The 115343-nt window shown below is 31.5% G+C and carries 101 protein-coding genes and 4 pseudogenes (2 of these 105 only partly in view); 21 read left to right on the plus strand and 84 right to left on the minus strand.

The window, feature by feature from the left end; genetic code table 11:
- A protein-coding gene (gene pepF / locus P7F85_RS07065; protein WP_447158533.1) for an oligoendopeptidase F crosses the window boundary here: on the minus strand, positions 1 to 674 show its start. Its footprint begins 1138 nt before the window's first position; 674 of the gene's 1812 nt are visible here — the first part of the coding sequence; it begins with the start codon at positions 672 to 674; its stop codon lies off the left edge, out of view.
- 198 nt (positions 675 to 872) lie between these two features.
- On the opposite strand from pepF, the gene P7F85_RS07070 reads away from it, so the two are divergent.
- The 5 genes from P7F85_RS07070 to P7F85_RS07090 all read left to right on the plus strand — a co-directional run bounded on the left by P7F85_RS07070 (position 873) and on the right by P7F85_RS07090 (position 4612).
- Positions 873 to 1223: a membrane protein gene (locus tag P7F85_RS07070; protein ID WP_046464378.1), complete on the plus strand. Its 351-nt coding sequence runs from the start codon at positions 873 to 875 to the stop codon at positions 1221 to 1223.
- A gap of 116 nt (positions 1224 to 1339) precedes the next feature.
- Positions 1340 to 2338, plus strand: a complete 999-nt coding sequence (nikB, locus tag P7F85_RS07075; RefSeq protein WP_002465819.1) for a nickel ABC transporter permease — start codon at positions 1340 to 1342, stop codon at positions 2336 to 2338.
- Entirely contained in the window at positions 2328 to 3143 is an 816-nt protein-coding gene (gene nikC, locus P7F85_RS07080) for a nickel transporter permease (protein WP_019235899.1), read from the plus strand. Before nikB ends, nikC begins: the two co-directional genes overlap by 11 nt.
- 1 nt (position 3144) lies before the next feature.
- Entirely contained in the window at positions 3145 to 3918 is a 774-nt protein-coding gene (locus P7F85_RS07085) for an ATP-binding cassette domain-containing protein (RefSeq protein ID WP_002465821.1), read from the plus strand.
- Positions 3911 to 4612 carry an ABC transporter ATP-binding protein gene (locus tag P7F85_RS07090; protein ID WP_002465820.1) on the plus strand — a complete coding sequence of 234 codons (702 nt, stop codon included), beginning with the start codon at positions 3911 to 3913 and terminating at the stop codon, positions 4610 to 4612. The genes P7F85_RS07085 and P7F85_RS07090 overlap by 8 nt, the downstream gene beginning before the upstream one ends.
- A gap of 90 nt (positions 4613 to 4702) precedes the next feature.
- Here the strand turns inward: P7F85_RS07090 and P7F85_RS07095 are convergent, their stop codons facing one another.
- The 12 genes from P7F85_RS07095 to P7F85_RS07150 form a co-directional block, all read right to left on the minus strand.
- Positions 4703 to 5719 (minus strand): ABC transporter substrate-binding protein, encoded by a 1017-nt coding sequence (locus P7F85_RS07095; RefSeq protein WP_046464377.1) that lies wholly within the window; start codon positions 5717 to 5719, stop codon positions 4703 to 4705.
- Between the two features lie 58 nt (positions 5720 to 5777).
- On the minus strand, positions 5778 to 6551 hold the full coding sequence (locus tag P7F85_RS07100; RefSeq protein ID WP_002465813.1) for an HAD-IIB family hydrolase: 774 nt from the start codon (positions 6549 to 6551) through the stop codon (positions 5778 to 5780).
- 821 nt (positions 6552 to 7372) lie between these two features.
- The gene (locus P7F85_RS07105) at positions 7373 to 8632 is read right to left on the minus strand and encodes an aminoacyltransferase (RefSeq protein WP_002467186.1); all 1260 of its coding nucleotides are present in this window, start codon (positions 8630 to 8632) and stop codon (positions 7373 to 7375) included.
- A gap of 42 nt (positions 8633 to 8674) precedes the next feature.
- Positions 8675 to 9931 carry an aminoacyltransferase gene (locus tag P7F85_RS07110; RefSeq protein WP_002467180.1) on the minus strand — a complete coding sequence of 419 codons (1257 nt, stop codon included), beginning with the start codon at positions 9929 to 9931 and terminating at the stop codon, positions 8675 to 8677.
- A gap of 463 nt (positions 9932 to 10394) precedes the next feature.
- Positions 10395 to 11120: a tryptophan synthase subunit alpha gene (gene trpA, locus P7F85_RS07115; RefSeq protein WP_002467177.1), complete on the minus strand. Its 726-nt coding sequence runs from the start codon at positions 11118 to 11120 to the stop codon at positions 10395 to 10397.
- A complete protein-coding gene (gene trpB / locus P7F85_RS07120) occupies positions 11113 to 12327 on the minus strand; it encodes a tryptophan synthase subunit beta (RefSeq protein WP_002467188.1) in 1215 nt (404 codons plus the stop codon). The genes trpA and trpB overlap by 8 nt, the downstream gene beginning before the upstream one ends.
- A gap of 3 nt (positions 12328 to 12330) precedes the next feature.
- On the minus strand, positions 12331 to 12951 hold the full coding sequence (locus P7F85_RS07125) for a phosphoribosylanthranilate isomerase (protein ID WP_002467174.1): 621 nt from the start codon (positions 12949 to 12951) through the stop codon (positions 12331 to 12333).
- The gene (gene trpC / locus P7F85_RS07130; protein ID WP_002467178.1) at positions 12942 to 13742 is read right to left on the minus strand and encodes an indole-3-glycerol phosphate synthase TrpC; all 801 of its coding nucleotides are present in this window, start codon (positions 13740 to 13742) and stop codon (positions 12942 to 12944) included. The genes P7F85_RS07125 and trpC overlap by 10 nt, the downstream gene beginning before the upstream one ends.
- Complete coding sequence (gene trpD / locus P7F85_RS07135; RefSeq protein WP_019235897.1) at positions 13743 to 14741, minus strand: anthranilate phosphoribosyltransferase; 999 nt, start codon at positions 14739 to 14741, stop codon at positions 13743 to 13745.
- Positions 14742 to 15317, minus strand: a complete 576-nt coding sequence (locus P7F85_RS07140) for an anthranilate synthase component II (RefSeq protein WP_046464376.1) — start codon at positions 15315 to 15317, stop codon at positions 14742 to 14744. It lies immediately after the preceding gene.
- Entirely contained in the window at positions 15314 to 16720 is a 1407-nt protein-coding gene (locus P7F85_RS07145; RefSeq protein WP_046464375.1) for an anthranilate synthase component I, read from the minus strand. Before P7F85_RS07145 ends, P7F85_RS07140 begins: the two co-directional genes overlap by 4 nt.
- Before the next feature lie 592 nt (positions 16721 to 17312).
- Positions 17313 to 18347, minus strand: coding sequence for a M42 family metallopeptidase (locus tag P7F85_RS07150; protein ID WP_015365023.1), 1035 nt, complete (start codon positions 18345 to 18347; stop codon positions 17313 to 17315).
- Between the two features lie 144 nt (positions 18348 to 18491).
- Between P7F85_RS07150 and P7F85_RS07155 the strand changes: the two genes are divergently transcribed.
- Positions 18492 to 19583, plus strand: coding sequence for a prephenate dehydrogenase (locus tag P7F85_RS07155; RefSeq protein WP_002467176.1), 1092 nt, complete (start codon positions 18492 to 18494; stop codon positions 19581 to 19583).
- Between the two features lie 99 nt (positions 19584 to 19682).
- Here P7F85_RS07155 and P7F85_RS07160 read toward each other — a convergent pair whose 3' ends face one another.
- Positions 19683 to 20945: a Y-family DNA polymerase gene (locus P7F85_RS07160; RefSeq protein ID WP_002467183.1), complete on the minus strand. Its 1263-nt coding sequence runs from the start codon at positions 20943 to 20945 to the stop codon at positions 19683 to 19685.
- Positions 20946 to 21098: 153 nt separating this feature from the next.
- On the opposite strand from P7F85_RS07160, the gene P7F85_RS07165 reads away from it, so the two are divergent.
- A complete protein-coding gene (locus P7F85_RS07165; protein ID WP_002451325.1) occupies positions 21099 to 21284 on the plus strand; it encodes a 2-hydroxymuconate tautomerase in 186 nt (61 codons plus the stop codon).
- A gap of 50 nt (positions 21285 to 21334) precedes the next feature.
- On the opposite strand, the gene P7F85_RS07170 is transcribed toward P7F85_RS07165, so the two are convergent.
- The gene (locus P7F85_RS07170) at positions 21335 to 22339 is read right to left on the minus strand and encodes an LCP family protein (protein WP_002467187.1); all 1005 of its coding nucleotides are present in this window, start codon (positions 22337 to 22339) and stop codon (positions 21335 to 21337) included.
- A gap of 136 nt (positions 22340 to 22475) precedes the next feature.
- On the opposite strand from P7F85_RS07170, the gene msrA reads away from it, so the two are divergent.
- Entirely contained in the window at positions 22476 to 22982 is a 507-nt protein-coding gene (msrA, locus tag P7F85_RS07175; RefSeq protein WP_002467182.1) for a peptide-methionine (S)-S-oxide reductase MsrA, read from the plus strand.
- 85 nt (positions 22983 to 23067) lie between these two features.
- Here msrA and mprF read toward each other — a convergent pair whose 3' ends face one another.
- From mprF to parE, 6 genes are all read right to left on the minus strand, one after another.
- Positions 23068 to 25590, minus strand: a complete 2523-nt coding sequence (gene mprF, locus P7F85_RS07180) for a bifunctional lysylphosphatidylglycerol flippase/synthetase MprF (RefSeq protein WP_002467181.1) — start codon at positions 25588 to 25590, stop codon at positions 23068 to 23070.
- A 263-nt stretch (positions 25591 to 25853) separates the two neighbouring features.
- Complete coding sequence (locus P7F85_RS07185; RefSeq protein ID WP_161767513.1) at positions 25854 to 27011, minus strand: AI-2E family transporter; 1158 nt, start codon at positions 27009 to 27011, stop codon at positions 25854 to 25856.
- A gap of 273 nt (positions 27012 to 27284) precedes the next feature.
- Positions 27285 to 28133: a glucose PTS transporter transcription antiterminator GlcT gene (gene glcT, locus P7F85_RS07190; RefSeq protein ID WP_002467019.1), complete on the minus strand. Its 849-nt coding sequence runs from the start codon at positions 28131 to 28133 to the stop codon at positions 27285 to 27287.
- A gap of 233 nt (positions 28134 to 28366) precedes the next feature.
- Positions 28367 to 29836, minus strand: a complete 1470-nt coding sequence (locus P7F85_RS07195; protein ID WP_015365026.1) for an alanine/glycine:cation symporter family protein — start codon at positions 29834 to 29836, stop codon at positions 28367 to 28369.
- A 202-nt stretch (positions 29837 to 30038) separates the two neighbouring features.
- On the minus strand, positions 30039 to 32444 hold the full coding sequence (parC, locus tag P7F85_RS07200) for a DNA topoisomerase IV subunit A (RefSeq protein WP_015365027.1): 2406 nt from the start codon (positions 32442 to 32444) through the stop codon (positions 30039 to 30041).
- Positions 32441 to 34435, minus strand: a complete 1995-nt coding sequence (gene parE / locus P7F85_RS07205; RefSeq protein WP_037555069.1) for a DNA topoisomerase IV subunit B — start codon at positions 34433 to 34435, stop codon at positions 32441 to 32443. The genes parC and parE overlap by 4 nt, the downstream gene beginning before the upstream one ends.
- Positions 34436 to 34645: 210 nt before the next feature.
- Between parE and plsY the strand changes: the two genes are divergently transcribed.
- Together plsY and P7F85_RS07215 are read left to right on the plus strand one after the other, a co-directional pair.
- Positions 34646 to 35254 (plus strand): glycerol-3-phosphate 1-O-acyltransferase PlsY, encoded by a 609-nt coding sequence (plsY, locus tag P7F85_RS07210; RefSeq protein WP_002466090.1) that lies wholly within the window; start codon positions 34646 to 34648, stop codon positions 35252 to 35254.
- Between the two features lie 235 nt (positions 35255 to 35489).
- The gene (locus P7F85_RS07215) at positions 35490 to 35786 is read left to right on the plus strand and encodes a HesB/YadR/YfhF family protein (protein ID WP_002466095.1); all 297 of its coding nucleotides are present in this window, start codon (positions 35490 to 35492) and stop codon (positions 35784 to 35786) included.
- 73 nt (positions 35787 to 35859) lie between these two features.
- Here the strand turns inward: P7F85_RS07215 and menI are convergent, their stop codons facing one another.
- From menI to P7F85_RS07230, 3 genes are all read right to left on the minus strand, one after another.
- Entirely contained in the window at positions 35860 to 36327 is a 468-nt protein-coding gene (menI, locus tag P7F85_RS07220) for a 1,4-dihydroxy-2-naphthoyl-CoA hydrolase MenI (protein ID WP_002466091.1), read from the minus strand.
- Positions 36328 to 36432: 105 nt separating this feature from the next.
- Entirely contained in the window at positions 36433 to 39138 is a 2706-nt protein-coding gene (gene acnA / locus P7F85_RS07225; protein WP_002451312.1) for an aconitate hydratase AcnA, read from the minus strand.
- Between the two features lie 297 nt (positions 39139 to 39435).
- Positions 39436 to 41079: a glycine betaine uptake BCCT transporter gene (locus P7F85_RS07230; RefSeq protein ID WP_023375256.1), complete on the minus strand. Its 1644-nt coding sequence runs from the start codon at positions 41077 to 41079 to the stop codon at positions 39436 to 39438.
- Between the two features lie 213 nt (positions 41080 to 41292).
- Here P7F85_RS07230 and mscL point away from each other — a divergent pair, with 213 nt between their 5' ends.
- The gene (gene mscL / locus P7F85_RS07235) at positions 41293 to 41649 is read left to right on the plus strand and encodes a large conductance mechanosensitive channel protein MscL (RefSeq protein ID WP_002466891.1); all 357 of its coding nucleotides are present in this window, start codon (positions 41293 to 41295) and stop codon (positions 41647 to 41649) included.
- Between the two features lie 74 nt (positions 41650 to 41723).
- Here mscL and sbcC read toward each other — a convergent pair whose 3' ends face one another.
- From sbcC to sosA, 7 genes are all read right to left on the minus strand, one after another.
- Positions 41724 to 44753, minus strand: coding sequence for an exonuclease subunit SbcC (gene sbcC / locus P7F85_RS07240; RefSeq protein WP_058714298.1), 3030 nt, complete (start codon positions 44751 to 44753; stop codon positions 41724 to 41726).
- 5 nt (positions 44754 to 44758) lie between these two features.
- Complete coding sequence (gene sbcD / locus P7F85_RS07245) at positions 44759 to 45883, minus strand: exonuclease subunit SbcD (protein ID WP_002465846.1); 1125 nt, start codon at positions 45881 to 45883, stop codon at positions 44759 to 44761.
- A gap of 107 nt (positions 45884 to 45990) precedes the next feature.
- Complete coding sequence (locus P7F85_RS07250) at positions 45991 to 46458, minus strand: CcdC family protein (protein ID WP_002465848.1); 468 nt, start codon at positions 46456 to 46458, stop codon at positions 45991 to 45993.
- Positions 46459 to 47166: 708 nt separating this feature from the next.
- Positions 47167 to 47409, minus strand: coding sequence for a YneF family protein (locus tag P7F85_RS07255; protein WP_015365032.1), 243 nt, complete (start codon positions 47407 to 47409; stop codon positions 47167 to 47169).
- A gap of 216 nt (positions 47410 to 47625) precedes the next feature.
- Entirely contained in the window at positions 47626 to 49614 is a 1989-nt protein-coding gene (tkt, locus tag P7F85_RS07260; protein ID WP_046464373.1) for a transketolase, read from the minus strand.
- Between the two features lie 133 nt (positions 49615 to 49747).
- Complete coding sequence (locus tag P7F85_RS07265) at positions 49748 to 49984, minus strand: DUF896 domain-containing protein (protein ID WP_002466350.1); 237 nt, start codon at positions 49982 to 49984, stop codon at positions 49748 to 49750.
- A gap of 185 nt (positions 49985 to 50169) precedes the next feature.
- Positions 50170 to 50403, minus strand: a complete 234-nt coding sequence (gene sosA, locus P7F85_RS07270) for a DNA damage-induced cell division inhibitor SosA (RefSeq protein WP_002466360.1) — start codon at positions 50401 to 50403, stop codon at positions 50170 to 50172.
- Positions 50404 to 50545: 142 nt separating this feature from the next.
- Between sosA and lexA the strand changes: the two genes are divergently transcribed.
- The gene (gene lexA, locus P7F85_RS07275) at positions 50546 to 51169 is read left to right on the plus strand and encodes a transcriptional repressor LexA (protein WP_002466354.1); all 624 of its coding nucleotides are present in this window, start codon (positions 50546 to 50548) and stop codon (positions 51167 to 51169) included.
- Positions 51170 to 51361: 192 nt separating this feature from the next.
- Here lexA and P7F85_RS07280 read toward each other — a convergent pair whose 3' ends face one another.
- The 5 genes from P7F85_RS07280 to P7F85_RS07300 form a co-directional block, all read right to left on the minus strand.
- Positions 51362 to 52387, minus strand: a complete 1026-nt coding sequence (locus tag P7F85_RS07280; protein ID WP_019235890.1) for a CAP domain-containing protein — start codon at positions 52385 to 52387, stop codon at positions 51362 to 51364.
- Positions 52388 to 52400: 13 nt separating this feature from the next.
- Complete coding sequence (gene guaC, locus P7F85_RS07285; RefSeq protein WP_015365036.1) at positions 52401 to 53378, minus strand: GMP reductase; 978 nt, start codon at positions 53376 to 53378, stop codon at positions 52401 to 52403.
- 156 nt (positions 53379 to 53534) lie between these two features.
- Positions 53535 to 53804 (minus strand): 30S ribosomal protein S14, encoded by a 270-nt coding sequence (gene rpsN / locus P7F85_RS07290; protein WP_002466365.1) that lies wholly within the window; start codon positions 53802 to 53804, stop codon positions 53535 to 53537.
- A gap of 195 nt (positions 53805 to 53999) precedes the next feature.
- On the minus strand, positions 54000 to 54149 hold the full coding sequence (gene rpmG / locus P7F85_RS07295) for a 50S ribosomal protein L33 (RefSeq protein WP_001831295.1): 150 nt from the start codon (positions 54147 to 54149) through the stop codon (positions 54000 to 54002).
- Between the two features lie 78 nt (positions 54150 to 54227).
- A complete protein-coding gene (locus P7F85_RS07300) occupies positions 54228 to 55745 on the minus strand; it encodes a catalase (protein ID WP_002466353.1) in 1518 nt (505 codons plus the stop codon).
- 206 nt (positions 55746 to 55951) lie between these two features.
- Here P7F85_RS07300 and P7F85_RS07305 point away from each other — a divergent pair, with 206 nt between their 5' ends.
- Both P7F85_RS07305 and P7F85_RS07310 read left to right on the plus strand, forming a co-directional pair.
- Entirely contained in the window at positions 55952 to 57403 is a 1452-nt protein-coding gene (locus P7F85_RS07305) for an amino acid permease (protein ID WP_002466366.1), read from the plus strand.
- Between the two features lie 190 nt (positions 57404 to 57593).
- Positions 57594 to 57908, plus strand: coding sequence for a hypothetical protein (locus P7F85_RS07310; protein ID WP_002466361.1), 315 nt, complete (start codon positions 57594 to 57596; stop codon positions 57906 to 57908).
- A gap of 98 nt (positions 57909 to 58006) precedes the next feature.
- Here P7F85_RS07310 and P7F85_RS07315 read toward each other — a convergent pair whose 3' ends face one another.
- Genes P7F85_RS07315 through P7F85_RS07330 form a run of 4 tightly spaced genes read right to left on the minus strand, consistent with a single transcriptional unit; the run spans position 58007 to position 62127 of the window.
- Positions 58007 to 58810, minus strand: coding sequence for a Cof-type HAD-IIB family hydrolase (locus P7F85_RS07315; RefSeq protein WP_002466348.1), 804 nt, complete (start codon positions 58808 to 58810; stop codon positions 58007 to 58009).
- A gap of 53 nt (positions 58811 to 58863) precedes the next feature.
- Positions 58864 to 59778 (minus strand): homoserine kinase, encoded by a 915-nt coding sequence (gene thrB, locus P7F85_RS07320; protein WP_002466367.1) that lies wholly within the window; start codon positions 59776 to 59778, stop codon positions 58864 to 58866.
- A gap of 1 nt (position 59779) precedes the next feature.
- Positions 59780 to 60841 (minus strand): threonine synthase, encoded by a 1062-nt coding sequence (thrC, locus tag P7F85_RS07325; RefSeq protein ID WP_002466362.1) that lies wholly within the window; start codon positions 60839 to 60841, stop codon positions 59780 to 59782.
- A gap of 5 nt (positions 60842 to 60846) precedes the next feature.
- A complete protein-coding gene (locus tag P7F85_RS07330; RefSeq protein WP_002466349.1) occupies positions 60847 to 62127 on the minus strand; it encodes a homoserine dehydrogenase in 1281 nt (426 codons plus the stop codon).
- A gap of 187 nt (positions 62128 to 62314) precedes the next feature.
- Between P7F85_RS07330 and P7F85_RS07335 the strand changes: the two genes are divergently transcribed.
- Entirely contained in the window at positions 62315 to 63682 is a 1368-nt protein-coding gene (locus P7F85_RS07335; RefSeq protein ID WP_002466363.1) for an aspartate kinase, read from the plus strand.
- Positions 63683 to 63738: 56 nt separating this feature from the next.
- Here P7F85_RS07335 and P7F85_RS07340 read toward each other — a convergent pair whose 3' ends face one another.
- Complete coding sequence (locus P7F85_RS07340) at positions 63739 to 64338, minus strand: hypothetical protein (RefSeq protein ID WP_002466355.1); 600 nt, start codon at positions 64336 to 64338, stop codon at positions 63739 to 63741.
- A 379-nt stretch (positions 64339 to 64717) separates the two neighbouring features.
- Between P7F85_RS07340 and P7F85_RS07345 the strand changes: the two genes are divergently transcribed.
- Positions 64718 to 65578 (plus strand): hypothetical protein, encoded by an 861-nt coding sequence (locus tag P7F85_RS07345; protein WP_015365040.1) that lies wholly within the window; start codon positions 64718 to 64720, stop codon positions 65576 to 65578.
- Between the two features lie 71 nt (positions 65579 to 65649).
- Here P7F85_RS07345 and nucI read toward each other — a convergent pair whose 3' ends face one another.
- Positions 65650 to 66180 (minus strand): thermonuclease NucI, encoded by a 531-nt coding sequence (gene nucI / locus P7F85_RS07350; RefSeq protein WP_002466364.1) that lies wholly within the window; start codon positions 66178 to 66180, stop codon positions 65650 to 65652.
- 133 nt (positions 66181 to 66313) lie between these two features.
- Between nucI and P7F85_RS07355 the strand changes: the two genes are divergently transcribed.
- On the plus strand, positions 66314 to 66496 hold the full coding sequence (locus tag P7F85_RS07355; protein WP_002466352.1) for a hypothetical protein: 183 nt from the start codon (positions 66314 to 66316) through the stop codon (positions 66494 to 66496).
- A gap of 192 nt (positions 66497 to 66688) precedes the next feature.
- Positions 66689 to 66853, plus strand: coding sequence for a hypothetical protein (locus tag P7F85_RS07360; protein ID WP_002451285.1), 165 nt, complete (start codon positions 66689 to 66691; stop codon positions 66851 to 66853).
- On the opposite strand, the gene P7F85_RS07365 is transcribed toward P7F85_RS07360, so the two are convergent.
- The 6 genes from P7F85_RS07365 to P7F85_RS07390 all read right to left on the minus strand — a co-directional run bounded on the left by P7F85_RS07365 (position 66854) and on the right by P7F85_RS07390 (position 72033).
- On the minus strand, positions 66854 to 67447 hold the full coding sequence (locus tag P7F85_RS07365; RefSeq protein WP_222128793.1) for a response regulator transcription factor: 594 nt from the start codon (positions 67445 to 67447) through the stop codon (positions 66854 to 66856).
- Positions 67448 to 67452: 5 nt separating this feature from the next.
- Entirely contained in the window at positions 67453 to 68298 is an 846-nt protein-coding gene (locus P7F85_RS07370) for a sensor histidine kinase (RefSeq protein WP_002466739.1), read from the minus strand.
- Between the two features lie 255 nt (positions 68299 to 68553).
- Positions 68554 to 69285, minus strand: coding sequence for an ABC transporter permease (locus P7F85_RS07375; RefSeq protein WP_046464372.1), 732 nt, complete (start codon positions 69283 to 69285; stop codon positions 68554 to 68556).
- A gap of 11 nt (positions 69286 to 69296) precedes the next feature.
- Positions 69297 to 70157, minus strand: coding sequence for an ABC transporter ATP-binding protein (locus P7F85_RS07380; RefSeq protein WP_042752803.1), 861 nt, complete (start codon positions 70155 to 70157; stop codon positions 69297 to 69299).
- A 160-nt stretch (positions 70158 to 70317) separates the two neighbouring features.
- A complete protein-coding gene (gene cls / locus P7F85_RS07385; RefSeq protein WP_015365045.1) occupies positions 70318 to 71799 on the minus strand; it encodes a cardiolipin synthase in 1482 nt (493 codons plus the stop codon).
- 30 nt (positions 71800 to 71829) lie between these two features.
- Positions 71830 to 72033 carry a hypothetical protein gene (locus tag P7F85_RS07390; RefSeq protein WP_015365046.1) on the minus strand — a complete coding sequence of 68 codons (204 nt, stop codon included), beginning with the start codon at positions 72031 to 72033 and terminating at the stop codon, positions 71830 to 71832.
- Positions 72034 to 72261: 228 nt separating this feature from the next.
- On the opposite strand from P7F85_RS07390, the gene P7F85_RS07395 reads away from it, so the two are divergent.
- Complete coding sequence (locus tag P7F85_RS07395; RefSeq protein ID WP_002467192.1) at positions 72262 to 73287, plus strand: threonine aldolase family protein; 1026 nt, start codon at positions 72262 to 72264, stop codon at positions 73285 to 73287.
- Positions 73288 to 73356: 69 nt separating this feature from the next.
- On the opposite strand, the gene P7F85_RS07400 is transcribed toward P7F85_RS07395, so the two are convergent.
- The 6 genes and pseudogenes from P7F85_RS07400 to hflX form a co-directional block, all read right to left on the minus strand.
- Positions 73357 to 73716, minus strand: coding sequence for a capsid assembly scaffolding protein Gp46 family protein (locus tag P7F85_RS07400; RefSeq protein ID WP_002467194.1), 360 nt, complete (start codon positions 73714 to 73716; stop codon positions 73357 to 73359).
- A gap of 276 nt (positions 73717 to 73992) precedes the next feature.
- Positions 73993 to 74976 (minus strand): annotated as a pseudogene (locus P7F85_RS07405) (minor capsid protein); the annotation flags it as partial.
- Between the two features lie 657 nt (positions 74977 to 75633).
- Positions 75634 to 76974: a type I glutamate--ammonia ligase gene (glnA, locus tag P7F85_RS07410; RefSeq protein ID WP_002467191.1), complete on the minus strand. Its 1341-nt coding sequence runs from the start codon at positions 76972 to 76974 to the stop codon at positions 75634 to 75636.
- A 19-nt stretch (positions 76975 to 76993) separates the two neighbouring features.
- Entirely contained in the window at positions 76994 to 77359 is a 366-nt protein-coding gene (locus P7F85_RS07415; protein ID WP_015365050.1) for a MerR family transcriptional regulator, read from the minus strand.
- Positions 77360 to 77736: 377 nt separating this feature from the next.
- A complete protein-coding gene (locus P7F85_RS07420; RefSeq protein ID WP_002466636.1) occupies positions 77737 to 78975 on the minus strand; it encodes a methionine gamma-lyase family protein in 1239 nt (412 codons plus the stop codon).
- A gap of 16 nt (positions 78976 to 78991) precedes the next feature.
- Positions 78992 to 80233: a GTPase HflX gene (hflX, locus tag P7F85_RS07425; RefSeq protein WP_002466639.1), complete on the minus strand. Its 1242-nt coding sequence runs from the start codon at positions 80231 to 80233 to the stop codon at positions 78992 to 78994.
- 109 nt (positions 80234 to 80342) lie between these two features.
- Here hflX and P7F85_RS07430 point away from each other — a divergent pair, with 109 nt between their 5' ends.
- Entirely contained in the window at positions 80343 to 80819 is a 477-nt protein-coding gene (locus P7F85_RS07430) for a glutathione peroxidase (RefSeq protein WP_002451266.1), read from the plus strand.
- Between the two features lie 222 nt (positions 80820 to 81041).
- Here the strand turns inward: P7F85_RS07430 and hfq are convergent, their stop codons facing one another.
- From hfq to P7F85_RS07515, 17 genes and pseudogenes are all read right to left on the minus strand, one after another.
- The gene (gene hfq / locus P7F85_RS07435; protein ID WP_447158534.1) at positions 81042 to 81278 is read right to left on the minus strand and encodes an RNA chaperone Hfq; all 237 of its coding nucleotides are present in this window, start codon (positions 81276 to 81278) and stop codon (positions 81042 to 81044) included.
- Positions 81232 to 82230: a tRNA (adenosine(37)-N6)-dimethylallyltransferase MiaA gene (miaA, locus tag P7F85_RS07440; protein WP_447158535.1), complete on the minus strand. Its 999-nt coding sequence runs from the start codon at positions 82228 to 82230 to the stop codon at positions 81232 to 81234. Before miaA ends, hfq begins: the two co-directional genes overlap by 47 nt.
- Before the next feature lies 1 nt (position 82231).
- A complete protein-coding gene (locus P7F85_RS07445) occupies positions 82232 to 83167 on the minus strand; it encodes an alpha/beta hydrolase (protein WP_002466638.1) in 936 nt (311 codons plus the stop codon).
- A gap of 242 nt (positions 83168 to 83409) precedes the next feature.
- Positions 83410 to 85083, minus strand: coding sequence for a glycerol-3-phosphate dehydrogenase/oxidase (locus P7F85_RS07450; RefSeq protein WP_015365055.1), 1674 nt, complete (start codon positions 85081 to 85083; stop codon positions 83410 to 83412).
- Positions 85084 to 85255: 172 nt separating this feature from the next.
- Entirely contained in the window at positions 85256 to 86755 is a 1500-nt protein-coding gene (glpK, locus tag P7F85_RS07455) for a glycerol kinase GlpK (protein WP_002465648.1), read from the minus strand.
- 143 nt (positions 86756 to 86898) lie between these two features.
- On the minus strand, positions 86899 to 87717 hold the full coding sequence (locus P7F85_RS07460) for an MIP/aquaporin family protein (RefSeq protein ID WP_002465653.1): 819 nt from the start codon (positions 87715 to 87717) through the stop codon (positions 86899 to 86901).
- A gap of 269 nt (positions 87718 to 87986) precedes the next feature.
- A complete protein-coding gene (locus tag P7F85_RS07465) occupies positions 87987 to 88520 on the minus strand; it encodes a glycerol-3-phosphate responsive antiterminator (RefSeq protein ID WP_002465650.1) in 534 nt (177 codons plus the stop codon).
- Positions 88521 to 88534: 14 nt separating this feature from the next.
- On the minus strand, positions 88535 to 90484 hold the full coding sequence (mutL, locus tag P7F85_RS07470; RefSeq protein ID WP_002465649.1) for a DNA mismatch repair endonuclease MutL: 1950 nt from the start codon (positions 90482 to 90484) through the stop codon (positions 88535 to 88537).
- Positions 90485 to 90495: 11 nt separating this feature from the next.
- The gene (gene mutS / locus P7F85_RS07475; RefSeq protein ID WP_046464371.1) at positions 90496 to 93111 is read right to left on the minus strand and encodes a DNA mismatch repair protein MutS; all 2616 of its coding nucleotides are present in this window, start codon (positions 93109 to 93111) and stop codon (positions 90496 to 90498) included.
- A gap of 203 nt (positions 93112 to 93314) precedes the next feature.
- Positions 93315 to 93807, minus strand: a pseudogene (thiW, locus tag P7F85_RS07480) (energy coupling factor transporter S component ThiW).
- Positions 93808 to 93828: 21 nt separating this feature from the next.
- On the minus strand, positions 93829 to 94194 hold the full coding sequence (locus P7F85_RS07485; protein ID WP_015365058.1) for a RicAFT regulatory complex protein RicA family protein: 366 nt from the start codon (positions 94192 to 94194) through the stop codon (positions 93829 to 93831).
- Between the two features lie 2 nt (positions 94195 to 94196).
- Positions 94197 to 95741, minus strand: coding sequence for a tRNA (N6-isopentenyl adenosine(37)-C2)-methylthiotransferase MiaB (miaB, locus tag P7F85_RS07490; RefSeq protein WP_002465480.1), 1545 nt, complete (start codon positions 95739 to 95741; stop codon positions 94197 to 94199).
- 363 nt (positions 95742 to 96104) lie between these two features.
- Positions 96105 to 96401 carry a thiamine-binding protein gene (locus P7F85_RS07495; protein ID WP_002465478.1) on the minus strand — a complete coding sequence of 99 codons (297 nt, stop codon included), beginning with the start codon at positions 96399 to 96401 and terminating at the stop codon, positions 96105 to 96107.
- Positions 96402 to 96457: 56 nt separating this feature from the next.
- Positions 96458 to 97081 (minus strand): poly-gamma-glutamate hydrolase family protein, encoded by a 624-nt coding sequence (locus P7F85_RS07500; RefSeq protein WP_015365059.1) that lies wholly within the window; start codon positions 97079 to 97081, stop codon positions 96458 to 96460.
- Positions 97082 to 97319: 238 nt separating this feature from the next.
- On the minus strand, positions 97320 to 98186 hold the full coding sequence (locus tag P7F85_RS07505) for a 2-oxoacid:ferredoxin oxidoreductase subunit beta (RefSeq protein ID WP_002451251.1): 867 nt from the start codon (positions 98184 to 98186) through the stop codon (positions 97320 to 97322).
- Entirely contained in the window at positions 98187 to 99947 is a 1761-nt protein-coding gene (locus tag P7F85_RS07510; RefSeq protein ID WP_015365060.1) for a 2-oxoacid:acceptor oxidoreductase subunit alpha, read from the minus strand.
- Positions 99948 to 100090: 143 nt separating this feature from the next.
- Complete coding sequence (locus P7F85_RS07515; RefSeq protein ID WP_002467041.1) at positions 100091 to 100882, minus strand: TIGR00282 family metallophosphoesterase; 792 nt, start codon at positions 100880 to 100882, stop codon at positions 100091 to 100093.
- Positions 100883 to 101044: 162 nt separating this feature from the next.
- On the opposite strand from P7F85_RS07515, the gene P7F85_RS07520 reads away from it, so the two are divergent.
- A complete protein-coding gene (locus P7F85_RS07520; protein ID WP_002467042.1) occupies positions 101045 to 101260 on the plus strand; it encodes a hypothetical protein in 216 nt (71 codons plus the stop codon).
- A 121-nt stretch (positions 101261 to 101381) separates the two neighbouring features.
- Here P7F85_RS07520 and rny read toward each other — a convergent pair whose 3' ends face one another.
- From rny to rnjB, 13 genes and pseudogenes are all read right to left on the minus strand, one after another.
- On the minus strand, positions 101382 to 102941 hold the full coding sequence (rny, locus tag P7F85_RS07525) for a ribonuclease Y (protein WP_015365062.1): 1560 nt from the start codon (positions 102939 to 102941) through the stop codon (positions 101382 to 101384).
- Between the two features lie 446 nt (positions 102942 to 103387).
- Positions 103388 to 104434: a recombinase RecA gene (gene recA / locus P7F85_RS07530; RefSeq protein WP_002451246.1), complete on the minus strand. Its 1047-nt coding sequence runs from the start codon at positions 104432 to 104434 to the stop codon at positions 103388 to 103390.
- Positions 104435 to 104600: 166 nt separating this feature from the next.
- Positions 104601 to 105752, minus strand: a complete 1152-nt coding sequence (locus tag P7F85_RS07535; RefSeq protein WP_002465812.1) for a CinA family nicotinamide mononucleotide deamidase-related protein — start codon at positions 105750 to 105752, stop codon at positions 104601 to 104603.
- A 172-nt stretch (positions 105753 to 105924) separates the two neighbouring features.
- A complete protein-coding gene (gene pgsA / locus P7F85_RS07540) occupies positions 105925 to 106500 on the minus strand; it encodes a CDP-diacylglycerol--glycerol-3-phosphate 3-phosphatidyltransferase (RefSeq protein WP_002465809.1) in 576 nt (191 codons plus the stop codon).
- A 30-nt stretch (positions 106501 to 106530) separates the two neighbouring features.
- On the minus strand, positions 106531 to 106923 hold the full coding sequence (locus P7F85_RS07545; protein ID WP_002465806.1) for a helix-turn-helix domain-containing protein: 393 nt from the start codon (positions 106921 to 106923) through the stop codon (positions 106531 to 106533).
- Between the two features lie 20 nt (positions 106924 to 106943).
- Positions 106944 to 107780: a YmfK family protein gene (locus P7F85_RS07550; RefSeq protein ID WP_015365064.1), complete on the minus strand. Its 837-nt coding sequence runs from the start codon at positions 107778 to 107780 to the stop codon at positions 106944 to 106946.
- Between the two features lie 134 nt (positions 107781 to 107914).
- Entirely contained in the window at positions 107915 to 108619 is a 705-nt protein-coding gene (gene ymfI, locus P7F85_RS07555) for an elongation factor P 5-aminopentanone reductase (protein ID WP_002465810.1), read from the minus strand.
- On the minus strand, positions 108616 to 109905 hold the full coding sequence (gene yfmH / locus P7F85_RS07560; RefSeq protein ID WP_015365066.1) for an EF-P 5-aminopentanol modification-associated protein YfmH: 1290 nt from the start codon (positions 109903 to 109905) through the stop codon (positions 108616 to 108618). Before yfmH ends, ymfI begins: the two co-directional genes overlap by 4 nt.
- Positions 109905 to 111191, minus strand: coding sequence for an EF-P 5-aminopentanol modification-associated protein YfmF (gene yfmF / locus P7F85_RS07565; protein ID WP_037539758.1), 1287 nt, complete (start codon positions 111189 to 111191; stop codon positions 109905 to 109907). Before yfmF ends, yfmH begins: the two co-directional genes overlap by 1 nt.
- A 12-nt stretch (positions 111192 to 111203) precedes the next feature.
- Positions 111204 to 111917, minus strand: coding sequence for a GntR family transcriptional regulator (locus P7F85_RS07570; protein WP_015365067.1), 714 nt, complete (start codon positions 111915 to 111917; stop codon positions 111204 to 111206).
- Positions 111918 to 111919: 2 nt separating this feature from the next.
- Positions 111920 to 113371, minus strand: a pseudogene (locus tag P7F85_RS07575) (DNA translocase FtsK); the annotation flags it as partial.
- A 111-nt stretch (positions 113372 to 113482) separates the two neighbouring features.
- Positions 113483 to 114316, minus strand: a pseudogene (locus P7F85_RS07580) (cell division protein FtsK); the annotation flags it as partial.
- A 239-nt stretch (positions 114317 to 114555) separates the two neighbouring features.
- Positions 114556 to 115343, minus strand: the end of a protein-coding gene (rnjB, locus tag P7F85_RS07585; RefSeq protein WP_015365069.1) for a ribonuclease J2. Its footprint extends 886 nt past the window's final position; only the last 788 of its 1674 coding nucleotides appear in the window; its start codon lies off the right edge, out of view — the gene reads right to left on this strand; its stop codon occupies positions 114556 to 114558.

Raw genomic sequence — 115343 nt, forward strand, 5'->3', positions numbered from 1 at the left:
TGATAACGTCTAATTGCATCACTAAACGCTTTAAAACTTTTCTGTCTAAATTCAGGGTCAGCATGATCCTCATATTCATTTTCAAATGTCGCATAATCCATTGGATACTCTGTATTGTTATGTTTAAATGATTCAAATGCAATATCTAACATTTTAGTTGTACCATATAAATCATAAGGTTGATTTAAAGTAGGGGACAGACTAGCTAATGTTTGTTCAACTTTAGGATCTAATTGATACGGTTTGCGTACAATTAATTGTTGAATGTAATGTGGATATTGTGTTTGAGATTTCAGTTGTTGTAACGTGTCATTATTCAAATTTAATATTTCTGATTCTACAAATGATAATCGACTTGCGATTTTGCCATAAGATGTATTTAATTTAGCATTTAATGTCTGTGCAGCTTCATCTGTTGTGTCCACGCTTAAACTTAATTCTGCATAATTGCCTAATCGATCAATCTGTATTAGAAGTGCTTCATAATCTTTAAGTGCACGTTCAATCGTATCAATTTCAGTTAATTGACCATTGTAACGCTCATGAAAAGATAATGAAGATGTTATCATCTCATCTAATGTTTGGTAAAAATCTTTATCATTTTGGAATAAATCCTTTAAATCCCATGTTTCAGTGCTAGATATATCTTGTCTATTTGGTAAACCTTGTGTCAATATGATTCACTCCCTGTTTGTAATCAATAATTTTATTATACATGAGTTAAATTCGAAACGCAGTTGATACATATCAATCATAAATCTGTACTTAATCAGTAATTAATCGTTCAGAAATACTACTATAGTAGGTTTAGTTAAAGTAAATTAAATAGTATAATAATGTTAGTATTATTTAAAATTAAGGAGAATCCATTTATGACTATTTTTGATATGCCGAATTTTCTATGGATTTCTATATTAGCAGTTATCATTTTAACTGTTTTCTGTACTTTAGTCTTACATAGATGGTTTATTGCAGCAGTTATTTCTTTTGTAGTATTAGGTGTATTAGCATTCTTTATTCCTAATTTCCAAGATATTACATTTCAACCTTTATTAGGGTATGCTGCTTTTATGGCGATTATGAGCTTAATTATCAGTTTCTTATTATGGTACTTCACACGTAATTGGAGACGTGAAAGAAAGAAAAGACAACTCGAAAAAGATATGCGTCGATATGAACAATTTGAACATGAAAAAGATATGAATCATTTTCGTCGTCCTTAACATATAACGGTCAAATGCCCAATTCTGAAACTATTAAACAGAGTTGGGTTTTACAATTTAGGTCATGCATTTAATTTTAACTATCATATTATAGGACAACTAATGGAGAGATACATATGAATTTAATTAAAATAATCATTTCAAAGTGTCTACAAACGATTGTAGTATTATTTATCTTATCTACAATTACGTTTATTCTAATGAAATTATCTCCTGGTAATCCAGTAGACAAAATATTACATTTAGACACTGCGCAAGTATCAAACGCTCAAATAAAAGCGACCGAAAATAAATTAGGACTAAATGAATCGCTATTGGCGCAATGGTGGCATTGGATAATCCAAATATTACATTTAGATTTAGGTGTTAGTTATCAAACTAACGAGCCAGTTAGCCAAGAGATTACAACATATGCACCTCCTACACTAATCATTACTGTAGGAACATTAATCATGTCAGTCATCATTTCAGTGCCATTAGGTATACTTGCAGCAATTAATTATCATCGTCCAATTGATCGCATAATTAGAATTTTTACCTCTTTATCTGTTAGTTTACCTGCATTTTTCATAGGTATACTACTATTATATATATTTGATTTAAAATTAAACTTACTTCCTCCAGCTAGTGATGGTCAATGGGTTTCATACATTCTACCTATACTAACTATGAGTATTGGTATGTGTGCTTATCTCATTAGATTAATTAGATCTAATCTACTAGATTTATATCAAAGTCCAATTGTCCAAGCTTCAAGGTTAAGAGGGATGTCAGAGGAGTATATTTTGTTACACGATCTACTCAAGCCAGCATTATTGCCAACTATACCACTCATTGGTCTTTCTGTTGGTAGTTTAGTAGGTGGCACAGTGGTTATTGAAAATTTATTTGAAATACCTGGTTTAGGCGCGTTTTTAGTCGATAGTATTCGTGCTAGAGATTATCCTGTGATACAAGGCATCGTATTATTTATTGGTACATTAGTGATTATTATTAATACATGTGCGGATTTATTAAGTATTTGCTTAGATCCTAAACAAGGATTAACGCAGCAAGCATGGCCTAAATCGTCTCAATCATTTAATGATAAGGAGGCGACACACCATGAAAATTAAAATCAATCGTTCAAATTGGATATTTTATGTATTTTTCATATATATTTTATTCATTGTTATCATGCAACTATTTGTGAATGACGATGCTGCTACAAAAGTACATTTGTCTCAAACATTTGAACCAATGAGTGCACAACATTTATTAGGTACAGATGATTATGGTAGAGATTTATTCACTCGTCTCGTAGTAGGAGCACGTTCTACGTTATTTATCACTGTGCTCACTTTAATATTTACAGTCATTATTGGCGTACCTCTAGGCCTACTGTCTGGTTATAAAAAAGGCTGGATAGACACAATCATCATGCGTATGATTGATATCGGTTTAAGTATCCCAGAATTTGTCATTATGATTGCACTTGCAAGTTTCTTCCATCCAAGTATATGGAACTTAGTTATAGCCATTACAGTAATTAAGTGGATGAATTACGCACGGGTGACAAGAGGAATTGTGAATACAGAAATGCATCAATCATATATTCGTATGGCACAACTTTTCAAAGTACCTACATTAACGATTTTATTTAAGCATTTATTACCTAAAGTACTGCCATCCATTCTCGTATTAATCATTGTGGATTTCGGCAAGATTGTATTATACATTAGTTCTTTATCATTTTTAGGTTTAGGTGCACAACCACCATCACCAGAATGGGGTGCAATGTTGCAAGCAGGACGTGACTTTATAACCTCTCATCCGATTATGATCATTGCACCTGCGTCTGTTATTGCTATGACGATATTAATCTTTAACTTAACAGGTGATGCACTCCGTGATCGATTACTAATAGGAAGAGGTGACTAAATTGAATATCATAGAAGTTAAAGGGCTCACCATTAATGATTCAAAAGGTCAATCACTTTTAAACCATGTAGATTTATCTATCAAGACACAACAAATCAATGCAATTATTGGAGAAAGTGGGGCAGGTAAAACTTTAGCTATACGTTTTATATTGAATCAATTACCTCATGATTTTCATATCGAATATGATGATTTCTTATATTATGGTCATCCTGTGACACAATTAGATGATCATTTAGGAAAAGACATTGGCTATATTTCTCAAAACTATACCCAAAGTTTTAATGACCATACCAAGTTAGGTAAGCAACTCATAGCCATTTATCGTACACATTTTGATGTATCAAAACAAGTTGCTAAAACTAAAGTAAAAGAAGCACTCACATGGGTGAATTTATCAAGCGAAGAGATTTTAACACTCTATAGTTTTCAATTATCTGGTGGTCAACTTGAACGTGTTTACATTGCAAGCGTACTTATGCTTGATCCTAAACTTATCATTGCAGATGAACCAGTGGCATCATTAGATATGGTAAATGGTCTACAAATAATGGATTTACTTGAACATATTGTTAAGGACCATCATCAAACTTTATTAATCGTTACTCACAATATGAGCCATGTTCTTAAATATGCAGATCAAATAGATGTAATTCAAAATGGACAAATTGTTGATAGTGGTAATCGTTCTTATTTTGAAAGTAAACAATCGACAACATACGCTCAACGATTATTTCATTTTAGAAGTCATATAAAGAGGGAATATCATGATTAAATTAGACAATATCTCATTCAATTATCATAAACAACAAACTGTATTAAGCCATATCAATTTAACAATAGAAGATAATGAAATAGTTGGTATTTTAGGTGAAAGTGGGTCAGGTAAGAGTACACTTAGTTCACTTTTATTACACGAACTTAAGCCAACAACTGGTTACATAGATGTTGATACACATGATATTTTACCCGTATTCCAACATGCTTCTGACAGTTTCAATCCTAAATTAACTATTCAGCAATCATTAGCTGAGCCACTCTTGTATTATAAAAAGCATACGACTCAGCATATTGATCAAATGATTCAAAACACTACATCATCATTTGACTTGTCGTTATCTTTACTTAGCAAATATCCAAATGAATTAAGTGGCGGTCAATTACAAAGATTTAACTTGCTACGAACATTGTTAGTTAAACCCAAAGTATTAATTTGTGATGAAATTACTTCAAACTTAGACGTTATCGCAGAACAGCATATGTTAGATATTTTAACTGCAAACTACCGTAAACACCCATATACTTTAATCATGATTTCACATGATTTATCTGTAATCCAACGTATTTGTCACCGGATTATTGTAATAAAAGATGGGGCGCTCGTTGATGATTTTGCTACCAATCAACTATTCAGCCATCATAGGCATCCCTATACCAAACAACTTGTAGCTTTATACGAATCAAATTAAATTATGTGATAAACCTATACCAAAGAAGCCCAAAGATGACTTTTATTTCAAAGTGACTTTGGGCTTCTTTATATAGAATTTGTTAACCAATTATTTCTTATCTTCAAAGGCGTCTTGAATATGTTCAAGTTGATCTATTGTAAGTTGATTACCACCTTCACCAAAATACCAAGCATTAGATTCAAATTGATATACATTATGATTTTTAATTGCTTTTATATTTTTAATAACCTTATTATTTAGTTCTTTAGGTAAATGCTGATCATTGCCATCTTTTGTTCGATTAATCACAAATAGTTTATCTGGATTAATTTTATTTAAATATTCATAACTGATTTGATTTCCTGCAGAATTGGCTTTCATGTTATTGTCCGCATGTTGTATACCTAAATCCTTATTCAAGAAACCACCAAATCGACCAGTTTGTCCAAATGCTTTCATACCTTTATCATCAACAACTAGTAGCAATACTTTGTCCTTATTAATCTCACGTTTTGTCTCATTTACTTTTTCTTTTAATTCTCGATTAAGTGTGTTGGCCTTATCTTTTTTATTAAATATTTTCCCTAATTGATTGGTTGTTGTTTCTATTGATGAAATATAATTTTCACTATCTGGACTAACAAATAAAATTTTAGCATCGGGCGCAGCTTTTTTCATTTCATCGATTGTTTTTGTATGTGCTTGTCTGAAAGAGGCTAAGATTAAATCTGGTTTTGCTTTGGCTAAATTATCGTATTTAGGTCGCCCAGGGTTACCCAAATTGATATATTGATCACTTTTAAATTCATTTAAAGCGTGGGGGAGAAATGCATTCCCTTGTCCTTTAGCAACTGCTTTTACATGACTTTTTAAATCCATTTGTTGCATAATGTCTAATGCACCATAATCTAAGACAGCAACTCGTTCAGGATTTTTAGGAACTTTGACTGTCTCAGTTTTCTTTACACCTTGTGAGTGGGTGTTATTTTTATCTTTAAACTCATAAGTATTTTTGATACTTACAGTGTCCTTTGAATTTTTACTAGATTGATCTGACGTTTGACTACAAGCAGTTAGTACAATACCAATGATTAAAATAATAAGTAGTTTATATGTATTTTTCATAATCATCCTCCTTATCATTATTTTAAATGAAATTGAGAATCATTATCAATTAATATTATTACTTTTCATTTAACCATTTATCCAATTCGTTACATATTGCTTCATTAGTGTCGTCGACTAAAGTAATTTGCGGATTATTAATAAACGTCGTATGATCCATATGTAAATTCGTTACAAAATAGCCATGAGATGCATGTTCTAGCATTTGAATGTCATTATGATCATTTCCAAATGCGATATATTCAGTTGTAGCTCCAATGATTTTTTGAATGGTAGTATGTTTATCAATACCTTGAGCTGTTATATCAATATAGTTTTCATTTAAATGTTGTATTAGCTCCAGGGAATGCGATTTTTCAGCTAAGATAGTAGCAATTTCTTCAAAATCATCATGACGAATATCTAATATGATAGCTTTAATGGGTTCAACAATGTCATCCATATCCAAAATCTTTGCTGTATGGTTAGGATCAATGCGTTGAAATAATTCATACGTTGCATCTAAGTTAGTTGAATAATTATATTTATCATCTAATATATACTTTAATTGATATGCATGAATAATATCTTTAATTAGTTGCAAATCATCCTGTGTAATAGATTTAATCACTTCAATCTGTCCATTTTGAGAAATGATTGAGCCATTACCACCAATAAGTGTAAAGTCTTTGAATTCAGGTATAACTGGTAGCAAATCTCTAATTGGACGTGCGGATGCAAATATCACTTGATGGCCAAGTTGATGTAATTTAAAAATACGTTCTTCAATAAGTAGATCAACATGATAACCATCAAATGAAATGGTACCGTCAATATCAAAAACAAAATTCATAAACAAAACTCCTAAATGTTAATAAAGAATATATAGATAAATTATAACATAGCAAATATATTAAGATAATGAAGAATAGGGTCCCCTATATCCAATATCCATAACTTCCTATAATATATATTATGTAAACTAAAATTAAAAAAACAATATAGGGCTAATATTCATATCTTATGAACAGGTATAACTAATTAATACGAATCCATTTTGCTAAGGCTTGTATTATTAAATGTTCATTTCCTTACATTCATATCTTAGCTTAATGAAACGTTAAATGATCATCGTATTTAAACTTAAATCTATAATCATTTTTAGGATAACTTTTAGCTTTGTCTTTATAAACTTCAATATATTATCAGTAATGCATTTACATCTAACGACCAGTTATCCATCAAAGTCATTCTCGATGCAACTGAGATGCTCTCACAGCACGGACATATTTAGTGACATGTTATAAATTTTGATTATTTTAAATTTAAGACGTTCATTTTAATTAAATACAGGCTTTATTTAAAATATCTAATCATCAATAATTTTATTGGTATATATTTGCAATTTAATGTAATGTAAATAATTTTTATTATATCGATTCATTCAACTACTCAAAATATGTACTGTAAGCCTTATATAATTTATTTATTAGAAAATTCTCTATAACTATCATTGTTAAGGTCTTTGGTAATAGCTATGATAATTTTAGTAGGGTGCAATATGATTTTATATTAGCTTTTTATATTAATTATTTGTAGAATTTCACTAGATAAAAAAAGCTGAGACAAGAGTCTCAGCCTAGATATACCAATAGATTTGCTATGTCTTCTATTTTACTTCTTAACTTTTCTACGAATACGGTCTAATGTAGTGAATAACCAATATTTCACTTTGTTAATTGGCTTATAAAAATCTCCTATTAACTCTTCAATTTGAACATTAAATCCACGTTTAAAGCGATAAACGCCATAGTCCTCACTATTTTCAGTAAAGTCACCAGACAATCCATAGAAATTGTAACGATCATAACCATTATCGAAGCAATAATTAATCATGAACCAATGCATCATATATGGTCCCATGTATTGATTGAATTTTTCTGATGAACCACCTGAGAAGTAGTTGACTTCATAAGCATTAGCAAAGTAAACACCAGAAGCAAGATTCAATACTGAACCATCAGTTTGACGAATTTCACTAGCTTGTAGCATTTCTTTTTTATCATGCTCAATTTGCTTGTCTAATTCACTGATTTTCTTCAATTGTTTATCACTTTTGTTTTCTTTTGCCATCATTTGATCACGACGGTTTTCTTTATCATTTAGCGAATGCTGTAATGACTCAATATATTCATCTAAATCAATATATGCTAATGGCACTAATACTTTATCGCCGAAATGATCAATGAAATTATAGAAATATTGATCTGTTTTTGAAGCAAATCCAGTTCTTTCTTCAGTTTCACGATAAAGCTCTAAGAAAAGATCAAATTCATCCCTACTTAAAAATCTTACTTTTACTCCGTAGTTTATCGCTTTATTAATATTTCTTTTACGTTGACTATCGAATTCTTTCTTCAATGAAGCAGGTGTTTTGCCCTCTAAGTCTAAAACACCCATCCATCTTACTTGGCTGAAGCTATCGTAAGATGTTGTAAAACCATGGTGTTCATAACCGTGAGATTTAAATAAATTGACAAGTGCATCGTTTTTCTCATGGTTATCAAGTGGTTTAATATCTTTATCATAAATTTGATAAATCCAGTATGGATCCATTTTGACATATAAACATTGATGTTGATGTAAGTATTTATCTAATTCTCTCAAATAAAAATCAACTAAACCTAAGTCAGAGTAGTCCATGACTGGACCACGATTTGAATAATACACATAACTACCCATCGTTGGGATTTTTGAAAATAGACTTGCTGCAATGACCTTGTTGTTTTCATCTTTAATACCTAATAATACAACCTGAAAACCATCCGTTTCACGAGTAGCAATATTTTCTTTCACCTGAAAATAATGACTTTCTAATGATGGATTTTGTACAAAGTTCTCAAATTCTTTAACTGTCAACTCTGTAAATTTCATAATTAGATAATTCCCTTCCTAATAAAAATTTATTATTTATGCTTATTTTTTAAGTAATTTCTTTAATGTCGTATAAACAGTGTACATAGGTTTATTAATTGGTTTTATGAAATCTCCTACATATTCTATAACATCAGCATTATACCCTTTTTTGAATTTAATAACGCCTGCATCTTCTGCATCTTCTGAGAAATCTCCGCTAATACCATAGAAATTATAGCGATCAATACCGTGGTCTAATGCATAATTGATCATCGTCCATTGCACTGCATAACTACCTGCAAAGTGGCGATATTTATTTGAAGTACCACCTGCATAGTAAACAACTTCAAATGGATTGATGAAGAAGTAACCAGCCGAAATAGGTAATTCATTGCCATGTTCAGCTTGAAGTTGTTTCGCTTCATCTATTTTCTGTTGATTAGCTGCTAATTGCTGTTCTAGATTTGCTTTCTTATTATGTGATTTTTTATTATCAGGACGCTTTTCAATATCTTTAAGAGCTTTGTTTAAGTCTTTAGTTAAGGTTTCTTTTTCATTATTGAGTTCTTCAAGATATTCGTCAAAATTAATATATGCTAATGGCACTAGGACGCGATCCTTGAAGTGCTTATATCGATCATAATAATAACTATCATCTCTATCTAAAAACGCTTTTGACTCTGAAGTATCTTCCATGAATGATCGGAAAATCGGTAATTCATCTTCTGATAAGAATTTAACTTTCACACCATTTTTTTGTACTTTTTTAGTATTACGTTTACGTAAATTATCCATATCGTTTAAAACATCTTTTGCAGTTTTACCTTTTAAATTCAATACTGAATGGTGTCTTACTTGTAGTATTGGATCGAAACCATTGTGGAAACCTTCATGTTTAAAACCTAATGATGCCAGTTTATCAAATATCCAATCATTTCCTGCATTACCAGTAATATCCCCATCATGATTACGATATTGGTATGGAAGGTATGGATCGACTCTTAAATATAAACAATGATGTTTTTTAACATATTTACTTAATTCATTAAAGAAGAAATGAACTAATTCTTTGTTATCGTAGTCGATGACTGGTCCTCTATTAGTATAGAAATATTTGAAAAATTTCATCACTGGCACTGCAGTTAATAAGCAAGCTGCAATCACTTCATTGTCGTTATTTTTAATTCCAACAAGATGTGATTCAGTCCCTTCAGCAAGCTTTAATTCATAGTTACCTACCATTTGCGTAAAATGAGTATATGGCATTTGGTCTGTAAAATCGCCAAATTCTTTAGCGGTTAAGTTTGTAAACTTCATTATCATAACTCCTATTGTGTTTATCTCTATTTTTTCTCTCTATTTAAGAATTCGAATTGAGTTCATATCATGCTTAATTCAAGCGTTGTTACTATCTATCATTCATTATTTACAATATGTGTAACAACATTGATATTATCAAACTAATTGTACCAATCTAAGTTGTTTTTATTTTATTTTTCATAACTCTGACTCTAATTAGTTAAATGCAATGACTCATCAAATACTTAGTCATACAACTTAAATTGAATATACGTAATAATAGTATGAGTCGAACTTTTATCAACTCATACTATTATCGTATTATCACCTATTATTTTAATGCATTTGCAAATCTAATGCCAATGACTTCCCTTATAACAACACAATTTTATACTAATCAAGTAAAATCAATGTCAAATCGTGTAATAATTTACATATATCCTTTCCATTTACATTCTATTTAAATATTAAATTAATTTTTCTAATTTAATGCGTGCCTTATAGATTTAAGATAGTTGATATTCTCTTCTGTAGTATCATTAGCAAATCGTTTAACGATTTCACTACCAATGACCACGCCATCTGCTATTTGTGAAATATCTTTCACATGTTGCGCATTTCTAATACCAAACCCAGCTACGACTGGTACTTTTGCAAATGTCTTAATTGTGTCTAATTTAGACTTTAATTCTGGGTGGAATGTGCCATCCTTACCTGTAGTCGCATTCATCGTTACGGTATAAATAAAACCTTCTGCATTTTTGGCAATCAATTTCATTCGCTCTTCAGATGTTGTCATTGCAATGAGCGATATTAATTTTACATTGTATTGATGCGCTTGTTCTTTTAATTGCTGTCCAAGTTCAAAAGGTAAATCAGGAATAATAAGTCCGTACACACCTGCACGTTCACAAGCTTTAAAAAAGGATGTTTCACCATAATGGCAAACAATATTGTAATATGTCATTAATACATACGGACAGTCGATGTCATTTTGATGCAATTCAAGTTCCTTAAATATATAATCAATGTTAATACCTTCTTCAATCGCTTTTCCCCCTGCTTCCATGATTGTAGGACCATCTGCAACTGGGTCTGAAAATGGCACACCTACTTCAATCATATCTGCACCATTTTGACAAAGTAATGTCATATTCTCTATCAATTGATGGTTTGCCATTATATAAGGTATAAATAATTTATTCATTGATCTCACCTCTTTGTTGTGTATATTGACGAATCGTTTCCATATCTTTATCACCACGTCCAGATACAGTAACAACTATAATCTGGTCCTTATTCATTGTCGGCGCTAATCGTTCTACGTAACTTAATGCATGTGCACTTTCAATAGCAGGAATAATACCTTCAGCTTTAGTAAATCGAATTAATGCTTCCATCGCCTGTTCATCACTTGCATCTGTATAAGTGACGCGTCCAATATCATGATAATAAGAATGTTCTGGACCTATTCCAGGATAATCTAACCCTGCTGAAATAGAATGTGCCAATTGAACTTGACCATGTTGATCTTGAATTAAATACATTTTGGCACCATGTAGTACACCTGGACTTCCTTTACCTATAGCTAATGCATGCTTATCAGTGAGTTTACCTTTACCTGCTGCTTCAACACCATATAGTTTTACATCGTCTTGAATAAATGGATAAAAGGTTCCGATTGCATTTGAACCACCACCAATACAAGCAACAACTGCATCAGGTAAACATTGCTCTTTATTCAAAATTTGTGTTTTAATCTCTTTGCCAATCACACTTTGAAAATCTCTAACAATAGTCGGGAACGGATCTGGTCCAAGAGCTGAACCTAGAAGATAGTGTGTATCTTCGACATGACTAACCCAGTATTGAAGTGCTTTATTTACAGCATCTGACAATGTACCTTGACCTTCCTCAACAGAAACTACTTTAGCTCCGAGTAATTCCATTCTAAATACATTTAATTGTTGTCGTTGGATGTCCTCTTTCCCCATAAAAACAATTAAATCCATATCAAATAACGCCGCAACCGTTGCACTGGCCACACCATGTTGTCCTGCACCAGTTTCTGCTACTAATTTACGTTTCCCCATACGTTTAGCTAATAGCGCTTGCCCTAGAGCATTGTTAATTTTATGTGCACCTGTATGGTTTAAATCTTCTCTTTTTAAATATATTTTTGCTCCACCTAAAGATTCTGAATATGCTTTAGCATATGTTAATGGTGTTTCTCTACCTACGTATTCTTTTAAATAATATTGTAATTCATCTTGAAAAGTTTGATCATTTTTCGCTTCTTTATATGCTTGTTTTAATTCTATTATTGCTGGCATTAACGTTTCAGGGACATATTGGCCACCGTAAGATCCAAAAAATCCTAAGTCATCTGCGTCTGTTTGAATATGTTTATTCATGGTTCATTCTCCTTTCACAATGTTAACGATTGTTTTCATTTTATCTCCATCTTTTTGATGATTGATTTCAATTCCAGAGGCTATATCATAGCCAATGTGCTGCAATGATAAATGTTGAATTTGTTTGATATGCTGATCAGTCAAACCACCTGCAATTAGAAATGGTACATCTTGAATATGATCTAACAGATGCCAATCATAAATTTGACCTGTACCTCCAAATTGTTCTGAGGGTGTATCGATGATAAATAAATCAACTAATTGTTTGTAATAGTCTATGTGATCTAGCAAATCTTGATGTGCGGGTAATGCTTTAAAAATTTTAATATTAGGATACTGTGTTCTAGTCCATTTAATGATTTCTATCGGTTCGTTGCCATGAAATTGTATTGTGTTGATTTGAGTATGTGACACAACACTTTGGATTTGTGTTCGATCTGGATTGACTAATACCACTACACGGTCAATATAACTAGGTACGAGTTTGGTTAATTGCTGAATTTGACTCATATCACGGTGACGGTGACTATTGGGAAAATGAATAAATCCTATCGCATCTATAGGTAACTCAATCGCTTTAAGTACATCTTCTTTACGTTTAAACCCACAAAATTTTAAATACATGGTTTCACCTTATTTAACTTTAATTGTGGTAAAAATTCACTTAAATCGTCGCATTTCATTAACGCTTCACCAATAAGTAATCCATCGATACCAGAATGAATTATTTTTGCTACATCTTTTTGAGAGTGAATACCACTTTCGGAAATATAGTAAAAACCATCTTTTTTATGACCTAATATCTGATTGGTGTGTTCTACATCTGTCACAAATCGTTTTAAGTCTCTATTATTAACACCTATAATTTCTGGATTAAGCTCGTAAGCTCTTTGCAATTCTTGACTATCATGGACTTCTACTAATACTTCTAAATCTAATTGACAGGCATATTGATATAAACGATGGAGCTGTTCATCAGTTAAAATATTTACTATGAGTAAAATAATTGATGCACCTGCTGTTTTAGCTACATCAACTTGGATTTCATCTATCATAAAGTCTTTGCATAATACGGGTAGCGACGTTTGTTTAGATAATTGTTGTAAGCGTTCAAAACTACCACCGAAATAACGTTCATCCGTTAAGATAGATATGGCATTTGCTCCATAAGCTTCATAATCTTTAATTTGTTGCGACAAATTACGTTCAGGTAGTTGCTTTACAGATGGACTTTTCGATTTAATTTCTGCAATGATAGATAATTCTTTGTCATTTGCTAAGCTTGATTTCAAAGTTTTCTTTTTAGATGGTTGATTATATTGATTATTATTTTTTAAAGTTTTAAGTTTTTCATGATAATAATGACTAGATAATAATTCTTTTTTATATAGTACAATTTCGTCTAATATTGTCATTTAATTCCCCACCATTCTTAAATATTGTTTCATTGCTGTTCCGTCATCGATGAGTTGTTGCGCAAGTTGAATACCTGTAGCAATATCATTTACTTTTTCCGAAACGTATAAAGCTATGCCTGCATTGAGCACTACTACATCTCTCTTACTTGAATGATCTTGACCGTTTAAAATATTTACCGCAATAGCTTTATTTTCTTCTGGGGTGCCACCTTTCAATGTGTCATTTGCAGCATTTTTTAAGCCAAAATCTTTAGCATTAATCGTATAATGTTGAATTTCCTTACCTGCATTCACTTCATATATTAAATTGTCACCTGACAAACTTGCTTCATCCATGCCACCAGCACCATGTAATATGACTGCTTTTTTCCGTCCTAAATCTTTTACTGTTTGTGCTACATTTGCTAATTGAGATTGATCATAAATCCCCATGGTTTGATATGTTAATTTGAATGGGTTAATTAAAGGTCCCACAAGATTAAATATCGTTGGTTTAGATATCATTTTTCTAATGGGTTGAATATACTTCATAATTGGATACGATTCTGTCGCACTGACAAAAGCTAAATGACATTGATTTAATTGTTGAACAACCTCTTTAACAGGTGTGGTTTTAATTTTTAACTGATCTAACAAATCTGTACTTCCTGAATTTGAAGTGATACTTTTATTTCCATGTTTGATGATTGACGCTCCGGCACTTGCAACTACGAATGAAGCGGTCGTTGATATATTAAAACTTCCTGATTGATCACCACCAGTTCCACAAATACACATCGAACCTTCATAAACTGGTTGTTGTTCATACATCGTTTTGATTAAACTTTTGGCTAAAAATGTTAATTCTGACTGTTGCATTTCCTTATCAGTATATGACTTCAAAGCTTTATATTTGATTTGATTTTCAATTTGAGGATTGATCATCAAATCAATAAATGCTTTCATATCTTGTTGATTTAAATGTTGTTGCTGTTCTAATTGTTTTAAAATTCCCATCTAATCACCTTCTACTACTAAATTAATAAAATTCTTAATTATTTCTTCTCCATACTCCGTCGCGAATGATTCTGGATGATATTGAATACCAAAATGTAAATGATTGATATGTTCAAATGATTGTATGCAATCAGATGTCTCTCCTGTCACGACTAAAGTTTCTGGAAATTGTTCTATATCGCTAACGAGCGAATGATATCTCATAATATTAAAAGTGCTTGGTAAACCGGTATACAATTTAGAATGTGTTTGAAGATTCAATTGATCTACCTTTCCATGCATGACGGTTTTACCTTGTATCACTCGACCACCGTAATAACATGTAAGTGCTTGTGCACCTAAACAAACACCTAAAATAGGTTTATCTTTATAATGATGAATAATATTTAGTAATAAATCATTATCTAAAGGATGCCCAGGAACAGGTGAAATAATAATACCTTTTACATTTTGACGCATAACACGGTCATCATCTGGATATAATACTTTCACTTCATTCTCATTGGTTATATTTTGGGCTACTATATCTACTAAGTTATAGGTGAACGAATCATAGTTATCTATGATTAATATCATGGCGACACCTCCAATAAACTTTTAGCTTTTAATTTTGTTTCTTCTAATTCTTTGTCTGGTTCAGAATCATACACAACACCACATCCGGCTTCTATATTGACATAAGTATCATCTATCATCATCGTTCTAATAGCTAATGCCAAATCTAAGTTATGATTACAGTTAATATAACCAATACCACCGCTATAAACGCCTCTCTTATGTGGCATCACTTCATAAATTATTTGAATAGCTCTTAATTTGGGTGCACCAGATACAGTACCTGTAGGCAATAGACTTGCTATAACAGACATAGGTGAAATATTTTCTTTAATTTCGCCTGTCACTTCACTTACAATGTGCATCACATGTTCATATTTCTCGATTTCCATTAGTTTTTGAATATGTGATGTGCCCGTTTTACATATTCGATGAATATCACTTCTACCTAAATCGACGAGCATACTATGTTCACTTTTTTCTTTTTCATCATTAATCAGTTGATGCGCATTGCTTTGATCTTCCTCTGGTGTTTGACCTCTTTGTATTGTTCCGGCAATAGGATTTGTGACGACTCTGCCATTGTGAACTTTAACAAAACTTTCAGGCGAACTACCGATAATAATCGGTTGATTCATATTAATGTAATACATATATGGACTAGGATTTTGTCTCTTTAGATTTTGATATAACTGAAACGACAATGTTTGTAATTGATTGTTAAAGTGATGTTTGTATTTATAAATACGTGATGGGACAACTTGAAACATATCCCCTTCAGTTATTTTCTTTTTAAAATCACTCACTATATTCATAAAATGTTGTTCACTCACATTTGCTTCTATTTCTTTATCTTGAACTTGAAATGTGACTTTTGGCTGATATACTTGGATTGTTTTAAGCTGTTCAATGCGTTCTTTGACCCGTTGTATTAAAACGTCTCGTTTAACTTGAGAAAATAAATTCGTACTAATGATGTAAAGTTCGTCTTTGTAATGGTCAAATACATACACATCTTCAATCATGTAAAAGTTCACATCATGTTGTGGATGATCTTCTAACTCCATTTGTTTTAAAACCGGAAATTCATGTCTTACTAAATCAAAGCTACAAGAACCAATAAATCCAGAAATAAATGGTAATTCTTGTAACGTTTGATCTTCAATATCATCATAATAACGATTCACAAATTCCTTTAAGTATTGATAAGGCTGTTCCGTTATCGTTTCTTTCTTTTGTTGGGTAATAATTTGAAGGCATTTATTATCTAATGTGACCGTGCCATAACTATCAAAAACGACAATAGAATATCGCCCTTTTAGTTTTTCTTGGCTTGTGCTTTCTAGTATGATTTTGTTGTGTTTGAGTTGAGCTAAAGTTTCTGGTGTAATATTGGCCTGTAACTTTTCGTAATAGAGTTCCAATTAATTTCACTCCTTTATGTTTGAGTTCGTTTAATTATTATTGAAGATGATTTTTATTTTTTAGTTATTCTTAATTTTGAAAGTTTAAAGTAATGATTCGATTGTTAAACATAAAAAATCAGCCTCCTATAAAAAGGACGCTGACGCGTGGTACCACCTTAATTAACGCAATATTCTTAATATTCGGAATATTATACGTTCACTCATTGTTTATATTTAATTGTTAGAATACAAAACCCAATTTCATTTATAGTGGTGTTAGTTCACATCATCCACTAACTTTCTGACACTACCTTACTATAAACTACTACATTTTGTACGAAATAAAAGCACCACGATACGCGTAAAATCAATAAGGACGCGTTACCGTGGTGCCACCTTAGTTAACAAATGTTTATTGTTCACTTTAATGCTATTTAATTTTATATTCGAAAGCCCAATTCACTAAATATGTTGTGCTAATTTTCATTACCCATTAGCTTTCTATTTGCTACAATTCATATTTGCTACTTTATCTTCCGAATTGTTTAACAATTCTAATTATTTAGTATAATACATCTCTCAAATATTTTTGTCAACGCCAAATCCTAATTTATTTTAAAATTGGGGACATACAGTAGGCATATAATAAATTTTGTGTTGCTTCTATGGATTCAATATGTGTTCTTTCTAAGGCATGTGAAGATTCAATACCAGCACCAAATAATCCATGTCTGATATCAGCTCCAGCTTTTAATGCCGAAGTAGCATCGGAAGCATAATAAGGATATATATCTACTTTATATGGAATATCGTTCATTTTACATAGTTGCACAAGTTGTGAACGAAGTCCCTTATGATAAGGTCCAGAACTATCTTTTGCACAGATAGATACAGTATATTCATCTGAAGATTGACCATCACCTAATGCACCCATATCTAATGCAATAAAATCTACGATATTGTCTGGTAATGAAGCATTTGCACCATAACCTATCTCTTCATTATTTGAAATATAAAATTGAGTTGTATGTGGTAATCTAACATTCTCTTCTTTAATTTTTTTCAATAATTCTATAATCATTGCTACGCTTGCTTTATCATCTAAATGACGTGACTTAATAAAACCAGATTGAGTAATTTCAGTTCTAGGATCAAAGCTAACAAAGTCTCCTACTTCTATGCCTAAATCTTTCGTATCTTGAATTGAATTTGTTTTTTCATCAATTCTAATTTCCATATGCTCTATATCTCTAGGCACTTCATGATTATTTTTATATACATGCACACTAGTTTCATGTAAACATATTGTTCCCGTATATATGTCGCCTGCCTCTGTTTGAATCTCACAGTATTCTCCTTCAATGGCATTAAAGTGAAATCCCCCTATTAAATCAATTGCCAAACGCCCATCTTCTTTAATTTCCTTTACCATTGCACCTAACGTATCAACATGAGCTGTAATACATCGTTGCTGTTCTTGATTGTCTCCAGTAACATTAATAATCAAAGCACCTTTATTCGTCAATTCTGTAGAAAACCCTATGTCTTCTACTGTTTCCTTCACATACTGTATTGCTTTTTCAGCATTTCCAGATGGACTATTAATCTCTGTTAAAGTTTTAATCGTTTGTAGAATATCACTCATTTTTATCCCCTTTCACATTTCTATCTTATTTAACTTTAGTTTAGACTATTTATTTAATATATACTAATCATATTCTTATTGATTCCATAAACATCCTCATTTACAATGTTAGTATTCTGAAAATTTCGAAACAGGCGATTACTTATGCAAAATATTTTATTTGTAGGTCTTGGTTTAATTGGTGGAAGTTTAGCAAGTAATTTAAAATACTATCATCAAGACATTCATATTACAGCTTTTGATGCTGATGAATCTCAATTAGATAAAGCTTTATCTATCGATATCATAGATGATAAATCAACGCATTATGATCAAGCTATCGAAAAAGCTGATATGGTTATATATGCTACACCTGTCGAACAAACTGTTCATTACCTAGAACATTTACCAAAGCTCAATACTAAAACAAATTTAATTGTTACAGATACAGGAAGCACTAAATCAACTATTCAAACATTTGAAAATATGTTGTTAAAACACAATATTCATCTCGTTGGTGGGCACCCAATGGCTGGTAGTCATAAATCTGGTGTGCTCAATGCTAAAAAACATCTCTTTGAAAATGCTTACTATATTCTTGTATTTAATCAAGAAGCTAATAAGCAAGCAGCAGAAAAGATTAAAAATTTACTAAAACCTACATTAGCAAAATTTATTTTCACTGATGCCAATGAACATGATTTTGTTACAGGTATCGTTAGTCATGTTCCTCATATAGTTGCATCAAGTTTAGTTCATCTCAGTGCTAATCAAGTAGAAAAACACCATTTAGTACAACAATTAGCTGCAGGTGGATTCCGTGACATCACTCGCATTGCTAGTAGTAATGCTGAAATGTGGAAAGATATTACATTAAATAATAAAACTTTCATCCTAGAAATATTACAAGATTTACAAGAACAAATCTCCTCAATTTCAGCTATGATATCTTCTTCTAGTTCAGAAGATATTTATAACTTTTTCGATCATGCAAAAAATTATCGCGACCGATTACCCGCTAAACAACAAGGTGCACTTACTACTGCGTATGATCTATATGTCGATATTCCGGATAAACCGGGTATGATTAGCAAAGTTACAAATATATTGAGTTTACATAATATTTCTATAAGCAACTTAAAAATATTAGAAGTACGTGAAGATATTTATGGTGCACTGCAAATCAGTTTTAAAAACCCTGAAGATCGGGAACGTGGTATTCAAGCTTTAAATCAATTTGATACTTATATAGAATAGCAACTTCATTCATCAACCTGAGACATCTCAATGTAATGTCTTAGGTTATTTTTTATTTTAGTGTTTGAGAAACCTTCATCATTATCGTGTAATACATTACTACATTTTATGTCCTGCCATGAGTCCTAAACGTCCATGTTTTGTACCAGCTTCAGTATAAGATGTTGCCTTAGACACAATGCCCTTACCATATTTCACATGTAAATGATCAATTGTTTTTGCTAGTTTTTCATCTCTCTTACGCTCGTATTCATCGATGAATAAGTTCATTTGTCTTTCGTTTTCATCTATAAATTGTGTAAGCGACACACTTAATGTACGATATAATGCTTGTTTGTCACATAATTGATTAGCAAAATAATTCACTACTTTAAAAATATCTTTTTCTAAGTTAGTACCTTCTTCTAATGTATACTGCTTATGTACACCACCTTCATCACTATAGCCAAATGAAAAATGTATGGTGCGCGCCAATTGTTTTCTTGCTCTAACTCTACTTGCTACATCTTCAATTAACTCTTGCATCACCACTTTCGCTTCTTCAAATTCGTAGTCTCTCATCAAAATTTGACTTTTACATATTGATGGATTATTCACTTTATATTTTTCTCTCATCTTGCTTTGATCAATACCATTAGCGTGAAGATGCATATCCACACCTAGTATTCCAAAATCTCTTTTCAAATATTGATATGGATATTGAGCTAAATCACCTACTGTAAAAATCCCTCTTTTGTTTAATTTAGCTTCTGTTTTTCTATTAATTCCCCAAAAATCTCTTAACGGTTGAATAGGCCATAACTTTTCAGGTACATGTTGATAGCGCCATTCAGCTATACCATTTGTTGTGTGTTTGGCTTCAATATCCATAGCTACTTTACTTAATAACATGTTTGAGCCTATACCAATCGTACATCTAATACCTGTTTCTTCATGAATTTCTTTCTGCAATCTTTCGCAAAATGCTTGCACGGTTGAATTGAATCTATGATAACTATCTGTCACATCCATAAAAAATTCATCGATGCTATATTGATGCAAATCTTCAGGTGGCACATATCGTAAAGCAATCTTAGATATAGCAACTGATACATTAAGATATTTTCTCATACTTGGATTAATGATAAATATGTCATTACGATGTGGTATTTCAAATAATCTTGATCCAGTCTTGACGCCTAATTCTTTAAGTTTAGGTGTCGCTGCTAACACAACCGACCCCTGTCTTTTAGTATCTGCGACAACTGCTAATTTCGTCGTTAATGGATCTAACCCTTTTTCTATACAAGATACACTCGCAAAAAAACTCTTTTGATCAATACAAAGTACATCTCTATCCTCTAATAAATGATAGTCATACATGATTACCCCTCCCTAATACATTTTCATTATATACGAACAAACGTTCTTATTCAAGTACAAAAAGAACACTTGTTCTCGTCTAGTAAAAAATGTATTTTTATTGATTATTCATGCTATACTAAAGTTGTAATAAGAATATTGGAGGAATGACATATGCCAATCGTAAACGTTAAATTATTAGAAGGTCGTTCAGATGAACAACTTAAAGATTTAGTTACAGAAGTGACAGCAGCTGTAGAAAAAACAACAGGTGCAAATAAAGAAGCAATCCATGTCGTTATTGAAGAAATGAAGAAAAGTCATTATGGTGTTGCTGGTGTTAGAAAATCAGATCAATAATTAAGTAAAGAGCCTCACGTTGACATCGTCAATGTGAGGCTCTTTGAGTATTACTTTTTATTATTTTTATCATCGAAAAAATCTTGAATTGCTTTTTTATTTTTCTCTTTATCAATTTGCAAGGCACTACCATCATTATTAGTGGTAATATCTTGATATGAGTTCTTAATAGGGACTGTTAATGAATCTACATTTTTATCGCCTCGAACACCGAAACTTATTCCAGTTTGGAACATCGCAGAATCAGGCATATCTGTATTAACATATCCTCTAAGAATACCTGCTACTTTAGGTAACTTAGCAACTGTACCAAAATTCACTAATTCAGATTTAAGTGTTTGCATCACCTGTTGTTGACGACGTACACGCCCGAAATCGCCTTCTGCATCATGACGAAATCTAGCATAACCTAATAATTCTTTACCATTTAAACGATGATGACCTTTTTTCAATGATACACCAATATTTTCAGACATATCTTTTTCAACATCCATTGGAACACCATTAGGTTCTAACTCATCTATCATCTTTTCGAAACCAGTAAAGTCAACAACTGCATAATATTCAGGATTAATACCTAAGTTTTTATTTAATGTTTTTCTTAATAATTCTGGGCCACCTAATGAATATGCAGCATTAATTTTATACTTATCGTAGCCAGGAATATCAGCATAAATATCACGCATTACTGACATCATTTTCATTTTTTTATGAATATAGTCATATTGAACAACCATAATTGAGTCTGTACGTGATTTACCGCCCTGTGCTTTATCTGCACCTAATACTAATACAGAAATTTTACCGTCATTTTTTACTGGTCCGTTAAATTCATGTACTTTAATATCTTTCGCATGCTTTTCCGCATACTTTACACCACTATTATATCCATGAACAATGTATGCAATTATAACGATGAGAATAATTAAAATAAATAAAATAATAAAAGGTAATTTGCGCACTCTCTTTTTCTTTCGTCGCCTAGAAGGTGGAGTTGATGTACCTGCTTGTCGTTTATACTCAGTTTCTTCTCTGTTATCCTTCTGTTCTCTCATATTTACCTACCTTATACCTTTAAAATTACAATTCTATCATCTATAATTAATATGTATTAACGTTATAGAAAAAGTATACAAAAAGCAAGGATTTTTTTAATAAATGGTACTAAGGTCCAATGAAAGGGTGTCATAAATGAATATAAATACTGCATATTTTGCGGGTGGGTGCTTTTGGTGTATGACAAAACCTTTTGATACATTTGATGGTATAGAACAAGTAACATCAGGATATATGGGTGGAGACATAGCCAACCCTACATATGAGCAGGTTAAAAGTGGCACTACTGGACACTATGAAACTGTCAAAGTTGAATACGATGTTGCGTTATTCTCATACAATAAATTATTAGAAATCTTTTTTTCTGTCATTGATCCACTAGACGATGAAGGTCAATTTCAAGATAGAGGATCTCAGTATCAAACAGCTATTTTCTATTCCAATGAACATCAGAAAAAATTAGCTGAAGCGTATATCGCAGCGATGCAAGATACAATCAATGCAGATAAAGCAATTGCTACTAAAATTTTGCCTGCAACAACATTTTATAAAGCTGAAGAATATCATCAAGATTTTTATAAAAAGCAACCAGAAAGATATGCCAAAGAACAACAAGATCGTGAAAATTATAAGAAAAATTAAATCTAGATATAATTAAATTAAAGATTAAAACAAAAGCGATTGATGAAACCACTCAGTTTCATCAATCGCTTTTCATTATATATATTTATTTATGACGAATAACTCTCATCACTTTAATCATTGATTGCCATAAAGATGCATCTTTTCTATAAACTAAGAATCTCGGCTCCCAATTAGGTCCATATTTTTCTTTATAACGTCTTAAACCTTGGAAACGATATAAACCATTAAAATGTTCAAAGATTCTACCAGCTAATCGTTCTCTAAGATACGAGTAATGCAATTGACCTACATTAGAAAGTGTTGCCATCCCCATATTAAATGAACGATAACCCTTTTCTTTTCCCCATGAAAGCATGTGTAAATATAGACCATCCATTAACGGTAAATCTAATTCAGGTAACCAACGAATTAAATCGACTGAAATTGCATCATTAAAGTATGTTGGCATAAGTGTACAAAACGCAATAATTTTTCCTTCTTCATTACGCATAATACCAATTGGTGCTTTAGACAAATACGCTTCACTAAATTGACCTACTGAAAAATGCATTTCATTTCTGCCATCTAACCATTGATCACTTACATGCTGTAATGTTTCAATCATTTCTTTAGAAAATGGTGGTTCAATAACTTCAAAGTTAATATTTAAATCATCAAACTTATTTAAAGTAGCTCTAAAACCTCGACGCTTTTTACCTGAAGTCGTAAACGTTGTTAAATCAATAATCGCCTCTTCTCCTAATTTAAAGAATTGATTCCCAAAATTATGATAAAGTGGCATGAAACGATCACTAACTTGATAAAAGATAATGTCATAACCATAGTATTCTGCATATTCATAAAATGCTTCTAAAAGAGATTCGAAAGATGAAGCATCTCCAACTGGATCCCCTAAAACAACTAATGCATTAGATTTATATCGATACATTAAAAAGGCAGATTCATTATCATGAACAAAATAATCTTTATCTCCACTATAGATAAGATGTGTTAAATAATTACCACCATGTTCGTGAATAATTTGTTCACAAATAGTTAAATCTTTATTTTGATTTGATTTGGAATAACGATAATCAAATAACCATGCAATTGACGCCACAATCAGAGTAATTAAAGCTATTGTAATCCAGAAATAATATCTTAAAACTGTTGTATCAACTTCAAGATTGTACACATCTAATGCATATAACGTACTAGAGATAATAATATGATTGATATATAGTACAATCAAACTGATGATTACTATTAAAAATACGTTTTTTAATCTCAATGGTCGTTTTAAAACTTTGGCACGACGATAAGCAATAATAAGTAATACAAAAATAACAACTAACCATGTTAAAAGTAAGAAAGAAGCATAAGTATATATCGTTGCGGTAAAAATTAATACAACTGATATAATAGCAAAAATAATAGCACGTCGACTTTGTTTAAATATACCTTTAACATTTAACATTAATAATAAACAGGCACTAGTATGCACAGACAATGTTATATAATAAACAAAATGGTTATCATCATATAGTCCGTCATAAATAATAGTTAAATTATTGATGAAGAATATCACACTCGTTAAAAACACTAAAATCGCTAATGAAAATGATGGGATTTTAGATAAGATATCTTTTTGATATGACATTAAGAATGATGTGACATCTTTTGCAGGCACAAAATATTTAGATCCTTCGATATACTTTTTAGCAGTGTTACCAAATTCAAATGAAGATAATACTAACGCGATAGCTACAGGTACAAAGTAATATGCAAAGCGATAAAGCAATAATGCTAATAAAATATTCTCCTCATTTACACCTAGAGACTTAAAACCGAGTAGCACGACTAAATCAAATGCTCCAAATCCCCCAGGAATGAAACTTACTAATCCTGACAAAGCTGCAATAATAAAGATACCGATAAAATTCATAAATGAAATATCAATACCTACGATTAACGCAGAGAAATAGAGAACTACAGCAGCCGCCATCCACTCAACACATGAAACTACAGTACAATAAACACCCATAAATCGATTATTTTTATCTGCGGGTTTCATAATAGTATAAATAATAAAAATAGGTAAAAATAAAGCAACAATATATAAAATCCAACGAACCCATGAAATTCGATCTAACATGTCTGATGCATTAAAGACATGAAAAACAACTAAAATCGATAAAAGGCTAAGGCCTGTTAACATGGAAATGAGAATAATAGATATGTAATGCACGAGTTTCTTATTATCTACAGTATAATTTTTATAAACAAATGCTCTTAATCCGGCACCAATAAACCCGCCGAATCCGACAATAGCATTTAAAGCATTAATAATATAACTAACTCTAAAAACTTTCGTTAAAGGGATATCTAATTTTAAAGATTTAACAAGAATAATATCGTATAAAGATAAGATTAATAATGATGCTCCACCACCGGCAAATAATAATACTAACCATATACGATTAATTTTGCCAAATTGCATTAAGGTATCTTTAAAATTAATGGTTGATAATTCTCGATATAATGTGAACACTACAAAAATAAATAGTGCTGCAGCAAACACAAATTTTAAAATAGATAATAATTTACTTTTATTTTCTTGAGTCATTTTTTCACTTCAATTCTAATTAATTCTTCTATATAGCAAAAATATATCATAAGAATATGATAATTAGAATATAAATAGTCCTAATTATACATAACATTATTGTCATATCCTATGTTAGCTATAGTCATCCTAATAATACGCTACGCTTTAAGCATAAAAAGAAAAGGATATCTTAGAAATTAAGTAAGATAAGGACATTGTCAAATGCCCTTCTTATTCTCACATCCGTTTCTAAAGATATCCTTGTATCACAACTACTCAGATTAATCTTGTTCTTTATTCAATTGGTATTCTCCTGCATCTTCTCCATAATAACGATTATATCTACGTTTAAATAATAAGAAAACATGAGAAACTAAAACTTTTAATACTGCATAACCAGGTATACCTAAAATAACACCTACAATACCTAACAAATTACCTGCACATAATAAAATAAAGATAATTGTTAGAGGGTGTATTTTTAAAGTTTTACCCATAATATTTGGCGAAATGAAGTGTCCTTCAAAGAATTGGACTAATGTCCATACAATTGCTAATTTAAGTACCATTAATGGAGATGTAATAATAGCAATAACAATCGCTGGTGATATCGCAATAGTAGGACCTAAATAAGGTACTACGCTCGTTACAGCAGCGATACATGCAAGTATTAAACTATATTTTAATCCAATAATTGAATACCCGATAAATAATAAAACACCAATACAGAATGAGACAATAATTTGTCCTTGAATATATGAACCTACTTGAACACTCATTTTTTCAAGCAAATCGTGAAAATCTTTTCTGAATTTTGGTGGCATAATATTTGTCGTAAAATCTTTAAACTTATGACCATCTTTTAACATAAAGAATAATACAAATGGTGTTGTTACAATCACTACACCAACATTAGCAACAGCTTCTGCAAAAGTTGCTAATTTTGAACCAAAACCATCAAAATAATCTGATAACATTGTTGGTATTTTCTTCGTTAATGAATTAAGTTGATCATTAATTTGACTATAATAGCCAGCAAAAATTGAATTACTAGTTAATTTATTGATTGTATTCGTAAATTTTTTGAAATATTGAGGCGAATTATTAATAAAACTTCCTAATTGTGAGCCAATAACCGGAATTAATAAATTAACAATTAATGCTATAATTCCCACAATCGCAATATAAATAATCATAATACCCACTAATCGTGGTATACGATAACGTTCCATCAAATTCACAAGTGGATTAAACAAATAAAATATAATCAATGAAACAATAATAGGTGCAGCAATCGTATTAAATATAATAATAAATGGCTCAAACACATATGAAACTTTATCAAATATAAATATGACAATACCTAAAAGTACAAGTGCTAATAAACCATAAATTAAATCATTGCCGCCTAAAAATCGCATAAATCTTGTTTCGGACATACTGAAATTAGTTTTAAACTTTCCAGATGCCTTATTTTCTGTAGTCTTATTTTCATTCGACATTTGACATCACCATACCTTCAAGTTACCTCTCTTTATTCAATTCATAAAACGCTTAATATGATTAAAATAACTAACACTTATCATAACATAATTCGTACAACTAAGGCGTATAAAAAATTTAATAAAATAAATATAACTGGTTTCAATCATTGCATAGATAATACTATATCAATTTAATGAATAGAACTATTAAAATACAACCAGACATGATTAGTCACGAATGACTTGCGCTTCAAAATGGTGAATGTGTAATGTTAAATAAATCACTTCAGCTTCATTAATTGTAATATCGAATTCCATTTGAATCATTTTTAAAATTTTAAAAGCTGTGGAATAGCACTGTGGATAATGCTTTTTAATCATTTCAATGAAATCATTTTGTGCATGAATCGCTTCATTCTGTCTCAAACGTCGAATGAGGAACTGAACATGTCTTATAAAACGCTGATATTGCACTGAGGATTGATCAACTTGATGATTTAAATCAGATTCAATGATTGTAATACTCTTATTAATTAATTGATTGATTAACGACATTTCTCGCATAGATAATTCTTCAGAATTAGAAGCAATATGTAATGCGATAAAACCAATTTCATCTTCTGGAAATTGAACATCTAATTGTTGATTTAGTCTTTCAATCACTTTGGCAGCTAATTGATATGCGTCGCTATATAAATACTTAGTCTCCATAGCAAACGGATTACTTATTAATTGATTTTGTTTTAAACGTTTATACGCAAAAATAATATGATCAGTTAGGGCAATGACTAAATTTTTATCATCAATATCTAAAGTCGTATTAGTGATTAAATTGACTGATTCTATGACAGCTTGCAGTACATGATCATCCGCCATTTCAACCAATGTCTTATAATGCTCTTTATGTTTATCTTGATCAAGCTTATACACTTTTTCAATGGAAGCTGATTCATCTAAGATTAAACCTTGCTTTTTATTAAAACCAATACCTTTTCCAATGAGTACAACTTCCTGATCTTTATTTGTGCATATGATAACGTTATTATTGAGAATTTTACTTATTTTGTATTTTCCCATCATTATCACCTTTCCTAATCCATTATTAAAATTATAAAGCTAAATGATATAAATGAAAAGAAAATACATTTTTAAATCTTTTTATTTATAAATCCAAATTTTACTATTATTATCAAAGTACTCTACTTTCTATCCATAAAAAAGATTCTGTACAATACTAAAAAGAATACAATCAATAACTCACTATTCAATAAAAAATCCTGAGACATTTAAATATGTCTCAGGATTTTTCGTTACTTATTATTTTTATTAGCTTTATTTGTTGAATTGATACCCCAAGATTCAATTCCAAATAAGTTAATCTCAAGATTTTCTGGTTTGAACACAGGATTTTTACCTGCTTTACGTTGTAGTTGGTAATCTTTCATTACTGCAAAAGCAATATTAGAAAGTCCAATAATAGAAACAATATTAACAATTGCCATTAGTCCCATAAATAAGTCTGCTGTACTCCATACTGTTTCAGTTTTAGCAACTGCACCAATAAATACAAGTACGACTACAAGACATCTAAAAATGAAAATAATTGTCTTATTATTTGAAAGGTATTCTATATTAGATTGTCCATAATAATAGTTACCTACAACAGAAGAAAAGGCAAATAGTGTAATTGCAATTGTTAAGAATATACCACCTGCTGAACCTAAATGTTCATTTAAAGCAGATTGTGTAACTGCCACACCTTGAGGTGCATTTTCTCCAAATTTTAATCCAGAGTATAATAAAATCATGATTGCTGTAGCTGTACATACAAGCATAGTATCAAAGAATACACCTAATGATTGAATTAAACCTTGTTTAACTGGATGAGGTACGGCAGCTGTTGCTGCTGCATTTGGCGCAGAACCCATACCTGCTTCATTGGAGAATAAACCACGTTTAATACCTTGTAAAATAGCTGCACCTACTGCACCACCAGTTACTTGTTCAAAACCGAAAGCACTTTTAATGATAGTACCAATCATTGGAACGATTTGATCTAAGTTTAATAGTAAAATAACTAAAACCATACCAATGTATATAATAGCCATAATAGGAACTATTAATGATGATAATGTTGCAATACTTCGAACACCACCAAAGATGATGATAGCTGTAATGACTGCTAAAACAATTCCTGTAATAACTGGGCTAACATGATACTGAGTATTTAATGATTCAGCAATCGTATTTGATTGAACTGTGTTAAATACAAATGCGAAAGTAACTGTGATTAGAATCGCAAATACAATACCTAACCATTTTTGATTTAATCCTTTAGTTATGTAATATGCTGGTCCGCCTCGGAATCCACCATCTTTATCATGTACTTTGTAAACCTGAGCTAATGTGGCTTCCATAAATGCACTTGCTGCACCTATAAATGCAATAATCCACATCCAAAATACCGCACCAGGACCACCTAGTACAATTGCTGTTGCTACACCAGCAATATTTCCTGTACCAACCCTTGAGCCTGCACTAATTGCAAAAGCTTGGAAAGGTGAAATACCTTTTTCGCCACTTTCTAATGTTTCAGGTTTCTCAACTAACGCTCTAAACATTTCAGGCAACATGCGAAGTTGCACAAATTTAGAACTGATAGTGAAGAAGAAACCAGCTGTAAGTAACAATCCAATTAGATATTGAGACCAAATTAAATCATTCCCTACTTGGACAAAATCTTTGAACCAACCAGGAATTAAATTATCAAAATCTTTCAAATAAATCCCTCTCATCTTTAAATAAAATTCATATCTTAAAAATTCAAGAGATTCATATTGTCATATTGCAATCTAATTAAATAATGATTCAACATATCAATACTTATCATTAGATTGTTCAATTTAATATAAACCTCTTGAACGCTTTAATTGTGATTATTATATTTTATTTTATCATCTTATTCATGTATTGCATATACTTTTATTGTAAGTACATACCTTTGACTTCACCAAAATCATCAATATCTACAATAAACGAACCGTTCGTATATTGTTCAGATTTGTGAATCGACGCAATTTCGCCACTCTCTTGATTATTATCTGAATATAATGTATAGGTTGTATAATTATGACGGACAACATCAGCTGCTACAATTCGATGTGGTGCTTTTTTCAATTCTTTAAGTAAAGTTATACCTCTTTGTGCACGTTTAGCTTCTTGTAATACTTTGAATCCAATATGCTTAATTGCACCACGTTGAGTAGCCATCATCACTGATTCCGAATGGTTAATCATTTGAGTCATGACTACGAAATCCTCATCTTTTAAATTAATAGATTTAACGCCCGCAGCACGAAGACCAGTATCAGATAGTTCATTTGTAGAATAAGTAAGTGACATACCTTTGTGCGTTATCACTGTAATGAGTTGATCTGATTCTACCCTCATAATGTTAATCACTTCGTCTTGGTCTTTCACCTTCATAGCAATTAATGGTTTGTTATAGCGTGTCGTTTTAAACTGAGGAACACTACTTTTCTTAATCATGCCGTTGCGCGTAGCCATAATATAAAATGCTTCGTGTTGGCTAAAGTCTTTTTCATTAAACACATCAATCACTTGTTCATCTTCATCAATAGAAACAATTTGCGACACGTGTTGTCCTAACTCTTTCCATCTGATTTCAGCTAATTTATGAACAGGGATGAATAAATATCTACCTTTATTTGTAAACACGAGCGCAGTATCCTGAGTATTTACATCAAGGTACTTTAATAAACTATCTCCGTCTTTTAAGCCTACTTCGGAAACACCACTTGCATTAAAGCTTCGTGTAGTTGTCCGTTTAATATAGCCGTGTCTCGTCAAGCTCAATACTACTTCTTCACTTGGTACCATAACTTCTTTATCAATTTTAATTTCAGAAATTTCCGCTTCAATCGTAGACAGACGATCTGTTTTGAATTTCTTTCTTATTTCTGTCAATTCATTTTTTATCACATTTAATAATGCATCATGATCATCTAATATATGACGTAAATCTTTGATTAAATTAGATAATTCATCATGTTCTTGTTCTAAAGCAACAATATCGGTATTTGTTAAGCGATAAAGTTGTAACATCACAATCGCTTCAGCCTGAGCTTCAGTAAAGTCAAACTCAGCAACTAAGTTATCTTTAGCGTCTTTTTTATTTTTAGAATTACGGATAAGTGCAATGACTTCATCTAATATTGACAAGGCTTTCATTAAACCTTCAACGATATGCATTCGTTTTTCAGCATGCTCTAAATCAAACTTAGTTCTATTCGCGACGACTTCAATTTGGTGATTGATATAACTATCAATAATTTGTTTAATACCCATTAATTTAGGTCGCCCGTCACTAATTGCTACCATATTAAAATTGTAAGATATTTGTAAGTCTGAATTTTTATATAAGAAGTTCTTGATTGCTTCACTATTAACATCTTTTTTAAGTTCTATAGCAATACGTAAGCCCGTTCTATCCGTTTCATCTCGAACTTCAACAATACCGTCAACTTTCTTATCCGCACGTAATTCATCAATACGTTTAACTAAACTACTTTTATTCACTTCGTACGGAATTTCAGTCACAATCAATTCTTTACGTCCATTGCGTAATTCTTCTTCATCTACTTTTGAACGTACAACAATCTTACCTTTACCTGATTCATATGCCTTTTTAATACCATCTAGACCTTGAATGATACCTCCAGTTGGAAAATCAGGTCCTTTAATGTATTTCATTAATTGGCTCACAGTAATATCAGGATTATCAATATATTTTAAAGTCGCTTGAATAACCTCACCAAGATTATGTGGTGGAATATCAGTTGCATAACCTGCTGAAATACCAGTAGAACCATTAATTAATAAGTTAGGGAATCTAGCAGGTAATACCATAGGTTCTAGCGTCGTATCATCATAGTTTGGAATAAATGACACGGTTTCTTTATTAATATCTCTTAATAGTTCTTCAGATAGTTGACTTAACTTAGCTTCCGTATAACGCATCGCAGCAGGTGGATCATTATCAATACTACCATTGTTACCATGCATTTCGATTAAGACATGTCGCAACTTCCAATCTTGACTTAAACGCACCATAGCATCATACACTGAAGAGTCACCATGAGGATGATACTGACCGATGACATCCCCGACAGTTTTAGCACTTTTACGGAAATTTTTATCGAATGTATTACCACTTGAGTACATCGCGTATAGGATACGACGTTGTACTGGTTTAAGCCCGTCACGAACATCTGGTAATGCTCGCTCTTGGATAATATATTTACTATATCGTCCAAAACGGTCACCGATTACATCTTCAAGTGATAAATCTTGAATTATCTCACTCAATTCGTTTCATCCTCCTCATAGGTTTCATTTTCCAAAATTTGAACTTCAGTATTATCTAAAATACTTAAATCTTCTTGCATACCAAATTCAACATGATTTTCAATCCATTCTCTACGTGGAGCTACTTTATCTCCCATTAAAGTGGTAACACGTTTTGAAGAGCGTACTTCATCTTCAACTTGAACTCGTATCAATGTACGTGTTTCAGGATTCATTGTTGTTTCCCATAATTGTTCAGGATTCATTTCACCTAAACCTTTGTAACGTTGTAATGAGAACCCTTTACCAAGTTGCTTTTGTAATTTATCTAATTCATCATCAGTCCAAGCATATTCTACTTTCTTAGATTTACCTTTACCTTTTTCTAATTTATAAAGTGGAGGTAATGCTATAAAGACACGACCAGCTTGTACTAAAGGTTTCATATATTTAAAGAAGAACGTTAATAATAAAACTTGAATATGTGCACCATCTGTATCGGCATCGGTCATAATTATAATTCGACTATAATTACTATCTTCAATTTTAAATTCGTTACCAACACCTGCACCAATTGTATGAATAATCGTGTTAATCTCTTCATTTTTGAAGATATCTTCTAATCTAGCTTTTTCAGTATTAATGACTTTACCTCTTAGTGGTAGTATTGCTTGGAATTTACGATCACGACCAAGTTTAGCAGAACCACCTGCAGAGTCACCCTCTACTAAATAAAGTTCATTTTTCTCAGTATTTTTACTTTGAGCAGGTGTTAATTTACCTGACAATAACGTATCTTTTCGTTTGTTCTTTTTACCAGAACGTGTATCTTCACGTGCTTTACGTGCCGCTTCTCTAGCTTGTTGTGCTTTAATCGCTTTCTTCACAAGTGATTTAGACAATTGTCCTTTTTCTTCAAGATAAAATGGCAATTTTTCAGAAACAACTGAGTCTACAGCACTTCTAGCTTCTGATGTACCTAATTTAGATTTAGTTTGTCCTTCGAATTGTAATAACTCTTCAGGAATTCTTACAGAAACGATAGCCGTTAATCCTTCACGTATATCATTTCCATCTAAATTTTTATCTTTTTCTTTTAATTCATTGATACGTCTAGCATAATCGTTAAATACACGAGTCATAGCTGTTTTAAATCCGACTTCATGTGTACCACCATCTTTAGTACGCACGTTATTAACGAAGCTTAAAATGCTTTCAGAATATTGATCGTTATATTGGAAAGCTACATCAACTTCAATGCCATTAGATGTACCTGTAAAAGTTGTGACATCATGAAGAACTTCTTTACCTTCATTGACATAACTTACAAATTCTTTAATACCTTCTTCGTAATGGTAATATTCTTCTCTTTCTTTACCACGACGTAAATCAATTAATTTAATTTTTAGGTTTTTTAATAAGAATGCAGATTCTTGTAAACGCTCACTTAGAACATCAAAATTAAATGATGTCGTGGCTTTGAAAATTTCAGGATCTGGTTTAAACGTTACTTTTGTACCCGTTTTCTTTGTTTTACCTTCTTTTAGTAACCCTGTCGCAGGCACACCACCATCTTTAAAACTCTGTTTATATATATTACCGTCTCTATGAATTTCAACTTCTAACCATTCACTTAGTGCGTTAACCACCGATGCACCAACACCGTGTAGTCCACCAGATGTTTTATAACCACCTTGGCCAAACTTGCCTCCAGCATGTAATATGGTAAAGATAACTTGAACAGTTGGTTTACCTGAAGCGTGAATACCTGTTGGCATCCCACGACCATTATCTTCTATTGAAATACTATCATCTTGGTTTAGGATAACTGTAATCTCATCCCCGTAACCATTTAATACTTCATCGACGGAGTTATCGACAACTTCATATACTAGATGATGCAATCCACGTTTATCAGTTGATCCTATATACATCCCCGGTCTTTTTCTAACAGCTTCAAGACCTTCTAAAACCTGTATAGAATCATCTGAATAATGATTTTGTTTATTCATTGCCAATGATTTCGCCCTCCTACAAACGTACGTTCGTTTTTTAAAACTATACAATAGTTATTCTTATATAAATCTGTATAAATTGCAAGTGTCATCTTGATAATTCAGTTTATTTTAATGATTATTCATTTTTAAATTATCAATTTTTATTGTTCTAAAATAAGGGGGATATGGTAAAATAGTGCTAAGTTACTAAAGGATGTGTATTTTATGATGATTGTCGTCATGTTAATACTAAGTTATCTTATTGGCGCTTTTCCAAGTGGTTTAGTTATAGGAAAGCTATTCTTTAAGAAAGATATAAGACAATTTGGTAGTGGCAACACTGGAGCAACAAACAGTTTTAGGGTATTAGGTAGACCAGCAGGATTTGTGGTAACCTTCTTAGATATTTTCAAAGGTTTTATCACTGTATTCTTCCCTATTTGGTTACCAGTACATGTTGATGGACCTATAAGTACATTCTTTACCAACGGACTGATTGTAGGTTTATTTGCAATACTTGGCCATGTATATCCTATATATTTAAAATTTAAAGGTGGTAAAGCTGTTGCTACGAGTGCTGGGGTAGTTTTAGGAGTAAATCCCATTTTATTATTAATTTTAGCTGCAATTTTCTTTTTAGTGCTAAAAACATTTAAATACGTGTCCTTATCAAGTATCGTAGCAGCTATTTGTTGTGTGATAGGTTCACTCATTATACAGGACTACATCTTACTTGCAGTTAGCGGCATTGTTTCTATAATTTTAATTATACGCCACAAAACAAATATTGTCCGAATCTTTAAAGGTGAAGAACCTAAGATAACATGGATGTAAATCAAATAAACAAAATTATTAGCGCTTAATTAGATATTTACCTAATAGATATCTTATTAAGTGCTTTTCTTTATAGTCATAAATGACACATGTTGATATAAGCACATTTTTTATTTTGTCAGTATGTATAATGTTTAAAAATATATTAGAATGATAGGCTATGCTATAATTCTAATATCACTAAAATTGACAATCCATCGAGTAAAATATAGAGATTTATTATGGAGGAGATTAAATGAAAATTGAACTTACAGACCAAGCCGTTCAATGGTTTAAAGATGAATTTGATTTACCGGAAGATAATCAAGTATTACATTTCTTCGTAAGATATGGTGGCGAATTTCAATTAAAACAAGGATTTAGCCCAGCGTTTAATGTTGAAAACAAATCTGATGTTGAGGTTGCTTATGAAGAAGAATATAACGGATTAACGATTGTTATATCCGAGAAAGATTTATGGTACTTTGAAGATGATCATATTGTGGTAGATACAGTTGATCATGAAGATGAAATTTCATATACAAAGAAATAGAAATATTATATAGCCCTAAAATGCATTAATAAAGCATTCTAGGGCTATATTTGTTATGTCTTATTAATTTAAATTATAAATGATCAATACCATGAGTTACTTCTTCATTGATGCCTTCTTTATTTAAAGATTCAACTTTACTATAGGTTTCATGCCAATCTGCAAAATAACGATCTAATCTAATTGGTCTAAACGTATCAGCTTTCATACAAATTAACTCAGTATAACCTGTAGTTGCAAGTTCGCCCTGTTCATTAAAAATTTCATATCTATACACAGAACGTAATCTTGAATATTTTTCCACCCATGTTTTAATGGTTACTTTTTCAGGATAAAAAATTGATTTTTTATATTTGATATTTAAGTCTGTAACTGGAGAAATGATCCCTTGCTTTTCCATATCAGCATAACTAAATCCTAGTTTTCTAATGTAATCTGTACGCGCTACTTCAAACCATGTTGCATAATTACCATGATAAATCACGCCCATTTTATCTGTCTCTTGATATCTTGGTTCAATTTCAGTCAAACTATAAATCATTTAAGTCCAATCCTTCCTTAACTATTAACATTACATATATAGTTTAGCATAAAAAAACAGTGCTAACCTAAACGTTAGCACTGTCAAAAGTCACATCTTTTGTGATTATTGAGCTAATTTATTTCTTAATACCATTTGTAAGATACCGCCATGACGATAATAATCTAATTCTACTAATGAATCGAAACGAACCATTGCTTCAAAATCAACAACTTCTCCATTTTCTTTCTTAGCATGAACAGTTACTAAGTCATGAGGTTTAACTGTTTCATCGATATCTACAGAAATTTCTTCTTTACCTTCTAAACCTAGAGAATCAGCTGATTCACCTTGTTTAAATTGTAATGGTAATACACCCATCATTACTAAGTTTGAACGGTGGATACGTTCATAACTTTGTGCAATAACAGTTTTAACGCCTAATAAGTTTGTACCTTTAGCAGCCCAGTCACGAGATGAACCCATACCGTAATCATTACCTGCTAAAACAGCTAAACCAGTACCATTTTCTTTGTATTTCATAGCTGCATCATAGATAGGCATGATTTCTCCTGTAGGCCAGTATGTTGTAAATCCACCTTCAGTACCTGGCGCTAATTGGTTTTTAATACGGATATTAGCGAAAGTACCACGTACCATTACTTCATGGTTACCACGTCTTGAACCATAAGAGTTAAATTCTCTAATTGGAACATCATGGTCTAATAAATATTTACCTGCTGGTGTATCTTTACCAATCGCACCTGCTGGAGAAATGTGGTCAGTTGTAACTGAGTCACCAAATTTACCCATAATACGTAAATCTTTTAATGGTTCAATAGTTCCTGGTTCTTTAGATAAACCTTGGAAGAATGATGGATTTTGAATATAAGTTGAATTTGGATCGAAATCATATAATGGTGCGTCAGTAACGTCGATTTCATTCCACATTTCATTATTTTCGTATACATTTGCATATTCTTCTAAGAATAATTCTGGTGTTACGACACTATCAACAGTGTCTGCAACTTCTTTGATACTTGGCCAGATATCTTTAAGATATACATCTTCGCCATCTTTACCTTTACCGATAGGTTCATTGTGTAAATCGATATCAACTGTTCCAGCTAATGCATAAGCTACAACTAATTGTGGTGAAGCTAAGTAGTTAGCTTTAACTAATGGATGGATACGACCTTCAAAGTTACGGTTACCAGAAAGTACAGAAGTTACTAATAAATCTTCGTCAGCTACTGCTTTTTCAATTTCAGGTAATAGTGGACCTGAGTTACCGATACAAGTTGTACAACCATAACCAACTAAGTTGAAACCTAAATCATCAAGATATTCTTGTAAACCTGAATCTCTTAAATATCCAGTAACAACTTTTGAACCTGGTGCTAATGAAGTTTTAACATAATCAGGTACTTTTAAGCCTTTTTCAATTGCTTTTTTAGCAACTAAACCTGCACCTAACATAACGTAAGGGTTAGATGTATTTGTACATGATGTAATCGCTGCAATTGCAACATCACCAGTCTTCATAGTTGAAGTTCTGCCATCATTAAATTTGATTTCTGCTTTCTTATCAAATTCACTTTCATCTAAACCATGACCTTGGTTTCCAGCTGGTGCTGTAACTGATTTTTCGAATTCAGTTTTCATGTCACTTAAGAAGATTAAATCTTGTGGACGTTTTGGCCCTGATAAAGAAGCTTGAACTGTAGATAAATCTAAATCAATCACTTCAGTATATTCAGGATCTTCATTTTCAACTTGGAAGAACATATTATTTTGTTGTAAATATTCTTTGACAAGTGCAATATGATCATCTTTACGACCAGTTAATTTCATGTATTTAAGTGATTCTTCATCAACTGGGAAGAAACCACAAGTTGCACCATATTCAGGCGCCATGTTAGCAATTGTCGCACGGTCAGCTAATGGTAAGTTTGTTACACCAGGACCAAAGAACTCAACGAATTTACCTACTACACCACGTTTACGTAACTCTTCAGTTACACGTAATGCTAAGTCAGTTGCTGTTGAACCTTGTGGTAATTCATTACTTAATCTTACACCGATAACTTCTGGAATTGGGAAGTATGATGGTTGTCCTAACATACCTGCTTCGGCTTCGATACCGCCGACACCCCAACCTAATACACCAATACCGTTAATCATTGTAGTATGAGAGTCAGTACCAACTAATGTATCTGGGAACGCAGTTTGTTCTCCGTCAACGTCACGAACATGAACAACATTCGCTAAGTACTCTAAGTTTACTTGGTGGACAATACCTGTAGCAGGTGGTACAGCATTATAGTTATCAAATGCTTTTGTTGCCCAGTTTAAGAATTGATAACGTTCATAGTTACGTTCGAATTCTAATTTCATATTACGTTGTAGTGCATCTGGATTAGCATAACTATCGACTTGTACTGAGTGGTCAATAACTAAGTCAACTGGTACTTCAGGGTTAATTTTGTTAATATCCCCACCAACATCATTCATTGCTTTACGTAAAGACGCTAAGTCAACAACTGCTGGTACACCAGTGAAGTCTTGTAAAATAACTCGAGATGGTTTGAAAGGTACTTCACCTTCGTTACCTTTTTTGCCAAATTCTGCTAATTGTTTAATGTGATCATCAGTAATTACAAAATCATCTTCCTGACGTAACACAGATTCTAGTAATACACGGATTGAATAAGGTAACTTTGAAATTTTAGTTAAACCTTGTTCTTCTAATGATTTTAAATCATAGTACGTGTATGATTGGCCATTTAAATCAAATTGTTTCTTTGCTGTTTCTTTAAAATTAGAAGCCATTTGATATCCCCCTTGAATTTCTATATATTTATATGCCTTAGTTAAATTGTATTATTATATGTTTTCGAACACAACTGTATAGGTATATAAAGGAGTCATTTTTCATTTCGCATTTTTAATCAGGTAGTATAAGTAAAACTTATTATGACTCATTTGTACCATAAGTTATTTTTATTAATTGAGAATGGTTATCAATCGCAAGTAATTATTATTTTATATGCTTGAAACATAAAAAATAGCTATCAACAAAATTGTTGATAGCTTTAAATCCACCATTATAGTAGATATTTCATTCAATTATTCTTCTCTTTCACGATTACGTCTAGATTCACGTTTTTCTAAAATATCAGATTCGTAATCCTCTTGTTGATATTTAACATATTCTTCTAATCTGTGTTTATTAGGCGTTAATGTTAATCCTAAGAATTTACGTTCCTTATTAGCATCTTTGTAGAAACTGATCATCATTAATATGACGACAAAGGAGAATGGAAACGCACTAATAATGGCGGCACTCTGAATCGCGTTGAGCGCTTTTGTTCCATCTCCGCCACCAGCTAATAATAATACAAAGGCGATAAGTGCTTGAGCAATACCCCAAGTTACTTTAACCATACTACTTGGATTTAACGAACCAAATGTTGTTTGCATACCTAATACGAATGTTGCTGAGTCAGCTGAAGTAATAAAGAATGAAGCAATTAAAATAAGTGCAATAAATGATAATACGATACCTAATGGTACGTGGTTGAATACACCGAATAATTGTGTTTCTGGAGTCATTTTAAATAACTCTGGATGTTTCTTACCAGTTTCGATACCAAGAACACCAAATACACTGAACCAGATGAAACTAACAATTGCTGGTACTAATAGTACACCAGAAATAAATTCTCTGATTGAGCGTCCTTTTGAAACTCTGGCAATAAATACACCAACGAATGGACTCCAACTTAACCACCAACCCCAGTAGTAAAGTGTCCATGTAGACATCCATTCACGTTTTTGTCCATTTAATGCTGCAGTATCAAAACTATTAAATAAGAATGTATTTAATAAGCTACCAGTTGAACTAGTCATCATGTTTAATATTAAAACAGTTGGTCCAATAATTAATGTAATAATCATTAATAAAGCACCTAATCCGATGTTTAGATTACTTAAATATTGGATACCTTTACTTAGACCAGACCAAGCACTTGCAATAAATAGGATTGTAACTATGACAATAATAATAGCTTGGACCCAAGTTGTATTCGGTACGCCAAATAAATAATTTAAACCACCGTTGATTTGTAATGCACCCATACCAAGTGATACAGCTACACCAACTAAAGTAGCAAATACTGAAAGAACGTCGATGAATGTTCCAATTGGACCTTCAACTTTATCACCTAAAATTGGGCGTAATGTTCTAGATAATAAGCCAGGCTCTCCTTTACGGAATTGTGCATAAGCAAGTGCTAATGCTACAACACCATATACAGCCCATGCATGGAAGCCCCAATGGAAGAATGTTGAACGTAATGCTTCTGTGTAAGCTTCAGTCGTTTTCGGATCGGCATCAGGTGGTGAAGCGAAATGAGACATTGGCTCAGCTGCACCGTAGAATACTAAACCGATACCCATACCGGCACTAAATAACATCGCAAACCAAGAAATAGTATTAAATTCCGGTTTGTCATTTGGTTTACCTAATTTAAGTTTCCCAATTGGACTAAAGATAAGGAAAATACAGAAGAAAACTATAATCGTAGTTAGAATTAAGTAATACCAACCTAGTTTATCTGTTATCCACATTTTGACCTCATTCGTTACTGAGTCAAATTGTGTTGGGAAAATAGCACCAATTAATACAACAATTGCTGCGATAATTGCACTATAGATAAACACCGGAGAAATCTTCTTACCGTTCTTTTCATTAGAAGAAGAAGAATTCATAATTAATTACTCCCTTCATATCTATTATTAAATTTTCAATCTAGTAAAACTAAAATATTCTTTTTTTATCTTAAAACATTTAATTTTACTAAAGCACTACTATAGGATAACAAACGTCCTATTTAGAATCAAATTTGATTAAATTTCCTATTTGCTAAATTAATTATATGTTGTATAATGGCTTTTAAATATTGTTTAGAAAGGACTATTTAAATGCTTAAAGAATTTAAAGACTTTGCGTTAAAAGGCAACGTATTAGATTTAGCTGTAGCCGTTGTTATGGGGGCAGCTTTCAATAAAATCATTTCTGCATTAGTCGAATACATCATCATGCCATTGATTGGTAAAATTTTCGGTTCAGTCAATTTTGCAGAAGATTGGGCTTTCTGGGGAATTAAATATGGTTTATTCATACAATCAATAATTGATTTCATAATCATTGCTTTTGCATTATTTATCTTTGTAAAAATTGCAAATACTTTAATGAAGAAAGAAGAACCAGAAGAAGAATTAGAACAAAATACGGTTCTTTTAACTGAAATTAGAGACTTATTAAGAGAAAAACATTAATAATAATATTAAATCGATTTATCAACTTACAATCAAAAGTTGATAAATCGATTTTTTTATAGAGACATTTCACTTTAATTCCATTTGAATTTTGTCATACTTTGATACTGATTTGATGTTACCTCTAAAATAAGTGGTATTCTTTGTTTTAATTCACTAACATGAGAGATAATACCTACCATTCTTCCCTTCGATTTAAGGTTTACTAGTGTATCAAGTGCAGTTTCAAGTGTTTCTTGATCTAATGTACCAAATCCTTCATCAATAAACATTGATTGAAGAGAGATTCCGCCCGATTCTTGTTGAACAATCTCACTTAATCCTAAAGCTAGCGCAAGCGATGCTTGGAATGTTTCTCCACCCGATAGTGAACTAATATGTCTTGCTTTATTAGAATAAAAATCAAAAACATCTATTTCTAAACCACTAAACCCTTGAGATAAAGCTTCTCTTCTTTGCAATTGATATCTTTGACCACTCATAGTAGCAAGTCGAATATTAGCTTGTGCTATAATTTTTTCTAAATAGTAAATTAGTACATAGTTTTCTAATGTTAATTTTTGACTGTTTTTACCAGATAGAATTTCTGCAAGATTAAATATATCTTGTTGCTCTTTCAACTCCTTGTTTAAATACTCGATATGAGATACAATTTCATCTACTTTTTGTTGGTTTAATTTCAGTTGATATTCTAATGTGGCAATTTCATTAGTTACATTTTCAAGTTTAGCTTTAAGTTCTGATAGAGTTTTTTGAATTTCTCCTATATCATCTAATTTTCTTCCTGCAACTAACTTTTTAAGTCTGCTTATTTCCAATTCATTCTTATGGATTTGTTTATCATATTCTTTAATTTCATTCTCTATGTCTTCTTTTTCATAAACAATTTTAATTATATCCTGAACTTGTTCAATAGAATCTATATTTAAACGGTTCATTTCAGCATCTAATGCTTGTTGTGTTTGTTTAATTTCCTCTTGAATATCATTTTTAGTTTGCTTATGATGATGCAAGTTATTTTCTTCTATGCTTAGTTTTTGAATAATTTCATTTCTATTTTGTTTATGATTTTCAAGTAATTTTAAATAATGATCAACATTACTTTTTAACTTTTTAAAATATGTTTCAAACTCATCTATTTCATTATACTGAGTAGTTGATTCAAAATCATTGATACGTATCTCACATTGTTCAATTTTAGATTTTGCATTTTTAATTTCATTTTCAATTTCAAACGATTCTTGATGTTTTTGTTCTACCTTTTTATTTGTTTTTAAGATAAATTCATTTTCCTTCTGTTGTTTTTCTTTTTCTTCTTTCTTTCTATTGATTTTAGAATAAAGGGTTTTTATATCCGGCATGGTATTTTCATCTACATGAATATTGTTTATTTGCTCCGTTAAGTGATTTAAAGTACTTTCCAATTTAGCTTTATCGATATTCATTTCATTAAGCTCTTTTTGTAATGATTGAATTAAATTTTGCTTTTTATTAATACTATCAAAATCAATATGTTGTCCTAATGAAGTAATTTCATTCCCGCAAATCGGACATGTATCTCCAAGTGACATGACTTGTTGAAGTTGTTCAACTAAAGTTTCTTTGTTATTCAAATTAATTTCTGTCTTATCTATTTCGGACAACTTATTAGATAAGTCTTCTATTTCAATACATTTTTGATTATAGGATGTCTTAGTGTCATTCAACTTAGAGGTTAATTCTGCTTTAATTTTCATATCATTTTTAAGCTTTTCTGCTAGTTCTAGTTCTTTTTCAATATTGAAAATATCCTGACTCAATTGTTCAACATAACTATAGTTAATTTCTTTTGATTTAATAGCTTCATTTAGTTTTAATAATTCATTTTCTATTATTTCTCTATTTTCATTTAAATCTACGAGTTGCGATATCAATCGTTCTTTGTCTTTATAACTATTTAAATAGAGAGTCATATTGGTATAAAAAGTATTAGTTTTTTCCAAATAGGCTTTTTCTTTATTGATAGATTCTTCTTGTTCAGATAATTGATTTAATTCTAATTGATTTTCTTCTTTTTCTTTTATTAACTTGTTAATTTCTTGACCAACGATTTCTATCAATTTTTCTGCTTGATTTAACTTTTTATTGGCCGCTTCATTTCTATCTAGTAATTGTGATAATGGTTTAATTTCATTAATCTTATTTAATCTCTCACGTTGTTGATTTATATTATTTTCCTTTTGCTTAAGTTGCTTTAATGTACTTTCACTTTTATTTAACTCATTTAAATTTAATTCTAACTCTTTATTATCACTGAGCTTTTGTTCTACTTTTTCAATTTCATTTTCATTATTTTTCTTTTGTTCATACTTTTTTCTCCCTATTTTTTTACCAAATTCATTAAACCTATGTAATACCTCAATGATTTTGTCTGTTTGATGTACATTGATACTTTTTAATTCTTCTAACTCATCGTTTTCAAAAGTATGGAGATCATTCCATAATCGTTCAATGTTTTTATATCTTTCTTCAATTTGGATTTTTTCATTTTTAACATTTTCGTTTAATTGTTTTTCAATTTCTTCAAATCGTTCACTATTAAAGAGTGTTCTTAAAATCCCTTGCTTTTCTTTACTATTAGATAATAAGAATTTTTTAAATTCACCTTGTGGCAAAATAAATAACTGTCTAAACTGTTCAGCATTAACACCAATTAAGTCGATAATAAATTGATTACCTGCATTTACCATACTTTCCCTTAAATCAAATTCGTTTTCTATATACTCGAAAACATTTAACTTTGCGGGCGTTTTGGTTGTATTACCTTCTTTAATATAAGGACCAGTACGAACTATTTTAAATAGTTTATGATTAAGTTCAAATTCGAACGTCACTTGCATTGCTGAATTACCATCTGCAAAATGACTTCTTAAATCATTCTCTTTTCTATTTTTAGTTGAAGCTTCTCCATATAATGCATATACGATGGCATCAAATATCATTGTTTTACCGGAACCAGTCTTACCACTAATTAAGAACAATTGATTTTGATCTATATTTCTAAAATCTATTGTTTCATTTAAGAAAGGACCAAAATTGTTCAACTTTAACATCATTGGTTTCAAGGTAATTAATCTTCCTTTCTCATCAAATCATTAATAATTTGGTTAATTTTCTTTTCTTGTATATCACTTAATTGCTCATTGGTTATCGTTTTATAAAAATGATTAATAATTGAAAGATCATCTTCTTTTTTGATTTCTATATGTTGAATTGCTTCATGGTACTCAAACGTTTCGTTTGTTAATGCTAATGTATTAGGATAGATTTGTTTCAAATTAATAATCGGATCTGAAATATGAGCCATGTTTCTTAATTTGAAATGGATATAATTATTCTTATTTGATACGTTTGCCTTTTCCTGTATGACGTCTTCATAATCCCCTGTGACAATTTCTAATTTTCTCATTGGTTCTATTGGAACAAAATAATCTTGAATATCATTTTTATGATTAAACTTAACTACTCGATAACCTTTAGGTTGTCCAACTTCTGAAAAAGAATATTGAAGTAATGAGCCACTATATTTAATAATGTCCTCATTAATACTAAATGGATGATGTAAGTGACCTAACATTACAAAATCAAAAATATTAAATGATTTTCTTTCTACTGTTTCGACAGTACCTATCGTTAATGGCCTTTCTGAATCTGAAGTCTTACCACCTTGTACAGTTAAATGGCCAATCAAAATATTAATTTCATGAGGTTGTAGCGTTTCTGACATAGAACTTATACACTTATCTAATGCTTGTTGATGCGTTTGAATTGAATCATCTTTAAAATAATGTTGCACTTCAGCAACTGTTGCAAAAGGTAATGTGTAAAAATTGATGCCATTTATATGAATTGGTTGTGTCATACTTTCAAGTTGAGTTCTTATATATAAATCGCTATGTTCGAACCAACTCGCACCATAATTCAAACGTTCTTTTCCATCATGATTCCCACTAATTAAAATAATTGGAATTTTCATATCAATATTTAACGTGGCAATCGTCTCTTCAAATAATTTAATCGTTTCTTTACCAGGATATGTAGTATCGTATAAATCTCCTGCAATAACGATCATATCTGGTTTTTCTTCTTTCATTCGATCTATAAATTGTTCTAATACATATCTTTGATCTTCGAGTAGTTGTTTACCATTTAAAATTCGACCTAGATGCCAATCTGCTGTATGGATTACCTTCATCTTTATACCTCCGAATAGAACGTTTGTTCGTATTAATCATATTACTTTTCAATATATATTTCAAGCAAAAAGCCACTCATCTAGGTAGATAAGTGGCTTTTATATATTTAATGAACAATAGATTTTTTTACTTTTTTGTACTTGTAATACATCGCTAATCTCCATGGTACTATCATACAAAATGCTAATAAGAAAAACATACCAGCAATTTCTCCTGGATCAATTTCATTACTAATGAATATTTTTATAACAGTACGTATAACTAATAGTGATATCAAAATAATTGGAAACGCCTTTGATCGTTTCATATAAATCTCACTACCTTTTACTTCAAAACGAGATGTCCAAATTAAAACTGTAGAAAATAATACACCTAAGACTAATGATTCTAGTATCTCAGTTCCCGTCAATCTGAAATATGGTATTACATACATTAAAGCACCTGTTGCCATGAAAAATGGTGGTAAAATAATTTTCTTTTCATTGACTGGAAAATTTTGTGCTTTCATACGAATCACAATAACAACTGCACCCATCAAGAATGCAAATACAATTGAAAATATTAAATATGCCACTGTTACACCTTCTCATATATTCTAAACTACAATACTCTTTTTTAATCACGTGTTAGTATATCATTAAACGTATATATTTTCATAGCTTTTAATTTAATAAATAGGTATCCCAATATCAATCAATTTAACACCTTATTTTATTTATGATTTCTTATCAATAATTGAACCGTTATAACCTTATAAAAATGAAGACACTACGCATTTGTTAACTTATATTTTTAGTTCTATTTTTACTGTTATTCATAAAGATAGTTTCAAAATAATGATTAAACTTTACTGATACAAACTACATTTCAAATGACTATTCATTTTCACTCAAAACACATCATTTATAGTAAATTAAATATCCTAGCCTCCAGAAAAAGAATAATAATAGAACCATTATGATAACTGTTAATAATAATTGTAACACTACATGCACTTTTAGCCGATTACCAATAATTGAAACAATTATTACTGATAAAAATGACGCGATACCTAATTTGATACTATCTGGTTCTAAATTCAAAATAAACACCTCACATTAAACTTAACGATTAATGTTGGATGCCTTAACGATAGACTTAATAATTCTTCTAATCCTTTCAATATTATAAATACATTTCAATTTTAACTGAACATTTGGTTATTTTATTTAATAGAACAATCATAACTAAAAATAAAAAGGATTAAGACAGAAATTTATAACTGCCTTAATCCCTTTTTATATTATTTCTTTTGACCTTTCATACCTTGGTCCATGTTTTTGTTCATCATAGTCATCATTTGATTGATTTTCTTTTGAGAAGGTTTTTGACCCATTTGCATCATCATCATACGTAGCATTTCTTCATTAATAGGTGGGTTTTTTTTCAAATAGTCCATCATATATTTTCTAGCTAAGAAGAAACCACCAACTAAACCTGCGATTAATGCTATTACAATTAAGATAATTGCTAACCATGTTGCCATTGTTTCACCCACTTTCTTTATCCTAATGAATTTTACTAGATTCAAATATTTATTTCAAGACAAATTTAAGACTTAAAATAATGCACATCAAAAATCATAACAAATTTTCTAATTTTATTAAACGTACTTTATAAATTATTTTATTATTTAAAAACGAAGCCTGGGACATAAATTAAATGTCTCAGGCTACAGCAATATATTTAAATCAACAATGAATTAAAATTCACGAATTTGATTTAAAACATTTTCTTTTGTAAATCCATATTTTTCAACAACTAAGTCGCCAGGAGCACTTGCACCAAATCCATCGATACCAATCACTTTACCTTGAGTACCAACATATTTATGCCAACCTAATGTTGATGCCATTTCAATAGCAACACGTTTAGTTATGTTTGAAGGAATCACAGATTCTTTGTAGTCTTCTGATTGTTGTTCGAATGCGAACCAGTTTGGCATAGAAACAACTCTAACGCCTTTACCTTGTGCGTCTAAATCTTTAGCTGCTTCAACCGCTAAACTTACTTCAGAACCAGTTGCTAATAATAAATATTCAGGAGATTCTTTAGATTCATAAACTACATAAGCACCTTTACGCACGCCTTCTTCTACTGTTTCTTCTGGAACATCTAAAGTTGGTAAGTTTTGACGTGTAAGTACTAATGATGTAGGTGTACTTTCAGATTCTAGAGCAACTTCCCAAGCAACTCTTGTTTCGTTACCATCTGCAGGACGAATCACATTCATGTTAGGAATTGCACGTAATCCAGCTAATTGTTCAATTGGTTCATGCGTAGGACCATCTTCACCTACTGCAATTGAATCATGAGTAAATACAAATGTTGAATTTAAGCCCATAATTGCTGATAAACGTAATGCAGGTTTTAAGTAATCACTGAAAACAAAGAAAGTTGCTCCATATGGATGTAAACCACCGTGAGCTGCCATACCATTAACGGCTGCTCCCATACCAAATTCACGAACACCAAACCAAATATTTTTACCGTCACGATTATCTTTATCGTAATCTTTAGCATCTTTAACATTTGATTTGTTTGAACCAGCTAAGTCTGCAGATCCACCAAAGAATGATGGCACGTGCTTACTTAACGCTTGAATAACTTCACCTGAGTCAGCACGTGATGCTGCATTATGATCTGCATCAAATTTAGGTAGTTCTTTTTCATAGTTTTGTGGTAATTTACCACTTATTGCTAATTTGAACTCTTCAGCTAATTCTGGATAAGCTTTACTATATTCTTCAACTTTATTTTTCCAATTTTCTTCATGCTCATTAGCACGTTTCAACATTGTAGAGTTGAAAATATCGTACACTTCTTGCGGTACATTAAAACGTTTTTCAGGATCTAAACCGTATGCTTCTAATGTTAATTTACGTTCATCTTCACCTAATGGCGCACCATGTACACCGTTAGTACCTGATTTGTTTGGAGATCCAAATCCAATGACTGTTTTAATTTCAATAATAGTTGGTCCTTGTTGAGATTTAGCTTTATTAATTGCGTTATCTATTTCTTCTAAGTCATTGCCATCTTTAACTAAGATGTAATTCCATCCATATGATTCAAAACGTGATTGTGTTTTTTCAGAAAATGCTTTGTCTAAATCACCATCTAATGAAATATCATTTGAATCATATAAAACGATTAATTTGTCTAATTGGTTATGGCCGGCAAATGAAGCTGCCTCATGTGAAATACCTTCCATTAAGTCGCCATCTGACGCAAGTACATACGTATAATGATCAACTACATTGTAATTTTCTTTATTAAATTTACCTGCTAAATGACTTTCTGCTAATGCCATACCTACAGACATTGCAAAACCTTGACCTAGTGGACCCGTTGTTACTTCTACACCATCAGTATGTCTGAATTCTGGATGACCTGGTGTTTTAGAATCCCATTGTCTAAATTGTTTTAGTTCATCCATTTCTAAGCTACCAGATACATGTAATAAGCTATATAATAACGCCGAACCATGTCCAGCAGATAATACAAATCTATCTCTGTTAAAATAATCTTTAGATTGGGGATTAAAATTTAGGTGTCTTGTCCATAGTGTGTATGCCATTGGTGCTGCACCCATTGGTAAACCAGGGTGACCTGAATTGGCTTTTTCTATTGTATCGATACTTAAAGCACGAATCGTATCGATTGCTAATTGATCTTCTTTATTAAACATTATATTTTCTTCCCTTCTTCAAATAATACCTCAAATTAATTATAACTTATTTTAATATAAATTCATAAAGAAAAATCTGAAAAATCCCTCAGTTTTTCTATTAAAATAAATCTAAAATGATAAAATTTCACGCTTATTTTTCTTTCTTATTCTGATGAATTTTCTTTAATTTTTCAGGAGTAACATCAGTACCCTCTGGATCTATCACTTTAGTGTTTTCTAATTGCTTTTTGAACCCTTCTCTAAATGAATCAAGATATTGTTTTCTCAACTTAGATTGCTCTTTGGCTTCTTCGTTGGTTAAACCTTGTTCTTTCTTCTTTTTAGCTAATTCATTAATTCTATCAATATTTAAATCATTTTTAGACATTCAAATTCCTACTTTCATATCAATTATTGTTCAATTATATCCATAGTTAATTTCTAACCTTATATCATATATTTTTATATTCTTATAATAATATAGCGTTTATAAACCTTCCATAGAATATAACAAAAAAATGAGCATAACCAAATCGTTACGCTCACTTTTACTTTTTTATTCTATTTTAGTGTTTAGTGGGCTAATGCGAACATAGACCCAGATTTATGTTCGCTGTTCCCGTTATTATTAGGTGTTTGATGTTCATTTTGGTTAGCATTCTGATGAATTTCATGATCTGTCATTTCGTACGTTTGTTCTGAATGTGCGCTTTGATTAACACTTAAGAAGAATACTAAAAAGATAAGGCAAGATACTAAAAATACTGCTATATATGTTAAAAATGTCTTTGTTTGTTTTGTTAACATGAATCTCACTCCTAGAACGTTTGTTTGTATTTATAATTTAACAGAACAGATGTTCCATGTCAACACTTTAACGAACAAACGTTTGTTATTTACTATTAGAGATGCTATAATAAACTTAAATAAAACTAGGGAGTGCCTATATATGAGAGAATTAACGAAAAGACAAAGTGAAATATATGATTACATTAAGCAGATTGTTCAATCAAAAGGGTATCCACCAAGTGTTCGAGAAATTGGTGAAGCAGTAGGATTGGCTTCAAGTTCAACTGTTCATGGTCACTTATCAAGATTAGAAGAAAAAGGCTATATTAAACGTGACCCTACTAAACCTAGAGCAATTGAAATTGTTAGCGAACAATTAAATGATAATATTAGTATGGAAGAAACAATTCATGTTCCTGTAATCGGTAAAGTAACTGCAGGTATTCCAATTACTGCTGTTGAAAATATTGAAGAATATTTTCCATTGCCTGAACATTTAACTTCCACACATAATAGCGATATTTTTATTTTAAATGTTGTTGGAGACAGTATGATTGAAGCGGGTATTCTTGATGGCGATAAAGTTATCGTTCGTAGTCAAACAATCGCAGAAAATGGCGATATTATTGTTGCGATGACAGAAGACGATGAAGCGACAGTTAAAAGATTTTATAAAGAAAAGAACCGTTATAGATTGCAACCCGAAAATAGTACGATGGATCCAATTTATTTAGAAAATGTTATTGTAGTTGGAAAAGTAATCGGTTTATATAGAGAAATGTAATCATATTTTATCCTCATAACCCCCTATATATATAAAAAGGATTAGGCATCATGCCTAATCCTTTTTATTTTGATTCTTGTTCAAAACTTCTTTTACTTTTTCTAAGATATCAGGTTGTTGTTTTGATTTAGTTGACATTCTATCTACTTCCTTACAACTAATTAGTACCCCAACATATATTGTTTTAAACGATTAACCAGTATAATTTTCGGTCCAATATGGTTGTCGTTGATCATTAAAATCAACGCCGACGCCTAAAGTTGAGAAGCTATCATTTAGTATATTTTTTCTGTGCCCTAATGAATTCATTAGTCCTTCGTGAGCGTATATACTATTTTGTTGTCCATAGGCTAGATTCTCACCTGCGGCATTAAAGTCATGGTGATCTGCTTTCAATCGATCAAATGGTGATTTCCTCTTTAAATCTGTATGATCAAAATAATTATTTTCCACCATATCTTTGCTATGCTTTCTAGCAGTATTAGAAATGGATTTAGAATAACTTAACGTTGATAATTGTCTTTGTTTTCTCTCTGCATTAACAATATCAAAATCTTGTAATTCAAAGCTTTTTTCCAAGGATTTAGAAGGTGCACCATATTGCTCTTGAAGTCTATTTTCCATTTCATCACTTACTTGATATAACGCTGTGACACCATTCTGTTCATGTTTATCATAGAAGACAGTAGTATATATATGCTTTTTGTGAAAGACGTCATATTCATCGTTTTGTATTTCAAACCGCTTATTCCCTTTTTTCATTTCATCAATAGGTTTACCTAAACGATCTCTCACCTTATTTTTAGGGGTCGCATATTTTATTTTAGATTGCGAAGAGATTAAGTTTTGATTAGTGTACATACCGTTTACTCTATCTTTAATATAACTAATCATAACGAATTGGTTATAATCATCATCGTAATACGTATACCAATGTGTGCCATATTCATTAGAAGTGATGCGTCGTGCTTTACCTAATTTATCTTCCACTTCTTTTTTTGACATATTCATTTGAATATTATTTATGGCAAATTCTTGTTTATTCGGAACATCCAAACTTATATCTTCTTCATTAGAATCTCCAAATGCCCAATGATCTATCTGTTGTCTAACTTCTAATTGAACTTTTTCTAGTGGTTTCCATTCATTCAATGGCAGAAAAATGACTAAACATAAACATGCGACAAAAAATACGAGAAACTTTTTAATTGTAGTCACCTACCATAAGATACTAGTCTCTATCTCCGTTAAAAATTGAATTTCTAACAATGACATAATCTACAGTGCGTAGTGATTTTAAATCTTTTCCACCCGCATAAGAAATAGAGCTTTGTAAATCTTGTTGCATTTCTCTTAAAGTATCTTTCAATGACCCTTTATGTTCTACAAACATCTTTTTGCCTTCAACGTTTTTATGTTCGCCCTTTTGGAATTCAGAAGCACTACCAAAATATTCTTTATAGCGTTTACCTTCTAGCTCAACTGTTTCTCCTGGTGATTCTTCGTGAGCTGCAAAAAGTGACCCAATCATAACCATTGATGCACCGAAACGAATTGATTTAGCAATGTCACCGTGTGTTCGTAAACCACCATCGGCAATAATAGGTTTTCTAGCTGCTTTACTACATAAATTAAGTGCAGCTAATTGCCAACCACCTGTACCAAATCCTGTTTTAATTTTAGTTATACAAACACGACCTGGTCCAATACCTACCTTCGTTGCATCTGCACCGGCATTTTCTAATTCTCTAACGCCTTCAGGTGTACCTACGTTACCAGCTATAACAAATGAATTAGGTAAATATGTTTTAATGTGTTTAATCATATTAATCACAGAATCAGAATGTCCATGTGCAATATCAATTGTTATATATTCTGGTGTTAATTGTTCATTTGCGAGTTGTTCAATAAATTCAAATTCTGATTTTTTTACACCAACTGAAATAGATGCAAATAAGTGATTGCTTTGCATTTTTTTGATAAACGGAATTCTAGCTGCTTCATTGAATCGATGCATGATATAAAAATAATCGTTTTCTGCAAACCATTGCGCTAATTCTTCATTCATAACTGTTTGCATGTTAGCTGGTACAACTGGAAGTTTAAATGAACGTGGTCCAAATTGAATTGAAGTATCACATTCAGATCTACTTTCAACAATACATTTGTTCGGTATTAGTTGTATGTCTTCATAATCAAATATTTTCATATTAATCTAAAAGCCCCTTTATAAAACAATATATTTTGGGATAAATAGCTAAAATCCGAATAATCAATTTAAAATCAGTTACTTTATTCAGAAAATATTATCCTTACTTACTTTACATTGTTTTATTGTTCTTGTAAATGGACTTTAGTACGAGTTTTACCAACTTGATTTTTTCACGCCAGGTATTTGACCTTTATGAGCATGTTCTCTAAATGCAATACGTGACATTTCGAACTTTCTTAATACACCTCTTGGTCGTCCAGTCACTTTACATCTACGTATTAAGCGTGTAGGTGATGAATCACGTGGTAATTTTCTTAAAGCTTCATAATCACCTTTTGCTTTAAGTTCTTTTCGTAATTCAAAATATTTATCTACTAATTCTTGTCTCTTTTGTTCTTTTGCAATTTTTGATTTTTTAGCCATTTCTTTTACCTCTCTTTTTTATAAATCGTAATTATTACGTTTTATATAATAACACGTATTATGATTTTTGCAAACGTGAAATTTCCCTAGCTAAATAAAATGTTAATTTTCATGATTAAGCACAAAAAAAGACCTTTTTCGATTAAGAAAAAGATCTTTTCGCATTTCAAATTGTCGTATTTGAAAGATAAGTGATTATTTAGTTTCACGATGTAACGTATATTTGTTTAATCTTGGGCAATATTTTTTCATTTCAATACGCTCAGGATTATTTCTTTTATTTTTAGTAGTGATATAGTTACGATCGCCACATTCTGTGCATGCTAATGTGATATTTACGCGCACGTTCAACACCCTTTCTAGTTAGGAATACTTACGATTTAAAATTCTATCATATAAATCTTCAGTGCGCAATCTTAACTTTTAATTTTTAAAATTCTCATAAGTTTCGTCTTGCTCACCTTCTAAATCGATTGAATTAATATCAATACCTAATGCTTTAGCAACACCTTTACCATAATCTGGATCTGCTTTATAGCAATGGCGAATATGTCGTCTTTTAACATCCTCTGTTACACCATCCATCGCATTGGCTGTATTAGTAAAGATTCTCTCTTTCGCTTCATCAGATTGTAATCTAAATAACTTACCTGGTTGTTCAAAGTAATTATCATCATCTTGACGTTGATTATATTCATAACCATCACCATCAGCTGGGAATGGCGGCTTTTTAAATTCAGGTTGGGAATCATAAACACCTTGATTATTTGGATAATAATGAGGTCCGCCACCTTGGTTATCATCTAAAATACGCATTTGGCCATCACGACTAAATGGACATAAATTTTCAATACCTACACCTTTAGGTTGGTTAACTGGTATTTGCCAATGGTTAACTCCTAATCTATAACGTTGCGCATCACCATAAGAGAATAAACGACCTTGTAACATTTTATCTGGTGAATAGTCTAAACCAGGAACGATGTTTGTAGGTGCAAAAGCAGCTTGTTCAACATCTTGGAAATAGTTATTAGGATTGCGGTTTAATTCAAATTCTCCAACTTCAATTAATGGATAATCACCATGATACCAAACTTTTGTTAAATCAAATGGGTTATCTTTATGATTTCTAGCTTGTTCTTCTGTCATTACTTGAATATACATTTTCCATTTAGGATAATCACCATTTTCAATCGCATTAAATAAATCTCTTTGTGAAGAATCACGATCCGTAGCAATCACGTTAGCCGCTTCTTCATCTGTTAAATTTTCAATGCCTTGTTGTGTTCTGAAATGATATTTAACCCATACGCGTTCACCTTTATCATTGTACATAGAATATGTGTGTGAACCGAATCCATGCATATGTCGTAAATCTTTTGGAATACCTCTATCTGACATTAAAATTGTCACTTGGTGTAATGCTTCTGGTAATCCTGTCCAGAAGTCCCAGTTATTTTGTGCACTTCTCATATTCGTTCTTGGATCTCTTTTAACAGCTCTATTTAAGCTTACGAATAATTTAGGGTCTCTAAAGAAGAATACGGGCGTATTATTACCAACTAAATCCCAGTTTCCATCTTCAGTATAAAATTTTAATGCAAATCCACGAATATCTCTCTCAGCATCTGCTGCACCTCTTTCACCAGATACAGTAGAAAATCTCGCGAACATTTCAGTTTGTTTACCGACTTCCGAGAACATTTTAGCACTTGTATACTGAGTAATATCATTAGTTACGGTAAATGTTCCAAATGCACCGGAACCTTTAGCATGCATACGTCTTTCAGGAATCACTTCACGATCAAAATGTGACATTTGCTCTAAGAAGTAAATATCCTGCATTAAAAGTGGACCTCTTGGACCAGCAGTCATACTATTTTCTCTATCTGACACGGGTGCGCCGAATAAACCTGTTAACTTACCGTCTTGTTTAGACATCAAATTTCCCTCCACACAAATTAGAATTATTATAATATAGTATCCATTATAAAGTATCCCCTCTTTTAATGAAACTTAAACCCCTTATCTCAACCGAATTATCAGAAAATTTTTAAATTTTACTTTAAAGTGCTAAATTACTATTGAATAGTAGGTCTAAAAGAATTAAAATGATGGATATATTTAAAATAGATGGGAGACAGTATATGGAAGATAATAATATGAAAAGAGGTTTAACCTCCAGACACATAACCATGATTGCTATAGGTGGCGCAATTGGAACTGGTTTATTTGTGGCTACAGGAAGTGTCATTTCTGAAGCTGGTCCTGGTGGCGCTATCCTTGCTTACCTCTTAATAGGTATCATGCTTTATTTCTTAATGGCGTCTATTGGTGAATTAGCTACTTTCTATCCAGTATCTGGTTCATTTAGTTCTTACTCTACTCGATTTGTTGATCCATCACTTGGTTTTACCATGGGATGGTTATATTGGGGAATGTGGACACTTGTAACAAGTGTAGACGTCATCGTTGCCGCAAATGTATTAAAGTTTTGGCATGCTTTTAATTTCTTTAGTCCCTTAGCTTGGAGTTTGATATTTATTACGCTACTTTTACTACTAAATATCTTCTCTGTAAAAGCTTTTGGTGAAACAGAATTTTGGTTATCACTCATTAAAGTAGTCACAATTATTGTATTTATAGTTTTTGGTATTTTGATGATTTTTGGTATTTTAGGCGGACATTCTTATGGATTTGAAAATTATACTAAGGGACAAGCACCTTTTGTAGGTGGTATCTCAGGTATTTTAAGTGTTTTATTAGTTGCTGGCTTTTCTGTTGGTGGTACAGAAGTAGTTGCAGTCACAGCTGGAGAATCAAGTGATCCAAGCAAATCAATGCCTAGAGCGATCAAACAAGTATTTTGGAGAATTTTATTATTCTATGTATTATCTATAGCTGTCATCGCTGCAATCATCCCATATACTGATCCATTACTATTAAATGAAAGTCAATCTGTTACTCAAAGTCCATTTACAATCGTATTTGACCGTATAGGTATTGCTTTTGCTGCCTCAGTCATCAATGCAGTTATTTTAACTTCACTATTATCAGCAGCGAACTCAGGTATTTATACAACAAGCAGAATGCTTTATTCATTAAGCGTTGATAAACAAGCACCACAATTTTTCAACAAATTAAATAAAACTACTAAATTACCGATTAGATCAATTCTAACAACTTATTTATTAGTAGTAGCTGTAGTAATATATGCTAATTTTAATTCTAATGCTGTATTTAATTTATTAAATATTATTGGTTCGATGGTTATCATCATTTGGGGTTCTAGTATATGGGCACAAATTAGAGTGCGTCGTGCTATTAAAAAACAAGGTAAAGATGCTAACGAATTATTACCTTATAAAGCACCATTTTATCCATTCGGACCTATAGTCGTAATTGCTACATTATTATTCTTATTATTTGGTAGTTCATTCGGAAGTATTGCTTCAGGTGATTGGATTAGTGTTATTAGAAACTTTACGCCTATTCTAATCCTAGCAATTATCTTCTTTGTGCATAAAATGATTAAGAAAACGAAGTTTGTCAAACTTGAAGAAATGGATTTAAGTTCTCATATTTTCAAAAATAATTAACCGTTATAAATAGAATTACACCTTTCGATTGATTTGTTTAACTAATTTTAATTGAAAGGTGTATTTTATTTTGTCAAAATGAACGCGCAACAATTAATAAATTACTATTGTTTTATAATTAAAGTTTATTTTCTGCAAACAAATTATCATGTATAATAAAGTTAAGAAAAATGGCTTAGAGGTGGTTTCAATGATTGGTCAAACAAATTTGTTCGATGATGTGATTAAAAGTGACGAACGTTTTGTTATCGTCGTGCAATCTTTAGAAGAAAAAAATGGTCAACTCGTTAAAAATACTTTAAGAGAATATCCAAGTTTAAATCACGACCAAATGAATAACTTATTTACACATCTGAAAGAAGTATTTTTAGAAGAAAAGTTTCAAGCAAACCAATCAGCATTTACTATAACTGTTTATACGAATCTGGATTATGCAGCGGATCAAGTTTATGCACATGTTAAACGCTATAAAGGGAAAAACGATTGGACACACACAGCAAAATAATCTAAAAAAAGACTTAGGTAACTTGTCCTTGGTATACATCGATAACATGTTAGTAAATATGTTATCGCGTTACCATCAAGATACCTAAGCCTATTTAATTATAAAAGACGTTTTAAAGCATGTGGAATGCCATTAGAATTATTATCTAAAGTTACTTCATCCGCAATATTTTTTAATTCGTCACTTGCATTGCCCATAGCGACAGCATGACCAACAACCTCTAACATGGATTGATCATTTAAACTATCACCAAATGCAATCACTTCTTCAAGTGAAATATCTAGTTTTTTACATAATGCTGTAATTGCATTACCCTTTGAAACATCTCTCGCCATAAATTCTAAAAAGAATGGTTTACTTGTAGTTACATCAATTTCCTCATTAAAGAAACCATTCAAGTCGATACGCGCTTCAGTAATATTACCTACATAATCGACGCCCATAACTTTTGGCACACTATGTGTAATATAAGATTTAATATCTTCCACACGTTTCATCGGTAGACCAGTTAATTCTGATTCAATATTCATGTATTCATGATCGCCATCATAAATAATGTAACCTTCGTCATAAGTTAAGACTAAAAAGCCTTTTTCACGGCAATAATCTACAATCGCGTCAAAATTTTCTTTAGATACGCTTTGACTTACTTCTACTTCTTCTGTAGTCATATTAATTGTTTTACCACCGTTATAACTAATAATAAAACTTTCATGTTCATTTAATTTTAATGTTCTTGCTACAGGTAACATCCCTTCAGTTGGTCTTCCTGAAGCTAAAACAACTTTATATCCTTTGTCTTGAATATCAATAAGATAAGATTGTGTTTCTGGAGATACTTGATTCTCACTATTCATTAGTGTGTCATCCATATCCATTACGATTACTTTATATTTACTCATGTTATTTCGAATCTCCTTTCAATGACTTATCTATATTTTACATCAAAACAAGCTCACTGGTACACTACTTCTTCAATGACACCAACTTCATTGATAGTCACTAATTCTGAGATACAATGTGACATATCTTTCTTTAAAGTTCTTACTATTTCACCACTATGTTCACGGGGGCTCATTGTTAATACTGTAGGGCCAGCACCACTAATGACAGTCGCATAAGCATGGTGTGCTTTAGAAATTTGTCTAATGGATGCAAATTCTGGAATTAAATGTTGACGATAAGGTTCATGAAAGCCATCTTGTTCCATCATTTTTCCAGCTAATTCATATTTGTGTTGTATTAACGCACATATCATAGTATTACTAATTGCACTATTACGTACTGCATTAGAATGTGAAAAAGTATCTGGTAATGCTTGACGAGAATCTTCAGTTTTAAGTTCATATGGTGGAATAGTTAGTATAATATCTATTTTAGGCACATCAATGCGTGCTACATCTGTCACTTTAGTATCTGGATTATAATAACCAGAAATTAACCCGCCATAAATTGTAGGTGCTACATTATCTGGATGACCTTCAAACTCAGTTGCTAGTTGAAGTAATTCATACTGGGATAATTGAATATTTCCGAAATAGTTAGCGATATAAAGTGCACCAACTAACGCTGAAGCTGAAGAACCTAAACCTCTTGCTAAAGGTATATCACTTCTCATATCAATACTTAACGCTGGTAACTCAACATTATATTTATAAGCAACTTTTTGAGCGACCTGATAAATATAATTAGATTTATCCTTTGGTAAGCTCTCTAATTCTTCATTAAAGTAGTTAAATTCCCAATTATCACCCTGAATTGCTTTGATGTTCATATGAAGATATTTATTTAATGCCATACCAATCGAATCAAATCCAACACCTAAATTTGCAGTAGAAGCGGGAATTTTCAACTTTAACATAGCTTCCATATTATAAAGCTCCTTTAATATACTTAATAATGCTTTCTTTGTCATTAGGAAGTGGTTGTATTGGATTATCTAATAAAGAAATAGCTGTGTCTGGGTCTTTCAAACCGTTTCCTGTTAAAACAGCTACTACTTTTTTTCCTTGTGGTAAGCGACCAGCACGTTTTAATTTAATTAAACCTGCAATAGATGCATTACTAGCGGGCTCACTGAAAACCCCTTCCTTAGATGTCATCATTTGATAAGCTTCTAAAATTTCTTCATCAGTTACACTATCAATTAATCCATTTGATTCTTTAAGTGCATTAGTCGCTTTCTCCCAACTCGCAGGATTTCCAATACGAATAGCAGTAGCAACAGTTTCTGGATTTTTAATGACTTTATTTTGAACGATTGGTGATGCACCTTCTGCTTGGAAACCAAATAATTGTGGTAATTGACTACCTTTTTTCTCATGATATTCTTTGAAACCTTTCCAATATGCAGTTATGTTACCTGCATTACCAACTGGAATCGCCAAAATATCTGGAGCTTCACCATCTAGTTGTTCTACTAACTCAAAAGCGCCTGTTTTCTGCCCTTCAATTCTAAATGGATTAACCGAATTCACCAATTCAATGTCGCCATTCTTTGCAATCTCTTTCACAATTTCTAAAGCTTCATCAAAGTTTCCTTCAATGGATACGATTTCAGCACCATACATTACTGCTTGCGATAATTTACCTAAAGCTATTTTCCCTTCAGGAATGACTACTATTGCTTTCAACCCTGCTCTAGCTGCATATGCCGCTGCTGATGCTGATGTATTTCCTGTTGACGCACAAATAACAACTTTTTTACCCTGCTCTTTTGCTTTAGTTACGGCCATAACCATGCCTCTATCTTTAAAAGAACCTGTTGGATTCGCACCTTCATATTTTACGTATAGTTCGATTCCAAGCATTTCTGACATATTTTCACAATAAATTAACGGTGTATTCCCTTCATTCAACGTTAATTTAGGTGTTTGGTCATTTACAGGTAAATATGATTCAAATTCTTTAACTAAACCTTGCCATCTTTTCATAAGTATTAAACCCCTTCTACTGGATAAACTTTATTAACATCAAATCCTGCGTTATTTAATAATTGTTCAGGTGAATGATCTAATCCTAAAATTACTAATGCGTATGTATCTGCATCACGCTTAGTCACTTTTAATGATTTATGGAATGGTAAATGTGATTTAAGTTCTTTTTCTAACTTTTCTTCAGATTGCTCTTGAGACTTAAGCACAACATAAAAGTTCAACTTTTCTTGAACGAGAACGGCTTCTTCATTATCCATCATTTCTCTAGTTTCTTCAGTTTTCAATTCAAAATGAGGTGGTAGCGTATGTAAATTTGATTCAAAGAATAAAGCCACATTCAATAAATCACTCACAACAGCACTTCCTGTAGCTAAACTACCGGCACCTTTACCATAAAACATTGTATCGCCTACAGCATCACCAATGACATAAATGGCATTATACTCATTTTCTACTGCTGCAAGTTGATGCTTTTCATCGATTAACGTAGGTTCTACTGATGCATTGACCTTTCCATTATTATAAGTTCCCTTACCAATCAATTTAATTTTATATCCTAATGCTTTTGCAGCATTGATATCACTTAGTGTCGTATTTCTAATGCCTGTTAATTGAACGTCATTAAGTTTAATCACTTGGTTAAATGATAGGTATGATGTTATAACTACTTTTCTAGCGGCGTCTATACCATCTACATCATCTGTTGGATCAGCTTCTGCAAAACCTAGACGCTTAGCTTCCTCAAGTGCATCTTCGAAAGTTGTTTGATCTTGAGTCATTTTAGAAAGAATGAAGTTTGATGTTCCATTTAAAATCCCCATAAATTTAGATATATTATTGGCATTTAAACCATTATTAATTGCATTTACAATTGGTATACCACCTGCAACACTTGCTTCAAATTTTAAAGCAACACCGTTAGCTTCTGCCAAATCTTCAAGTAATTTTAAATGTACTGCTAATAAATCTTTATTCGCAGTAATGACATGCTTTTTATTCTTTAAAGCACTACGTAACCAATCAACTGTAGGTTCAATGCCTCCCATAACTTCCACAACAATATCAATAGTGTCATCATTTAAAATTTCATTCACATCTTCAGTTAGGTGATATTGACTAATATTTAATGGACGTTTCTTTGATTTGTCACGAACAAGTATATGCTTGATAACAATATCTTTATTAAGTGTATCTTTAATTTGTTGTCTATTCTCTTCAATTATTTTGACAACACCTGATCCTACAGTACCTAAACCAAGTAATGCTATATTTAATTCCTTCATGTCGCTGTACCTCCTTGTTCACTTGAGAAAAACAAATGTATCGTTGAAAAATACCATATGATGGTATAGTATAGAATTATTCTTAATTTTTGTAAAGTTCACAATAATGAAAATATAACTTTATAGTACCATGCTCTACCGAAAAACTAAATAAAATTTTCTGATTTTTTAGAAAGGTTGTTTTATTATGAAAGTAGCTAAATTTGGAGGCAGTTCAGTCTCTAACGCCAAGCAAATTAAAAAAGTTTTAAAAATTGTTAATGATGATCCAGAACGTAAGATTATTATCGTTTCTGCTCCGGGAAAACGTTTCAGTGATGATATTAAAACAACAGACTTGCTCATTCGTTTATACGAAAAAGTCATCAATAACATTGACTATCAGCATAAAAAACAAGAAATTGTTCAAAGATATGCAGATATTGTTGAAGAATTAGATATGGAACGTGATATTCTTACTACGATTGATGAAACTTTGGAAAAATATATATATGAACTTAAAGATAAACCTGCACGTCTTTATGATGCTATTGTGTCATGCGGTGAAGACTTTAATGCACAACTCATCGCAGCTTATAACAATAGCCAAGGTATTCCTACTAAATATATTTCACCGAAAGATGCAGGTATTTTAGTCACTGATTTACCTAAACAAGCTCAAATTTTAGATTCTGCCTATGAACAAATATATAAATTAAATAATTATAAAGAAAAATTAATTATTCCGGGATTCTTTGGCGTTTCCAAACATCATTTTATAGTTACTTTCCCTAGAGGTGGCTCAGATATTACGGGTGCTATCATTGCTAGAGGTGTTAGAGCATCGCTATATGAAAACTTTACAGATGTATCTGGTATATTCAAAGCTAACCCCAACATTATTAAAAATCCTGAAATCATCGAAGAAATTACTTATAGAGAAATGCGAGAACTTTCATACGCCGGTTTTAGTGTATTTCATGATGAGGCGCTACAACCTTTACATAAAGACCGCATCCCTGTAGTTATTAAAAATACAAATCGTCCTCAAGATAAAGGCACTTTTATCGTACATGATCGAGAAATTAATTCTAAAAATGTAATTAGCGGTATTAGTTGTGATAAAGATTTTACTGTTATAAATATCAAAAAATACTTGATGAATAGACAAGTTGGTTTCACAAGAAAGATTTTAGGTGTTCTTGAAGATTATAATATTTCATTTGACCATATGCCTTCTGGTATAGATAATATCAGTCTCGTCATGCGCTCTGATCAAATCAGAGATGTAGAAAGTCGAGTGTTAAATGATATACAAAAATATTGTGACGTAGATGAGTTAAGTATTGATCACGATCTAGCAATTTTAATGATTGTTGGTGAAGGGATGAATAGAGTTATTGGTACTGCTAGTAAAATTACCCATGCACTTGCTGAATCTAATATTAATTTAAAAATGATTAACCAAGGGGCATCTGAAATTTCAATGATGTTTGGTATCAAACTAGAAGATGCAGAAAAAGCCGTAAAAGCAACTTATGAATTCTGTTATCACGGTATCTGTATAAAAGATTAATTTAAAAAAAGCAACTTTCTAAGTAGAACAAAATCTAGTTCTTTAGAAAGTTGCTTTTAAGCTTCTAATATCTTTTTATTATTTAAAATAGCTTCTTTAATTCTTTTTTCACCCACAACAAGTTTAAGAATGAAAAATTGATAGTAACTCAATGAATCAATTACTTTTTTATAATTAGAGAATTGATGATAGTTTTGGTTATCTAATAAATCATACATCAATACGATTTCAGGTTTAATATAATCCACATCATAATTTAATGAATGGAAATAAATATTATTCTTAGGTAAACGAATTTGAGAATTCAACCTAAATATCCACTCATCATTCACAACATCATATACAAATATCTCCATAATTTGTTGCTCTTCATCATACACATTTGCATGTGTAATTTCTTTTAATGACATGTTATGACTTTCTGAACATTCACCAGCTTTATTAAAAAAACGAACATCAAAATGTTTTGGTATAGCTTTGACAATATCTATTAATTTTTTACGTTCTACACAAATATCTACTTTTGAAGGTAGTTCAAGGTCATCACTTAAAAATAACTGCATTGCTACAACGCCATGAAACTTGAAAGACTGTGATGATGATTGAATTAATGCTTCAACTAAAGTTTGAGTATTTGAATGCTCTTCCATATACATGTACACCACCTTCTTAGTAAACGCTTTCATAACCTATATTATACCCTCTAGCTACATCTTTTTCAATTGATTATTTGTGAACAATTAGTAAAAATTATATTTAATATACTGATAATTTTTTATTATTTCATCTTAATTGGTGGATACTCCAATGGTTATTTATTAAAAGTGTCTATAACGTTAAATTTTCAAATAATATTCTTAATTTCACTTACAATAGATTGAACATCATTAAATGTAAGTTTATAATCAATATTGAGTTATCAATTGTGTGATTTTGATTATATATATTATTTTCTTTTTCATAAAAATTAATATTTCATATCATTGTCATACATATGTATTACTGTTTAAATCTAAATGGATTCGGGTGAAAATTATGTCAACTTTATCGATAATTCTAATAATTATCATCATTGTTTTGATTATCGCATTTTTCTTGAATCAACAGTATTTAAAAAGTAGAGTTGAAACTGAAGAATATGCAAAAAATCAAATCGTAGCGAAAAATTCAGCTTTAAGTGAGGAAAATCTTTCTTTAAAAAATCAAATGTTAAGTACCAACAAAGGCATTAGCCCACATGCATTCAAAAATGCAAAACGTGATTTACGAGGTATCTTAGATAAATTTGTGGAAAGTGGTCAGTTAAAGGTATATAACATCATAGCAACGAGTAACCTTGCCACAAAACATCCATTATTTGATTATGTAAGATCATTTGATTTTATTATTGTTACTGATGTAGGTTTAATCAATGTTGATGTTAAACATTGGAATCAAAAAACTTTCTACCACTTTGATGTGCCTGATAAGCACATTAATTTAGACCAACAACCTCTAAATAGAGATAAAATTGTTGGACATTATATTAGTGAACAATATCATAAACAATTCAATACTACTCGTGAAGGTGTCTATACATTCATTGAAATGCTTCAAGATAATCGAGTAATATATGAATTTTATGATTATGATCCTTACCAACAAGCTGCTAATAACGCTAAAGCATTAAAAGACCAAATCGAGTCACAGTTCAATTTCAAAATTCAAAGTATCGGTGTGGTTTATTTTAATGATGGAACTGTCAATATTATCGAAGGTTCTGAAGAAAGCGACAAATATGTAGACACAGTTTCAACTAAATCATCACTTGAAAAAGTGATTAATGACGCAGTAAGTTTATCTAAACATCCATTAACTAAAGATCAAGTTGAACAAATTACACAACAATTTAATTAAAAATTATATGATAAAAGGCCGATACAATTATGAAAAGATATCCATAATTGTATCCGCCTTCTTATTACATATTAACTCCAAATATTGACTTTATTTTTCTTAGCTTCATTTTGAGCCTTTTTAAATACATCTCTATATTTACCGTTTGGCGCAAAGTACTTCTCTCTTGCTAAACCTTTTTCAACGAGTTCTTTATTATACATATGATCTTTATCTAACCATACATAGGCTAAAGTTCTACCATATCTATCATTTTTTTCTTTATCATATTCAAGATACACGTCTTTATTAGTTAAAGTTTTCTTACTATAGTTCGAAGCCTCTTTACCATAAGGTTGAACAGGTGTGTTCGGTTTAACTGTTTCAGGCGTATCAACACCAATTAAACGCACTTTAATATTTTTGTTGCCCTGTTTTGCTACAAACGTATCCCCGTCAACTACTCTATCAATATGAACTTTTTCCTTTCCTTTTAATTCTGTATTAGTATTTTCAGATTTAGATCCACTAAATGGTCCAGTATGATTAATAAATTGAAACAATAATACACAAACAACTATAATGACCAACACAAGTGTTGATAAAGACTTTTTCGATTTCATTGATGTCACCCATTCTTACTTATTTATCCTGACTAATGATAATGAATAATAATCATAGCGTCAATACTAAATAAAAATTTTTAAACAAGCATGACCATGATATAATAATCAATGATAGGAGTGAATTAACAATATGTCTAGTGAGAATAGAGTCACACTTATAGCAGTCATTGTGGCAGTTATAATAGGTATTGTAATGCAAGTTGTATTTAAATTCCCAACTATAGTTTCTGCCGTAGTTGCATTATTTTTAGGAATTTTAGTAGGTTTTATCGTTTATTTAATCACCAATTTCATGGATAAAAGAAAGCGATAGACAATATTTTTTTAAATATCAATATTAAACAAAGCGTGCCATTGAAATCAAATTCAATGGCCTTTTTTAATTTCAAAAAAATATTTATTTTGTAACATTTATGTGAATATTAGAGGAATAATTTGTAAAATTTGTGGTATATAAAAATTAATAAAACAATTAATTCAATAAAATTTTTAGGAGGGGGAAATTATGGAAATTATAGATTGCATCATTGATAGCTATGAAATTACTTATAAAGTTAAAACACCCCAAAATCATACATTTGATCATACATTAAGCATTGAAACACCAACTTATAAAGCAATTGAAATTTTAAAATTACTTTCAGAACATGTTGATAAACAACCAAGCTAATTATATCCAACCATTATTTGTGGCAATTTTCCAAGCGTCAAAACGATTTTCAGCTTCAAGTTTATCAATAATAGATGATGTATAATTACGTATTGTTCCATTAGATAAATATAATTTATCTGCAATATCCTTACTACTTAATCCATTACCGATTTCTCGTAAGACAACTTGTTCTTTGTGCGTTAATGGATTGGTGTACGTAATTAATGATGTCATCAAGCTATCACTATATTCTTTCTTCCCTTTAACTACCTTCTGAATAGTATTTACTAATTCATCTATGGATCGCTCTTTTAAAACATATGCATCTACATCATTTGCTACAGCTTTTTCAAAATATCCTGGTCTTTTAAAAGTTGTAACAACGATAATTTTGGTCTGTAATTTTAACGCTTTAGATTCTGCTAAGATTTCAATACCAGTCATACCTGGCATTTCTATATCTAGAATTGCAATATCAGGTTCATATGTTTTTATTAACTCTAATGCCTCATTACCATTTCCTACATCTGCTATTACCTTCAAATCATCATTTAATTCGATAAGTTGTACCATAGCTTTTCTAAGCATATGTTGATCTTCAGCTATAATCATTGTAATCACATCATTTCACCTCTAGGTACACAGATTGTTAGTTTAGTTCCATTGTGATTTTCAATATTTAGTTCTCCATTTAAATAATTCACTCTATTCCGAATACTACTCAACTTTTCTTTATCTTTATTATTCATTCCTATACCGTTATCTTGGATAGTTAACATAATATATTTTTGATAATCACTCACATTAATTTTAACTGTAGTTGCATTAGCATGTTTAATAATATTGTTTATCGCCTCTTTTAAAATCATGGATACCAAAGCCTGCTTTGCTGGATTTAAAGATGCTACTATTTGTGTGTTAGAAAAAGCAAAATCAATTTGAGCATCTTTTAAAATTGTCGATACTGCTTTAACTTCTTCTTGAAATGAAGGCGTTTGAAGATTTTCTATTATATTTCTCACTTTTTTTAACGTGTCTTTTGATAGTTCATTGATAGATTCTATTTCATCTCTAGCTTTAGCTGGTTGTTGATCAATCAGTTTCATAGCTAGCTCTGATTTTAAGGTTAAACTTGCAAAAACGTGACCTAACGTATCATGCAAATCTTGTCCTATACGTGATCGTTCTTGTTCCGCTATTAGAATATTAATGTATTTATTCTGTTCTGTAAGTTTTTCTTTCATTTTACGCTCTTCTAAAGCATAAATATTCCCTACACACATTAAAAATATGACCACAAAATAAATTGATAAAGGTAATGTTGCATCATTTATAATAATAAACGTGATTCCTAGTGTTACTATAATCGCAATAACAAATGTAATAAAATATTTAGACTTAAATCCTTTTTTCAACATGAAAGGAATAGCAAATGCACTAAAGAAATAAAATAATGCATTCATTGGTTGTTTACATATAACAAAATAATCTAATAATATATAGTGAATCAGAAACATTATATACAGTGTTTTATCACTCACGTGATTATAGTAAAAACAATTGTGATATAATCAATTGCAAAAATGATTACAATTAGAAAATATTCCCATTTGGGTCTCTCAATACTATAATCGATTAGGTTTAATATCGGAAAAATCAAATAAATTAAAGGTGTTATTCTGGTTCCAATTTTTGTCCAAATGGATACATTTGTCATATTAATCCACTGCTTTCTGTTTATTAATCAATAATGCGATCATTAAAAATATCACGCTATAAAAAAATATTATTCCAAAAGAAGTAAAATCTATACCATCACCTTTACTTAAACGATAAGCCAATTGTTTAAGATGATAAGTAGGTGTTAATTTAGAAATAGTTTGCAACCAATCAGGGAATGTGTTAGTTGGGAACCATAAACCTCCTAAAATCGCTAATCCTATACCTATTAAGTTAGCAATACTGCTTGCTTTTTGAGTATCGTTAAATTGAGCAATAATTAAACCTAATGTTAACAACAAACTAGCATCTATCCATAATATAACTGCAGATTTTATCCACTGTATCATTTCCATATTTACGTTATTATAAAAGTGTGCTACTACAAATATTAATACAATAGCTAATAAAAACTGAAAAGTAGTCTTACTAACTTTTACCAAATAATATGACGTTATATTAAGAGGTGTGGTCATAAGATGCTTAAACCACCCATTTGTTCTTTCTTCAATCATATCAACAGGAAATGAAATCAAACAAAAGTTCATACAACTAAATACTACCATACTATACATATATTCCTTATAAAATATTATTCTTTCAGACTTAGGCAAATCTAATATAGAAGTGAATAAAAGATAAAAAAATAGTGGTAAACATATGGACATGATTAAATATAATCTTTTTCTAAGTAGGACTTTAAATTCGATTGTAAAATAAGACATTAGCATTATATTTCCTCCTAACTGATATTCGACTTATTAAATAGCACTTCTAATAGAGATGATTTATATATTTCAATTTCATTTAAATCAATATTCTGATTCATCATTTCTATTAATATGTCCTTGACTTGTTTTGTTTTAATTTCGAACTTTTGTTCTAATTTTTTGAATATAAAATTAACAGCCAGTTTTTGAACTTCATCTTTATATTTAAGCGGAATATATATGTAGGATGTTTTTTCTAATGACTTTATTTTATTTATATCTCCCTTAATTTTAATATGACCATTTTCTAATAAAGCAATTTGATCTGCCATTCTTTCTACTTCCTCTATATAATGTGTGGTATATAAGATGGTCATACCTTCACTTTTAAATCGATTGATTATTTTCCAAAAATGTTCTCTCGTTTCAATATCCATTGCGGTAGTTGGCTCATCTAATACAAGCAACTTTGGTTTACCAGTAACTGTTAAGGCAAAATCTAAAATTCTTTGTTGACCACCAGAAAGCTTTGAAGCCCATTGATTAAACAATTGTTCGTCAAAGTTAGTGATATTCATAAAATCCTCTTTAGAAATATGCTCTTGATATAAACTACAATATAAATTAAATAACTCTTTTACTTTTACTAATTTTGGAAAATGTGTTTTTTGATATAAAACAGCCATATGTTTTCTATTAATTAAACTATTTTCATCAATGATTTCACCAAAATCTATTGCTTTATTACCAATAATAATATCGATTAATGTTGATTTTCCTGCCCCATTTTTGCCAATGAGTGCTGTGCAAATACCATCTTCTATATTTAAGTTAATATTTTCAAGTACATTGACATTGTTAAATTGTTTACTTAAATGATTTATTTTTATCATTTGTACCACCTCTTTTTTGAGTTGAATACAGAATATCAATTTTGTATAACTCAAAATAGTAGCGTTTGTCATTATTTAGATATGACATTTGTCATATAGTTGACATAATATTATTATAATAAATAAAAAATCTGCCACATTTAGTGACAGAATTTTTATATTATAATATTGGCGAGATTAACTTAGCTAAATCTTCTTTAATTTTAATTGTTAATGAACGATTTCTATAACTTTCTACTGTTAACTCTTTTGATTTTTCTATATCTTCTTTATAAGCTTGTTTGATTTTTTTAGCTATCTCTTTATCATATACAAATGCATTAACCTCAAAGTTTAATTCAAAACTTCTATAGTCCATGTTTGCTGAACCGACTGACACGACCTCATCATCAATTAAACATACTTTAGAATGTAGGAATCCATTTTCATATGTATAAATATGGACACCACTTTCTAATAATTGTGCCGCATTCGCAAATGTTGCCCAATAAACAAATGGATGGTCTGGCTTACAAGGAATCATTAAATGTACCTCAATACCAGTCGCTGCTGCCATTTTCAAAGCATTGATATATGAATTATCTGGAATAAAATAAGGCGTTTGTATATAAATCGACTTTTTCGCTTTCATAATCATTTTAGTATAACCAAATTCAATTTGATGCCAATCTTCTGCTGGACTACTTGCCACAATTTGCATAGGTACATGTCCATCTTGCACATGTTTTTTCGGAAAATACTTATCGTTATATTCAAATTGAGGTCTATGTGCTTGAGAGTTCCAATCCATCATAAATCGAGTTTGTAAACCATCAACTGCGTCTCCAGCAATTCTAAAATGTGTATCTCTCCAATAACCTAATTTACCTAAACCAAGATAATCATCACCGACGTTGAAGCCACCTATATAGCCAACTTGTCCATCAATGACTACAATTTTACGGTGGTTACGGTTGTTCATTCTAAAATTGATAATTGGTAATTTAGAAGCAAAAAATGCCTCAACTTCTCCGCCTAATTCATTAAAGTGTTTAAAATTAGCCCTACCAACTTTTTTAGAACCAACATCGTCATATAATAGTTTGACTTCTAAACCTTCTTTCAGTTTTTCCTCTAATGCTTTGATGATACGTTTACCTAAGCCATCCAATTCGAAGCCAAAGTATTCTAAATGAATATAATCTTTAGCATTTCGAATATCTTCTAACATTTGATCATACAATTCATGACCATCTGTAAAAACATCAAGTTGGTTATTTTCAGTAATAAAACCATCTTGGTTCATAAGTAACATTCGTACTAGGTCATGGTGTTTCGCTACTAATTGATTATCCGTACCATATTGGTGTTCATCAAATTCCTTAATTTGTCTATCTATAAGTTCATTAAATGCATCTAATTCTTTACCATTATTTTTATCTAGTTTACGTTTAGACACTGTACGACCAAAGAATAAATAAAGGATAAAACCAATTAAAGGTAATACAAATAGTACAAATAACCATGCCCATGTTGAGCTTGCACTACGTCGATTTCTCTCCAAAAATATAATAATAAATGCTAAAACAACATTAATTACAAAACCTATTGCAAGTAATATTGTAAAAAGCATACCCAAATCATGAGAAAACTTTAATTCCATAAACATATACTCCTAACGACATATTATCTTTTAATTTGACTCATTTTTGACTAAAGTCACAAAAGCAGTGAAATCTTCCTCAATATTTGGAAACTTTTGTTCTTCAGTCTGTTTAATTGTAACATTTAACAAACGATAATTTGCCCCTTCTTCTGATTTTAAAAATTCATTTAAAGTACTTTCTAATTTTTCTAAACTACTTTCTGTAAAAGTCTTAAATGTAATTTGTTCCATGTTCTAATCCCCTTTTCTTTTTATTGATTAAATGATACGGCTTTTCTAAAAATAATTCAATAAATAGCGAAAGCGACAAAAGGAATTAAATATATTTAGACATTATATTGCTCGGAATATATTTGAAATATATTTAAAGTAAGATATAATATATTCATCCATCTTAGTTATCAGAATAATCTAACTAATTAAGGAAAGTAATTCATTGTAATATTGGAGGGAAAGTAAATGTTATCTTTTGAAAATGACTATTTAGAAGGTGCACATGAAAAAGTTTTACAACGTTTAATTGAAACAAATCGAATTCAAGCTCCAGGATATGGATTTGATCAATTTACTGATCAAGCTATCCAACAAATTAAACATAAAATCAAATGTCCTGATGCAACGATTCGTTTTTTAGTAGGAGGTACGCAAACAAATCAAGTCGTGATTAACTCCATGTTAGAAAGCTATGAAGGTGTTATCTCAGCCGAAACTGGTCATGTTGCAGTACATGAAGGCGGCGCAATTGAATATAGTGGACATAAAGTACTGACAATCCCTTCATCAGAAGGAAAAATCACTGCCAACGGTGTTGAAGATTATATTGAAACCTTTAATAGTGATTTTAAACGTGATCATATGGTCTTTCCTGGTATGGTATACATTTCCCATCCTACTGAATACGGTACATTATATTCAAAAAGTGAATTAGAAGCACTATCTAACGTTTGCCGAAAACATAATCTACCCCTTTTTATGGACGGTGCGCGCTTAGGTTATGGTTTAATGAGTGATCATTCAGATATGACTATCGAAGACGTTGCGAATTATTGTGATATTTTTTATATTGGTGGAACTAAAATCGGTGCTTTGTGCGGAGAAGCAGTTGTATTTACGAAGCAGAACGAACCCAAACATTTTACGACACGTATTAAACATCATGGCGCCCTTTTAGCTAAAGGACGATTAACCGGTATACAATTTCTTGAATTATTTACAGATGATTTATATTTCAAAATTAGCCGCCATGCGATTGAAATGGCCAATAAAATGAAAGAAGGTTTCCTTAAAAAAGGATACCGACTATATTTTGATTCACCTACTAACCAACAATTCTTCATTTTAAGTAACGATAAAATTAATGAATTAAAACAAAAAGTAAAATTTGCCGTTTGGGAAAAATATGATGATCAACATCGAGTAGTTAGATTTGCGACAAGTTGGGCTACACCTGAAGAAAATATTAATCAATTATTAGAATTGATATAGATAAGCATTTTGAAAGCATCATTCTTTAAGAGAGTGGTGCTTTTATTATATATTCACGGAAGACATTTTTTAGACTACTTGGTCATCAACATTGTCCACACTAGCTTCTTTAAGCATTGATCGTGTTTCATCTTTCATTTGATTCAAAGCTTTTTCTGCTTTGAGTTCTTGATTTTCTTTCAGAACTTTTTCAAGTTCATATTGATTCTTCTGATCACGATTCATCTTGGCTAATTTCTCAGCTTCTTGAACGGCATCTTTAATACGTTCATCTGACTTTTTACGTTCTCTAGCTATACGCTCTTTAATCAATTGCGATACTTCTTCTTGAGAAAATGTTTTCTCAGTTTGTTGTGATTGTTCATCACTGTTGTTTAATTCCTCATTGTTCTTAGGTTCTTCAGTAATATTACTTTGATTATTCTCCATGAGATATACCTCCGTTTATAGTCTGTCGACTGTTATTCCATACTTGCTTTTAAATGTCATCAGCACGTTTTGGACAATAAAAAATAACCTTCACAATGGAAGGTTAAAAAAGTGTATAAAAATAGCACCACTTTCTATTTATTTGTGTAGAAAGGATGCTTTAATCAGATGATTTTATTTTAGCTTCACTGGATTCTTTTTTAACGTTTTCTTTTAAATCATCAATCATTTCATTGATTGAACAGCTACCATCAAGTTGATAAGTGTACATTTAAATCACCTCACATTGTAATTAATCATCTTTATTTGATGTAAATCCTTAAGATAATTTTCGATTTCCTTTTCTTTTATTAATCTTTCATTTTTATTATAAAAATGTTTAGTCAATAAATCAACGGCAACGCTACTAATATATTTATTTGTTTTTGTAATATATTTAACTTGACTTTTATTAGTTACAATAGTGATAGTTTGCACAGAATTTTGCTTTATGTATAAACCTAAATCATTTAATGAAAATCCTGATTGTCCAGGATGGTTATGTAACATAATAATTGAATTAGGTTTACTGTTAAATAACAATTCTGTTGCTTTTTCCCCTGGTACAAAGGATACACTATCTTGATCACCATATACTTTTGTAACTTTACCATCTTTTAATAAATAAGCTACTTCATTGCTATCATTGTTTTCTTTGGCCTCTTTAAGTAAGGCTTTATGTTGTTCTTGTATAAATTGATTTTCTTCTTTGGTATGTGTTGGTATATCAACATATCTGACCTTATCAATTGCTTGATCAGTAATATATATTTTCTTTCCTAATACTTTAGCTTGTTGTAATTCATCTTTGGTTGTATCATCTTCTACTTGATATTTACCTTTACGCTCTTTAAAGAATTTCTCTCGCCAATTACCTACATGTGGCACTGTGGTACTTCTACACCATGGATGCATAGGTGGCGCATTTACACCTGGAATCATATCTTTAACTTTAAATACTTTACCATTTAATGAGTGACATAGTTTAGATGTTTTCTTATCTATTTTGGCCACATATTTATATTCGCCATCTTCACCAAGTTCTTTAAGATAAGTTAACTTTTGTGATTCTGCTTGAACACGTGCTGATTCAGTGACTAACAATCGACTGGCGTTATAAGTAGTTGAGTTGAATTGTTTTTTTAATTCAGATACGAATTCATTTGGATGACGTCCACGAATAACGACATGACTCGTCACACGTTCTAATTTAGTCATTACATGAGGAAAGGTTTCGTTTTGTATGATGTCTTTAAGACCTTATCGCTTTTTACATTTGAAAAGACGCATCTAGTTAGATACGTCTTGGGATAAATACAGTATTCACTTATGGCAAAATTTAAATTAAACCATTTCCAAATAGTTCAATGATCATATAGCTTATTCAAACTAAATTAAATATTTTATTAAAAGTATAATTCCAATTAAGAGAAGTGCCCCTTTTAAAAAATCTAATTTCTCTTGTTTTGTCGTTTTCCGTACTGTAATCGTTACTTTCATAATTATTTACCATGACATCGGTTTATATATAATTAATGTCTACCTTTCTTTTATTTTATATTAATTACTTGATATCTATTATCAATCTATTTTTGTGTTCTTATTTTTAAATTATTATTTCGTTCACTAAGACAATAATTGAGTCATACTAACTTTTTATTTCTTGCCTCATTGATATTTATAGTAAAAGTTAATTGTCTTAAGTTCATTAAAAATTCTTTGATTTCATTTTTAACGAGAGAGGTGGACAATAAGTGGACAACAATCTAAACACAATTCTACATAACTTGTATTGTCCACCCCATCAAACAAAAAAGAGCTAAAGCAAAATTACTCTAGCCCTTGATATAACGACATTCCCCAATGTTGTTTAGCGTTTTAGTATTGTTTCATATATTGCTCGCGTTCCCATTCAGAAACTTGAGTTCTGTAATAATCCCATTCAATTGATTTTGAATTGATGAATTGGTTATAGATATGATTACCTAACGCTTTTTTGATTGTTGGATTTTCACGCATTGATTTTAACGCAGTGTATAAAGTTGATGGTAAATCTTGGATACCAACAGCTTCACGTTCTTCACGATTCATTTCATAAATGTTTTGGTTTACTGGTTTAGGAACTTCTAATTTGTTTTTGATACCGTCTAATCCAGCTTCTAAGATTGCTGCTAGTGCCATGTATGGGTTAGCTGCTGGGTCAACTGAACGTACTTCAACACGAGTAGATAAACCTCTTGATGATGGTACACGTACTAATGGTGAACGGTTTTTACCACTCCATGCAATATAACATGGTGCTTCGTAACCTGGTACTAAACGTTTATAAGAGTTTACTAATGGGTTACATACTGCTGTGAATCCACGTGCATTTTTAAGAATACCTGCAGTGAATTGGTATGCTGTATCAGTTAATTCCATTTCGCCATTTGGATCATAGAATGCATTTTCTTTACCTTTAAATAATGATACGTTGAAGTGCATTCCGCTTCCGTTTACACCAAATAATGGTTTTGGCATAAATGTTGCATGCAAGTTATGTTTACGAGCGATTGTTTTAACTACCAATTTGAATGTTTGGATGTTATCACACGCTGTTACTGCATCTGCATATTTAAAGTCGATTTCGTGTTGACCTGGCGCAACCTCATGGTGACTTGCTTCAATATCAAAGCCCATGTCCTCTAATTCAAGAACGATGTCACGACGGCAGTTTTCACCTAAATCCGTAGGTGCTAAGTCGAAGTATCCACCATCATCATTTAATTCTAATGTAGGTTCACCTTTGTCATCTAATTTGAATAAGAAGAATTCTGGTTCAGGCCCTAAGTTGAAGTCTGTGAAACCTAAATCTTCCATTTCTCTTAAGATGCGTTTTAAGTTTGCACGAGGGTCACCTTCGAATGGTGTACCATCTGTTTTGAATACGTCACAGATTAGACGTGCAACTTTACCTTGACCAGCTGTCCATGGGAAGATAACCCAAGTATCTAAGTCAGGGTGTAAGTACATATCTGATTCTTCAATACGTACGAAACCTTCGATTGATGATCCGTCAAACATCATTTCGTTATCTAAAACTTTTTCTAATTGACTTACTGGTACTTCAACATTTTTAATTGTTCCTAAAATATCAGTGAATTGTAATCTTAAATATCTCACGTTTTCTTCTTCAGCAAACTTACGAATATCGTCTTTTGTAAAACTACGTTTTGGCATACTTGAAATCCTCCAAATTTTATTTTATAAATCGGGATAAATCTCCTCGATTTATCGGCAATGTTTCACCGTATGGTTTTTGAGTTGCATCTACAATCATTTTCTTTCTAGTTTCATGTTCGTCTGATGATAAGTGATTCTCTTGATTATGAATAATTTGTTTAATACCTTTAATATTAAAGCCTTTTTCAATTAAAGATTTAATTTCTAATAATCTTTCCAAATCATTCAGTGAAAATAATCTCTTATTTCCCTCAGTTCTTTCCGGCTTAACAAGTTCATGTGTCTCATAATAACGAATTTGTCTTGGACTTAATTCTGTTAATTTACTGACTACACTCATGGAGAATACAGCCATGTTTCTTCTAATAGAATCATTAGACATCGCTAACATCTCCTCCACTTTTGAACTTGTACTTAATTTAGCATAGTTTAGCTCAGATTACAAAAATATGTTAGGTTTTCTGACATGATAAGTGAAACCATTGATATGACAGCATTTTAGAAGCATTGAAATACCACCACGTAACAACATTCACAAAAATTTCTGAATAAATTTTAAAATTTTCTGATAAAAAAACTGAAACATGGTGGGACAACAATAAAGAAATACTTTTTCTTTAGAAATTAGTATTTCTTATGCATGTGTTTCACTCATGTATTTCTATTTTAATGTACACATTAGCTGTGGCTAATGCGTAAGAACCACTACATATAAGATTAGTGGTTCTTTATGATTTCTGTCCCTCTCCTAATATCAAATTAAACAAGTCCTTGTTCTTTTAATTGAGTGACTGCACGTGTAACAGCTAATTTAACATGTTCATATGTTAAACCACCTTGAACATATGCTTCATATGGTTCACGTATAGGACCATCAGCAGACAATTCAATTGATGAACCTTGAATGAAAGTACCCGCAGCCATAATAACGTCATCTTCATAGCCTGGCATATAACTCGGCTCTGGGCTAAAATGTGCATTGATTGGTGATGCATGTTGGATACTTTGACAAAATGATATCATTTGTTCTTTTGTTTCAAATGTCACAGTTTGGATTAGGTCTGTACGTTTAACGTTATACTTAGGTGTTGTAGTCATATTTAATTTTTCAAGTAACAGACTCGTAAATAAAGCCCCCTTTAAACTTTGGCTGACGACGTGAGGTGCTAGGAAAAATCCTTGATACATTTCTTGTAGTGAATTTAAAGATGCGCCTGCTTCTTTACCAATACCTGGTGCAGTTAATCTATAACCACAACGCTCAATTAAATCCTTATTACCAGCGATATAGCCGCCTATTTTAGCTAATCCACCACCAGGATTTTTAATGAGTGAACCTGCAATTATATCAGCGCCAACTTCTGTAGGTTCTTGTTCTTCAACAAATTCTCCATAACAATTATCGACAAAGATAATGACATTCGGATATTGTGCTTTAATTGCCGAAATCGCTTCTTTAATTTCATCAACAGGTATTGAAGGTCGTTGATCATAACCTTTGGAACGTTGGATAGCAACGACTTTAGTTCGATCATTAATTGCATTTAGAACGCTAGGTATATCAATTTTACCCTCTGCTAATGCTACTTCATTATATGAAACACCATGTTCCTTTAAACTCTCAATGCCATTGCCGTTTACTCCGATAACTTCTAATAATGTATCGTATGGACTACCCGTGATATATAATAATTCATCACCGTATTTCAAATTACTTTGTAAAGCCAAGGTAATGGCATGTGTTCCAGAAATAATTTGTGGTCTTACAATGGCATCTTCTGCTTTAAATGTTCTTGCATAAATTTCTTCTAAATGATCACGTCCAAAATCATCATATCCATAGCCAGTTGTTCCTAATAAATCACTTTCTGTAGCTTTAACTGCATGAAACGCATCTAATACCTTTTCTTGATTAATCAAAGCAATGCGTTCAATATCTTTAAAGTACGGTGTCAATGTAGATTCTACATCTTCAATAAGACTTCTCATATCTGTCATCTTGCTAACTTCCTTTTTATATTTTTTTATATCCTTTAATTTCATAAGACTCGTCTTTTTCATTGAAATTGAGTTCACTGACGAGTGTATGTTGTTTTAAGAAATAAAGTCGATCTGCATCCGAACTTGGTACTGTCTCCTCGTAATACGTTAAACTATGCTTAATTTGATTGATTAATAAATTTTTCACTTTATCTTTATCTGATTCATCTCTACTTGAAACAAATACATAAGGTTGTTCAGAAACTGGTAAGTCCATATTACTTGGACATTGATCCTTTTTATTAAAAATCACTGATTGTGGAATTTGATTCATATCTAGCTGCTTAATAAGTTGATTGACAGTATCATATTGAGAGCGATACTCCGGATGACTTGCATCTACCACATGTAAAAGTAAATCTGCACCTTTAGCTTCTTCTAAAGTTGATTTAAATGCAGCTACTAGCGTTGTAGGTAATTTTTGAATAAATCCAACTGTATCCGAAATAATTAAATTAAATCCTTCATTGATTTGTATCTGCCGAGTTTTAGGATCTAATGTTGCAAACAATTGATTTTGTTCATATGTTGTTTCATTGGCTAACACATTAAACCATGATGATTTACCAGCATTAGTGTATCCTACTAATGCAATTTGAAAGACTTGATTCTGTTCACGTTTACTACGGTATCTGTCTCTGTGCTCAACAACAGTTTGTAATTGATGCTTGATTTCATTCATTCTTGTACGGATATGTCGACGATCCATTTCTAGCTTCGTCTCACCTGGACCACGTGTACCAATGCCACCACCAAGTCTTGATAAACTACGACCATGTCCCTGTAATCGTGGTAATAAATAGTCTAATTGTGCTAATTCTACTTGTAGCTTACCTTCTCTACTTTTTGCTCTTAAAGCAAAAATTTCAAGGATTAGCTGTGTTCTATCGATAATTTTTATGCCCAAATTGCCATTTAATGTTTTAGATTGAGCTGTCGTTAATTCATCATTAGTCACAACGACATCTATATCATGGAATTCTATAAAAGCTTGAATTTCTTCAATTTTACCTTTACCAACATAGTATTTGTGATCAACTTGTTCACGGTTTTGAGTGATTTGACCTTTAACATTTAATTGGCATGTCTCTGAGAGCGCTTCTAATTCTTCCATAGTAGATTCAAAATTAAATTCATTATCGTTTTGAGCATGTACACCGATTAGTACAGCCGTTTCTAATTTTTTCTTTGTATCATGTGTTGATAGCTGTGCCATGATATACATCTCCTTTTATTTTAGTTCTTAAATATTTTATCATAGTGCCAATATAAAGACTATTCGTCAATATTATGTTAAATTGTAATTAATTCGAAAGGGTGATCTTATGGAAAATATATATGACTTCGTTGTTGAAAAGAATACAGGAGAAACATATAAGTTAGAAGATTATAAAGATTATGTGATGTTAATCGTAAATACTGCAAGTGAATGTGGTTTCACACCACAATTTGAAGGGTTACAAAAGCTTTATGAAAAATATAAAGATCAAAAATTTATTATTTTAGGCTTTCCTTGTAATCAATTTGGTGGTCAAGAACCTGGATCGGGTGAAGAAGCTGCTCAAAACTGTAAATTAAATTACGGTGTAACATTCCCTATCCATCAAAAAATTGATGTTAAAGGAGAACATCAACATCCGTTATTCCGCTTCCTTACTGATGCACAACAAGGAATGTTTAATGAAAAAATTAAGTGGAACTTCACTAAGTTTTTAATAGATCGTGACGGTAATGTAGTTAAACGTTTTTCTCCGCAGAAGAAACCTGCACAATTAGAAAATGAAATCGAAAAACTTCTATAAAATATCAAACTTGAACTAATAAATTTAACATGAAAAAGCTTCATTTAAAGTGATGAGCAAAGGCGACAAGATAAACGCGAATGCTTACTTTAAATGAAGCTTTTTTGAATTACAATCTTTAATACGATAAAGCACTAATTAGAACCAATAAATCTTTTTCTCTTCTATGTAACTATTGCGACGTTCATTTTGATTTGTGCTTTACTGCACTTCAATTATGTCTTATTCTTCAGATGTTTCTGATGCTAATTCGTTTTCATCATCAATCATGAAAGTGCTGATCGCATGTTTGTAAATCAGATGTTGTTTTCCTTGTGAAACTAAACGAATCACTTGGCTGTCGAAATCTTCAATTGTTCCTTTCATTTGGAAACCATTTAGAAAGAACACAGTGACTTCTGTTTTTTCTGATTTAAAGTTCTCTAGTGCTTGATCTTGGATGTTTTCGTTTGCAATCATGTTCAGTACTCCTTTTATTTATTTGGGGTGTAATCTCATCTAACATCATTTGAAGTGACATATTTTCTCTATCTAACCAGTGAACGTTCATTTTATTCTTAAACCAAGTCAATTGACGTTTCGCGTACTTTCGCGAATTCTGTTTTAACTTATCAATAGCTGACTGTAAATCCATATTCCCTTTTACAACAGGTATTAATTCTTTATACCCAATTGCTTGCATACTTTGACTTGACTCATAGCCTTGTTCAACTAAGTGTTGCACTCCATTAAATAATCCGTGGCTCAACATAATATCAACACGTTTATTTATTTTTTCATATAATGTTTCACGCGACATTTCAATCCCTACTAATAATGTATCATAATTTTCAGTGAATTGTTGAACTTTCTTGCGATAACTTAAAAGTTTTTTTGTTTTTAAATAATATTCTATCGCTCTCAATACTCTTTTTCTGTTATTAGGGTGTATATTGTCAGCTGATTCAGGATCAAATGAATTAAGATATTCATGTAATTCATTATTATTTAAATTCGCCAATTCATTTAATTTAGATTTAACCTCTTTCATTTTCTCTTCTGAAACGGTTTCATCTTCAAATTGATAATTATAAAGTAAAGATTGAATATATAATCCAGTTCCACCAGCAACAATCGGTGTCTTACCTCTTTGAATAATATCATTGATACACTTTTCTGCTCGTTGTTTGAAATCATAAGCAGAAAATGTGTCATCAGGATTCAATATATCAATCATATGATGGGGAATACCGTCCATTTCTTCTTTTATAACTTTAGCAGTACCAATATCCATTTGTTTATATACTTGCATAGAGTCGCCACTAATAATTTCTCCATTACATCGTTTTGCTAATTCTATGCTTAATTCTGTTTTTCCAGACGCCGTTGGTCCTACAATTACAACTAGAAATGGCTTATCTGTATTACTCATCTTATTCACTCACTTTATTTTTCTTTAATATTTGCTTTTTAATCCATTCAAACATATGTTGCCAAGTTGTTAAATAATCATCTTCAAATAATATTTCATGGCGTTTATTTTTATATAATTGCACAGTTATGTGTTTGATTCCTGCTTTTTTATAAATCTTACCTAGTTTTTTAACACCTTTACCATATTCTCCAAAGGGATCATCTTTGCCTGAAATTAATAGTATAGGTAGATTGTGATTCATCTGCTTTAATGATTTAACATTGGCAGTGTCCATCATATATTTAACTGTTTGATAAATCAGTTGGTTAGATACTCTGAATCCACAATATTCATCATCGATAAATTTGTTCTCTTCTTCTCTTTTGGTAGATAGCCAGTCACTTTCTGTTTGAGGTTGATCAATCTTTTTAGTAAATGATTTATTCATTAATTGGTTAACCCATTTAACTCGACGTCTTTTACCTAAAATAATAGTGATTAATTTCAATAAAACCATAGTGGGTATGCCTTTCCATTTAGGAAACATACCTGTGCCTGTTAATATGAGACCATTTGCAAATTGAGGGTATTGTTTTACAAATAGTCTTGCAATGATTGACCCCATTGAATGACCTAACACAATATAAGGTAGTTCAAAATGGCTATCATAAATGGTTTCTACTATTTCGTATGCATCGTCAACAACCTGTGTCATATCATTGAAGTGGCCTCTTTCATTTTCATCTATATTTTTACCGTGACCTCTATGATTATGTCTGAGCACATCATATCCTTGTAAATTTAATGCTTTAACTAACTCATTATATCGATCCATATGTTCAGCCATACCATGAAAAAGATGGACAATACCAATCGTTTCATTATTAGCTTTATCTATTTTCACTTCAATCATTGTTCCATCTTTGACTGTAATGTTGAATTGACTTTGACTCACGCATATACCCCCAAAACTTCTTATCTTCATTAATCATGTTTATTAATATAAACATACATATTATATTCAATATACCTTTTGATAACATCGGAATCAAATTGTATGCATATTGAGTTAACAATTCACATTCAGATATATTTTTTGGCTCATAAGCATGTATGACAATTATAACATTTCATATAAAAAAAACTACTAACATTGAGATAAAAAACTCAATGTTAGTAGTTTAAAATTAATTTTAATTATTCTTTAACTGCTGGTTGGTTGTTACCAGATTGTGCTTCATCAATCGCTTTATTCACTTCATCAGTATAAGCTTGTTTTTGACCTTCACTATATTGAAGCATATCTGCTAATACATCGATAACTGCATCTTTATATTGTAATACATCATCAATATTGAAGTATAATTTACCTGATCTACGTACAAGGAAGTCAGTTGGTTTAAATACCATTTCTTGTTGGATACCATAAATTAATTCTACATAGATTTCTAATGGTAATTTACTAGTATGGTATTGCGCAGTTTGAGCAATGTTGAATAAATCATCAACATTTGAACCGTATTTACTTGCTAAACGGTATGCTACATCTTCATCAATACCAAAACCTTTAGCAGCGTCTACTTTTTGTTTAACAAAGTGGTCAAAGTTTTTACTACCACCAACGTCACCACCAGAAATTTTCAATTCTTTAGTCGCACATGGTTTGAATGTTAAACCATATTCTTTTTTTAGACGTTTAGCTAATAAATCAACAATTTCTAACGCCATATGACGGTATCCTGTTAATTTACCACCCGCGATTGTTAATAAGCCAGACTCGCCTTCCCATACTTCGTCTTTACGAGAGATTTCTGAAGGGTCTTTACCTTCTTCTAAAATTAATGGACGTACACCAGCCCATGTTGATTCGATGTCTTCATCTTTTACATCAACTGTTGGGAACATGTAATTAATCGCATCTATTAAATAATCTCTATCTTCTTGCGTTGTTAATGGTGTTGCTTTTTCATTATCATAGAAAGTATCTGTAGTACCTACATATGCTTTCCCTTCTCTAGGAATCGCAAAAATCATTCGACCATCTTTTTCTGTATCAAAGTAAACTGCTTGTTGTAATGGGAATTTAGATTGATCGATAACCACGTGAACACCTTTTGTCAAACGTAATTGTTTGTTATTACGTGCATAGTCACCGCTTCTTACTTCATCTACCCAAGGTCCTGATGCATTGATTACTTTTTTAGCTTTGATAGGATATGTTTCATTATCAATCATATCTACTACTTCAATACCATTTACTTTTTTATTTGAATCGTAAGTAAAGTGTTCTGATTTTGTATAGTTAATGATTTCAGCACCTTTTTCAGCTGCTTTTTTCATCACTTCAATAGTTAATCTTGCATCATCTGTACGGTATTCAACGTAATAACCGCCACCTTTTAATCCATCTTGCTTCACTAAAGGCTCTTTATTAATTGTATCTTGTTTAGAAAGCATTTTTTTACGTTCAGATTTTTTAACACCTGCTAAACGATCATACATTGTTAAACCAATGGCAGTTGTAAATTTACCAAATGTACCACCTTTATGCATAGGTAATAACATCCATTCTGGTGTTGTTACATGTGGACCATTTTCATAAACAATTGCACGTTCTTTACCAGTTTCAGCTACAACGCCTACTTGTAGTTGTTTTAAATAACGTAACCCACCATGTACTAATTTTGTAGAACGTGAACTAGTCCCTTGAGCGAAGTCTTGCATTTCTACTAAAGCAACTTTCATGCCACGATTACTAGCATCTAATGCAATACCTGCACCTGTAATTCCGCCACCAATAATAACAACGTCATATTCTTCATTCTTTAAATTTCTCTTAATGTGATCCCTTTTTAGTGTTGATAAACCCATAATTCAACGCCTCCTATTTAGTATAAAAAAAGAGAGACTTATCCCACAATTACCATTTAATTGTACGAATAAATCTCTCATTTCTCGATTTCCTTATTAACTTGTTTCAAGTATAACATAAATAAGAAAATCTAGTCTATCTCATGCTTACAATTTATTAATTTGCCAAAGACTAATCTTCTAATTTAAATACTTGTGTAGCTTCTACAGCCTTTTTCCAACCTTTATAAAGCTTAGTACGTTGTTCTTCTTCCATTTTTGGTTCAAATTCTTCTTCAAGTTTCCATCTGTTAGCAATGTCATCTTTACTTTCCCAGAATCCAACTGCTAAACCTGCTAAGTATGCAGCACCAAGTGCCGTTGTTTCTTGAATTTCAGGTCTTTCTACAGGTGTATTAACAATATCTGCTTGGAATTGCATGATAAAGTTATTTTTAACTGCGCCACCATCAACTCGTAAGTTTTGAACTTCGATACCTGAATCTTTAGACATTGCTTCCATTACATCGCGAGTTTGATAACATAGTGATTCTAATGTTGCACGAATGAAGTGTTCTTTTTCAGTACCACGAGTTAATCCAAAGATAGCGCCTCTAGCTTCAGAATCCCAGTAAGGTGTTCCTAATCCAACAAATGCTGGTACAACGTATACACCTTCAGTTGAGTCTACTCTAGTCGCATAGTTTTCAGTTTGTGGTGCTGAATTAATCATTCTTAATCCATCACGTAACCACTGAATAGCTGAACCTGAAACAAAGATAGAACCTTCTAAAGCGTAGTTTACTTTACCATCAATACCATATGCGATAGTAGTTAATAATCCGCTGTCAGATTTAACTGCTTCTTCACCAGTGTTCATTAACATGAATCCACCAGTACCATAAGTATTTTTCACGTCACCTTTGTCGAAACATGCTTGACCAAATAAGGCAGCTTGTTGGTCACCAGCGATACCTGCAATTGGTACGTTTTGACCAAAGAAATGATAATCAACTGTATGTGCATAAACTTCACTTGAAGGTTTAACTTCAGGTAGCATACTTTCAGGTACTTCTAAAATATCTAATAATTCTTTATCCCATTTTAAGTCATGGATATTGAACATTAATGTACGACTTGCGTTTGTATAGTCTGTGATATGTGCTTCTTTACCAGATAATTTCCATACTAACCAAGAATCAATTGTTCCAAATAGTAAATCGCCATTATCAGCTTTTTCACGTGCACCATCAACATTATCTAAAATCCATTTGACTTTTGTTCCTGCAAAATATGGGTCTAATAATAAACCGGTTTTGTCACGGAATAATGCTTCATGACCTTGATCTTTCAATTCTTGGCAAATACTTTGAGTTTGACGAGATTGCCAAACAATTGCATGGTAAATTGGTCGACCAGTATTTTTATCCCAAACAACTGTTGTCTCACGTTGGTTTGTAATACCAATACCTTCGATTTGTTCTGCTCTAATGTTATGTTCGTTCATTACTTCTGCCATAACAGATAACACTGAAGTCCAAATTTCATTCGCATCATGCTCTACCCAACCTGATTGTGGGAAGTGTTGTTTAAATTCTCTTTGTGCTACACCTTTAATTTCGCCATCTTTATTGAATAAAATAGCTCTTGAACTAGTTGTTCCTTGGTCTATTGATAAAATGTATTTTTCCATAGGTATTTGACTCCTTTTGATGTCTTCAATATTATTTAAAGTATTTTAATGATAATTACTTATATCATATATCAACACATCATGTTAATTTATATGCAATTTTTTAATATCACATGCTAAAAATAAGATATTTCTTATCTTGATTAATAGATTGATTCAATATCGTTACTTTTAGAAGTTCTATTTAAAACCACACCTAATACTAATGTAATGATAACTAAAATAATACCAACTACACAACTTACATTAAATGTTTGTTTATAAAATACTTCATAAATGACTGCACCTAACATACCACCAGAGATTGGACCTAAAACAGGTACAATAGCATATGACCAGTTTGAACCACCTTTACCAGCAATCGGTAAAATGGCATGTGCGATACGTGGACCTAAGTCACGAGCAGGGTTGATTGCATAACCTGTTGTACCACCTAAACTTAACCCGATTGCAATAATTAAAGCACCAACAATTAATGGATTTAAACCATCGGCGATTTTATTTACACCGATGAATAAAATACCTAATGTTAAAGCTGTTGTACCAATAATCTCACTTAAAAAGTTTGCGAAATAATTTTTAATTGCAGGGGCTGTTGAGAACACGCCTAATTTTGTTGCTTGATCTTCTGTTGCTTTCCAATGTGGTAAATACATTAACCATACTAGAGCACCACCTACGATACCTCCAAGCATTTGGCAAACGATGTATCCTGGAACTTGTGCCCAACTAAATCCACCATCCATTGCTAACGCGATAGTAACTGCTGGATTTAAATGTGCACCTGAAAATTTACCAACTGCAAATGCACCCATTGCAACGGCTAAACCCCATCCTGTAGCGATAACAATCCAGTCAGCGTTATTACCAGCACTACGTTTTAAATTAACGTTAGCACAAACGCCGCCACCAAAAAGTATAAGGATGGCCGTACCTAAAAACTCTGCTAAATAAGCATTCATATAACTATTCCTCCCAAAATAGATAGGGAGACCCCTACAACGTTATAAAGCTGCAGAAATCTCCCCTTCTCTGTTCTAATATTAACTTTTAATAACTTGGTTATATATTACAGTTATGTTGTAAGCGTTGTCAATATTTTTGTTATAAATTTGTCAAAATTATTTCATTTCAATCCTCATTACTCAACTCATTTTTGATATATAAAAAGGAATCAGCGACTCATAAGTTCGACTGATTCCTTTACATAATAAAAGTTGCTATTTCATTGTTACCATAATTTTTGATTACTTGTTGTAATATATTCTGCACCATTATTAATGGCCTCTTCTACTTCAGATACTTCACTAATCAATCCACCTGCAATTACAGATGTATTTGTCTCTTCTTGAATACATCTTACTGCCTTATGTGCGATGCCTGGTAGAACTTCAACGAAATCTGGTTGTACCTTTTGTATTAATTCAATACTTCGGCTCAAAGCTTGACTATCAATAATAAACACTCTAAAGATAGTTAAAGTATTTAGTGACTTTGCTTTTTTAATCACTTTAGTCTTAGTTGAAACAATGCCTTTAGGTTTATACTGTTGAATAATATATTCACAAGAATATTCGTCATGACTTAAACCTTTGATCAAATCAATATGGATATAACATTCAATACCTTTATTTTTTAACAGATCTAATATACTTTTAAGATGACCGATATGCATATCCAACAGTACACATGATTTATATTCGGTTTTAATTAGCTTATCTAAGTCTTTCATATTTCTAATTGCTGGGAGTATATTTTCTTTCAAATGATTGCTCCTCTCTACATTACACGTTTAAATAATTTTTCTAATTCGTAATTCGAAAAGTTAATGATAATGGGTCTTCCGTGCGGGCATGTAAATGGATCTTCCATTTCACGCAATTGATCAATTAAATCTGCCATCTCATTATTTTTAAGATAATGATTAGCTTTAATCGACTTTTTACAAGACATCATTATTGCTGCATCTTCACGCATTTTTTTCACATCAATTTTTTTATTTTCTAATACGAGTTCTATCATATCTTTGATGATTTCTTCCGCTTCTGCTTTTGGAAACCAAACTGGATAACTATTAACAATATAATCATGTCCTCCGAAATGTTCAAGGTGTACGCCAACTCTGTCTAATTCCTCTTGATACTGATCGATAATGAATTGTTCATCTTTTGAGAAATGAAATGTCATTGGAATTAACAAGTTTTGAACTTCATTTGTTACTTCGCCAATTTTTTCTCTAAAATATTCGTATTTGATGCGTTCTTGAGCAGCGTGCTGATCAATCATAAACATGCCATTTTCATTTTGAGCAATGATATATGTGCCATGAACTTGTCCGACAACTTCCATATATGGTACACGTCGTCGTGTTGACGCACTCACCGCCCCTTTAATGTCATTTTCATTTCGATCTTCTTCTTGTTCTAGTGTCTCATTTTGATTATCTAATTCATTTAAAATATCTTTTTGATTATTGAAGTAATGATCATTATGATTACGTTTAATATATTGAGAGTCATTAAACAAAGTACTTTCATTGTCTTCATTCACTTGTGAAATATTTTGATTATTATCTTTTTCAAATGCCGATCCACTTAATTCATCTTGTTTTTCATCTTCAGATAAATGTGAACGATTTGGGTCTTCAATTTGTTTACGTTCAAAGTCTAACTTTTGTTGCTCAAAACTATTGAGTACTTTATTTTTCTTTGGATGAGTATCTAAATCATTTTTTGGAATAAGAATTTTATCTTTAAATGCTTCTCGTATTTTTTCTACTATCAAATCATATAGTTGTTCTTCTTTAGATAATCTCACTTCTAGTTTAGTTGGATGCACGTTGACGTCTACTAAAATAGGATCCATTTGAATATTGATATAACAAATAGGATATCGACCAATTGTTAGTAACGTATGATAACCTTCTACAATAGCTTTATTCAAAACGAAATTTTTAATATATCTACCATTGATAAATATAGAGATATAATGTTTATTACTTCTAGAATGTTCAGGTCTAGCTACATATCCTTCTAAATGGTAATCACTTGTATCACCTGTGATATGTACAAGATCTTTTGCCACTTTCATACCATAAATTTCTGCCATTACTTCATTTGTTTTCCCAGAACCATTCGTTTTGAGTAGTGTCTTGCCATCAGAAACAAGAGATATCCTTATATCTGGGTGACTCATTGCCATGCGATTTACAATATCAGTTATTTTCCCTAGTTCTGTATACAGACTTTTAATATATTTTAATCTGGCCGGTGTGTTATAAAATAATGATTCTACAAGGATATCCGTACCTTTTTTCGCTTTAGCTGGTTTTTGGTTAATAATTTCACCATTCTCAGCATATATTTCATGTCCATTTTCATTATCTGTACAGGTACGTAACGTTACTTTCGATACTGAAGAGATACTGGCTAATGCTTCACCACGAAAACCTAATGTTCTAATATGAAATAAATCATCATCTGCATCTAATTTACTTGTCGCGTGACGATGAAATACCAAACTTAAATCATCAGCTTCTATTCCTGTACCATTGTCTACTACGCGTATCGATGCAACACCAGATTGTTCTACTTCAATATTTATTTCAGTTGATTGGGCATCAATGGCATTTTCCAGTAATTCTTTAACAACCGAACTAGGTCTTTCGACTACTTCGCCAGCTGCAATTTTATTAGCTAAGGAGGTTTGTAGTTCTTTAATTTTTCCCATTTACAACACCTCTATTTTAATTGATTTTGTAATTCACTTAATTTTACCAATGCTTCAATTGGTGTCATATTTGATAAGTTTAATGACTTAATGTGTGCTTCAACCTCACTTTGTTGAGGTTCCGATTCAAATAAGTTAAATGACGCTTGTTCGAATGGCGTTTCTTTCTCTTCATACTTGTTTTGATGTGCCTTTTTATTAGGTGCCTTAGCTTCTTCAATTTGATATGATTCAGATTGAACAATCTGAGGTTCAGGACTATCAGATTTTTGTTCAAAATCATTCAAAATAACTTGCGCTCTTTGAATGACTTCATCAGGTAAATCTGCAAGTTTTGCTACTTGAATACCATAACTATCATCCACCGCACCATCTTTAACTTTGTGTAAGAAGATAAGCTCTCCTTTATATTCATTAGCAGCAACGTGTACATTTTTTAAACATGGTAATAGTTGATCTAATGTCGTAAGTTCATGATAGTGTGTTGAGAATAGCGTTTTAGCATGTGATGTTTGTGCGACATACTCTATCATCGCTTGTGCCAACGCTAAACCATCATACGTTGATGTTCCTCTTCCTATCTCATCAAAAATAATCAAACTATCCTCAGTAGCATAGGTTAATGCTTTTTGAGCCTCTAGCATTTCTACCATAAATGTACTTTTACCTGAAACTAAATCGTCTGCAGCACCAATACGAGTGAAAATCTGATCAAATATTGGTAATGTCGCAGATTCACAAGGTACATAAGCACCCATTTGAGCCATTATACTAATAATTGCAATTTGTCTCATATAAGTCGATTTACCAGACATATTAGGGCCCGTTATCAGATAAATAAATGTATCATTATCTAACGCACAATCATTAGGTACGTAATCATTATAATCCATGACACGTTCAACAACTGGATGTCTAGAATTTTCTAATTTTAATGTTTTATCATCACTAAAATGTGGTCGAACATAATTATATTTTTGAGCTATTTCGGCGAAACTTTGTAAACAATCTAGTTCCGATATGATTTTAGCCTGTTTTTGAAGTCTCTCAGTATATTCTTTAATATGTTCTCTTAATTTGACAAATAATTGATATTCTAACTCTATTGCTTTATCTTCAGCACCTAATATAATATCTTCTTTTTCTTTTAACTCATCTGTTATAAAGCGCTCAGCATTAGATAATGTTTGTTTACGATTATATCCAAACTGTGCTGGTTCAAAGCCTTGCAAGTTAGCACGAGTAATCTCGATAAAGTAACCAAATACTTTATTAAAGCTTATTTTCAGAGATTTAATACCAGTACGTTCTCTTTCTTTCGCTTGTAATTCAGCGAGCCAAGATTTACCGTTACGTGATGCTTCTAAATATTCATCTAATTGTTGATTAAATCCGGATTTAAATAGGCCACCATCTTTGACTGAAATAGGTGGTTCTTCAACCAAGCTATTTTCTAAAACTTCGAGTAAGTCATCAAGCGGTTCGAGTGCATCAAATTGAGTAATCTTATCACTATCTAATTGACTTAATAAATGCTTTATATTAGGTATTTCACTAATTGAATGTTTAAGTTGAATTAAATCACGTGCGTTTACATTTCCATAACTTACACGACCTACTAGTCTTTCTATGTCATACACTTGATTTAAATAGTTTCTCAACGTATCTCGTTCGATAAAATGATTAATAAACTCATCAACGATATTTAATCGTTCTTCAATTTGTTGTTTATATATTAACGGACGGTCTATCCACTGTTTTAGTCGTCTTGCACCCATCGGCGTCTTCGTTTCATCCATCAACCATAAAAGCGTGCCTTTTTTAGATTTTAATCTAATGCTTTCAGTTAATTCTAAATTTCTTTTGGCATAGAAATCCATCTTCATAAAATCAATTGCAGCATATTGTTGTACATCTTGCAAGTGTGATAAATCTCTTTTTTGTGTATGTTGTATATAATCTAACAATAATTGCGTTGATTGTTGCATGTGCTGATGTTCAATGTTATTCACTTCAAAATATTGACTTGAAATCTCATCTCGAACTGTAATGGTTTCTGTAATCATATTAATTTGTCGTTGCATATTTTCAGATAAAGGTTCACAAATGACTATTTCATTAGGATTGATAGTCGTGATTTCATTTAATAATGTAGCTTCATCTTCAAAATGTGTGGTTTTTAATTCACCTGTTGAAATATCACAATAACTTAATGCATATTCTTGTGGCGTTTGAATAAAACTCAAGATATAGTTATTTTGCTTTTCATCCACGCCGCCTTGATCCATAACTGTCCCTGGCGTTACGATTCGAACAACTTCTCTTTTAACCATACCTTTAGTTTGTTTTGGGTCTTCCATCTGTTCGCAAATCGCTACTTTATACCCGTTATTAATTAGCGTCTCTATATAACTATCTGCTGAGTGATAGGGAACGCCACACATAGGTATAGGATTATCTTTTTTGGCATCTCTTTTTGTTAAAGTAATTTCTAATACTCTTGATGCTTCTTTAGCATCGTCGAAGAACATTTCATAAAAGTCTCCAAGTCTAAAGAATAACAAGCAGTCATCATATTCTGATTTGATTTTTAAATATTGTTGCATCATTGGTGTCACATTTGACATAAAGTTCTTCACAACCCTTATTTTATAGTCTTTTTCTTTAAATATTTTAATCATTTTATGTAATTTTTTACGTACTATTTAACTCATCTATTTTAACATATACAATCATATCTAGCCCATTATCTAAAATGAACCAAAAAAATACGCACAGTCCTATGTGCTTAAACATAACAGTTACACATTAGACTATACGTACTCAATCATCATTTTTGAAAACGATCTAAGAGACCTCGTCGTTTTAATATTATTAATATAACATAACTAATTGCTGCACCTATAATACTAGATACAATGAAAGCAGTCATAAGCGGTTTTACAAAGAAATTTTGTAAGTTAAGTACCCATGCTAATGGAATACAAATCAAACTTCCTATAATACCTGTTCCTAATACTTCACCAACAGCAGCCATAAAGATATGCTTACGATACATATAAAATAAACTAGCTAAGAATACACCAATCCATACTGCCTGGAAATGCAAACACACTCCCTGTACCAAATGTTACGCGTAAAATGGATGATATTAAAGCTTGTGCTAATCCATACCAAGGCCCTACAAAAACTGCACAAAGTACATTAACTAAGTGTTGCATAGGTGCTGCTTTGATTGGACCAAGCGGAATGACAATGATACTGCTTAAGATGACATTAATCGCTATCAATAGCGCTGTTATGGTTAATTTTCTAATATTCAATGCATTGTCTCCTTATCCAATTTATTTGTCGTGGTAGTTCTCATTATGCTCATTTAAGCGATTTTCCATCGTTTTAATCATCATTTGTAATAGATCATTAGCTTCATATTGTGACGCACGAAATTCTTCAACAATTGGTAATTCATTGATTTCATTTTCTAATTGATGGATTTGATCCTCTGATTGATGAAACGCCGTTTCTTTACCATAATTTTGTAAGTTAACTGATTGTTTTTGTTGCTTTTTTAATTGATTCATTTTATTTTCAATCGCTTTATTATTATGAATTTGAGATTCAATTGATTGATATTCTTTAATCATTTCTAAATTTTTAATCTTCTGTGCTAATTGATCCGCATTAGAAAGTATTTGTTTTTTATTATACATTATTATTGCATCACCAATTCTCTTTGATGTTCTCCTATAAAAGTACCATTTAAAGAATATTGTTTAGCTTCATCAATTTTAACATCTACTAACTTACCAACCATTTCTTTTGGTGCTTTAAAATTAACTAATTTATTTTTTGAAGTATATCCCGCTAAAACAGTATCATCTTTTTTACTTGAGCCCTCACATAAAACTGTAACAATTTCATTTTCATATTGGCTCATAGCTTTTTGAGAGTACTCACCGACCTTTTTGTTTAAGCGTTGTAGACGTTCTTTTTTAACATCGGTAGGTACATTGTCTTTCATTTTAGCAGCAGGTGTACCGTCTCTTTGAGAATATAAATAAGTATATGCATGTTCAAATCCTACTTCATCATATAATGTTAAAGTATCCTCAAATTGTTCTTCAGTTTCATTAGGGTAACCTACAATAATATCTGTCGTTAAGGCAATATTGGGAATGGCTTCTTTTATACGAGATACTAAATCTAAATAACTTTCTCTCGTATATTTTCTACCCATAATTTTTAATACTGCATTATTTCCTGACTGCACTGGCAAATGAATATGCGGAACAATATTACCTCCATTAGCAATTACTTCAATCATACGATCTGTAAAGTCCCATGGATGACTAGTTGTAAATCTTACTCTTGGAATATCAATTTTAGAAATATCTTCTAGTAAATCGCCTAAACCATAGTCAAGTCCTTCAATGTCTTTACCATAAGAATTAACATTTTGGCCTAATAATGTAATTTCTTGATACCCTTCTCTTGCCAATTCTCTTACTTCATCAATAATGTCTTCTGGTCTACGACTACGTTCTTTACCTCTCGTAAATGGTACGATGCAATATGTACAGAATTTATCGCAACCATACATAATATTTACCCATGCTTTAATATGACCATCACGAACTTTAGGGAGATTTTCAATAACATCTCCCTCTTTAGACCATACTTCTACAACCATTGCTTTTGATAAGTAGGCTTCCTCTAAAATTTCTGGTAGACGATGTATATTGTGAGTACCGAAAATCATATCGACATTTTGATATGATTTTAATATTTTGTTTACAACTGATTCTTCTTGAGACATGCAACCGCATACCCCAATTAAACAATCTGGTCTTTCCTTTTTTAAATGTTTCAAGTTACCGATTTCACTGAACACTTTATTTTCTGCATTCTCACGAATTGCGCAAGTGTTGATTAAAATAACATCAGCAGTGTTAATATCAGTCGTTGCACTATAACCTAAAGCTTCTAAAATCCCCGCCATCACTTCAGTATCATGTGCATTCATTTGACAACCGTACGTTTTAATTAAAAATGTACGTTCTTTACCCATGCCACGATATTTTTCATCTATTTGAAAGTCTCTATTGTACTCAACTTCTTGTTTTCCACGTTTTTTTGCTTCTTTTAAATTCGGTGGTTGATACACATGTTCAAAATATTTGCTATAATCTTTTTCTTCTTTACGATTACGTTCTGCTAAAATATCTATCGTACCAGCTTTTCTCTGCTCTTCATTCACTATTAAAAATCCTTTCTATATGCCCATATATCATTTCTACATTATATTAAATTTAATACAAAAGTGCAAAAAGCGTCACCATTCATTCAAACAAAAAAAGGCTAAAACCAAAGCTACTAGCATCATTGTCTAAACGGATAATATGAAAGAAAAGCTTTCTTTCTGACTACATTAAAAATTTGTTAGCTACAATAAACATAATTGAAATAAATTTATGCTTTGTACATATAACTAATTATTATCCGATTGGAATACCATCATTTGCCACTCAAAACAGTAAAGCTTTTGGTTTTGCCTTATTTGTCCACTATTATTTCTATAAATTTTATAATTCGTTAGGAATTGCAGTAAATCATTTTAATTTTACTCTGCATCATATTTTCCTGTTAATGTTTCTATTTCAATACCTTCAGGGACATGATAAAACTTAACTTGACTTATTGTACTTGGACACTCTAGTTCAACCATTCGTTGATTTAATTTTTGTATTAAAATTAGACATTCATTCATGTCTCCTTGGACTGTTGTCTCGAGAGGACCAACACGGTAATGTAATCCAGATTGGTCAATGATTTTAATTGCTTCATCCACATAAGGAATAACATCTTCATTGTTTGGTGTTTTAGGTATAATTTGAATACTCATCAATGTATCGATCATTTTTTGCACCTCAATTTATATTATATATCGTTTTATATGCTTATTTACATTCTTATCTAATTTTCCACTTTATCAAGTGCTGTTGCAAGTGCATTAGCAAAATCATATAAAAAATCATCCCAATTGCTTTTCTCTTCTCTACTTTTCCGACCAATTTTTCCATCTTTAAAAAATTGCTTTCTTAAAGATTTCGTTAATTCAAGTTGAACGCCACCCTTAATACGAGTTTGATTCACAATATTCTCTTTTTGCTTACCAGACATTGTAGAAGGCGCATGCTCCACATTCACACCAATTTTATCAAGTTCTGATGTGATAAGTTCAATTAACGCTTCATCTTTCCCACCGATGTAAGCGACTGATTCATGTCCAGTACATCCATGTATTGAAATAGCTCTTTTACTTTTTTGAGTCAATTGACAAGCCGTATCATTATCGTAGTGTATAGATGTCACATGTAATTCATTATTACCTTTACTTCTATCCCCTTTAAAAGTAAAAAAATTATAATCATTGGTTTGCGCAGTGACTAATGCTAATTCGCTAGTTGCAGGTTCGATACCACCGCCATGAATAGCTAGAATAGTAACATCATGATGATTATCTATGGATTCGATATGCCAATCTTTATCTTCATTAGTATATTTTTGTAATTCATTCATCGTACTATATTTATCCATACCTAAACCTCCTCAGTTGATCTTTACTATTCTATTCCACAAACATTATATATTTAATGCTAATTTACAAAATCATTATAATACTAACAAATTTATAAAAACGAAAATGCCCTTTTCAAATTATAAAATTGGATATGTAGTTAGTTAAATATTTCTTATGATTTCAAACTTTAAATGTATAAGTCAAAAATATAATTAGCCTGAGACATCTTTTATGCCCCAGGCTAAATAATCAAAGTTATACAAATTGTTTAGTTAAATCATTAAATGTTTCTTCAGAAATGTGAATGTCTTTTTTAGCTAATGCTTCGCCTTCCATTTCTTCAATTTGTGACTCATATGAAGGTGTCTCAGTATCTTGATAAACAATACCTTTAACTAGTGATTCGTGTTCCAACACAGTTTGAATGGCTAGTTGTTTATTAGTTGGATCATAATTTTCAATATCGTCAATACTAATTAAGTTTTCTTTAAACCAGTCATACGTATTAATTTTATTATAAGTCACACAAGGTGAAAATACATTCACAAATGAAAAGCCGTCATGGTTGATTGCATCTTCAATTAATTTCGTTAGTGCTTTGATATCACTTGAAAAACCTTGAGCTACAAACGTTGCACCAGATGATAACGCTAATTCTAAAGGTGCTACATTTTTCTCAATATTTCCTTTTGGCGTTGATTTTGTAACAAAGCCTACAGCTGATGAAGGTGATGTTTGTCCTTTAGTTAAACCATAAATTTGATTATCCATAACAATATAGGTCATATTCATATTTCTACGTAAAGCATGAATTGTATGTCCCATGCCAATAGCATATCCATCACCATCTCCACCAGAAGCGATGACAGTTAAATCTTTATTAGCCATTTTTACACCTTGTGCAAGTGGTAATGCACGACCGTGTATCGCATGGACCCCATATGCATTAATGTAACCAGATAATCTACCTGAACAACCAATTCCTGTAATGAGTGCAACTTCCTCAGGTTCTAGTCCTACATTTGCTGCTGCTTTTTGTATAGCAGCTTGAACAGAGAAATCGCCACACCCAGGACACCAGTTTGGCTTAACATTATTTCTAAAATCTTTAAATGTAGCCAATTAGACCAACTCCTTTAATTCTTTGGCAACTTCTAAACCTTTATCTTCAATTTCATGTGGTAAGAATGGTGTGCCATCATATTTCGTTTGATTCACCAATTTATCTTGACTATTAACGTTCATTTTAATAATACTTGCTAATTGCCCTTGATAGTTATGTTCTGCAATAATTACTTTTTGAGCTTTATCAATTGCATTTTGGATCGTTTCTGTAGGGAAAGGATGCAGTTGTCTAATTTGTAACGTATTAACAGCAACATTTTGATTATTTAAACGTTGTGCACCTTCTTGAATTGCCCCTTTACTAGAAATAAATCCAATATATAAAATATCTGCTTGTTCATGATTTTCAGTAAGTTCTACTGGATTTTCTATTAGAAGATTTTTCGTTTTTCTCATACGTTTATCCATTTGTTGTTGACGATTTGCAGCAGCTTCACTTGTCTTACCTTCTTCATTATGTTCAACACCGGTAATGTGATGAATGCCGCCTTTAGTACCTGGAATAGGTCTAGGTGAAATACCGCTTCCTGTTAATGCATATCTTCGGAAGTATGTTTTGTCATCTTCTTCTCGTTCTATATCAGATTGAATGAGTTCTCCGCGTTTAATTTGAATTCTATTATAATCTAGATTTTTAACAGTTTGTTTACCTAATGATAACTGTAAATCGCTTAATATAATTACAGGACATTGGTATTCTTCTGCTAAGTTAAATGCTTCCATGGTTAAATAAAATGCATCTTCTGCATCTGTTGGCGCAACAACGATTTTAGGAATATCGCCATGTGTACCGTATATCATTTGCATTAAGTCTGCTTGTTCTTGTTTTGTAGGTAAACCAGTTGATGGACCACCACGTTGTGTATTAATCACAACAAATGGCGTTTCAGTCATACCTGATAAGCCTATTGATTCCATCATTAATGATAATCCTGGACCTGCACTAGCTGTAAAACCTCTAACGCCTGCATAATTTGCACCAATGGACATCGTTGCAGCTGCTATTTCATCTTCTGTTTGAACAACTGTTCCGCCCACTTTAGGTAAATTAGCAATCATGTACTCCATAATCTCAGATGCTGGTGTAATAGGATAGGCAGCCATAAATCTTGAACCTGCTGAAATAGCACCTAATCCAATAGCATCATTACCAATCATATAAAGATGTGGTGCTTCATTACTTTCCTGTAATTCAAAGTCACCATTGATATCGGTTAATTGTTCTTTCATTAGCTGATATCCTTGATTTAATGCTTGAATATTCATTTCAACTACTTTGTCACCTTTTTTAGTGAACATATTAGTAATTAAATCTTCAAACGTAGATGTATCTAAATGCATTAATGCTGATGTAGCACCGATTGCCACCATATTTTTCATTAATGCAGTACCTAATTCTTTTGCAGTACTTGTAAACGGTAAATCTATAAGTTGTGCCTGACAATTTTCAGGTTTAACTGGTTTCGCTTTTGAATCGGCGATAATAATACTATCTTCACGCATCTCATGATGATTAACTTCAATAGTCTCTTGGTCAAATGCTATTAAAATATCTAAATCATCACTTATCGCATGTACTGGAGATGTAGACACACGAATTTTATTGTTTGTGTGTCCGCCTTTGATACGACTTGAAAAGTGTCTATAGCCATATAAGAAATAACCTTTTCTATTCATTGCCGTCGCAAAGATTTCACCAGTTGATTCAATACCTTCACCTTGTTGTCCGCCCACTTTCCATGATATTTGTGATTTCATATCATAAGCCTCCTGTGGTTTTAATTCATATTAAATGATAACAAAAAGAACCACTGTATTACTATGTAAACAGTGGCGTGTTTTTAAATTCATACTAATGGACGATAACTAATTGTAACTGTAATGTCACATGTCTTTTACTATCATTTCATAGGATTATCGTCATTAATCAGTATTCTTTCAATGTTTGTCGTTTTACCATTTTTATCAATATCAATGATAACACCTGATAACACACTTCGACCATTGTCAGGCACTACATGACGTTGAGGTAAACTTGTAATAAATCGTTCAATTACTTCATCTCTATTAATACCTAATATGCCATCGTAAAATCCAGTCATACCTACATCAGTAATATATCCAGTGCCACTAGGTAAAATACGATTATCTGATGTTTGGATATGAGTATGTGTACCTACTACTGCACTGACTCGACCATCTAAATACCATCCCATAGCATTTTTTTCCGATGTTGTTTCAGCATGAAAGTCTACAAAGATATAAGGCGTCACCTTTTGCGCTTCTTTAACAAGTTCATCAGCTTTTTTAAATGGATCATCTATATCTTGCATAAAAGCTCTACCTTGTAAATTAATAATCGCTAATTTAATATCATTGATTTGAATAATTCGCATACCAACACCAGGTGCTTCACTCGGGAAGTTAGCTGGTCTGACCATTCTTTTAGCTTCATCGATAAATTCATAAATCTCAAGTTGACCGTATGTATGATTGCCCATAGTCATAAAATCAACGCCTTCACGAAGCAATTGCTTATATATTTTTTCAGTCAGTCCTTTACCATGTGCTGCATTTTCTGCATTTACGATGGAAACGGTAGGACGATATTCTTGTTTTAACTTGGGTAAATATGTTGAGATTGCATTTCTACCAATCTTACCAACGATATCTCCTATAAATAATATTCTCATGCCATGTTCATCCTCTCATACAAATAAGTTTAATAGATAGATAACTTTATTTAAAGTACTCTTTGAAAATTATTTATTTGAGTATTAACTGTCTTTGCTTTTTTATCAACATATATTATGTTAATATATGTTTATCAAAAGTTTAGGAGTTGTAAATAATAAATGTCTATTAATATCGATCCTGAAAAATTTGCAGAATTAGTAGTAAGTTCTAACCCATCTAAATCAGAAGATGTGGAAGATATCGCAAAAGATAGCTTAAAATTATATATCAACGCATATCGCTTAGCTGAAAGATACGCTAACATTGCTACTAACTGTTATGACACAGCTGAAATTATCCAAGAATTGAAAAAAACAGATTTACAATTAAAATAAACAATTTTAATATTAACACAATACAAATATCAGTGCTTATTGATTTTCATCAAATCAATAAGCACTTTTTTCTTTATATTAAAAGCCCCTAATCATCAATACGATGATTAGGGGTAAGAAATTATTTAGCATATTCTACTGCTCTAGTCTCTCGAACAACTGTCACTTTGATATGACCTGGATATTGTAATTCATCCTCAATTTGAGTTTTAATATCTCTAGCCAATCGGTATGATTTTAAATCATCTATTTCTTCAGGAGATACGACCACACGGATTTCTCTTCCTGCTTGAATTGCGAATGCTTTTTCAACACCATCATAACTTTCAGAAAGTGCTTCTAAACGCTCTAAACGACGAATATAATTTTCTAATGTTTCTTTACGAGCGCCAGGACGAGCTGCTGATAATGCATCAGCTGCTGCAACTAAAATTGAGATAATAGATGTTGGTTCAACATCACCATGATGAGAATGAATAGCATTAATGATTGTTTCATTTTCACCATATTTTTTCGCCAATTCAACACCTATTTCAACGTGACTGCCTTCAACTTCATGGTCAATTGCTTTACCTACGTCATGAAGTAAGCCAGCACGTTTCGCTAAGGTAACATCTTCACCTAATTCTGCTGCTAACATTCCTGATAGATGTGCTACCTCAATTGAATGTTTAAGCACATTCTGTCCATAACTTGTACGATAATTTAAACGGCCAAGTATTTTAACTAAGTCAGGATGCATGTTATGAACATTTATTTCGAATGTTGCTTGTTCACCAGCGTCTCTAATGATATCGTCTACTTCTTTTCTAGCTTTTTCGACCATATCTTCAATGCGTCCAGGGTGGATTCTTCCATCTGAAACTAGGTTAACTAAAGCTGTTCTAGCGATTTCTCTTCTGATAGGATCAAAACCAGATAAAATGACAGCTTCTGGTGTATCATCGATAATTAAATCGATTCCCGTAAGTGTTTCAAGTGTTCGAATATTTCTTCCTTCACGTCCGATTATTCGACCTTTCATTTCATCATTTGGCAAGTTTACAACTGAAACAGTTGACTCAGTTGTATGATCTGCTGCTAATCTTTGTACCGTAGTAGCTAACAATTCTTTTGCGGTTTTATCTACTTTTTCTTTAGCTTCTCTTTCTTTTTCCTTAACAAGTATTGCAATATCTTGTGACAGTTCTTCTTCAACTCGTTGAAGTTGCTCTTTTACAGCTTCTTCTTGAGTGAGACCGGAGATGCGTTCTAATTCTTGTTCATGCTTCATTATTAATGTTTGAACACTACTCTCTTTTGCATCTACTTGTTGTTGTCTTTCTTCAATTTTTGATTCTTTTTGCTCTAAAATCTCATCTTTTTTATCTAATAGATCAGATTTTCGCTCTAAGTTCTCTTCTTTTTGAAGAAGTCGGGTTTCTTGTCTTTGTAATTCACCACGTCTTTCACGTAGTTCATTTTCAGTTTGTTCTCTTAAAATTTGGTTTTCTTCTTTTGCTTCAAGCAACTTTTCTTTCTTAGTGTTGTCTGCTTCTTTGTGTGCTTGATTAACAATGTCGTCGGCTGTTTGTCTAGCCTGAACTTGTTTCTGATGCAATAAATTTCGGGCAACAACATACCCTACAACAACGCCTAGAATTATACCCAGCAAAATGAGTAGGAGGCCTAATAAATTCACATAAACACCTCCTTTATCTAGGGTTTGCTCTGTATATCAAAATCAATATGATTATATGAAATTATATAAGAATCATACATACTAATTGTACGGTTTTACACTTATAAGTGTCAAGATATCAATTTGAACTTATCAGTATCATAAATGTATTAAATGCGTATATTACAAGATTTAATTTTTAACTTTTAAATTTCTATATAAATAAAAAAGAGGTGAAGACATAAAGTTTTGGTACTCTGGAGAACCGATAACCGGTATCCCAACAGTAGGATTTATCTACAGTGCTATTAGTTTTCATATAAAAAAACCACCTAACACTGCATGTTGAGCAATAAAATTCTTATGATTCAACAAACATTTAAAAAGTAAGTTTGCTCATCATACAGTTCTGCTCATATCCTAAATACTTTTGTCTTGACCTCATTCAATCAATACATTAAATTATTTTATTCTTCATCAAATAATGACTTCGGTGCGTCTTCTTCTTTTTCTTCTACATCACCATCAAAAATACCGAGCTTCTCACGTAGTTTTTGATCGATTTCATCTTTAATTTGAGGATTTTCTTTAAGGTAAGTTTTAACGTTTTCTTTACCTTGTCCCATTCTTTCACCATTATATGAATACCAAGCTCCAGATTTATCAACGATTTCATTTTCAACACCAAGATCAATCAGTTCGCCTTCTTTAGAGATACCTTGACCATACATGATATCAACTTCTGCAACTCTGAATGGTGGTGCAACTTTGTTTTTAACTACTTTAATCTTAGTTCTATTACCAACAATCTCTTGTCCTTGTTTCAATTGTTCAGCACGACGAACTTCTAAACGAACAGAACTATAGAATTTTAATGCTCTACCGCCTGGTGTTGTTTCAGGGTTACCGAACATCACACCTACTTTTTCACGAATTTGGTTAATGAAGATGGCAGTCGTATTTGATTTGGAAATAGCTCCAGATAGTTTACGTAATGCTTGTGACATTAATCTTGCTTGCAAACCAACATGAGTATCTCCCATTTCACCTTCAATTTCAGCTTTAGGTGTTAATGCAGCTACTGAATCGACTACTACGATATCGACTGCACCACTACGAACAAAAGCTTCAGCAATCTCTAAACCTTGTTCCCCATGATCAGGTTGTGATAAATATAGATTATCAATATCTACACCTAGTGCTTGAGCATAAACAGGATCTAATGCATGCTCAGCATCAATAAATGCAGCAACGCCACCGTTTTTTTGTGTTTCTGCAATAGCGTGTAATGCAACTGTAGTTTTACCAGAACTTTCTGGTCCATATATTTCAATAATTCTTCCTTTAGGATAGCCACCTACACCTAATGCGTTATCTAATGTAACTGAACCACTTGATGTACTTGAAACTCTGCGACCTTTATTATCGCCTAATTTCATTACTGCACCTTTACCAAATGATTTTTCCATATTTTTTATTACTGTATCGAGAGCTTTTTGACGTTCGTTATCCAAAGCGAGACCTCCTAAATTGAGAATGTTTTCTGTTTAATATCTTAATTCATACTATACAAGCTTTTAAATCAAATTACAAGCATTTTGCGAATATTTGTTCGTGTTATTTCGAGGCTTAGTTACACAAAAACGAACAAACGTGCTATTAATTCCAACAGTAATTGATTTATTTCGATTGTTCTAACCATTTTAACAATTTAATTAATGCATAATTTTGACTTCTGCTTCTAAGTAAATTTCTGTTTTGAGACATTTTAAATGATTCAATTTCCAATTCATCTCCAACAAGTTTTCCTAAATAAACTTCATTGTCATCATGCAATAATGTCATACCCATTTCTACTTTAAACAAATCTTTGACGTATTTAGCACTCTCATATATTTGTTCATTAATATTTTGTTTTACATCAATAAATTGTGAAGAATGTGGTAATGCACCTTTTAATAATTGACTGTCATCTACATTTTTCAACCGAGTATATAATGCCCCATTCGTGACGCCATCATATATTGCAAATGAAGTGCTCATATATTTCATCACTGATTCTTCTATACTGATATCATCAGATCCAAAGTAATACTCGCCAATTCGACTTAAAATTTCATTTTTAATCGGTTGAATTAGTTTCTGACATTGTTCTATAGTTTCTGCATTTGCAGTTAATCTAATATATACTTCATGTGTCCCAGCAAGTGGCGCAATAGTAGGATTAGTTTGTTGGTCAATTAAATCCAATAAGATCGTCTCAACTTTAGACTCACCTATTCCCGCAAATTTAAGTTGTTCTGAGAAGATAACTTTATCATCATCTAATATAAGTGGTAATAACTCATTTTTCGCCATTGGTTGCATTTCTTTAGGTGGTCCAGGTAATAATACTACCTTCTTTTCTGCAATTTCCACTAACATACCTGGTGCCATGCCATTTTTATTTGGAAGTACAGTAGCTCCCTCTATAACAAGCGCTTGTTGTTTATTGTTTGGCGTCATCACTTGTCCTTGGTCCTCGAAATAACTTTCAATATATTGTAAAGAAGGCTCATCTATAACTAATTCTTTATTTAATACTTTTGCAACAGTGTGCTTTGTAAGGTCGTCTTTAGTTGGACCTAAGCCACCAGTTAGTACAATCATGTCAAATCGCTCTAGTCCTTGTCGTATAGTGTACTCTAAACGTTCAGGATTATCTCCAATTACAGTATGTTCAACGACGTTTTTACCTACTCCGTTCAATAATTTAGATAAATATTGACCGTTTGTATTAGCTATTTGACCTAATAATAACTCTGATCCTACTGCAATTATTGAAATATTCATAACATATTTCTCCCCTTTTGATACTCATATATAAGTAATATCACTATTATAAACGTTTGAAAAATTAAAATCTAAGAATGAGATTACTCAATAGCTAGACATTTCAAATCAACCTATAAATCCAAAATAAAAAACGAGTTGAAATAAAACGCCATTCCAACTCGCTAATATATTAATGTTTAAATACATCTCTACCTTTATAAAAGTATTCAATACCAGATAAAATAGTGAAGAATACACCGATATATAATAATACCTGTCCAATTGGGAATCCAATCCAAGTTGCTAAAGGATCACCTAATAAAATCCAAATAATGGCAACCATTGTAACTGCTGTTTTGATTTTACCTAATTGACCGGCTGCACTGACAAATCCTTGTTCAATTTGTAATAATCTAAGCCCAGTCACTGCAAATTCTCTAGCAATAATGATAATAGCAACAACAGAATTGGTTAAATCAAGTTGTACCATCACAATTAATGCACTAGCAACTAATAATTTATCAGCTAATGGATCTAAAAATTTCCCCATGTTTGTAACTAATTGCCATTTACGAGCTAAATAGCCATCTGCGAAATCACTTAATGATGCAATGATAAAGAAAAAACCACTTATTAAAAGTTCTATTTTAATATCATATCCGCCTAGGAATGATATTTTCCCAAAACCAAAATTGACTAATGCAAATAAGATAAATACTGGTATGAGTACAACTCTAAATACCGTTATCTGATTTGGTATATTCATTTAAAATCCTCATTTCTAATACTTTTTTATCTAAAATAATAGTACTGCTATAATCCACAACATAAGTGTAACCAAAATCACTAACCCAATAATTACTGCTACTTGTATGGATTCCTTTGACTTTCTTCTATAAGGAGGTGCTTCTCTATTAGCAAATGAATGAATCGCATCATCTAATTGAATACGATTATCCGGTATTTCATCTTGATGAACTTCAATCAAATGATTAGGTTCAATATTAACAACACTGGCATACTTTCTAATAAAACCTTCAGTATAGTTACTGTTTGGTAATTGATTAAAGTCATTATTTTCAATTTGTTCTAAAGTATGACGTTTGAGTTGAGTACGTTGTTCTAATTCATTTAGAGTCATACCTAACCTTTCACGTCTACTCTTTAAAACTTCACCTATTGTTTTCAAAATGATGCCTCCTTAAAAAACTATTCAAAGAATCCAAAACCTCCACCAAATGGGTCACCAAAGTCTAAATTATTTTTACTTTTAGTTTGAACCGTTTGCTTTTTCATCTCTTCATATTGAATTTCTTGATTTTTATTTTCACGTAATTCTATGATGTAATCAAAATCATCCATACTATAATCACATGCTTCTACAAATAAATCAGGATGTTCTACTACTTTTACTGAAGGAAGTGTCATGATTTCTTTGACTAAATCTTGATGTTTCATATTAGATTCACGTGCTGTAACAGCGCCATCAATAATATAAACATGATTTGAATCATATTCACCTTTAATCAGTGAACTTCTAACTGTTTGTTTAATTAAAGTTGAACTAATAAATAACCAACGTTTGTGTGCACAGACACTGCCAGCAACAATTGATTCAGTCTTCCCAACTCTTGGCATACCACGAATTCCTATTAACTTATGTCCTTCTTCTTTAAATAATTCTGCTAAGAAATCTACTAATAGTCCCAGGTCTTCTCGTTCAAAACGGAATGTTTTTTTATCGTCTGCATCTTGCTCTATGTAGCGACCATGTCGGACAGCTAATCTGTCACGCAATTCAGGTATACGTAATTTAGTAATATCAATTTCATTAATTTCTTTAACTATTTGTTCGAAGCGTTCTACTTTTTCTAGTTTGTCTGTTTTAATTAATAAACCACGTTTACCTTGGTCAACACCATTAATCGTAACAATACTAATTCCTAGCATACCTAATAAACTTGAAACATCACCTAACAAACCGGCACGGTTCATTGTAATTTCATATTCGAGATACCATTCTTTTCTTCTCTCTGCAACTGACACCAATACCCACCCCTTGTTTAAACACAACTAAAAGTTCAATTTCAATGATTAATAATAATCACATTATAACATCGAATTGAATATCATGTACTAGAGAAATCACGTTTTATAGTTAATACTATTAATTGAAATGATTATAAATACCATCCACCATTCACTTTTTGTATGGTCCCTGTAACACTTTTAGCCCTCGGATCATATAAATAGGCACAAGTGTGTGCTATTTCGCAAGGTTCTATCATGCGATGTTGAGGGATATCATCTAGAATCTCTTCTAATTCTTCTTCTGACCACTTCTGGCTCATATTACCTGAGACAAATCCTGGTGTAATTGCATTCACTGTCACTGTTGTTTGAGCTAACTCTTGACTTAATGCTTTTACAAAACCTATTTGTGCACTTTTCATTGCTGAATAAATAGTTTCCATACTAGCACCCATTTCACCCCATATAGATGAAATCACTATAATTCTACCATTTTCACTTTGTCTTAAAGTATCAACAAAAAACCTACTTAGTCGAATGAATTGTCTCACATGGATATGGTAAGATTGATCAACTTGACCATCTGTTACATCTTGTATCATGCCATACAATGCTGTACCTGTTGCATAAATCATACAATCAAGATGATTGATATGACCAAAGAACTTATCTAAATTGATATCCTTAGATAAATCACATTGTATTAAATTAACAGGTTGATTTAGATATCGTGTAACTAACTTTGATTTATCGGCTGAAAAAAATTGTAAATCTACTTCATAACCATCTTCTAATAACCGATCAACAATTGCAGTTCCTATTGACCCTGAACCACCTAATACTAATGCTCTCATTTGTTTTTAAGCTCCAAACGGCTATCTACCATCTCATCTAAATCTAAGCATAACTGAGACGTTTCATTGACACTTTCAAGCGTGATATTTTCTACGATGTTTAACATATCAAATACACTAACGCCTTCAAAATATAACTTTGCGTATTGGTTAGCAATGTATTCAGGAGAATTAAGACTTGAAATAAATTCTCCTATAAATTGTTTTTTCAATAAATCAAATGCTTCAACGTCAGTAAGATTACCTTTGTTATCCTTTAATTGTTTGATAAGCAACTGTTTTAATTGATCTGGATGATTGGTTGCACTAGTAATAATTGAAAAGCTATAAGTTGGCTCTAAAACAAATTGATAACCAAATGTTTCATCAATTAAATCATCATTCAATAATTCTTGATAAAACTCTGTTTCTTCTCCAAAAATAAGTTCATAGAAAAATGTCATTTCTAAATCACGTTGAACATATTTTTCTGGTGATTCATCTAAAGGTTGATTTTTAAATCCTAGCATTAACTTAGGAGATTGTAGTTTCATTTCTTCAGATACAACATGTTGATTCACTGATTTTGGTTCATCAATCAATGCACGTTCAATTTTAGGTTGATTCGTTTTATCTCTAAGGTTTTCATGTTCTTCTACAATATCAACAATATACTGTGGTTCTACATCGCCTACTACGAAAAGCACCATATTAGATGGGTGATAAAATGTTTCATAGCAAAGATATAAATCATCTTTTGTAATATCATAGATACTTTCAACACTACCTGCGATATCAACTCTAATAGGATGTTTTTCATACATAGCTCTTAATGTATTAAACATGAGTTTATATCCAGGTTGTTCTTGATACATTTTAATTTCTTCAGCAATTATACCCTTTTCTTTGTCTACAGTTTCTTTTGTAAAATAAGGTGTTTCAACCATAGTCAATAACCGTTTGATATTATTCTCAAGATGATCTGTCGCACTAAATAAATAACTTGTGCGGTCAAAACTAGTAAAAGCATTGGCTTGTGCATTTTCCTCAGCAAATGCAGTGAATAAATCTTCTTCTTCTTTTTCAAATAACTTATGCTCTAAGAAGTGTGCAACACCATCCGGTACAGTTACAAATTCATCTTTACCTAGCGGTTTAAAACGACTATCTAGAGAGCCAAATTGAGTAGTATAGGTAACAAACGTTTTTTGAAATCCTGGTTTTGGTATGACAAATAAACGCAGTCCATTTTGTAATTCATGTTCATAAACTGTCTCATCTATGACATCATAATAATGTTGTTTCACTACTCATTCCCTCCTTTAGTAAGTACATAAATTGTATCTAATACTGCTTCATTAGCTAATTTTATAATATCTTCTTTAGTCACTTTATCTATTTCATTTAAGAAAGCTTCATCACTTTGAGGCTCATCTAACAAAATTTGATTATGTGCTATTTCAATAATACTCTTTGGTCTGTCTGCAGATTCATGTCTTTGAGATGTAATAATTTTTTTAGCTAATGCAAGTTTATTTTCGTCAAATTCACCTTTTTTGAATTTATCAAATTCTTCTAAAATCGTTTGTTTCGCAGTTTCATATTTATCTGCTGATACGCCACTTAGCACAAATAAAAATCCATTTTTACCATCAATTTGAGAATGTATAGAATATGCTAAACTTTGACGCTCACGTACTTCATTAAATAATACTGATGATGGATCTCCACCGAACATGATATTAAACACAATAAAAGCATAATAATTACTTTTACCATAATGAGTTGGGAAACGATAACCTAAATTAAGTTTAGCTTGATCGACATCATCAGTTTCAACTATTGTCTTTGGCAGTTGTTCAATTTTATTGTCTAATTTTTGTGCTTTATTATCAGAAACTTCAAAAGTAAACGGTTTAATTTCGAATTTAGATTGGATTTGATTATAGACTTGTTGTTTATCAACATTACCAACAACATAAATAGCACAGTAGTCGTTTTCAATCATAGATTGATATGTATCATACAGTGATGCAGGTGTTACATGTGGCACTTGTTCAATTTGACCAGTTGCTAAATATTGATATGCTTCATTTTCAAACATATTTTCTAATAATTTTAAAAATGAATATTGTGCTTTGTTGTCAATCATCGCTTCAATCTTTTTACCTAACAATGATTTTTCTTGTTTCACAAATTTGTCGTCAAACTGTTTATTATGTATTAAAGGATTCCATATTAATTCATTTAATAAATCTAATCCATGCTCAAATAATGGTGTTTGATCTTTTAAATATCGTTCATTGACTATTTCTAAAGAAATAGTGATGACATGTTTATCTTTAAATTTCGAAACAAAGCTATTTACATATGCGCCGTAAAGTTCAGATAAACGACGGTTCAGTGCTTTATCGTCCTGCCATTTTTGAGATGCGCGAACAAGTACTTTGCTTAATACTGAACGTGCTGTTATTGTTTCATATTCAAGTGGTGCCATAAATTTAAAAGTAATCGTTGTTGTTTTAAATTTCTCGGTTGGCAACACATGTATATGATTATTTTGATTTTCGTTATGCAACTGCAATACCTCCATTAACATTTTCCATTATTTTTCTCTTGTAATTCTAAATTTGACTAAACTACTCTTCATATAATTTAAAGAATATAAAATTGGATTATTTTGTTCATCAAAATGAGTAACCTTAAGTAACATTAATCCTTCATGTGGTGAGGCATTTAGCATTTCTGAAATATGTGGTTCATAATTAACCGCTTCTAAATCAGTTTCAGCATAAGTGACTGTATGTCCTGTAGCATGTTTAATTGCATTTAACATTGATCCATTACTTTCTTGATAACCTGTACATGTTAAATAGTCCTTTGCAATCTTGTCTAAACAATAAACTACTGGTTGATGATTAGCAGTTTTCAATCTTTCTATAATAGTTACCGGTTGTTTCTCATTAATGCCTAAACGTTTAGCATCTAATAACGTTGCAGGTTGTTCATCAAAGTTTAAATATTCTGTACCAGATTGATAACCAGCACTGTTAATCATTTCAGTAATACTAATTAATTCATTTAATGGATAAAAGAAAGGGGGCAGTGATTTGACACTGGTACCCTCTTCAAAATTATCTACAACTACTTGTTCAGTAATTAATTCTCCTATACCTTCATAAACATCGTCTGTTTTAATATTGAGTTCTCGAGCAATAGCTAAATTACTAGGTAGTTTACTACCAAACTCTAATTCTCCAGACTTAATTTTGTTTAGAATATATTGTTTCACTCTATAAATAGCATTCATTTCCGCCATAATTACACCTCATCTTTATCAATATCAACTAAAATTTGTCTTGGTTTACTACCTTTTTGTGGACCAATCACTTGGTTTCTTTCAAGATCATCCATCAGTCGTGATGCTCGGTTATACCCAATTCTAAACTGTCTCTGTAATAAAGATGTACTTGCTTTTTGTTTTTCAATTACAAATAAATAGGCTTCATCATATAAGGCATCTTCACTTTTCATTTCTGACTTATCTACTGGTGCATCAGGTTCCATTTCTTTGACATAATTTGCTTGTTGTTGCTCAACAACATAGTTAACTACATCTTGAACTTCTTGGTCGCTTAAGAATGCACCTTGTATTCTTGTTTTAGTTGAATCTCCATTTCCAACGTACAACATATCACCTTTACCTAATAATTTTTCAGCTCCACCAGATCCAATGATGGTTCTTGAGTCTGTTTGAGAACTTACAGCAAAGGCAATTCTTGATGGAATATTATTTTTAATAATACCTGTGATAACATCCACTGATGGTCTTTGTGTTGCAACGATTAAATGTATACCCGCTGCACGAGCCATTTGTGTAATACGTTGAATTGCATTTTCGACTTCTTTACCAGCTACCATCATCAAGTCAGCTAATTCATCGACAATGACTACTATATAAGGTAACTCAGCTTGTTTTTCATCTAATTCTTTATTTTGTTTTCTAATAAATTGATTGTAACCCTCAATGTTTCTAGTTGATGAATGTTGGAATAAATCGTATCGTCTCTCCATTTCAGCTACTATTTTTTCCAATGCTTGTGCTGCTTTATGTGGATTAGTTACAACTGGTATTAATAAATGTGGAATACCATTGTATACATTTAATTCTACCATTTTTGGATCAATCAGCATAAGTTTTACTTCATGCGGTTTCGCGTTTAATAACAAGCTTGTAATAATTCCATTGATACATACTGATTTACCACTACCTGTAGACCCTGCTACTAACAAGTGAGGCATTTCATTTAATTGAATGGTAATAGGGTCACCTGAAATATCTCTACCCAAACCTACTTCTAATTTATCATTAGAAGGAAATTTTTCTTCTAAAACTTCTTTGAGTGCCACAAGAGAAATTTTATCATTTGGAACTTCAATCCCCACTGCTGAACGACCTGGGATTGGTGCTTCTATTCTTACATCTTTAGCTGCTAACGCTAAAGCAATATCATTATGCAAGTTTACTATTTTATTGACTTTCACACCTTGCGCGGGTTGTACCTCATATTGTGTTACTGCTGGACCTATTTTAATTTGCGTCACTTTAGCATCTACACCGAAGTTTTTCATCGTAGATTCTAGAACTTGTCCTTTTCTTTTCACTTCTGCTTTTGATGTCGATTGCTTATGTGTAGGTTGGTTTAATAATGATAATGGTGGCACTACATAAGCTGCATTCATTTCTTCTCCAGCTTCTGAAATAGAATTTTCATTATCTTCATCACTAGACTGTTGATGATTTTCTGGCTCATCTACTGTTGATGGTTGTGAAGTGTTCTGAATGTCGCTTGCCTTTGGTGACATTTGTTCTGAATCATTACTAAATGATCGTTTTTTTCGTCTAGATGGGGTAGGTTCTTGCTCAGAATCACTGTGCCCATAAATAGGAATATCACTATCTTGAGGTACTTCTGGTAAATCTGAGACATCTTTGATTTCTTCTTTATCTTTTGTACGATGTCGTTTGTCTATTCTTTCAGCTTTATCTTTAGCTCTTTGTTCTTTATTTGATTTTTTGACTTCACGTTTTTCTTTTAAATTTTGAGTGGCTGAAATACTCGATGTTCTAATATTTTCAAAAACTTTTTTAGTTACATCTCTATGGCGTAAATTAAATAATAAAATAATACTTGAAGCAACAAGTAAAACAGTTATGATAAATACGCCAATAATAGAAATAAGTGGAATAAATAATTCTAATAAATAGTATCCAATTAAGCCCCCACCAAAATTAGGAAAGTGACTATGTTTGTATGATTGATAAACGTATGATAAAACGGGTTCTCTTTCAGATACGACACCTTTACTAAAGTGATAATATAGTTGAGAAATAAATAATAATGCTACTTGTAAAGTAATCGTTCCTACCGTACGTCTTGTTTTAGGAATTTTTTTAGAATATGTGATAAATCCTGTTGCTAATAATATTAATATATATGTTAAATAACGACTCATTCCGACAAAATAATTAAAGAAACTATCTATCATTCTTCCAACGATGCCTAATTGAAAAGCACCTAAAATGACTAAAATAACCACAATGATAGCAACAATATATCTTAATGGACTCTCCGTTTGCTTTTTCTTTGTGGTTGATTTCTTTCTAGTTGTATTCGATTTTTTCTTTGTCGGCGATTTTTTCTTTGCTTGTGGCAAATTCGTACACCTTCTTTTTTTAATCTTTCGTATGTATCGTATTTATTTAAAGTTTTATTAAATAAGATGAAAGAGGTAAGGACGTCACACACATAATAGAACATCTGTATGATACAACGAATCTATCTTGATGCAGATTCGCATTTCAACATTTGTCTATTGAAGTCTGTAGTGATTGACATACTTAAACTACAAACAACGTGAGTTTGTCCTAACCTCTTTAGTTTATTTTATAATGATTATATTTCAGATATAACTGGAATAATCATTGGACGACGTTTTGTACTTTCGAAAAGTAATTTACTAATTTTATCTCTCATGTTTTGTTTGATTTCTGACCATTCAATTCGTTTTTCTTGTAAGCCAGCTTCTACAATTTCTCGCACTTTTTCTTCAGCTTCTTTTAATAATTCTTCGCTTTCTCGTACATAAACAAAGCCTCTTGACTGAATTTCAGGACCAGCAGCAATTCTACGGTTTTTAGGGTCCAGCGTTACAACAGCAATAAAAATACCATCTTCAGCTAACAAATGACGATCTCTTAATACAATATTACCGACATCTCCTACACCAATACCATCAATTAATACATTGCCAGAATGTACTTTTTCATTTAATACCATATTCTTGCCATCGTAATTGATGACATCCCCTTTTTCAACAAGGAAAATCTTTTCAGGAGCAACCCCTGCTTCAGCTGCTAACTTAGCATGCGCAATTTGCATTTTGAATTCACCTTGAACTGGTACAAAGTATTCTGGTTTCATGATGTTAATCATCATTTTTAACTCTTCCATGCAACCATGACTTGACGCATGTATTTTTTTATTATTTGGAATAATATGTGCACCAGCACGTACTAATTCATTTAATGTATCAGCTATAATGACTTCCATATTGGCAGATGCAGTAATCGCTAAGAATACTGAATCACCTTTTTCGATGTTCATAATTTTATGTTTTTGTTGAGCCATTTGACTTAACGCTTCTACAGGTTCGCCTTGCATTCCTGTCGCAATAATGATGA

The sequence above is a fragment of the Staphylococcus sp. aM genome (assembly GCF_052975125.1).

Coding starts and splice junctions, on each gene's coding strand:
- hfq (WP_447158534.1), bottom strand. CDS start 81,278: ATGATTGCAAACGAAAACATCCAAGATCAAGCACTAGAGAACTTTAAA.
- mscL (WP_002466891.1), top strand. CDS start 41,293: ATGCTTAAAGAATTTAAAGACTTTGCGTTAAAAGGCAACGTATTAGAT.
- parE (WP_037555069.1), bottom strand. CDS start 34,435: ATGAATAAACAAAATCATTATTCAGATGATTCTATACAGGTTTTAGAA.
- P7F85_RS07155 (WP_002467176.1), top strand. CDS start 18,492: ATGCAAAATATTTTATTTGTAGGTCTTGGTTTAATTGGTGGAAGTTTA.
- P7F85_RS07495 (WP_002465478.1), bottom strand. CDS start 96,401: ATGATCGATACATTGATGAGTATTCAAATTATACCTAAAACACCAAAC.
- trpB (WP_002467188.1), bottom strand. CDS start 12,327: ATGAATAAACATATTCAAACAGACGCAGATGACTTAGGATTTTTTGGA.
- P7F85_RS07355 (WP_002466352.1), top strand. CDS start 66,314: ATGTCTAGTGAGAATAGAGTCACACTTATAGCAGTCATTGTGGCAGTT.
- P7F85_RS07160 (WP_002467183.1), bottom strand. CDS start 20,945: ATGTATGACTATCATTTATTAGAGGATAGAGATGTACTTTGTATTGAT.
- P7F85_RS07315 (WP_002466348.1), bottom strand. CDS start 58,810: ATGAGTAAATATAAAGTAATCGTAATGGATATGGATGACACACTAATG.
- P7F85_RS07380 (WP_042752803.1), bottom strand. CDS start 70,157: ATGATAAAAATAAATCATTTAAGTAAACAATTTAACAATGTCAATGTA.
- P7F85_RS07265 (WP_002466350.1), bottom strand. CDS start 49,984: ATGTCTAAAAATGATTTAAATATTGATAGAATTAATGAATTAGCTAAA.
- P7F85_RS07165 (WP_002451325.1), top strand. CDS start 21,099: ATGCCAATCGTAAACGTTAAATTATTAGAAGGTCGTTCAGATGAACAA.
- mutL (WP_002465649.1), bottom strand. CDS start 90,484: ATGGGAAAAATTAAAGAACTACAAACCTCCTTAGCTAATAAAATTGCA.
- P7F85_RS07305 (WP_002466366.1), top strand. CDS start 55,952: ATGGAAGATAATAATATGAAAAGAGGTTTAACCTCCAGACACATAACC.
- P7F85_RS07100 (WP_002465813.1), bottom strand. CDS start 6,551: ATGAATTTTGTTTTTGATATTGACGGTACCATTTCATTTGATGGTTAT.
- sbcD (WP_002465846.1), bottom strand. CDS start 45,883: ATGAAGGTAATCCATACAGCAGATTGGCATCTAGGTCGAATTTTAAAT.
- P7F85_RS07515 (WP_002467041.1), bottom strand. CDS start 100,882: ATGAGAATATTATTTATAGGAGATATCGTTGGTAAGATTGGTAGAAAT.
- msrA (WP_002467182.1), top strand. CDS start 22,476: ATGAATATAAATACTGCATATTTTGCGGGTGGGTGCTTTTGGTGTATG.
- tkt (WP_046464373.1), bottom strand. CDS start 49,614: ATGTTTAATAAAGAAGATCAATTAGCAATCGATACGATTCGTGCTTTA.
- P7F85_RS07510 (WP_015365060.1), bottom strand. CDS start 99,947: ATGAAATCACAAATATCATGGAAAGTGGGCGGACAACAAGGTGAAGGT.
- P7F85_RS07450 (WP_015365055.1), bottom strand. CDS start 85,083: ATGGGTTTATCAACACTAAAAAGGGATCACATTAAGAGAAATTTAAAG.
- guaC (WP_015365036.1), bottom strand. CDS start 53,378: ATGAAAATATTTGATTATGAAGACATACAACTAATACCGAACAAATGT.
- ymfI (WP_002465810.1), bottom strand. CDS start 108,619: ATGAGAGCATTAGTATTAGGTGGTTCAGGGTCAATAGGAACTGCAATT.
- P7F85_RS07070 (WP_046464378.1), top strand. CDS start 873: ATGACTATTTTTGATATGCCGAATTTTCTATGGATTTCTATATTAGCA.
- P7F85_RS07570 (WP_015365067.1), bottom strand. CDS start 111,917: ATGGCGGAAATGAATGCTATTTATAGAGTGAAACAATATATTCTAAAC.
- P7F85_RS07185 (WP_161767513.1), bottom strand. CDS start 27,011: ATGTCCGAAACAAGATTTATGCGATTTTTAGGCGGCAATGATTTAATT.
- P7F85_RS07140 (WP_046464376.1), bottom strand. CDS start 15,317: ATGATATTAATCATAGATAACTATGATTCGTTCACCTATAACTTAGTA.
- nikB (WP_002465819.1), top strand. CDS start 1,340: ATGAATTTAATTAAAATAATCATTTCAAAGTGTCTACAAACGATTGTA.
- P7F85_RS07330 (WP_002466349.1), bottom strand. CDS start 62,127: ATGAAGGAATTAAATATAGCATTACTTGGTTTAGGTACTGTAGGATCA.
- P7F85_RS07390 (WP_015365046.1), bottom strand. CDS start 72,033: ATGGAACAAATTACATTTAAGACTTTTACAGAAAGTAGTTTAGAAAAA.
- P7F85_RS07215 (WP_002466095.1), top strand. CDS start 35,490: ATGAAAATTGAACTTACAGACCAAGCCGTTCAATGGTTTAAAGATGAA.
- P7F85_RS07430 (WP_002451266.1), top strand. CDS start 80,343: ATGGAAAATATATATGACTTCGTTGTTGAAAAGAATACAGGAGAAACA.
- lexA (WP_002466354.1), top strand. CDS start 50,546: ATGAGAGAATTAACGAAAAGACAAAGTGAAATATATGATTACATTAAG.
- glpK (WP_002465648.1), bottom strand. CDS start 86,755: ATGGAAAAATACATTTTATCAATAGACCAAGGAACAACTAGTTCAAGA.
- P7F85_RS07310 (WP_002466361.1), top strand. CDS start 57,594: ATGATTGGTCAAACAAATTTGTTCGATGATGTGATTAAAAGTGACGAA.
- nikC (WP_019235899.1), top strand. CDS start 2,328: ATGAAAATTAAAATCAATCGTTCAAATTGGATATTTTATGTATTTTTC.
- trpC (WP_002467178.1), bottom strand. CDS start 13,742: ATGACAATATTAGACGAAATTGTACTATATAAAAAAGAATTATTATCT.
- cls (WP_015365045.1), bottom strand. CDS start 71,799: ATGGAATTAAAGTTTTCTCATGATTTGGGTATGCTTTTTACAATATTA.
- P7F85_RS07150 (WP_015365023.1), bottom strand. CDS start 18,347: ATGAGTGATATTCTACAAACGATTAAAACTTTAACAGAGATTAATAGT.
- P7F85_RS07375 (WP_046464372.1), bottom strand. CDS start 69,285: ATGCTAATGTCTTATTTTACAATCGAATTTAAAGTCCTACTTAGAAAA.
- P7F85_RS07345 (WP_015365040.1), top strand. CDS start 64,718: ATGTCAACTTTATCGATAATTCTAATAATTATCATCATTGTTTTGATT.
- trpA (WP_002467177.1), bottom strand. CDS start 11,120: ATGAATAAATTATTTATACCTTATATAATGGCAAACCATCAATTGATA.
- thrC (WP_002466362.1), bottom strand. CDS start 60,841: ATGAAAAGATGGCAAGGTTTAGTTAAAGAATTTGAATCATATTTACCT.
- P7F85_RS07105 (WP_002467186.1), bottom strand. CDS start 8,632: ATGAAATTTACAGAGTTGACAGTTAAAGAATTTGAGAACTTTGTACAA.
- trpD (WP_019235897.1), bottom strand. CDS start 14,741: ATGGGAATTTTAAAACAATTAGAACAGCAACAACATTTAAATCAACAA.
- nucI (WP_002466364.1), bottom strand. CDS start 66,180: ATGAAATCGAAAAAGTCTTTATCAACACTTGTGTTGGTCATTATAGTT.
- sosA (WP_002466360.1), bottom strand. CDS start 50,403: ATGTTAACAAAACAAACAAAGACATTTTTAACATATATAGCAGTATTT.
- acnA (WP_002451312.1), bottom strand. CDS start 39,138: ATGGCTTCTAATTTTAAAGAAACAGCAAAGAAACAATTTGATTTAAAT.
- P7F85_RS07300 (WP_002466353.1), bottom strand. CDS start 55,745: ATGTCTAAACAAGACGGTAAGTTAACAGGTTTATTCGGCGCACCCGTG.
- P7F85_RS07360 (WP_002451285.1), top strand. CDS start 66,689: ATGGAAATTATAGATTGCATCATTGATAGCTATGAAATTACTTATAAA.
- menI (WP_002466091.1), bottom strand. CDS start 36,327: ATGATTTATAGTTTGACTGAAATTGAACCAAGATATCAAGAGACAGAT.
- glcT (WP_002467019.1), bottom strand. CDS start 28,133: ATGGGAAAATACAAAATAAGTAAAATTCTCAATAATAACGTTATCATA.
- P7F85_RS07460 (WP_002465653.1), bottom strand. CDS start 87,717: ATGAATGCTTATTTAGCAGAGTTTTTAGGTACGGCCATCCTTATACTT.
- P7F85_RS07395 (WP_002467192.1), top strand. CDS start 72,262: ATGTTATCTTTTGAAAATGACTATTTAGAAGGTGCACATGAAAAAGTT.
- P7F85_RS07415 (WP_015365050.1), bottom strand. CDS start 77,359: ATGTCTAATGATTCTATTAGAAGAAACATGGCTGTATTCTCCATGAGT.
- P7F85_RS07340 (WP_002466355.1), bottom strand. CDS start 64,338: ATGTATATGGAAGAGCATTCAAATACTCAAACTTTAGTTGAAGCATTA.
- rpsN (WP_002466365.1), bottom strand. CDS start 53,804: ATGGCTAAAAAATCAAAAATTGCAAAAGAACAAAAGAGACAAGAATTA.
- miaA (WP_447158535.1), bottom strand. CDS start 82,230: ATGAGTAATACAGATAAGCCATTTCTAGTTGTAATTGTAGGACCAACG.
- P7F85_RS07090 (WP_002465820.1), top strand. CDS start 3,911: ATGATTAAATTAGACAATATCTCATTCAATTATCATAAACAACAAACT.
- P7F85_RS07370 (WP_002466739.1), bottom strand. CDS start 68,298: ATGAATGCATTATTTTATTTCTTTAGTGCATTTGCTATTCCTTTCATG.
- P7F85_RS07110 (WP_002467180.1), bottom strand. CDS start 9,931: ATGAAGTTTACAAACTTAACCGCTAAAGAATTTGGCGATTTTACAGAC.
- P7F85_RS07255 (WP_015365032.1), bottom strand. CDS start 47,409: ATGGCAACATGGTTAGCAATTATCTTAATTGTAATAGCATTAATCGCA.
- plsY (WP_002466090.1), top strand. CDS start 34,646: ATGATGATTGTCGTCATGTTAATACTAAGTTATCTTATTGGCGCTTTT.
- glnA (WP_002467191.1), bottom strand. CDS start 76,974: ATGCCAAAACGTAGTTTTACAAAAGACGATATTCGTAAGTTTGCTGAA.
- P7F85_RS07420 (WP_002466636.1), bottom strand. CDS start 78,975: ATGACAGATATGAGAAGTCTTATTGAAGATGTAGAATCTACATTGACA.
- mutS (WP_046464371.1), bottom strand. CDS start 93,111: ATGTCAAATGTGACACCAATGATGCAACAATATTTAAAAATCAAATCA.
- pgsA (WP_002465809.1), bottom strand. CDS start 106,500: ATGAATATACCAAATCAGATAACGGTATTTAGAGTTGTACTCATACCA.
- yfmF (WP_037539758.1), bottom strand. CDS start 111,191: ATGGAGGTATTGCAGTTGCATAACGAAAATCAAAATAATCATATACAT.
- P7F85_RS07400 (WP_002467194.1), bottom strand. CDS start 73,716: ATGGAGAATAATCAAAGTAATATTACTGAAGAACCTAAGAACAATGAG.
- thrB (WP_002466367.1), bottom strand. CDS start 59,778: ATGGAAGCTATGTTAAAGTTGAAAATTCCCGCTTCTACTGCAAATTTA.
- P7F85_RS07485 (WP_015365058.1), bottom strand. CDS start 94,194: ATGTATAATAAAAAACAAATACTTTCTAATGCGGATCAATTAGCACAG.
- P7F85_RS07095 (WP_046464377.1), bottom strand. CDS start 5,719: ATGAAAAATACATATAAACTACTTATTATTTTAATCATTGGTATTGTA.
- P7F85_RS07335 (WP_002466363.1), top strand. CDS start 62,315: ATGAAAGTAGCTAAATTTGGAGGCAGTTCAGTCTCTAACGCCAAGCAA.
- P7F85_RS07500 (WP_015365059.1), bottom strand. CDS start 97,081: ATGGATAAATATAGTACGATGAATGAATTACAAAAATATACTAATGAA.
- hflX (WP_002466639.1), bottom strand. CDS start 80,233: ATGGCACAGCTATCAACACATGATACAAAGAAAAAATTAGAAACGGCT.
- P7F85_RS07365 (WP_222128793.1), bottom strand. CDS start 67,447: ATGATTATAGCTGAAGATCAACATATGCTTAGAAAAGCTATGGTACAA.
- P7F85_RS07230 (WP_023375256.1), bottom strand. CDS start 41,079: ATGAATTCTTCTTCTTCTAATGAAAAGAACGGTAAGAAGATTTCTCCG.
- P7F85_RS07535 (WP_002465812.1), bottom strand. CDS start 105,752: ATGAATATTTCAATAATTGCAGTAGGATCAGAGTTATTATTAGGTCAA.
- P7F85_RS07520 (WP_002467042.1), top strand. CDS start 101,045: ATGTCTATTAATATCGATCCTGAAAAATTTGCAGAATTAGTAGTAAGT.
- P7F85_RS07170 (WP_002467187.1), bottom strand. CDS start 22,339: ATGAGAGAACAGAAGGATAACAGAGAAGAAACTGAGTATAAACGACAA.
- mprF (WP_002467181.1), bottom strand. CDS start 25,590: ATGACTCAAGAAAATAAAAGTAAATTATTATCTATTTTAAAATTTGTG.
- P7F85_RS07125 (WP_002467174.1), bottom strand. CDS start 12,951: ATGTATTTAAAATTTTGTGGGTTTAAACGTAAAGAAGATGTACTTAAA.